The organism is Flavobacterium niveum (assembly GCF_055231775.1).
This window is the reverse complement of record NZ_JBUYSX010000003.1, coordinates 115343-230685: the sequence shown is the minus strand read 5'-3', so window position 1 is coordinate 230685 and position 115343 is coordinate 115343. Positions and strand designations below refer to the sequence as shown.

Genomic DNA, 115343 nt, shown 5'->3' with positions numbered 1-115343 from the left:
AATGTTTGGGTGGCAAAACGCGGTGTTACGGTAAACACATCCTGTACCGCTATCTGGTTTACTTCATAATCCTGGTTCAGTTTGCGTTGCAGGTAGGCTCCAAGGTACCAACTTCCGTAAATATTGGCATCGGCATACATAGCCAATGTGCCCGGCATTTTTGCCTTAAAATCAGTATTTTGCTTGGTAATCTGGGCAAAACCGCTGTTTATTAGTTTTTGCTCAATGCTTTCCAAATCATCATCGCCGCTAAACTGCTGTAAGTCGAGATATTGCCCCTCAGGAACGTTAATTACATAACTGTTGCTCTGATTATTAGGGTCTTTAAACGTCATGGTTCCCATATTTCGCAACGCCACACCTGCATTAATACGGTACAGCTTCTCATCATCGGGTTTCCAGTTGTAATTTAGGCCAATATCAGCCGCTACCCCACCTGGCTTCCCAAAATAATCTACAAAATTAGACCGGTCGTTAAAGTCATCCTTCAATGCCCCTGAATATGCAAAACTTATATTAGAATAGGCATCGGTAAGTGCCACACTATTGTCGTTCAGCGCAAGCGTACCACTGAAATCACTCGCATTCATTCGGGCATAGGTACCCGGCATCAGGAGTTTTACAGTAGCACCACCATTAACAGTATGCCCATTTTCGGAATACAGTTCGCGGGCTACAGAAAAGCTAATCTCGCCCCAGGTTACTGCCGAGGCTTTCTGGTCATAATCCACTAATAGCGTCGATGCAGTCTCTACCGATTCCGGCAAAGCTCCGTTTACAATGGCATTACCCAGGTCGTTGTTCACGTTTACGATATTCGCTTTAGTCTTTCCTGCTGTGGTGAGGGCAAATACCCATTTATCCACCTTCCATGCTACAGAAGGGCCGAGGATTTCGAAATCAGCACGGATACTGGCGGGTTTATCGCCCGAAAAAATGGCTTCTTCAAAATTATTACCGGATACCAGTTCGTTAAAGCCCATCTTGTTATTCGACATATACGCACTGACAGACAGCGTATTAAAAGAGAAAGTTTCATTAAGATTAGCCAGTGCGGCAGGGTTTACCGTACTGTTAAGGATGCCTGTACGCAGCGATGTGCTTATCCCTGCAAAATGTTCCTGGGCCTGCACCATCAGTGTGCCCAGGAATGCTGATATTACAATAAGCTTTTTCATATCCCTAACTTTTCACTACTAATTTACGCAGCCTGAAAAATGGGTATTACTAATAAAAAGTTATTGTTATGCCAATAAAAACACTGCTTTTTAAGACACTAATCCTGAACACTTTGCCATAAAGCATCATCAGGAACCGGGGCTATGATTTCAAGTGGTGTTTTGGCAACCGGGTGTGTAAGTACCAGCTTACGGGCATGCAGGCAAATACCACCATCGGGGTTACTGCGGTCGGCACCGTATTTGAGGTCGCCTTTTATGGGAGAACCGATAGCTGAGAGTTGTGCGCGTATCTGGTGATGTCGCCCTGTATGCAGGTCAATTTCAAGAGCTGTGTAGTTAGTAAGCACCTTAATAATCCGGTAGTCCAGCGAAGCCGGTTTACTACCGGTCACTTCTTTGGTGTGCGCCTTACTGGTATTGCTTTTCTCATTACGGGTAAGGTAATGCTTCAGCATAGCGGAATCCCTTTCAGGACGCTGCTTTACAATGGCCCAGTAGGTTTTTTGGGTCTCGCGGTTTTTAAAAATATCATTCAGCCGGGTGAGTGCCTTACTGGTACGCGCAAAGACCACAATGCCCGTAGTGGGCCTGTCCAGCCGGTGGACTACCCCCAAAAAAACCTCGCCCGGCTTGTTGTATTTGTCCTTAATGTATTCTTTAACAACCTCACTGAGAGGCTTATCTCCGGTTTTATCGCCTTGTACAATATCGCCCACACGCTTATTAACCACAATAATGTGGTTGTCTTCGTAGAGGACATCGAGATTGTCTTTAGTAGAGAGTATCTTCAAACCGGAAGTTTCAAATAAACAAATTAACGAATAACCGAATTACCAATTAGTATTGCTCCTTTTCGCTTGGGAAATCCTTAGACTTAACATCGGCTGCATATTGTCCAATAGCTTTGGTCATATCATCGAAAAGGTTCAGGTACCTGCGTAGAAAGCGTGGGCTAAACTCATTGTTCATGCCCAGCATATCGTGGATTACCAGTACCTGCCCGTCTACCCCGCCACCGGCACCAATGCCTATTACAGGAATGGTAAGGCTTTCGGCAACCCTTTGCGCCAAAGCCGCCGGGATTTTCTCAAGCACTACAGCAAAGCAGCCAAGGCGTTCCAAAAGCTGTGCATCTTCAATAAGCTTATCAGCTTCGGCATCTTCCTTGGCACGCACGGTGTATGAACCGAATTTGTATATCGACTGCGGCGTAAGCCCAAGGTGCCCCATTACAGGGATACCGGCATGCAGCAGTTTTTTAATCGAGTCTTTAATTTCAGAGCCTCCTTCCAGCTTTACGGCATGGGCGCCGCTTTCCTTCATGATGCGGATAGCCGAACGCAATGCCTCTTTAGGATCACTTTGGTAGGTACCAAACGGAAGGTCTACCACTACCAGCGCACGCTCTACCCCGCGCACTACCGATGATGCATGGTAGATCATCTGGTCCAGCGTTATAGGAAGCGTAGTTTCATGTCCTGCCATAACATTACTGGCAGAGTCGCCCACCAATATTACGTCTACCCCGGCAGTATCCACGATTTTCGCCATGGTAAAGTCATAGGCGGTAAGCATGGAAATTTTTTCGCCATGGGCTTTCATTTCTATAAGTGACTTGGTGGTTATCCTTTTATAATCTTTTTTAGCGACTGACATTTTTCTTTAAATTTGGAGTGTAAAAGTAGTAAATTGCGCTAAGAATAAGGCCTTTGTTGCGTTTTTATTAATAGCACGCAGGTCAATTATCCCTATAACAATAACTTATTTAATAAAATTGAAATGAAAAAAGTACTTGTGTTACTGGCCCTGCTGAGCCTGCAACTTGTTTCGGCACAAGAAGCTGAAGCTAAAAAAGCCGTGGAGACCTTTTTTACTGCATTTAACAAAGCTGATGTAACCACAATAAAAACAGTATGCGCCGACAAAATGATACTGCAATCAGTTGAAGTACATACGGTTGGCAATAAATTTACCGAAGAAACCGACGTGAAATTCTACGCATGGCTGCAAAGCATGGCAGGTAAGGCGAACTTCGAAGAAAAGGCAAAAGACTACAAAGTACTGACCGACGGGCACATAGCACACGTATGGGTTAATTATGAGTTTTTTGTAAACGGGCAGTTCAGCCACAAGGGTGTGGACTCCTTTGAGTTGGTTAAGTTTAAGGACGGCTGGAAGATTGTATACCTGATTGATACGCGTATGCCGTAATACAAAAGGGCTGTCATTAAGACAGCCCTTTTTTTGTTATAAATGAGTTAGTTAAGTTACTAATACGCCACCAATTCCTTCAGTGCAGTTTCAAAGCGCGTTTTGGGAAGGTACTGGTCTTCAAGGGCTTTGGTAAACGGAATGGCACTTTCCAGGCTGCCTACACGTTTTACAGGGCCGTCGAGGTACTCAAAGCAGTTTTCCATAATCAGTGCCGAAATATCTCCTGCTACACCGCCAAACAACGTATCTTCCTGAAGGATAATAGCTTTGCCTGTTTTCTTTACAGAAGCAAAAACAGCCTCGGTATCAAGAGGTTGCAGCGTACGCAGATCGATAAGGTCGGCTTTAATATCCGGGTGCTGGTCCAGCGTCTCTATAGCCCAGTGTACTCCTGCGCCAAATGAAATCACCGTAACATCAGTACCCTCACGAAGTAGTGCCGCTTTGCCAAACGGCAGTGTATAATATTCTTTCGGAACCTCTTGGTAAGCGCTGCGGTACAGGGCTTTATGCTCAAAGAACATTACCGGGTTAGGGTCGTTTATGGCAGTGGCTAACAAGCCTTTAGCATCATAAGGAAACGCCGGGTACACCACTTTAAGCCCCGGGGTTTTGGTAAACCATGCTTCATTCGTCTGGCTGTGGAACGGCCCTGCCTGCACCCCTGCCCCGCAAGGCATGCGTACCACCACATCGGCATTTTCCTGCCAGCGGTAGTGGACTTTAGCGAGGTAATTTACAATCGGGTTAAACCCAGTCGACACAAAATCAGCAAATTGCATCTCTATAACCGACTTATAGCCGTTGATAGACAGCCCCATCCCCGCCGATACTACAGCCGACTCACATATAGGGGTATTGCGTACGCGCTCCTTCCCGAAACGCTGCACAAAACCTTCGGTTATTTTAAAGGCGCCGCCGTATTCAGCAATGTCCTGCCCCATGATAACCAGGTTGTTATGGCGTTCCATACTTTGGGCAAGCCCTTGCTGTATGGCATCAATCATACGGATGTTTTCGGCATCACCTTTTGGAGCAACATCCTCAAAATCATATGGTTTATATACATCACCCAGTTCCTCTTCAAGGCTGGCCTCAATAGCCGGCTCAGCCGAAGCACGCTGGTAGTGTTCGTCTATCTCCTGTTTCAGTGCCGCACGAATGGCATCATCGGCTTCATCAGTCAGTATACTATTGTCTTTAAGGTAGTTGCGGTAATTTTCAACAGGGTCTTTTACGGCCCAGACATCCATAAGTTCCTGTGGCACATACTTGGTACCGCTGGCTTCCTCGTGCCCACGCATACGGAACGTCTTGAATTCCAGCAGTACAGGCCTTGGATTTTCACGTAGCGAAGCCACTATATCGGTCAGCCTCGTATATACTTCCAGTATGTTGTTCCCGTCTATAATGTGCGCCTCTATTCCATAGCCAATCCCTTTATCTGCAATATGTTGGCATCGGTACTGCTCGTTTGTAGGCGTACTTAATCCGTAGCCGTTATTCTCAACGACAAACAAAACAGGTAGTTCCCAAACGGCGGCTATGTTCAGCGCCTCGTGGAAATCGCCCTCGCTTGTAGCGCCTTCCCCTGTAAATACGGCAGTTACCTTACCTTCGCCACGAAGTTTGTGCGCCAGGGCAATACCGTCAGCCACACCCAGCTGCGGGCCAAGGTGCGATATCATACCTATTATCTTAAACTCCTGTGTGCCAAAGTGAAAGGAACGGTCGCGCCCCTTGGTAAAACCGTTAGCTTTGCCCTGCCACTGGCTGAAAAGCCGGTACAAAGGTATGTCCCTCCCGGTGAAAACACCGAGGTTACGGTGCATGGGCAATATGTACTCATCGGGTTGTAATACGGCGGTAATTCCTACAGAAATAGCCTCCTGCCCTATGCCGCTAAACCATTTAGATACTTTGCCCTGTCGGATGAGGATAAGCATCTTCTCCTCTATAAGGCGTGGTTTTAATAATTTCTTATATAAATCGAGTAATTGTTCATTACCCAACTGTTTTCTATCGAAATCCATGAGGTTTTTTGAAATATCTTTATTTATTCAAATGTAGTAAAATAACAATATGCGAAATACGTGTTAGGAAAATTTATTTATAACTCAATCCAAAACTAACATTTGTTAGAAAATTCACCCAAAAAGATATTCCACTTTTTGCACAAAAAAGTACAAAAAGCTGTGGAAGTTTAGTTTTGCCTAAAAATATTAAAACACTAAACATCAACAAACTAACAAATTTCGTCATTTCACAGCAGCGCCGAATATTCCACATTTTCCACAGCGTTTTTACTGAACAACTGCTTTCAGTACAACTTACGAGTTTTTTGGTTGTTGGTTGTCGGTTATTGGTTATTGGGAGCTTCACTCAACAATTTTACTGAACGAATGGGTTCAGTACTTTGTGGAGGATGTGGGCGTAACTTTGCAGAGAGAAAAGTTTCAGGTTTAAAGTTTCAGGTTAAGCTTCACTCAGCAACCATAATTATTTGTATATTTTTCCTATTTTAGCGTAAAAACCAAACCATTATGAAACCAATTATATTACTAAGGATAATCTTATTGTTTATTGTTTGTATATTTTCGGCACAGGCACAGAAAAACTTCATAGACCAGCCTTACCTGGAAACCTCGGCTACCGCTGATACGCTTATAGCACCCGACAGGATATACATTTCGATAGCGCTTAACGAAACCGATTCTAAAAATAAGAAATCGGTAGAAGAACTGGAGCGTACCATGGAGGCCGCGCTGAAAGGCATGGGCATTAATACCGAAAAAGACCTTACACTCATGCAGCTGGGCAGTGACTTTAAAAAGTATTTCCTTAGCGGGCAAAACATTGTAAAATCTAAAATGTATTCGCTGCTGGTACGCGATGCCGTTACCGCCGCTAAAGTACTTGCCGAACTTGAAAAGGCCGGCATAGCCAATGTGAGCATTGAAAAAATAGAATACAGTAAAGCTGAGGAACTTATACTGGTATTAAAACAAAAGGCGGTGGCAAAGGCTAAACAAAATGCCATAAAAATGGCCCAACCACTGAACCAAAAGCCCGGCCGTGCCTTACTCATTTCAGATAATAACAGTGGCAAAACAATACAGCCCTACCAAAGGGTAGATGTATCTTCGGTTGCCATTTATGGAAACAGGGCTTCCGACATCCCACCGATGTATACTGAATTCAGGAAACTGGAGTTTGTAGTTAGCATCCAGGTTAAATTTGCATTGGAGTAACCCAACATAACTATGCAATTTATTCGCCCAAAAATCATTGGCACATTAAAAATTCAATCCATGCTCGGTGGCAACTTTGCAGTAATAAACGACATCAAAAGCACACTGAACAAAATTATAATCCCCTGCAGTTCTATAACACACGGCGAGGAAATTATCCTGAAGATAAGAAATTCTAAAGCCGGGGAATTGTAGTATTTTTAATATACTCTCATCCAACCTTAAACCAAACTCAATATGCAAATCTCAAAAATATTCCTGTTCGCTATAAGCCTTTTAGCTCCGATAATACTTGTAATTGCAGGTATTTTTTTCCATTTCCTTATGTTTGGCGAAGGCATAGAATCAGAAAAAATGTTTGATAAATACGCGTGGCTGTACATCCTTAGTTATGTCCTTATAGCCGTGTTGCATATATTTGGTGCGCTAAAGTTATTCAGGGACAACCCGTTACACAAAAGGATATTAGCAAGCCTTATTGTTGTAGCAATATACACCTACGTACCGTTAGGCATGTAGAGACAGATTGCATCTGTCTCCTATACTATTCACCTTCAAAAAAATGTGAGACAGATGCAATCTGTCTCTACAAACAAACCCACTCATCCCCGTCGCTGGCGCGAGCGTCGCGCTCGTGCCGATAGCAAAATGAAACATTGATTACGTAAGAACCTGAGGCTCGCGCCAGCGAAGGGCTAATAAAGGCAATGAAAGTTGAGAGTTGAATGTTATAATGTTGAAAGTTTGTAAATTTGCCGGTAGATGCTTCCTCAATTCAGAAAATATAATGATGAAAAGCAAAAGGTAATGCTTGATGAGCAGTATCTTTTTGCTTATTCGGCATACGATGGCTTTACTGCACGCCTGCTGTGCAGCCAATTGGTCATTGATTTTGAATACAAGTGCACTATTCAGGTTGATGCTTTTCAGAAGGAAACTTATTATAGCGTGTTAAACGAAATGCCTGAGGAAATCAGAAACTATATTGAGCAACTTTTGAATACTGATTACGGCAACTTAAAAGACGATTACAACAACGGCACATATATTATTAACGATGTAGGCAGCCAGCAGGTCCTGATAAACCTTGGCCCGGAAACAAAATCCATACATATTGAAGGCAACCTCCCGGAAGAATATTTTGGTACGGAAACAGAGAAGTTACTGTTTGCCTTTAACCAACATATGCTTAAATTTTTCGAGCATATTTACAAACACAGAATGCTGCCTTAGCAGTAGGCATTTTGTACCTTTTCATCCGACATGCGACAAAAAATTTTTATAGTTCTGGCGGCCATTTTTGTCATAACAATTTGGGTAAATATGGCCATACAGTCTGCCGATGAAAATAACAGGAATTGCGAAACCAAGCACCTGGCTTTCAGAGGAACTGTAACTTATGTATCCCAAAATCAGTCACACAGGGTTACCACAACCGACCATCCTAAGCCGTTTAAACTTAGCGTAAGCGACTATGTTTCAAACCATGGTTTCCCCGAAGATTATATCGATTTAAAAGAAGGCGATTCGCTTATTAAAAAGGCTGATACCAATTTTGTTACGCAAAAGCGCGGCAATAAGGTTGCTGTGCTTGAGCTTAACTGTATTGATTAGCCCCCGTAGAGACAGATTGCATCTGTCTCCTATTAATATTCACCTTTAAATTCACCTTCAAAAAAATGCAAGACAGATGCAATCTGTCTCTACCGTATTAGGTTCATTATAGCCCCGAACAGCAAGACGTTGCAATGCAACGTCTCTACACAAATTAGGCGTTACCAGCACCTCACAGGTATTGTTAATAACTTACACTTTGGTAAACAAAATATTATCTTAGCTTTGTAAACACAAGGCTTTACGCCTTATAAAGTTATTAACAATAAACCTTTCTTATGCAAAACATCCCAAGTGTGGATCTGCGTGATTTCCTTTCGGGTAACCCGGAACGCAAGCAAAAATTTGTAAATGAAATCGGTAAGGCCTATGAAGAAATAGGTTTTGTGGCACTTAAAGGGCATTTCCTTGACGACACGCTGGTAGACAGCCTGTACAGTGAGGTGCGTAACTTCTTTAACCTGCCGCTTGACGTTAAAGAACAATATGAAATACCGGGCATCGGTGGCCAGCGTGGCTACGTGTCGTTCGGTAAAGAACACGCCAAAGGCCGTAAAGAGGGCGACCTTAAGGAGTTTTGGCACTTTGGGCAATTCCTTCCTGAAGGCTCTAAGTACGAGCAGGAATACCCTGAAAATGTGGAGGTAAAGGAACTGCCTGAGTTTAATACCGTGGGCAAGGAAGCGTACCAGATGTTGGAAAAAACCGGCGTTTACGTGTTGCATGCACTGGCACTGTACCTGGGCCTGGACGAGTTTTACTTTGATAAGTATGTGGCCGAGGGCAACAGTATCCTACGCCCTATCCACTATCCTCCTATAACCCATGAACCTGATAATGCAGTGCGCGCCGCTGCACATGGCGACATCAACCTGATTACCCTACTTATGGGTGCACAGGGCAAGGGACTTCAGGTGCAAAATCATGACGGCGAATGGATTGACGCCATTGCCGAACCTGATGAACTGGTGATAAACGTAGGCGACATGCTGAGTCGCCATACCAACAATAAACTGAAATCGACAATCCACCAGGTGGTAAACCCGCCTCGTGAGCTTTGGGGTACATCGCGCTATTCTATACCGTTCTTTATGCACCCGGTTAGCGAAATGAAACTGGACTGTCTTGAAAACTGTATTGATGCAGACCACCCTAAATTGTATGAAGACATTACCGCCGGTGAATTCTTATATGAAAGGCTTGTGGATTTAGGTTTGATAAAGAAATAGATTCAGCAACACTGATAACACAGATTTTCAAGTCCTGTCATTGCGAGGCACGAAGCAATCCCATAGATTGCCACGCTCCGTACCTCCGCTCGCAATGACAGGACGTTTATATGACGTTTATATGGCAGCAAAAAAAATAACGAATCTTGAAGACCTTGGCGGGTTTGTGTTTTCCACCAACAAGGACTTTGAGTTTGACAATAACGAAGAAACCCAGGAAACCCCTGCCCCAAACCAGCAAAAGCTGGAAGCCCACCTGGACAAGAAAAACCGCGGCGGTAAAGTAGCCACGGTTATAAAAGGCTTTGTGGGGAATGAGGAAGACCTTAAAACACTGGCCAAGCAATTGAAAACCCTTTGTGGTGTAGGCGGTTCTGCTAAGGATGGGGAAATAATCATACAGGGAAATTTCCGTGATAAGATAATGGATTTCCTTACCAAAGAAGGCTACAAAGTAAAACGTGTAGGCGGGTAACCCTATAAAATCATATCAAAAAGAAAACAACAGGCATTTGCTTTATGCAAATGCTTTCTTTATTTTAGTACTGCTATAGCACACATATTTTTTATGGAAATTAAACAATCAGAACTGATACTGAACCCCGACGGCAGCGTATACCACCTGAACCTGAAGCCGGAAAACATAGCACACGATATTATTTTTGTGGGCGACCAGGACAGGGTTGCCAAAATCACCTCGCATTTTGACAGTATTGAATTTTCTACCCAAAAGAGGGAGTTCAAAACGCAAACGGGCATGTACAAAGGCAAGCGCCTTACCGTGCTGTCTACCGGCATAGGCCCTGATAATATAGACATTGTACTGAACGAGCTGGATGCATTGGTAAACATCGACCTGGAAACAAGGCAGCCAAAAGAAAAGCTTACTTCGCTTAACATCATCCGTGTAGGCACCTCGGGTTCGCTGCACGCCGATATACCTGTGGACAGCATTGTAATGTCAGTTTACGGGTTGGGGCTTGATAACATGCTGCGTTCGTATAACATAGACGAAGTTACCGATTACGCCACCGAAGAAGCTTTTATAAACCACACACATTGGGACATCCGTAAGGGAAAGCCTTATGCCGTTAAAGGCAGCGAAAAACTACAGGAACTTATTTACACGACTGATATACACAAAGGTATTACGGCTACGGCAGGCGGGTTCTACGGGCCTCAGGGACGCGTATTGCGCCTTAGCATACAAGACCCGGAGTTGAATGGTAAAATGGACACCTTCAACTTTAACGGTAACCGCATTACCAACCTTGAAATGGAAACAGCTGCCATATACGGCTTATCGGCACTTTTAGGGCACAATGCACTTTCCATGAATGCCATTATAGCCAACAGGGCAACCGGTACCTTTAGCGCCGACCCTTATGCCGCAGTAAACAACCTTATTAATTACGTGCTGGATAAACTGGCAGTGTAGTCCCGACGGTCATTGCGAGGAGGCACGACGAAGCAATCTTAATTTTAGATTGCCGCGCTCCACTGCGTTTCGCTCGCAATGACGGAACGGTATTATTACCCCAGGATATTCTTACCATTAGCATATTCCGTTGGCCTTACACCCAGTAGTTTATGGAACGTATTGCTGAATGTAGGCAGGCTGTTGTACCCCACCGCAAGGGCTATTTCGCTTACCGGGAGTTGCTTTTCCGTGAGCAGCTCTATGGCACGCAGCATACGGCTTATGGTAAAAAACCGTATAAACGACATCCCCAGGTCTTTAATAAACAACCGGTGCAGTGTGCGCGTACTAAACCCGAATTTGGCTGCAATGCTAGAAAACAACAGGTTCTTTTCCAGGTTTTTGTTGATGTATTCCACCACTTTCGCCAGGCGCTTGTCCTTAGCCATGGGTAAGGATAGTGGCAGGTTTTCTGTAGCGGTATCGGCAAGTAAAATCTTTAAAGCCAGCGCTATGGTAAAATTTTTAGAACCCTTTTGTAAATTACCGTTCCATTTTTTGGTATACAGCAGCAGGTTCAGTATCAGGTCATTTACCGGATAAATCCCCTCCCGTCCGTAGAATGCCGGCTCTTTAGCCTCCACCGGAAAGTATAGGTTACGCATCATTACATTTTCGCTACTGGGGTGTATACTGTGGTGCACCCCCGCAGGTATCCACATAAAATGGCGTGCCGGTAAAAAATACGTATGCCCTTCGGTACGCACATACACCACGCCACCTTCGGTATAGAGGAACTGCGCCTTCACATGGTAGTGTTCGGGTATCAGCAGCTCGCCCATCAGGTCGTGGTGGCAGTAAATGCTTTTCTCTTCGGTATCTACATCGGTTAAATAATACTTTGTACTCACCTGTTGTCTTTTTTGGATAATTGTTTGGCGAAAACAAATAATCAGTCAGTTAAACGTTTTCGTAATATTGTAGTAGAAAGTTAACAGCTTAATAACAATATACCATACAAAGGTAATTGTTATTTGGTTTTTAGTAAAAATCTTAATGAATTTACTATGGATTTTAGCAGAATAAAATTCCCGGATTACCTTACCAAAATAATATCAGCCGATACAGCCGCCTCGTTTTTTGAAGACCACATGACGGTAGGTAGTAGTGGTTTTACCAAAGCCGGTGACAGCAAGGCCGTACTGCCCGCATTTGCCAAAAGGGCGGCAGACGAACATATAGGCATCACCCTGATTACAGGCGCTTCGTTAGGGCATACTACCGATACTGATTTGGCTGAAGCCAATGCACTGTACAAAAGGATGCCGTTTCAGGTGGATGCACCACTACGCAAAAAAATCAATGCAGGCGAAGTACTGTTCATTGACCAGCACCTTAGCGAAACCGCCGAGTTGCTTGCTAACGGCCACCTGCCACAGCTTGATTTCGCGGTGATAGAAGCTCTTGGTATAGACGAAAACGGTAACATCATCCCCACAACGTCGATTGGCAACTCGGCTTCGTTTGCAAAGCTGGCCAAAAAGATTATTATTGAAATAAATACCGCCATACCCCTGTCTTTTGATGGTATACACGATGTGCTGGTGCCGCAAGCCTACCCGCACAGGGAGGTATTTGCCGTAACCGCACCCGAAACACGGATAGGCATTACCCATATCCCGGTTGACCCGGCAAAGGTTGTCGGTATTGTGTTTACCGAACTGCCCGACAGCCCTGCCGCAACCGCAGAACCCGATGAAAAAACCATAGCCATAGCCGCCCACCTTATAAAATTCTTTGAAGACGAAGTGGCTTCCGGCAGGCTTACCCCTTCCCTACTGCCGCTACAGGCGGGTATAGGCAAAGTGGCAAATGCCGTAATGATGGGCTTTGAAAAAGGCAATTTCGAAAACCTGACCATGTATAGCGAGGTGTTGCAGGACAGCACGTTCCACCTTATGGACAGCGGCAAGATGGACTTCGCATCGGCTTCATCCATTACGGTATCTAAACCGATGTACGACCATTTGGTACAAAATTTTGAACAGTATAAAGACAAGATAATCCTTCGCCCCCAAAATATAAGCAATGCCGCTGAAATAATACGAAGGCTGGGAGTTATTGCCATAAATACAGCTATAGAGTTTGATATTTATGGCAATGTAAACTCCACCCACCTTTCCGGCACTAAAATGATGAACGGCATAGGCGGCTCGGGCGATTTTGCGCGCAATGCCTACCTGAGCGTATTTGTAACACAGTCGGCATCAAAAGAAGGCGACAGCATCAGCCACGTGGTGCCTATGGTATCGCACACCGACCACTGTGAGCACGATGTGGACATACTGGTTACCGAACAGGGCCTTGCCGACCTGCGTGGCCTTGCCCCACGCGAACGTGCTAAAGTGATTATAGAAAACTGTGTACACCCTGATTATAAAGAAGCACTGCAGGATTATTACGAAAGGGCCTGCCTGCGCGGCGGCCACACACCACATATACTTGAGGAGGCTTTTTCATGGCACATAAGCCTGCAAAAGAACGGCACCATGAAGCAGCTGTGTACTGCCTGATGTACTTACACATAATTTTTTGCGTTTATTTGTTTTAATCCCTATTCCGGTTTCGGTTTAGGGATTTTTTATGGTATTAATTTGGCCGAACGTAGTAAATTTGTCAGGAAACCTTTTAGCATTAACTGATGACAACACTTACTATAGCCGGGGTACCCGAACACTTCAACCTGCCCTGGCACCTTTGCATAGAAAACGGCGAATTTGAACAACAGGGCATCGACCTGCAATGGACCGATATACCCGAAGGTACGGGCAAGCTGTGCCAGATGCTGCGCAGCGGCGAAACCGACATTGCCGTAATACTTACAGAAGGCATTGTAAAAGACATTGTAGCCGGCAATCCCAGTAAAATAGTGCAGATATACGTGCAGTCGCCACTGATATGGGGCATACACGTTGCGGCTAATTCCTCTTACCAGATCACAGACGACCTTGAAAACAAAATTGTAGCCATAAGCCGTTACGGCTCGGGTTCGCACCTTATGGCGTATGTACAGGCGAAGGAGGAAAAATGGAACACGGCCAACCTGCGTTTTGAGGTGGTTAATACCCTGGACGGCGCTGTGGAAGCCCTTACCGAAGGCCGTGCCGACTATTTTATGTGGGAGCGTTTTATGACCAAGCCGATTGTAGACAAAGGTATCTTCCGACGGGTAGGCGACTGCCCTACGCCGTGGCCGAGTTTTGTGATTGCCGTGCGCAATGAGGTGTTGGAAACCAAAGGTGAGGCTATTGCTAAAGCACTTGAGATAATCAATAATACCACGCTTGATTTCAAACAGATACCAAGTATAGACAAAACGTTGGCAGAACGCTACGGGCAGAAGATAGACGACATTAACGAATGGCTTAAATTAACCCGCTGGTCGCAAACGAAACCGGACAAAATTACGTTTGACAAAATACAGGAACAATTATTGCAACTGGGCATTACCGATAAACAAATACCTTTTGAAAACCTGGCGCCGTAAACGCGCTACCATGGTTAATGAAACTACCCGATTTTTCTAAAATAAAACAGTTTAGGGAAAGGCTTGTTATAAAGAAGCCCTGGGATTCCATTATCATTTTTGTACTGAATGTGCTTATTACGGTGCCGTTGTTCATTATACTGCACCAGAATATTATAGACCCGCAGTGGCCGCTGCACATAGACCGTGTACTGATTTTCATAACCATGGTAGCCGCCATACAGCTGGTACTGCACTTCATGAAAAAAGTGCTGTTCTTCTGCATTTTCGTGTACCTCATGGTACTGCTGTACGGGTCGGTTTTTGGCAATTACGGTTTCCTGTCGGTGTACGAAGATTACCAGGCTATGGTCTATACTATGGCGTACGATCCTAACCCGCAGGATGTAATAGTATCGCGCCTGCTGCCGTTTCCTAACAAAGGCGAAATCATTGACGCAGTAGACTACAACAACCCAAAGGTGCGCAACTATGCCGTGGGTGCTGCTACCAAATATTTTAAAGGGATAAAAGGCTTCCACAACCAGCGGCTGATGGTACAGTGCTTTTCGGTTTTTAAGGACATACGCAACCGCTGGACGTACGTTAACGACCCACGCAATGCCGAATATATAGCCACCGCCGACGAATCGTTACAGCACTTTGCAGGCGACTGTGACGACCATGCCATACTTATGGCGGCATGTATACGTGCTATAGGTGGTACACCACGCATCATCCATACGGGCGGGCACCTGTACCCCGAAATGCTGGTGGGTAAAAAAGCCGACCTGGAAATAGCCAACTACCTGATAAAACAATATTTATTTGTGGATGAAAGCCGTGGCCGCGAAGTGCATTACCACGAAGACGAATACGGCCAGATATGGCTCAACCTGGACTATACCGCTACCTACCCCGGCGGGCCTTTTATGAGCGAGGAGATACTGGGGCAACTGACGTTTAATTAAATAAGAGTCATAAAGTCGAAGGTCATAAAGTCGAAAGTCTGGTAATCGCTTAACTTCTTTCGACTTTATGACTTTCGACCTTCGACTCATTTACCATTCTATAGTAGGTTTTCCTTTTTCTGCCAAAAAGGCATTGGCGCGGCTGAAATGCCTGTTACCAAACCACAGACCCCTGTTGGCGCTCAGTGGTGACGGGTGGCCGCTTTCCAGCACCAGGTGTTTAGAACGGTCTACACGGGCGCCTTTCTTTTTGGCGGGGCCACCCCAAAGTAAAAACACCACATCCTGTTTTTCATTAGAAACCTTTTGTATCACCGCATCGGTAAACTGTTCCCAGCCCCTGCCCTGGTGACTGTTGGCTTCGCTTCTGCGCACGGTAAGCACCGCGTTAAGCAACAGCACACCCTGGTCGGCCCAGCGTTCCAGGTTGCCTGTAGGCGGGAACGGTTTGTTCAGGTCAGCCTGTATTTCACGGAAAATATTGAGTAACGACGGCGGCAACGGTATACCATCAGCCACCGAAAAGCACAGCCCGTTTGCCTGCCCCGGCCCGTGGTACGGGTCCTGACCTATTATGACCACCTTTACCTTATCGAACGGGCAATGGTCGAAAGCAGAGAAAATCTGTTTGCCCGGTGGGTAACAGGTATGCGTGGTGTATTCGTGTTTTACAAAGTCTATGAGCTGGCTGAAGTACGGTTTTTCAAACTCATCTGCCAGCACTTCCTTCCACGAAGGGTGTATGTTTACGTTCATTATAATCGGTTTCTATGGCAAATATAAGCAACCTGAGGCATTAGCACCACCTAAACTTAACTGCCAATAATACAGTTGTGCGGTTTTATGAGTATTTTTGCATAAAATTTGCTGTAGCAATACATAATGAAATCCATCACAGAAAAAACATTAAAAGACCTTGAGTTCGGTACGGTACTGGAAGAAGTGGCAGCACGATGCGTTACCGAACTCGGGCATGACAGGGCACTTACCATAGCCCCCTTTACCAGCCGGGAGCAGCTTATGGATGCCCTGAAGCAAACATCTGAATACCTTTCGTCTTTCGATAATAACAATGCCCTGCCAAACCACGGTTTTGAGCCGGTTACTGCCGAATTGAAATTCCTGTCCATTGAAGACAGCTACCTTGATGCCGCGGCATTCCGGAAAATAGCCACGCTTACCGATACGGTGGGCACCATGCTGAAATTCCTTGCCAAATTTGACGACTACTACCCTGCCCTGAACAAGCGCGCAGCTACGGTAGAGTTCAGCAAGGAACTGGTAAAATACATAGACGATGTAATTGATAAATACGGCGAGGTAAAAGACGATGCCTCACCGGCCCTGCGCGAAATACGCCGCCAGATAAATGAGGTACGCGGGCGCATTAACCAGAGCTTTGCTTCGGCGCTTACGCATTACAACAGCCTTGGTTACCTTGACGATATTAAGGAAACCGTGGTAGAAAACCGCCGTGTGCTGGCCGTTGCCGCCATGTACCGCCGTAAGGTTAAGGGTTCGATACTGGGAAGTTCCAAAACGGGAAGCATTGCCTACATAGAGCCTGATACTACCATGCGTTATTCGCGTGAGCTGAACAACTACCAGTACGAAGAAACTGAGGAAATAAAACGCATACTGAAAGTACTCAGCGATATGGTAAGGCCATACGTACCAATGTTGTTTGAGTTCCAGGAACTGCTTACCGATATAGACGTGGTTGCCGCCAAGGCCAAGTACGCCAAACGCATCAACGCACTTTTACCTACGATTGTTGAGGAAAAAAGGCTGTACTTCCGTGAGGCGTTCCACCCTATTTTATACCTGAACAACAAGGCAAAGCAACAGCCTACCTACCCGCAAACCATAGAACTTACCGATAACAACCGTATCATCGTGATTTCGGGACCGAATGCCGGTGGTAAGAGTATCACGCTAAAAACCATTGGCCTGCTGCAACTGATGCTGCAATGCGGACTGCTAATCCCGGTGCACGAGCGCAGTGAAACGTTTTTGTTTGACCGCATCCTTACCGACATCGGCGATAACCAAAGCATAGAAAACCACCTGAGTACCTATAGCTACCGCCTGAAGAACATGAACTACTTCCTGCGTAAATGTAACGACAAGACGTTGTTCCTTATCGATGAGTTCGGTACGGGGTCAGATCCTGAGCTGGGTGGTGCTTTGGCAGAAACCTTCCTGGAGGAGTTTTACCACAGGGAAGCCTTCGGTATCATCACCACACACTACACCAACCTGAAGATACTGGCTAACGAACTGCCGTTTGCTACCAATGCGAATATGCTTTTTGACGAGAAATCGCTGGAACCGATGTACAAGCTGATACTGGGCCAGGCAGGTAGCTCGTTTACCTTTGAGGTGGCACAGAAAAACGGCATTCCGTACGGGTTGATTAACCGTGCCAAGAAGAAAATTGAAGGCAGCAAGGTACGTTTTGACAAGACCATTGCCACGCTGCAAAAAGAGCGTTCCAAGCTGGAAAAAACTTCTCAAATCCTTAAGGAAGAAGAAGAACGCGCACGTGAGGAGGGCAAAAAGATGGAGAACATCAATACCCGCATACAGCAAAAACTGGAAAGCTACCAGGAACTGTACGATGCTAACCAGCGCCTGATTTACCTTGGGCAAAAGCTGGACGACATGAGCGAGAAGTACTTTAACAACAAGAACAGGAAGGAAATGATAGGCGAATTCCTGAAGACTGTTGAGATAGAAAACTCTAAGCGCAAGAAGCTGGAACCGAAAGAGAAAAAGAAAAAAGAGGTAGAGCAGAAAAAGATAATGGCCGAAGTGAAGGTTAAGGTCGAGGAAATACGCGAGGAGAAAAAGGAAAAGAAAATAAAGGAGGCCGCTACCCCGAAACCGAAACTGCCTATAAAAATAGGCGACCGCGTACGAATGATAGACGGCAAGGCCGTAGGCACGCTGGAATCGTTAGAGAAAAACAAGGCTACCGTAAACTACGGTATTTTTACCAGTAAGGTAGATTTTGAGCAACTGGAGCTTGTGGAGGCGGTGAAGAAATAGTTGTTGGTTGTCAGTTGTTGCGAGGAACGAAGCAATCTCATCGTTGTAAAACTGGTAGTTTAGCTTCTTTATAAGATTGCTTCGTCGTACCTCCTCGCAATGACGGAACGTTTGAGTGAAGCTCAACCTTAAACTTTAAACTTTAAACCTTAAACAAATGAACTTACCATGCGATAAAAAAATAATACTGTTTGATGGGGTGTGCAACCTGTGCGATGCCACGGTGCAGTTCCTCATTAAGCGCGATAAAAAGGACGTATTCCGGTTTGTGGCGATACAGTCGGAGCTTGGGCAGGAGATTATCAGCTACATTGGTATCGATACTTCCAAAACCGATTCGATTATCCTCTACGAACCCGGCAGTGCCTACTATTACAAAGCCGAAGCCGCACTGCACATTGCCTCAGAACTGGGCGGTATATATTCGCTGATGTCGGCATTTAAGATACTGCCTAAAGGGATTAGTAACGCGGTATACGACTATGTGGCACGCAACCGTTACAAATGGTACGGTAAAAAAGATGCCTGCATGCTGCCCACGCCTGAAATGAAGGCTAAATTTTTATAAACGAAGACAAACACATTTTGAGATATTTTGCAGCATTTGCCTATAACGGAAAAAACTACTGCGGCTGGCAATACCAGCCCCACAGCCCATCGGTGCAGGAAACGCTGAACAAGGCGCTCTCTACACTGCTGCGTACCCCAATAGATGCCACAGGTGCAGGCCGTACCGATACCGGCGTACACGCCACGCAGATGTACGCACATTTTGATTACGACGGTGTAATCGACTCAGACACGCTTACCAAAAGGATAAATGCATTCCTGCCCAAGGACATTGTGGTGTACCGTTTTATCCCGCTGCATGATGATGCCCATGCCCGTTTTGATGCTGTAAGCCGCAGCTACGAATACCACATCCATACGTTTAAGGATGCTTTTATAAACGAAGGCAGCTGGTTTAACTTCCACCCGCTTGATGTAGTTAAAATGAATGAAGCCGCACAGGTGCTGTTTGACTATATCGACTTTAAATGCTTCAGCAAGACCCATACCGATGTTAAGACATTTAACTGTAAAATAACCGAAGCCCGTTGGGAACAGCACGGTAACAAGCTGGTGTTCCACATTTCGGCCGACCGTTTCCTGCGGAATATGGTACGCGCCATTGTCGGCACATTAGTCGATGTAGGCCTGGGCAAACTTACCGTACAGGATGTACGGAATATAATAGAAAGCCGCGACCGGGGCCGTGCAGGTTTTTCGGTGCCGGCACACGGGCTTTACCTTACTAAGGTAATTTATCCGTATCTTTGATGCACCTTATGAAAGAGAATACCAAAACCCGAAATAAAAATACCGCATCGCTTGCCAAAGTAATGCGTTTTGCCAAACCGTACCGCAGCCGTTTTACCTGGGTAATCATTTTCTCAGCTACCCTGTCTGTATTCGCGGCACTGCGCCCTTACCTGCTTAAATACACTATAGACAACCACTTTAAGCAGAAAGACATGGACGGCCTTATGCTGTTTGTAGCCATAATGGGCATATCGCTTATTATAGAAGTGGCCTCATCGTTTTACTTTGTATACTGGGCCAACTGGCTGGGGCAGGATATTGTGAAGGATATACGCGAAAGGCTGTTTGCCCACATTACCCGCTTCCGCATGAAGTTTTTCGACAACGAAGCAGTAGGGCGTTTGGTAACCCGCACCGTTTTTGATATAGAATCCATAGCCAAGATATTCAGCCAGGGATTGTTCATGATTATCAGCGACCTGCTGAAAATGGTAGTGATACTGGGCTTTATGTACTGGATTAACTGGAAGCTTACCTCTATAGTGCTTATAGCCATGCCTGTATTACTGTATGCCACACGTATTTTCCAGAAGAAAATGAAAGTGGCTTTTGAGGAAGTGCGTGCGCAGGTAGCCAACCTGAATACCTTTGTACAGGAGCGTGTTACGGGTATGAAAATCGTGCAGCTTTTTAACCGTGAAGATATTGAATACAAAAAATTTAAGGAGATAAACAAAAAGCATAACGATGCCTGGAAGCTGAACATATTGTACAACTCCATCTTCTTCCCTATTGCCGATATTATTTCATCGCTTACCCTTGGCTTTATCATATGGTACGGCGGTTTTGATATCATTAACCACGGTAACCTTACCACCCAGGGCGACCTTTTTGCCTACATTATGTACATCCCCATGCTGTTTAACCCGCTGAGGCAGATTGCGGATAAGTTTAACGAAATGCAGATGGGTATCGTAGCGTCCGACCGTGTTTTTGAATTGCTTGACATAGAAGACAATACCCAGAAGGAAGGTACGCTTACTGCACCGCACTTTAACGGCAACCTGCTGTTTAAAGATGTGCGTTTCAGCTACCTGCCGGGCGAAGAAGTAATCCGCGGCATCAACCTTACGGCAAATGCAGGGCAAACAGTGGCTATTGTGGGTTCTACGGGTGCCGGTAAAAGTACCATCATTAACCTGCTGAACCGTTTTTACGAAATAGACAGTGGTACCATTACCATAGACGGCACCGATATTAATGAGTTTACCCTAAGCAGCCTGCGCCGCCAGATAGCCGTAGTGCTACAGGATGTGGTGCTGTTTGCCGATACCATATACAACAACATTACCCTGAACAACCCCGCTGTAACCGAAGAGCAGGTTATTACCGCTGCCAAGGCCATAGGTGTGCACGACTTTATTATGAGCCTGCCGGGCGGCTACGAATACAATGTAAAAGAGCGCGGCGTAATGCTGTCGTCAGGGCAGCGCCAGCTTATAGCATTCCTTAGGGCATATGTAAGCAACCCTTCGATACTGATACTGGATGAGGCTACATCAAGCATTGATACCCATTCGGAAGAAATGATACGCATTGCCACCGAAGCCATTACCAAAGGCCGTACTTCTATAGTTATTGCCCACAGGCTGGCCACCATAGTCAATGCTGATAAAATCATCGTAATGGACAAGGGGCTTATAGTGGAAGAAGGTACACACTACGAACTCATAAACCGCAGTGCAGGCTACTACCGCAACCTGTACTTTTCACAATTTGTTACTGAAACTGAGGAAGATTCAAATTCTCAGTTGAAATAAGCATTTACTAAACCATACGTACCGCTTACCTGTTTTACCCTTATACGGTTACAGGTAAAAGGTATATTTGGTATAAAGAATGCTTATGAAAAAAATACTACTTATACTCGCACTGTTGCCTGCTGCTGTTTTTGCACAGCAATTCCAGTGGCTTAAAATACCTGATGTAACCGTAATATTTAATACTGAACTGATGGGCTACCCCACCACGGTAGATGCCCAGGGCAATGCCTTTGTGGTAGGTTTTAAAGACACTCCGTTTATCTATAACAGCATAATGGGCAATATATCGCTGGAAAAATACAGCCCGGACGGTACGCTGTTGTTCTCTAAAACCATTAACGGACATGTGCAGCCGCACAATATGGTAAGCGATGCCGATGGCAACATTTACGTAGCGCTGAGTTATGTAAACGAAATAAGCGTGGACGATTTGGCGATATCTACTGTAGAACAGGGCGAACTGTGGCTGCTGGCAAAATTCAGTCCGGAAGGAAACCTGCTTTGGCACAGGGCATTTGTGCCTAACGATTACGGAGACAATACCTATAACGAGATTGCCGACTTTAATGCAATAACCATTGGCAGCGATAACAACCTGTACATAGGCTATTCTGATTTCTACAAAGCATTTATAGAAAAACTTTCATTGACAGATGGTACTGTGCTGAAAACCATAGAACAGGAACACACCACACGCATAGCCTACCTGGCTACTGACACCGACGGAAATATTTACGCAACGGGGGCCTGCGCCGATAACGACGCTACCTTTGCAGGTGAAGTACATGGTACGGAGTTCCAATACAACCTGTACCTTGTAAAATACAATGCCGAAGGTACCTTCCAGTGGGTGAAGTATGTGGAAGACATTACCTGCCCCGAGCCCCACGTTATAGTTACAGGGCCTGATGCTGTTTATTTTAGTTCATTTATGTGGGGCGAAACGGAATTTGACAGTATTACAACCGAAGGCTCACCTTATGGTATGGAGGATTTTTTCCTGGCAAAACTAAACGGTAACGGCGAATACCAGTGGGTGCGTGAAGTTCCCGGTGAGGGCGGTTTTAGCTTGGGTAACCGCAATTATCTTTCTAAGGATGCCAGTGGCAATGTCTATATTTCGGGATATACCCGCTTTACTACCGACTGGGGCAATGGCGTTACTACCATTACAAATCCGTTCAACTATGATGCTGCGATTATAAAATACAACGCCGAAGGGATTGTACAGTTTGCCCACAAAATAAACTCGCAATTTTACTCCCGTTTTGACGGGGCAAGTATTAGTGCCGACGGCAGCATTTATCTTTCGGGTATGGCCATAGGCGCCATAACTCCCGACGGACTGTCTTATGACCCGCAGCAAACCGACGAATACTACCCTTACTTTACCAAACTAAGTCCTGAAGCTACGGCAGGCACAGCAAACCCGCAGAGTAATGGTGTTTTCATCTATCCTAACCCTGCAACAGACAACGTATATTTTAGTGGAATTACTACCACTATAAAAGGAGAGATCATCAATCTATTGGGCCAAAACATCAGTAGCTTCAGTCTGGCAGCAGGCCAGCCGCTGGATGTTTCAGCACTGCCCCCCGGCAACTATATTTTAAAAACGGACGGTTTACCGGCAATTAAATTAATCAAAACTGCTAACTAAATTCCCAAAACCGGCAACGGCTTCCCCACAGGAAGCCGTTGCTATTTATAGTATATTATTAAACTTCACTAAAAAATATCAGGGTCGCCCTTGCCTTCACGGACTACAACAGGCTCATCACCCGAAAGGTCTATAATGGTAGAGGCCACATTATCCCCATAACCGCCGTCAATTACGGCATCTACTAAATTTTGCCATTTCTCGAATATCAGTTCAGGGTCGGTACTGTATTCTATCACCTCGTCCTCGTCGTGGATAGAAGTGCTGATAATGGGGTTGCCAAGTTGGCGCACAATTTCCAGCGCTATATTGTTATCCGGCACACGGATACCCACGGTAGTTTTCTTTTTAAATTCCTTAGGCAGGTTGTTGTTGCCCGGCAAAATAAACGTGTATGGCCCCGGTAACGAGCGTTTCAGTATCTTAAACGTACTGGTATCAATCTGCTTTACGTAGTCTGACAAATTACTCAGGCCACTGCAAACAAATGAAAAGTTGGCCTTATCAAGCTTAATGCCTTTTATTTTGGCAATGCGTTCCAAAGCGCGGCTGTTGGTAATATCACACCCAAGTCCGTAAACAGTATCGGTCGGGTAAATGATAATACCACCATCCTGGAGGATTTTTACGACTTTGGCTATCTCCTTCTCATTAGGATTCTGCGGGTATATTTTTATGAATTGTGCCATTGTTTTTTTGGTGTAAGGTTTTAGGTTTAAAGTTTGTTTTACAGTTGTGTACGCATAGTTTATGTAAAGTTACTCTACAATAAATTACACTACACTTAGCTTAACACTTTATAAAGAAAAATACTACTCAAAGTTATCGTAAATACGCTCAAACTCCTTGCGGTTTTCCCAACGCTGGTGCATGGCTTCGGTGTATATTTTGTTTATGCGTGTTTTAAAGTTGGGCGCCATGCCGTTTGCTATTACATAGTCCACCGCCTGCTTATACGAATTGAGCATGCTCTTGTAAAAGGTTTCGTAGCGTATGGTTTTGCTCCCCGAATACGTCTGGGCAATCTCTATATTATACAGCATTACATCGGCCACTACAAACGGGTCTACCCCCAGGTTTATAAAGTGCTTTATGTACTTTTGGGCGGTACTGCGGCGCAGCTTGGGGCGCTTGCCTTTCGGCGGGAAGTATTCGGCACCGATTTTTACCTTGGCTTCCTGCTCTAACTTGTCTTCTTTTGGGTTAAAAACAAAATTGTAATAGGTTTTCACCTCAGGGAATTTTTCGTACAAAGCCAGCAGTTGCTCTTCCAGTTCTTCCTTCGGCAGTTCTGTAAGGTATTTTTTCAGGTCGCGTTTACTCATAACATACCAAAATTACGGCTTTATTTTGATATTTTCGCAACCTGATAGTAACAGCATGCACCACCATTACCTTATATACAAGCCCTGGGGCTACCTGAGCCAGTTTACCTATAACCTGAAGCGCAACAAAAAACTGCTGGGCGAACTGCATGATTTTGCACCCGACACCATGGCCATAGGCCGGCTGGACGAAGACAGTGAAGGCCTGCTCCTGCTTACTACCGACGGCATGATGAGCGAAATTGTACGCAGTAAAAAGGTGGAAAAGGAATACTACGCGCAGGTTGACGGCCTTATTACCGATGAAGCCGTAGCCGCATTACAAGACGGCGTACAGATAGGCGTTAAAGGCGAAAAGTATACCACACTGCCGTGCAAGGCTTTCCGGCTGGAGGAAGCCCCTGCCCTGCCCGTGCGCCAGAAGAAGATACGCGACGAGCGCCACGGTCCTACAAGCTGGGTAAGCATCACGGTAACGGAAGGCAAGTTCAGGCAGGTACGTAAAATGACATCGGCGGTAGGGTTCCCTACGCTGAGGCTGGTACGCGTGCGTGTGGGCAATATCCTGTTAGGGGATTTACAACCGGGTGGGGTTACTGAAGTAGATGGGTTTGACGTTTAGCGCACCGGGAAACGAAGCAATACCTGCGTACCTTCGCCCTTAGTACTGTCAATTTTCAGGGTAATGCCCAGTATGTCGCAATAGCGCCTTACAATAGCAAGGCCAAGGCCGGTGCCTTTTATATCGTTATGCTCCTCGGCTTCAGAACGGTAAAACTGCTCATAGATATTCTCCATGTCTTCTTTGGCTATGCCAATGCCCCTGTCAGTAATAATACAGCTAATATATTCTTTTTCATCAGAAAGCAGTACCGATACCGTGCCGCCGTCGTTAGAATATTTAATGGCATTGCCCAGAAGGTTGTCCATAATCACACCTGCCATAAACACATCAGAACTGATGTAGTAATGCTCCCCGAAGGTAAAATCAAGGTGCATGTTGCGCTTTTCCATTTCAGGCGAATGGCGTTCTATGGCTTCAAGGATTATTTCATCAAGGGCAAGCTGGCGTTTGTTTACCACCTCTTTACTGCTTTCAAAACGTGTGAGTATCAGCAGCTGGTCGGCTATGGTAGTAAGGCGGTTCACCTCGTTTATACAATACTGAATCTTGGCTTCATATTCCTCTGTAGTACGGGGTTTACGTACCAGTACTTCAAGCGTACCTTTAATTACTGCTAATGGCGTGCGCAACTCATGCGATGCATGCGAAGTAAACTGCTTCTCCCGTGCTACGGCGCTTTCTATGCGGTCCAGCAGCTCGTTTATAGCAATGGCCAAGGTATAGAGTTCGTCTTTCTTTTCGGGGAGTGATATGCGGGTATTAAGGTTTTTATCGGAAACCTCCTTGGTGGCATCTATAATGCTGAATACGGGCAACAGGCTTTTCCCAGCTATAAAACGGGTAAGGAAAAACAACATGAGCAGCACCAGCGGGTATGCAATGAGCAGCACCGTGCGCAGGCTTTTCATAACACTGTAATGGTCTGATATGGACATACCGATAACCACGTAGCCTTCCAGTTCGCCTTTGTTTACCAGTTGCGCCTGCATCTGCCTAACGGTAATGCTGCCTATGGTAACGTCGTTATAATGTGCGGTGTCTTTATGGCGGTGGAAAATAAGGTGGCTTTCCTTTAAGTTATTCGACTTTTTAATGGGTTTACCCGCCTTGTCGAATATCTCCACGAAGATGGGGTTGCCATCCATGGTATTGCGTTCGGCTTCAGCCCATTCGTTGTCCTTCACCATTTTCTCAAAGTGCCCCTGCCCCGCCACAAAAGCCGTATGGCGGTCTACCTCCACCTTCAGGTCGTGGTTAATGCCGTACACCACTCCTGCCAGCACTATGCGGTAGATAACAATAAAAATAACCAGCACCAGGGTAGCGGCCCCGGCCAGGTTAAAATAGGCTATGCGGTCTTTAATGCTCGGCTTCCTCATGGTATTATTCGTCGTTGGCCAGGTAGCCTACGCCGCGTATGGTTTTAATATAGCTGTCGTCGCGGCTGAAGCCCAGCTTTTTGCGCAGGCCGTTTATAAACACGTCGATAACGCCGGTATCGTAGTCAAAATGGATGTTCCACACATCCTTAATAATATCGTTGCGGGTGCATACCGCACCTTTGTTCTTCAGCAGGTATTCCAGCAGTGTAAATTCCTTATGGGTAAGCGAAATTTCAGTATCACCGTTAAACACCTGGTGGGTTTCGGTTTTCAGGGTTACAGGCCCCAGGGTGTATACGGGCTTTTCTTCGGCCACGTTGCGGAACTGCACCTTTATGCGCTCCAGCAATTCCTCAAAGCTGAACGGTTTTTTTATGTAGTCGTTGGCCCCGTTTTTAAGGCCTGCAATGGTGTCCTGTACGGTATCTTTTGCCGTAAGGAAAATTATGGGGGTATCCCTGTCTTCCTTGCGGATGCCCTGGCATACCTCAAGCCCCGAAAGCCTTGGCAGCATCCAGTCCAGCAAAATAAGGTCGAAACGTTTTTGCAGGGCCAGTTCCAGGCCTTTATCGCCGCTTGATGCCACGGTAATGGTATAGCCCTCTTCCTCAAGCCCCTGCTTCAGGAAATTAGATATGCCCTCCTGGTCCTCTACAACTAAAATCTCTTTTGCCATACGGTAAAAATACTGCGGTTATTGGTAATATATTGCTTTATCCTGAATAATTCTACTACAAAATAACAAAATTGCGGCTTATGCCCGTATTGCATGAGTTGTGTTTAAGGGATTCTTAAGACATGAGCAACTATCAAAGCAGGGAACAGTCTTTTTTAGCTCCGGAGGAGCGGCATATCTATAGCAAATGGTTCAGGGCTTACACGGGAGTTCCGGAGGAACGGCATATAATCGTAAAGATATGCCGCTCCTCCGGAGCTCTGTCACTCTTGCGTTTCCAATTTCTATAGATATGCCACCCCTCCGGGGTTCACCAATCGGCGGGATTTGTAGAATGCGGAAAGATATATACAAAGTCACTTTTTTTATTTTTTGTAAGTTTTTTTTAGCAAAATATTAGGCATCCGTTACTGCATTTCTCTATACTTTAGTAGCTAAATGAATCCTAAGGCAAAAAAGTACATCCGCAAATCCCTTAAAATACTCGCGTGGACCATCGGGAGTATCATTGCATTGTTTTTACTCATCGTTTTGCTGCTACAAATCCCCTACGTACAAAACAAGGTAAAGGACTATGCCGTAAACTATTTAGAGAAGAAAATAGGCACCGAAGTGCAGATAGGCCGTATAGAAATCGGCCTGCCAAAAAAGGTAATCCTGAAGGATGTGTACTTTGAATCGCAGCAGGGCGATACACTGCTGGCAGGCGAAAAACTGGCCGTGGACATCAGCCTGTTTAAGCTTATGAGCAATGAGGTGGAGATAAACAGCATCGACCTGCAGGGCATTACTGCCAAAGTAGCCCGCAACAAGCAGGGCGTGTTTAACTTTGACTACATCATCAAGGCTTTTGATAGTGGCAAGCCAAAGGACACCACGGCTGCCCCTATGAAATTCTCCATCAATAAGGTAAAGCTGCAACGCATCCGCGTGAAGTATGACGACGATATTACGGGTAACTACCTCACCGCCGGGATTACCGATTTTGAAACCCGCTTTAAGGAGTTCGACCTGGATAAGCTGGCGTTCAGCATCCCCGATGTAAAACTGCACGGGGTGAAAGTCCGCTTTAAGCAAAGCATGGTCGATGAAATAGCCCAGACCACACAGAAAGTTGCCGAACAAGCCAGCAGCAAGCCGGGCTTGTCGTTAAAGCTGGGTAGTATCGACCTTGCCGATATAGATGTGGGCTATGACAACGAAAGCAGCAGGCTGGACACCGGACTGAAACTGAAAAAACTGGTAGCCGAAGTAAATGAGGTAAACCTGCAAAAACAGCTAATAGACCTTGAAAAACTGGAAATAACCGGCCTTAAAGGACAACTGGCTATGGGCAAAGCCAAAAAACAGGCCGCAGATACGTTGCCCGAAACATCCGCTGCTGTACAACAGGCACAATGGACATTTAAGTTGGGGGAAACCGACCTGAAGGATATTGCTTTTAAGTTTGATGACCAAAACGCAGCGCCCGTTGCCAAAGGGATAGACTACAAACACCTTGATATAAAAAACCTTAACCTGAAAGCAAAAGACTTATCGTATACTGCAAATGCCATTTCGGGGGATATAGAAAAACTTACCGTACAGGATAAAAGCGGTGTAAACGTGCAGGAGTTGCGTACAGAGTTACTATACGGAGCCAGGGGTGCCGAGCTGAAAAACCTGTACCTTAAAACCCCGAATACGCTGCTGAAAGACCACATTGCCGTGGCCTACCCTTCGCTACAGGCGGTGCAGAAAAACATCAATACGTTACAAGTAAATGCCAATATAAATGGCAGCAAAATAGGTTTTAAGGATGTGTTGCTTTTTGCACCGCAGCTTGCCAATACAAACCCGTTTAAGGATAACCCGAACGGCACGGTATACCTTAGCACCAATGTACAGGGCACTGTTGGCGATTTGGATATAGGCAACCTGGAACTGCACGGCATAGGCAAGACCGTAGTGGCTGCCAGCGGCCGAATAAAAGGCCTTCCCGATATTAAGAAAACGCACTTCGACCTGGACATACGCCAGTTGGAAACCACCGCTAAGGACATCAACAGCTTTGTACCTGCGGGTACCATACCCCCTACCATACAAATCCCGGAAAGCATAGCGGTAAAGGGTTCGTTTAAGGGTACGATGAATAACATCAATGCCAACCTTAACCTGGACAGCAGCTACGGCAATGCAAAAGTGAAAGGTATTTTTGACCAAAGCCGTAAGGGGGCCGAAAAATATGATGCCTTTGTAGACATTGACAATTTCAATATCGGTAAGCTGATAAAGAACGATTCTATAGGGCGTATCAGCATAAAGGCTAAGATAAAAGGCACGGGGCTTGACCCGAATACTGCCAATGCATCGTTTAAAGGCACGGTGATTAAAGCCGAATACAACGGCTATACGTACCAGCACCTTTTTGTAGACGGCAAGATAAACAACGGCACTTTTAACGCCACCGCCAATATGGACGACCCTAACCTGGATTTCGACCTGGATGCTTCAGGTGGGTTTAAAGGGAAATATCCTAAGGGCAAGGTGCGCCTGAACATAGACATCGCCGACCTTGAAAAGCTGAACCTGCATGCCGGTCCGTTAAAACTGCGTGGTAATGTGGATGCCGATATAGACGATGCCAACCCCGACAACCTGAACGGTCGTGTGGCAATCCACCATTTTATGTTTGCCAATGAAAGCGAACAGTTTGCGTTGGATTCCATCAAGATTGTGGCGCTTTCTACTGCTGATACTACCGATATACACATCGATTCGCAATTCCTGAAGGCAAAGGCGGTGGGTAAATACAAGCTTACGCAACTGCCCGCAGCCATACAGCATACCATTGCCAAATACTACAACACCGGAAAAACACAGACGCTGGAAAAACCTGAAAACCCACAGCAGATAACCTTCAGCCTTAATGTAGATAATGACCCTATTATCAGCAAGCTGGTACCGCAGATTACCCGCCTGGAGCCAATTGCCATTAAAGGCGGTTACAACAGCACAAACGACAGCCTGGTGCTTAATGCCAAGGTACCACGCGTGATTTACGGCAACAACACCATTTCTGGTGTGGAGGCGAATATAAAAACAACCGATACCGCAATGGTGTACGCCGTGCGTGTGGAGGGATTGGAAAACAGTACGTTCCAGTTGGGGCAAACTTCGGTTACGGGAGATATTAAAGACAACACTGTAAACTACCGCCTGGAAATAGACGACCAGAAAAAGAAACAGCAGTACATGCTGGCCGGGCAAATGAAGCAGGTAAACGGCAATACGGAAGTCAGCCTGAACCCGGACGGCTTGATGCTGAACTACGAAGAATGGCAGATAGCCGAGGGTAACCTCATCCGCCTGATGAACGGTGGCGGGCTGTACGTGGATAACTTTGAGCTGAGCAAGGACAACGGTTCTATAAAGCTGCAAAGCGAATCGGAAAGTGCCAATGCCCCACTGGACGTAGCCCTGACCGATTTTAAGATAGAAACGCTTACCAACGCCATACAGAAAGAGGAATCGAAATTTAAGGGTACCATTAACGGCACCGCAAAAGTACGCGACCTGAACACCAGCCCGGTATTTGAATCGCAACTGGATATTACTGATTTTGCCGTGGCAAAAGACACCGTGGGCAACATCAAGATAAATGTAGACAATAAGGTAGCCAACACCTTTACCGCCGATGTGGCCATTACCGGAAACGGCAACGATGTAAAACTGGACGGTAACTACAACACCACTGCCAGCAGTTTTGACCTGAACCTGAACATCGGTACGCTGAACATGACCAGCATACAGGCGCTGTCGTTCGGGGCGCTTAAGGAGAGCGACGGGCACCTATCTGGTCAGTTTGATATCACCGGTACGGCTGCCGACCCCAACATCATAGGTGACCTGAAGTTTAACGATGTAAGCTTTAAGGTTACACAGTTCAACGCGCTGTACAAGGGCATTAACGACAATATCCGTTTTACAAACGCGGGTATTCAAATGGATAACTTTAAAATACAGGACCAGAAAAACAACCTGCTTACTATAAACGGCAGCATAGCCACTACTGATTATAAGGCGTTTGGTTTCAATATGAACGTTACTGCCGAGAACTTCAGGGCGATAAACAGCAAGGCCAAGGACAACGACCTGTACTACGGCGACCTGTACCTTGATGCCGACCTGAATATAAAAGGCACACTGGAAAACCCAGTGGTAGACGGTGAACTGAAGATAAATGAGGATACCAACTTTACCGTAGTAATGCCGCAGCAGGATCCGCGCATAGCCGACAGGGATGGCATAGTGGAGTTTGTAGACGAGGATAACATAGAAGCCATGCAGCGCCTTAAAATAGAGGAAGCCGTAAACAAGTCGCCACTGGAAGGCATGGATGTTTCTGTAAGTATAGAAATCGTGAAGGAGGCCACCCTGAACCTTGTGATAGACAAAGGCAACGGCGACTTCCTGGAACTGAAAGGCGAAGCACACCTTAACGGCGGCATAGACCCATCGGGTAAAACCACGCTTACAGGCCGCTACGAGTTTAGCGAAGGTGCGTACCAAATGACCTTCAACTTCATCAAACGGAAATTTGACATACAAAGTGGCAGCTATATACTGTGGACCGGTAACCCTACCGATGCTACACTGAGCCTTACTGCCGTTTACAAAACTGAAGCCCCTCCTATCGACCTGGTAAGCGACCAGTTAGGCAACCAGCCTCAAGGAAGCATCAACATGTACAAGCAAAAGATACCCGTAAATACGCTGCTGAAAATAAACGGCGAGCTGCTGAAACCCGAACTTTCGTTTGACATTGAAATACCTGAGGGCAACTACAACGTATCAAGCGACGTTATCAGCACTACCGAAACCAAGCTGGAACAGATACGCCAGCAGCCATCGGAACTGAACAAACAGGTATTGGCACTGTTGCTGCTGAACAGGTTTATAGGCGAAAACCCGTTTGCCAGTGAGGCAGGCGGCACCAGCGCCGAAGCCCTTGCCCGCCAGAGTGTGAGCAAGATACTGTCGCAACAGCTTAATAATATTGCCGCCGACCTTATTAAAGGTATTGAACTGAATTTCGATTTAGAATCGACCGAGGATTATACCACAGGCGAACAGGCAAACCGGACCGACCTGAATGTAGGTGTATCTAAAACCCTGTTTAACGACCGCCTTAAAGTAACTGTGGGCAGCAGCTTCGGGCTTGAAGGCCCCCAACAGGCTAATGAGCAGACCACCAACATAGCCGGTGACGTATCATTGGATTACCAGCTTACACAAGACGGCAGGTACCTTGTAAGGGCCTACCGTACTAACGAATACCAGGTAGCGCTGCAGGGACAGGTAATAGAAACGGGCGTTTCGTTTATCATTACCATGAACTATAATAAGTTCCGCGAGCTGTTCCACCGCACACAGGCAGAGAGGGACATGATGGCCCGTGAACGCGAACGCAAAGCCCGCGCCCGAGAGGAACGCAAAAAGGAAAAAGCGGAAGCCAAAGCCAAAAAGAAACAGGAAGAAAAGAAAAATAACGATTTGCCACCAAACAGCACTAATGATGAAGATACTGATAAATAAGCCGTTGTGCCTTTTACTGCTTGTTGTTTTTGCTTTTGGTTGCAGCAACACAAAACACCTGCCCGATGGCGAAATGCTGTACACGGGCGGCGAGGTTACCGTTAAGGACAGCCTGATGACCCGCAAACAGCGCAAGGCCATGCAAAAGGAACTGGAGGCACTGCTGCGCCCCAAACCAAACAGCAATGTATTTGGGTTGCGGTTTAAGCTGTACTTCTATAATTTGGCCGGAGAGCCTAAAAAAGAAAAAGGCTTCAGGCACTGGCTGCGTACCAAAGTGGGTGAACCCCCGGTACTGTTCAGCCAGGTAGACCTTGACTATAATGCCGATGTGCTGCAAAGCTATGTAGAGAACAAGGGCTACTTTAAAACCCGCACCTCAGCCGATTCCATTTCAAAAAACAGGCGTGCCAAAGCAATGTATACCGTAACCACCGGCAAGCAGTTTAAGATACGTAATGTTACCTTCCCTGAAGACAGCATGGGTACCCGGCTGGAAAAAGCCATATCGCGCACGCAGCGCCGTACCCTGCTAAGATCTGGCGACCCGTATGACCTTGACGTAATAAAATCAGAACGCGAACGCATAGACAACCGCCTTAAAAACCGTGGCTATTTTTACTTTAACCCCGATTATATACTGGTACGGGTAGACAGCACCGTGGGCAACTACCAGGTAGACCTGAAGGTTGTGGTGAAATCAACTACACCTGAAGAGGCTACCAAGCCGTATAAAATCAACAAGATTATCATTTACCCGAACTATTCGCTTACCAACAATACAGACAGCATAGCCGTGAAGCCCGATGCCGTGGTGCATTACAAGGATTTTACCATAATAGATTCGGCACACACCTTCCGCCCCATAATTTACGACCGTACACTGTTTTTCCACAAAGGCGATATTTACAGCAGGCGCGACCATAACCTGTCATTGAACAGGCTGGTAAACCTGGGTACATTCAAGTTTGTAAAAAACGAGTTCCACCCGTCTGATTCCGTAAAAAATGCACTCGATGCGTACTATTACTTTACGCCCCAGCAAAAGAAATCCATCCGCGTAGAAACTACGGGTAAAACCAATTCGGCCAACTACAACGGTGCCGAAATAAGCGTAAACTGGAGCAACCGCAATACCTTCCGTGCGGCAGAGCTGCTTACCATATCGGCCTTTGGCGGTATGGAGGTACAGGTAGCAGGCCAAAACAAGGGCTACAACGTATACCGCATAGGTGGCGAAACCAGCCTTGTATGGCCGCGTTTCATTACCCCGTTTAAGGTAAAGGACAGCAGCGCCTTTGTGCCAAGGACTAAGGCATCGCTGAGTTATGAGTTCCAGAAACGGATACATTTGTATGCGCTGAACTCCTTCCGGGGGCAGTTTGGTTACCTGTGGAAAGACAACATACGCACCGAGCACCAGCTGTTTGTAACCGATATTAACTTTGTAGGCCCGGCTAACGTAACCCAGGAATACTACACCCAGATTAACGGTAACCCGGATGAAGGCATCCCCGCAAACCCGGCCCTGCAAAAGGTGATAGACAAGCAGCTCATCTTTGGGCCTACCTATTCGTACAACTACACCAATACCATGCAGAAACGCAAGAGGCATACCTTTTACTACAAAGGCTCTATAGACCTTGCGGGTACCATAACCGGGCTTGTTACGGGGGCTGATATTAAGGGTGGCGATACCATAAACGTCCTCAAAGTGCCGTTCAGCCAGTTTGCCAAGACCGAACAGGATTTTCGCCATTACCTGAAACTGGGCGAAAACTCGCAACTGGCCAGCCGCATTATTGTGGGTGTGGGCTATCCGTATGGCAACTCCTCTTCCCTGCCCTACATCAGGCAGTTTTTTATAGGCGGGGTAAACAGCATCAGGGCATTCCGTGCGCGTTCCATTGGCCCCGGCGGTTACGACTACAGGAGTACTCCGGGCTACGATGCCGGTTCGTTTTTGCCCGACCAGAGTGGCGACATAAAACTGGAAATGAATGCCGAATACCGCGGGCAGCTGTACCGTATTTTCCACGGGGCGGTGTTTGTAGATGCCGGTAATATATGGCTTTGGAACAAAGACCCGCTAAGGCCGGGCGCAGAGTTCAGCAGTAAGTTTACCGACCAGATTGCCGTAGGTACCGGTGCAGGTTTGCGACTGGACCTTTCTTTCCTGATACTACGTGTAGACCTGGCCTTCCCTATCCGCAAGCCGGTAGTTAATGAAGGATTCCAGTGGGTATATGACAAAATTGAATTTGGCAGTCGCAGCTGGCGCAAAGACAACCTGGTACTGAACATTGCCATAGGCTATCCTTTTTAATTTTTTGTAAGATTTTATCATTATCTTTAGCTTGAAAAAGAAAAATTTAATCCATTCAATCTAACTGATTATGAAAAAATTGCTTACCCTGATGGGCATAGCCGTGTGCTGTTGCTCCTACTCTCAATGCTGGCAATCTGTATTTGCCGGAGATGCTACAAGTTTTGGCATTCAAACCGACGGCACACTCTGGGCCTGGGGCGTTAATGACTTTGGTGAAATAGGAAACGGTACTACCGATGACCAATATCTTCCTGTAAAAATTACTACCGACACGGACTGGCTCTCTGTATCTGAAGGCTTCGCGCATACCATAGCTTTAAAAAACAATGGCGATATGTGGGTATGGGGCATGAATAATAATGGACAGCTTGGTATTGGTACTACTGAAGAACTACATACACCACATTTTTTAAGCAGTGATTGGAAATTTGCAACTTGTGGATGGGGAAACACATTAGCTATAAAAACAGATAATACGTTATGGTTATGGGGAAGTTTAACGTATTTATACAATAATGGAACATCTTCTGCAAGCTACAGTCCCATACAATTAGGCACAGAAACGTCATGGAAATCCGGAGCATCCGGAAGCTTTCATATTCTTGCTATAAAAGAAGATGGAACTTTATGGGGACGTGGGGGGAACTACTCAGGTCAGGTTGGTGTAGGAAATTCTAATGATATATATGAGCTTACCCAAATAGGAAATGAGAATAACTGGAAATCAGTCACTGCCGGTAGTACGCATAGCTTAGCAATTAAAACAGACGGTACACTATGGGCATGGGGGTATAATGGAAATGGCCAAATTGGGAATGGTACCTTTTCAGATAGTAATGTTCCTGTGCAAGTAGGCACTGACAACGACTGGATGCTTGTTATTGCGGGCCAAGGAAACAGTCTTGCTTTAAAAACAGACGGAACTATATGGGGATGGGGATATTTAGCTGTAGGAGGTGTATCGCCTTTTTCTAATAATGAACCATTACAAATTGGCACCTCAGATAACTGGACAGGAATTGCCGCAGGATATTTTTACGGACTGGGCGTAAAATCTGACAACACTATATGGGGATGGGGAGATAACGGGTACGGCAACCTGGGTATTGGTAATACAGATTTTGCAGTTTCGCCCGTACAGGTACTGTGCCCTACAGCAGGCGATGACGAGCATAGCAAAGCCATCTTCACCCTCTACCCTAACCCGGTGCATGATAAAATAAATATCACCGCTGTGGGTAGCGGGATAAAATCGGTAACGGTAGATGATATATCGGGCAAGAAGGTTGTAGCTGTTGAAGGAAACCAACGCAATATTGATGTAAGCAACCTGCAAAGCGGGCTTTACATTATAAACGTAGTAAGCGATACAGGCCAAGCCTACACACAGAAGCTTATAAAGGAATAGCATATAAACCGGGACACTATGTTCCGGTTTTTTTATAGCTTTGGCAAAAAACCAGCCGATGTATTCGCATACTTATGTAAAGCCCATTTCTGTATTTAAAACCATTGTAGGCTACGGTGCCATATCCTTAGGGTTATTTTTCCTGATTGTTGGCGCCCTTTTTGAACACGTTTTAATTATCATAGGCGTTTTATTAACCATAGTAGGCATCAACATCGCCTCTACCGAAGGGGTGCAAATGGATTTTAAAAACAGGCGCTTGCGTACCATATGGTCGGTGCTCGGCGTGAATATTGGCAAGTGGCAGCCTGCCCCTGATTTTGAATACGTATCGGTATTCCTCACCACCGAAGTACAGCAGGTGAATGTAGCCTCTATACCCGGGCGTATTGTAAATGAGGTTATTGCTGTAAATGCGTTTTACGGCAACCGCCACATTACCTTTTACCACACTAAAGATAAAGACAGGGCACTGCGCGTAGCCGATAAATTCCGAATGGCTTACAGCATACCGGTACTTGACGCTACAGGCGAAGAAAAAATATGGCTCCATAAAACGGAGGGATAAAAAAAGCGATGGTTGTCCATCGCTTTTTAGTTTATGCTTTAGGCGTTTCTGCGGGTGCAGGCGCCGTACGTTGCCTTTTCTCCGGCCTGATAATCATACGCAGTGGCTGGTCCCATGAGAAATACGATACCATCCAGTTCCAGAAGGTAATAAGCCTGTTGCGGTAGGTTAATAGCGACAGCAAGTGGATAAACAGCCACATCATCCAGGCAATAAACCCTTTAAAGTGCAGCTTCGGGCTTGGCAGGTCTACCACGGCCTTGTTCTTGCCTATAATCGCCATAGAGCCTTTGTCATTATATTTAAATGGTGTAAGCTGTTCGCCCCTAACCATCTTTTTAAGGTTCTTCGCCAAATGCTTACCTTGTTGTATCGCAACCTGAGCCACCTGTGGATGCCCCTGAGGCCACGCTTTTTCGGCATCCATATAGCAGGTATCGCCTATGGCATAGATGTTAGAGGTATTCACCACCTTATTTTGCGCATCTACTATCATACGTTTGGCACGGCCAAAACTTTCCTGGGGTATACCGTCAAACGCACGGCAGCCTACGCCCGCAGCCCATATAAGGTTCTTGCTTTGTATGGTTTCACCATTGCTCAGGAAAACGGTATCGTCTTTAAAATCGGTAACGCGGCAGTTCAGCTTCACCACCACACCCAGTTTGGTAAGGGCATCGTAGGTATCTTTCTGGCTTTCCTTGCTCATCGGGGCAAGCAGCACATCGGCGCCGTCTACAAGGTATACGTTACTTACGCTGGTGGCCAGCTCAGGATATTCCTTACGCAATACGCCCCTCCTCATTTCGGCAAACATACCCGAAACCTCTACACCTGTAGGGCCACCGCCTGCCACTACTATGTTCATGTACTTACGGCGTTCGCGGCTGTTAGAAAAACGCGTGGCCTTTTCCATACGCTGCAGCAGCTTGTTGCGCATTTCCAGGGCATCGTTAAGGGTTTTCATCGGTATGGCATTTTTCTTCACGTTTTCCATACCGAAATAATTGGTCTCGGCACCGGTGGCAAATACCAATATATCATACGGCAATTCGCCGTTGTGGAGCACTGCTATGTTTTCATCGGCTTTTACAGATACCATTTCGCCCATGCGGAAGTGTACGTTTTCCTTGCCCCTGAAATATTTACGGAATGGGTAACTGATACTTGATGGCTCCAGGTAAGCCGTAGCCACCTGGTAGATAAGCGGCGGAAAGAAGTTGTAGTTGTTCTTGTCTACCAGCGTTATCTCGAAGTTTTTATTATCGGCGAGTTCATTGGCCAGGTTAAGCCCTGCAAATCCCCCTCCTATGATTACTATCTTCATTGAAATTGTGGGTGTTATATTTAAGTCGTATAGTTGCAAAAAAAATCCCTATAAAATTAAGATTTTGCCTGTTAATGTGCAAAGAACGGCAGGGTTAATGGCAAAATTTATGAAATAATTAGCGTAGGCAAATTGCAGTTGACAATGGCTGAAAAAAGCCCTTTAAAAATTACCGCACCTTATATAGATTTGTTAATATTGTAGCCTTAGCCTTATCTAATTTTTACTTTTGATGTAGTAATGTATAGCTGCTATGAAAAACATTTTCACTAAAAGGACGCTGCAAAGCAGTGCAACCGTACTAAAAGAAACTTTTAAGGGCTTTATGGCCGACAAGGGGCTTAAGCTAAGCGCCTCTTTGTCTTACTACACCCTGTTTTCATTAGCGCCAATGCTGCTGCTCATCATATCTGTGGCGAGTGCCTTTTTCGGGCGCGATGCCATAGAAGGCCGTATGTTTTACCAGATGAACGACCTTATAGGCAACCAGGCGGCCACACAAATACAGCAGGTAATTAAAAACCTGGAGCTGTCGGGCAAGACTACACTGTCGCTGGTTATAGGTGCCGTAACCCTTATATTGGGTGCCACTACGGTTTTTGGCGAAATACAGGATTCCATAAACATGATATGGAAAGTAAAGGCCAAACCGAAGAAAGGCTGGCTTAAATTGATTAAAGACCGCCTGCGTAGCGGGTCCATCATTATAGGATTGGGATTTTTGCTGATTGTTTCGCTGATTGTAAACGGTGCCATAGTAGCACTGAACGACCTGCTGAAACACTGGCTGCCTGATTTCACCATAATCATATTCAATTTAGTGAACGTGGCAGTAAGCTTTATGGTAATAACCGTATTGTTTGGTGTAATATTTAAGGTACTGCCCGATGCCAAAATTAAATGGCGCGATGTACGTGCCGGAGCCTTCTTCACGGCTTGTTTGTTCCTGTTCGGGCGTTACCTTATAGGCTTGTACATTACCACAACCGGTGCGGGTTCGCCTTATGGTGCCGCCGGGTCTATCATTGTAATATTATTGTGGATTTACTATACAGCCGTAATACTGTATTTTGGTGCCGAATTTACACGCACCTACGCCATATACAAAGGCAGGCACATACAACCGGCAGACTACGCCGTATATGTGGAACAACGTGAATTAGAGCGTGAAAAAGCTGATGTTACAACACCGCAACCGCCTGCACCTAACGTTTAAGGATGATGCGGGTTTTGCGCAGCTGGCGTTCCATTTTGTCTTTTATTTTGCGGTGGTATACAAAATAGCCGCCCACAGCGCCTACTACACTTCCCAAAACAATATCGGTAAAACGTGCGGCGACCAGTTCGGCGGGTTTACCCGAGAGTGAACTGCCAAACTCGGCAAGTAAAAGCGTAAGGCCGGTAATGAAGATTACCGCAAGGCCATAGTTGCGCGTAATGAGCATTTCCACCACAAACTGCATCAGCATGATGCCCAGGCAAATGCCCCATACGGGCAGCTTTAGCAGCAGTAACAAATACGCCAGCCCCAAGCCTAAAAATGTACCGATGATACGTTGCAAACTGCGCTGCCAGATGTGTTTGGCCGATACCCCCTGCAATACCGCAAGGCACGATACAGGTACCCAATACGGGTTTTCGAGTTGGAGTATTTTTGCCAAAGCAAGCGAAATACCTAACGTGATGCCGAATATGGCCGATTCTGCCGTGCCGCTGAAAATATTTTTCTTTAAAATGATGGTTTCCTCTGCCTGAGGATTTTTGGTGCGTACCATAAAACCGTAAATGAAAGCCAATAGGCAGGCACCGATGCACCCCATAGTGGCATAGCCCGTCTTTACAGGTATTGCAGCAGCATCAAAAGGCATGCAAAGCCCTACCGCTGCCAGCATTATGAAAAAGAAATTGCCCGGCGGCCTCAGCTTAAAGTAGCGTGTAACCCAGTGTACCGAAAAGGTATACAAACCTAAAAACACACAGGCTGACCAATCGGAAAAACTGAACAACAGCCCCGCAAAAAACGATACAATAAGCCCGAAGGAACAGGCCATAAGGGTTATCATCCTCCGGGTAAAGGAAGCCTCAGGCAGGTAGAGTATTACCAGCCCCGCCATACTTGCGGTAGCCCCTGCCCTTACATTGCCCAGCAGGTAACCTGCAAGCAGTGGCAGCCCCACACACAATGCGGCCAAAAACGGTATGTGCCAGCTGCGTACCTGCGGTTTTATGGCATACAGCTCCCTGAATTCCTGTACAACTTTCATAGTGCTGCAAAATTACGGCACAATACACAAAGAAAAAACTCCCCTTGCGGAGAGTTTTGTGAATTGGAGTATGTATGAGAATCAATCGCTATATTTTCAGGCGGCCTTCAAGGCTGTTGTCGTCTATACTGGTGCCCACTATGGCGCCCAGTGCGTAGTTTATCATGGAAATCATTTTCCCGTGCTTGGTATCCCAGTAGTAGGCATCAAGCGGTTCTACCTTAATCACCGTGGCTTCGGGGTCATTTTTACCTTCCTCAAACCAGGTTTTGGCTATTGGGGTCCACACCTCTTCTATATGGCTGCGGTCGGTATAAATGGTCGCCTTGCCAAACACAGACATAAAGTGCGCATCGGCATTTTTAGAGAAGATGAGCTGCACCTCGTTATCGTGGTTTATCTCAAAGTTCTTGTTACTGCTTTTAGAACTCAGGAACCAAAGATTGGCCTGGTCGTCTACCTGCAGCACGCTCATGGGGCGCACCGGCACAGGGCGTACAGAAAGTTCGGTACAGAACATGCACATTTTTATATCCTCGGCCATTTCCTTAATCTTAGCAATGGCGTCGTTGCTGAATAAGTCTTTATGGTTATCTGACTTTTTACGGTTACTTGACATGGTTTTTAGATTTTAAGGTTAAACATCTGTACGTTCTGATACCCAGTCTACCGCATGCTGGTAATCGTCCTTAGGGAACCCGCGGAACTCACCCGGCATTACCTTGCTAAAGGCACTGGTAAACTTCTGCACACCTTCCGAATCGGTGATGATGGCAGCACGGTTCCATTTGGTAATGTTCTCTATGCCCAGCAATGCATCCTGTAGCCAGGCGCCTGCTGTAAAATCCTTAACCGAAGTATCGAGCAGCAACAGATAATTCAGTTTGCCGTAGTTGTCTACCAGCTCGGCCACCTGTTCTTTTACTACCTCAAAATCGTCTTTGGTTACCTCCCCGTCGGCACGGAAAGCCACCATATTATCGGGTACATTTTGAATCTGCGTTATCATAACATTTTGTTTTTGAAGTTATTCAGATTCAAAGTTACCCTTAATACCGGTCAACAAATGTTACCGGCTTCACAATTGACAGCCAACGAAATGATAAAATACCAAGCCCCTGTTTAAGGTTTATTTTTCCAAAAATTCTTTAAGCGAAGTGCCCAGTATATACGTCCACCCTTTGGTGAATGATTCCCTTGCAAAATCTTTCAGCGCCGGGAAGGTTTCCAGTCCCGTATGGGTAAGCACCAGCCTTGTACCATCGCCTTCCGGGAACAGTTCCCATGTTACAAACGATTGGCCTTCGTAGCCATCGTACGTCCAGCTGTGGGTAAGCTTTTGTTGCGGTACCACTTCGGTAACTTCGCATATGTGCAGGTATTCCTGTTCCTTGCTGCCGCCGGTAAACTTAAATACAAAACCAACCTCGGGTTTAAATTCCTCCAACTGAAAATACCACTGTTTCATCTTCTCGTTGTCGGTAATGGCCTCCCATACTCTTTGCACAGGGGCATTGTACACACGTTCTGTAACTAATGCTTTTGTTTCCATATTGTTTATTGTTGATTATTACGTTGTTCGTTTTCCAGGAAATCGCCCAGGGCATCCAGCTTCCCGTTCCAGAATTTACGGAAGTGGCCTATCCATTCCTCCACTTCCCTGAGCTTTTCCAGGTCGGCGCGGCAGTAGCGTTCCCTGCCCTGCTGGTGTATTACCACAAGGCCGCATTCGGTAAGTATTTTTATGTGCTTTGATATAGCAGGGCGGCTCACATCAAAGTTATCGGCCACCGCATTAAGGTTCAGCTGCTTTATAGCCAGCAGGTTTATGATTTCCCTGCGTGTTGGGTCGGCTATGGCCTGGTAAACATCCCTTCTCATATATTATTAAGTAACCATTCGGTTACAAATATAAAGAAACCGAACGGTTACACAATGCTGTTTATGAAAAAATTTACAGGGATTTTTGCATGCGGTAGTCTTCCATAAAGAAACCGTGGCCTATGTCTACATTTTCTTCGCCAAGGTTTACAAAACCTGATTTCAGGTAAAAATGGTAGGCGGGGTTAAATCGGTTTACATTAAGGATGAGGTGTTTATCACCTACTGCACGTACTAATGTTTCCACTTCCGTTACCAAAGCCCTACCCGCGCCTTTACCGTGTGCCTCGGGCAATACATACAATTTATGGAGCTTGGAAACACCCTGTTGGTAACCCGTTTGGTACGATGCAAAGCCCAAAATAATACCATTATCTTCAATAAGCAGGAAATAGTGGTTGTGCACCTCTATTTGTTCTTGTATGGCGCTGCGGCTGTACATTATGCCCAGCATATAATCCATTTGTTCTGTGGTAAGTATGTTGCCGTAGGTGGCGTGCCAGGTTATTACGGCTATGTGGTATATAGTATCGTAGTCCTCTATAGAGGCTTTTCTTATCAGCATAACGAAAGTTTAATTTGAAAAAAATGCCGTATTTTCGGGCATAATTTACTTTTGTAAAGGTATACATTTTTGTTTGGCACGGATATTGGAATGTATAAATCAACCTAAAATAAAAAGTTTACACAGCAGCATTAACAACTTTACCCTGATCATGAAAACTAATTTTATAAATACTGTTTTAATCCTTTTCCTGTCGGTCAGCAGCCTTACGGCACAGAACGTTACCACAGTGAGGGCCAACAACAGTGATATAAGCGATAACCTTGATTTGCAGGCCGTAGCCTCAATTTTTGGTGATTCGGCTGACCTGGAAGATTTTGAACGCAGGCTGAACGACCCTGATATCCAAATATCTAACCTTGACCTTAACGGCGATGGCCGTGTAGACTACCTTAGGGTAGTAGAACTTTCGCAAAGCAACACCCACGTTATAGTACTACAGTCCGTTTTGGGCGTAGACACGTACCAGGACGTGGCCACTATAGAAGTAGAACGCGACCGCTATAACAACGTATCGGTTCAGGTAGTGGGCGACCCTTACATTTACGGCCCAAGCTATATTTATGAGCCCGTATATGTAGCAAGGCCTGCATTGTTCGGATTGTTTTGGATGAGTTCCTACAGGCCGTACTATTCGCCTTGGTACTGGGGTTACTACCCTAGTTATTATTCTTACTGGGCGCCATGCCCGGTATACAGGTACCGTAACCATGTGCATGTACATATAAACACCCGCAACAGCTATACCTATTCAAACAGCAGGCGCAGCAGCCGTGCAGCATCTATGTACGCACCAAGGCGCAGCAATGCCTACGAAAGGCAGCACCCTGGCAACTCATTTGCAACACGCAATAACAACGCCCGCAACCACTATGACCTGGAGCAAAGCCGTGCTAACGGTACCCCTGTACGCGGTGCCCGCACCCTTAACAGCAATACAGGTTCACGTGGGGATATGGCTACCGGCAGCCGCAGCACTACAAACAGCTTTAGCAGCGGCAGGCAAAACGGTACAAGGGCAGTAAACCAGGGTGGCAACAGCCGTAACAATACCGTACAGTACCAGGGCGGCCGCGATAACGACCAGCCTGCTACACGCAGCAACGATTTTTCTACAAGGAATAATAACAACAACTTCGGTACGCGAAACAACAATAATGTGGTACGCAGCCGTGGTAACGATGATAACAACACCCCGGCAAGGAACTACAGCACACCATCGCGTGGGTACGATGCCCCTTCAAGAGGTAACAATAACAACACGGTTCGCAGTAGTGCACCACCGGCATCCAGGGGTAATAGCTCGCCAACCACACGCAGCAATGCACCGTCTATGCCAAGGCAAAGTGCCCCGGCCCCATCAAGAGGTGGAGGAGGTAACGGTGGCGGAGGCCGTTCGAGAGGATAATTATTTTTTCTTACATAAATTTGGGTTAGTATAAATTTCCGGGACGGACAGCATGTGAGGGCTGTCCGTTCTTTTTTATATACACTCCTATATATTACACTACCCTTTTTATACCACCCTCCTGCTGTTTATGGCGAGTACCCATTCGGCACGGCCGCATACAGTGCAGTTGGCCTGTGTGGGTTCCAGCTTTTGTGTATTGGCACAAAACGTACAGGCATAAATACCCGATTTCGGTATCACGGTATTTTTCAGCGCAAAAAGCTGCGGGCGTATGGGCAGCCCGTATTTTATATCCTTTTCTTCATAAAAGAACACGCTTATGGCGCCGTTAGTTTCCACATAGGCATTACGCACCTGCCCTAAATGCTCTATGGATTTCAGGCGGAGTTCGGCAAAAAACTCATCTTGTGCCAGGTCTTCGCGCTCAAAGCTCTTTATAGAAAACTGCCCGTCTTCTATAATGCATTGCGCACTGCCCTCCATAAAATTTTCAAACCATTTGCTTTTGGCCAACAGCCAGGTAACACAGCGGTACATCATTAATATAATGGCAAAAACCGTAATGGCCGGTATAAGGCCTACATCTTCATAAAACATAGGGTCGCCCGCCGCCGAGCCAAGCGAAATTATAATCACCACCTCAAACACCGACAGTTGCTTTACACCCCGCTTGCCTGTAAGCTTCAGTGTAAGCAGCACTACAAGGAACATTATAACGGTACGGAAGGCTACCTCTGCCAGGAAAGTTACGGGCAAATCGTTAAACAGCAGCCTGTCCCACTCGAATATACTTTTCATTTATACAGAATTTATTTATAAAGTTAGTATGCAGCGTTTTATCCTTAACAAACATTAGCACAACTTTAATATGGCCTTATACCTGCCGGCCAAGTGCCACAGCTAACTTTATAACTGCAAACAGATTAAAAACCAAAACATAATAATTATGAGCAGGAAAGTAGCCATACTGGCAACCCACGGATTTGAGGAAAGCGAACTGAAATCGCCAAAAGAGTATATTGAGCAACAAGGCTGGACAGCCGAGATTATAAGTCCCGAAAGCGGCAGCATTACCTCTTGGGCAGATAAAAACTGGGGTGCAGAGTATACTGTAGACAAAACCCTTGCTGAGGCATCGGCCAGTGACTATGATGCGCTGGTTTTACCCGGCGGTGTTATAAACCCGGATAAGCTGAGGACTAATGATGATGCACTGAAGTTTGTAAAGGATTTCTTCGACCAGAAGAAACCTGTAGCAGCCATTTGCCATGGCCCGTGGACACTTATTAACGCAGGTGTTGTTGATGGCAGGAAAGTGACTTCGGTTAAATCCATAAGCCAGGATCTAATAAACGCCGGGGCACAGTGGAGCGATGAAGAGGTAGTGGTAGACAATGGCCTTGTTACCAGCCGTACCCCTCAGGATTTGCCTGCTTTTAATAAAAAGCTTGTGGAAGAAATAAACGAAGGCAGGCACCAGCTGCAGCACAGCTAAAAACAGAAATAAAGCTTAATTCATCATTCAGCAAAGGGAAGCTTTTATGTATTGCACATAAAAGCTTTCTTGCTATATTTACGTACCTTAAAACAATCATTTATTATGAAGAAATTTATGCTGCTCCCCATACTGCTTGTGGCAGTAACTGCATTTGCCCAACTTAAACCTGTAAGCTATACCGAAGGAAGCCAAAAGTTAACCGGCTTTTCGGCGGTACCTGAAAAACCTAAGAAGAAAAAAGCCGGTGTGCTGATACTGCCTGCATGGATGGGTATTAACGACCACTCTAAAGAAGTAGCCGCAAAACTGGCCAAAGACGGCTATTATGCCTTTGTAGCCGATATTTACGGTGAAGGCAATTACCCTAAAGACACTAAAGAGGCCGGCGAAAAAGCAGGCTATTATAAAAAGAACTATAAGGAGTATGTAAAACGTATTTCGGCAGCACTGGAACAGCTGGTTGCATCGGGTGCCGATGAAGATAATATAGTAGTTATAGGCTACTGCTTTGGCGGTACGGGCGCACTTGAGGCTGCACGTGCGGGGCTTAATGTAAAAGGTGTGGTAAGCTTTCACGGTGGCCTGGGCAAAGATGCATCAAGGGCTAACGGCGAAATAAAGCCAAAAGTACTGGTACTGCACGGCGCAGATGACCCTTATGTTCCCGCTAAGGATGTTGAAGGTTTTATGAAAGAAATGAAAGACGGCAAAGCCGATTGGCAAATGGTATACTACAGCGGTGCGGTACATGCCTTTACAGAGAAAGAAGCCGGTAACGACAACAGCAAAGGCGCTGCTTATAATGCACTGGCCGACAAACGCTCATGGAATGTGTTCCTTGATTTTATGAGGGAAATAACGCAGGGCAAAGAAAAATCGGGTAAAGAGCCTGTGCAGGGCGAAAGGAAAAAAGCAGCGCTAAACAAGGCTGCCGAAAAAGAAAAATCTAAAGAAACCGACGAAAATTAAATTTTTCCGTTAAAATAATAAAACTATAGAAGGCTCGCTTATTGCGGGTCTTCATTTTTTTCAATAGCTTTAACCGCATCAAAAAAACCAAAAAAAACACCATGGCACACGACAAACTTAGGGATGATACCGAATGCCAGAACTGCGGGCACCAGGTAACTGAAATCTACTGCCCCCACTGCGGGCAGAAAAATACCGAGACACGGCAAAGCTTTGGCCACCTTGTGGGGCATTTTGCCGAAGACCTTACCCACTACGACGGTGCTTTTTGGAAAACCATAAAGTACCTTATTTTCCGCCCTGCAAAGCTTACTATAGAATATCTTGAAGGTAAAAGGCAAAAGTATGTGCCACCGGTAAAGCTGTATATTTTTGTAAGTTTTATTACTTTTTTGCTGATAGGCATAATGCCGAAAAAAGAAATAGATAACACTTACCTGCCCAAGACATCGTTCAGTATAAAACAGAAAGGTGATTTTGAAATCAATTCAGATGATGTAGCAGACAAACATTCCCATAAGCCCGTTAAGCTTCAAAGCGGTGAGGAAATAACCAGCCTGAAAAAGCTTGATTCCGCACGGCAAGTACCGGGCAACCATATAAGTGATTTTGAATACACATTTGCAAAAAAAATGCTGGAGGCGCAGTATGGTAACATACCTGCAGACGGTTTTGTTGAGGCTTTGTTCCACCTGCTCCCTAAAGTATTGTTTCTTTATATGCCTATTTTTGCCTTTTGGTTATGGCTGTTCCACAGCAAAAAACGCTGGCTGTTCTTTGACCATGGCATATTTACACTGCATTATTTTTCTGTACTGCTGTTACTTACCTGCTTTGGCACAATTACTTACAGGCTGGCAACCTATATAAGCGAAGACCTTAGTGGTATCCTGTCCCTACTGCTGACCTTAACTATATTTTGCTATACCGTTTTTTATTTTTTCCGGGCACACAGCAGGCTGTATGGCGGCCATAAAGCAATCTCAAGGTTAAAATCTTTTTCCCTTTTTATCGTTAATATAATAAGTATCGCCGTAGTTATGGCAATAGCCTCGGTTTACATTATCTTTACCATGCATTAATATTTCGTATGAAGAATTTATTTATAACAGGATTTTCAATCCTCCTGCTTGCTTGCAGCACCGTTAAAGACACAAAAAAAGACTACGCCGCTGCCCCGGTAGAGCAGTACATGAATACCATAACGGCACAAGACCTTAAAAAACACCTGTACATAGTAGCAGCCGACTCTATGCAGGGCCGTAATACCGGCAGCGAAGGCCAGAAAAAAGCCGGTAAGTACCTGATAAGCCAGTATGAGGCAAACGGTATTTCGTACCCCAAAGCAGCCAGCGGCTGGTACCAGACTGTACCGGCGGCATTTATGGCCAGGTCATTCAGCCCGAATAAACTGCCCGATTCTGAAAACGTATGGGCATTTATAGAAGGCACCGAAAAGCCGGAAGAAGTACTGATTATCTCTGCACACTACGACCACGTGGGCATGAAAAACGGCGAGGTATACAACGGCGCCGACGATGACGGTTCGGGTACGGTGGCGCTACTGGAAATAGCACAGGCGTTTATGGAAGCCAAGAAACAGGGTTACGGGCCTAAGCGCTCTATATTGTTCCTACATGTTACGGGTGAAGAGCACGGGCTGCATGGTTCGCGCTTCTACAGCGAAAACCCGTTGTTCCCCATTGCCAACACCATTGCCGACCTGAACATTGATATGATAGGCCGCAGGGATGAAGAGCATGCCGATAATGGTAACTATATATACGTGATAGGATCGGACAGGCTGAGTACCGACCTGCATAATATTAACGAAGCTGCCAATGCAAAGTATACACACCTGGCACTGGATTATAAGTATAATGAAAGAAGCGACCCTAACCAGTTCTACTTCAGGTCAGACCACTACAACTTTGCAAGGAAAGGCATCCCTATCATTTTCTACTTTAACGGTGTGCATGACGACTACCACAAGGCAACCGATGAAGTTGAGAAAATAGAATATGACCTGCTGGCCAAACGCGCGCAACTTGCTTTTGTAACCGCCTGGGAACTGGCAAACCGCGATAACCGCCCTGTTGTAGATAAAGACGGAAAATAAAACAAAATCCCCTGAAGGTGCAGTACTTTCAGGGGATTTTTAATTTTAACATGCCTCCCCATTTATTAGAGTCAAAGCTTAATATACTCTCCTGTTTTAGCGCAGGCAAATTTTACTACCGGGATTTCCCCTATTTTTAAGTTATTAAGTAAATATTATTCACTACACAATCAATATTTATTCGATATTCAAATTTAATAGACTACAAAAATGTGACATTCGTAATTTTCACACTTTTTTAAGTAATGTATTTATTAATTTTATATCAACAAAACGTGATTAAGGAAGGTAATGTGCCATGGCGCGGGTATGTTATTTTCATTCAAAAACTTATTCAAAAAATCAAATCAGTTATGGAACCTTATTTTTTGTTATTGCAGTTAGAAGATGAGCAAGGCCATATACCTGATGAGGATACCGCAAAAATATGCGATACCGCTGCACAGGCATTAATAACAGGCAAGGCCAATATTGTTTGTATGAGGAATGACACGGGCGTATCTGAAGACCTGCGCGCCCACGCCAGCACACTAAAGCGTTTTACCACCTACATTATACTACAGGTACAGGCTACAAGCTGCGACCTGGTATACAATGCGGTTTTTTTGCGGAAAATATACAGGTGGCTTAAAAACCCGTGCAATACCGAACTGGTACACACCGAAAACAACTACAGGCTTATAGCGGTTACTTAGTTGGCTTACAGCGGCACAGTACTATTGCTGGGACTTGTTTTATAACGGTACATTACTTACATTTGGTAATTAACCGCTGACCTTTTATGAGCACCTTCCAATCGCAATATGACGAAGTAACCGAATTGCTTCGTTTTGATGACTTTTCGCTTGTGGTAAAAAGGATAATAGACTTTACCCTTGATACCGAGAAAACAGCTTTTTATAAAGAAACTACAACCCTGCTTAACTGGCTGGATACCAACCCTGCCCCACAGGAAATAAAACAGCGTGCTGAAACTTTACTGCAAAAGCTATATGCGGAACTGCATGCCAAGCCCATACACCCACCGGGAAAAATAGCCGAAGGGCGCGATTTGCGTAAGCAATATTCGCGCTCGGCATTCAGCCTGGGGCCGGTAAACCTGTCGCTAAACTATGGCGACATCATAGGCCTTGTGGGCGAAAACGGTAACGGTAAAACCACCCTGCTGCGCGTACTGTGCGGCGAACTGGAACCCGATGCCGGGCTGCTGCAATACAGCTTTCCGCATAACGACCTGTATGACCTGAGGTCGAAGCTGATATACATACCCCAACGCACCCAAACCTGGTACGGCCCTGTACTGGAAAACCTGCTGTTTGCGGCTACCTGCCATGGCTACGCACCTGAAGAAAGCGTACTGGTTACTGAACTGCTTATAGCCCGCATGGGGCTGAGGAAATTCCGTAACCACCGCTGGAAAGACCTGTCATCGGGCTACAAAATGCGTTTTGAGCTGGTGCGCATGCTCCTCAGGAAACCTAAAATATTGCTTATAGACGAACCGTTGGCCAACCTTGACATCATAGCACAACAAACGGTGCTTGAAGATTTCAGGTTCATAGCAAAATCGCCGTTCAGGCCGCTGGGCATCGTGCTGAGTTCGCAGCAGCTTTATGAGGTAGAGAAAACATCAGACCAGGTGATTTTCCTGAAACAGGGCGTACAGAAAAACCTGAAAAATACCCACGAAGATGCCGCAGAAGAAACCCTGCCACTGGTTATAGAATTTGAAAGCGAATGGACACAGGGTGTACTACACGAAAAGCTGGGTGCACTTGGCCCTGTAAACCTGCAGTTTAACGGCGGTACTTATGTAGCTACCTTTACTGATAAGGCTACGGTAAATGAATTCCTTAGCACCGTAACTGCGCAAAACATTCCCCTATCCTATTTCAGGGACATCAGTAATTCTACACGCCGTTTCTTCGTATCATAAAAACCAACCGCCATGCTAAATAAGATTCAACAACAACTGCTTTTAAAATATCCACTGCTGTGGAATACCCGCATAGTGCCGGTAATACTGGCATCTGTTATAGTACACCTGCTGGTGTTTTTATCGGGCTACTCCGTGGGTAGCATCGATTTCAATTCAGGCAGGAACAAATACCTGGACGACGAAATACTGGGTACAATAGTATTTGTTTCTACCATTATGGCGGTACTCATACTCATTGCCTGGCTGGTGTTTTACTTCCGCAACAACAGGACCAAGAGTTTCTACCCGCTGGGTAAAAATGATTTGTACAAAGAATGGCTGCTTATAGTAATCATCTGCATGGTAAACTGCACCTATTTTTTAAGCTATGTAACCGGTACCAACACACGCCTGAAGGGTTATATGAGCCACGAAGAATTTGAGCACCGTACGGAAATCATTGCCATGTCCGAAATTTTTACCGGTGACGGCAATTATAGTTATGGATATTCTGACTCTATAGCATCTGACGGCGATATGGTAACGTACTTCGGGAAAAAATACAATTATTTTTCCCTTATGAACAGGCGCATACAAAGTTTCCCGCATTATGATAATAAAAGGGATTCTATCATAAGCCACCGCGTAAAGCTTTGGCTTCACGAAAACCGGAAAGACAGTGTGCTGTGGATGATGCAGGAAATGGAGAAAATTGTAAAGGCACACAATATGAAAATGTCTGTCACCCCGCAGGAGTGGCTTGGCCTAACCTATAACCCAACCGAGTTTACTGAGTTCGATTATATTAATGAAAGGGACAGGTATACCGCCTTTAACGCATATGATGAATATAACAGCAACTATGATTACCGCTATAGCCGGTACGGTTATAATGACGATCAAATATTAGCCGAAGATATCAGGTCTGTAAAAATGGGTGATTCAATACTTATTATCAACAGATATGACAGCACCAAAATAGACCTGGTTACAAACGAGGTAAAATTTGAGCAGGGCCTACCCTATGTTTACCCTAAAAAGTACGTACCTATCCACAAAATGAGGGATGCCTACGAAAAAATATCGTATGCCTATAATTTTGATGAAGCCTACTGGATAGGCTGGGCAGGGTTAACATTCTTTGCCGTAACACTGGCATCGCTTATATTTTCATTCAGGGTAACCTCAGTAAACAGTTGGGTTATAGCACTGATAGGCCTCGCCATAGTAGCCATAATTTCTACTATAACCATGGCGCTGGTAAGCGAGCTGGGCATGATGCGCGGTAAAACTACCGGCATTACCTTTTTAATGTTCTGGATACTGCTGGAAGTTGCCCTGGTTCTCAACTTTACCTCTGTAGGTGCAGGAAACAAAAGGTTTAAGGCCATAGCCCTAAATGCTGCCTTATGGCTGCTGCCGTGGGTATTGCCGGGCATAATACTGGTTATTAACCTGTATGAAGACATTAGTGTAGACTATAGGGAACGGCAATTTGAAGATTTCATTGAAGATAATGTACTCGCCGTTTCCGGAGCCTGCCTTGTTGCCTATATGGTAATGATGTATTTTGTAACCGGCAGTATAAAAAAATGGCGTGGCATAGCCGAAGGGTAAATTAAAGGATACTTAACGTTATTGCCGTATTAAACTATTGTTAGTACATTTGCAATCCTTATGCAGAAAACAGTAAACATACTAAACAAACGCGCACGTTTTGACTACGAGATACTGGAACGCTACACAGCGGGCATAGTACTTGCAGGCAGCGAAATAAAATCCATACGCCTGGGCAAGGCTTCTATTGCCGAAAGTTTTTGCGAATTCCAGAACAGTGAGCTTTTTGTAATAAACAGTAACATAGAAGAATACGCCTTTAGCCGCAGCTTTAGCCACGCCCCTAAAAGCGAGCGTAAGTTGTTGCTGAACCGACGCGAACTGAAAAGCCTTGAAAAAAGCGTACAGAACCAGGGCCTTACCATAATACCCCTTAAAATGTTTACCAATGAAAAAGGGATAGCCAAGCTGGAAATAGGCCTGTGCCGTGGTAAAAAGAACTACGACAAGCGCGAAACCATGAAAGAGCGTGACACTAAACGCGACCTGGACAGGATTAAGAAAATATACAAATAACAAAAAAACGCTGCTTATAAAGCAGCGTTTTTTTGTATATCACAGGCAGGATTATTTTTTATAATTGCCGATACCCTCTTTAAGCCATTTCAGGTATTCTTCCTTATCAGGTGTGTACCCTACAGGTTCGTTAAGCTTAGTACCTTCCGGCCCTTCCAGCACGTAGTACGGCTGTGAGTTGGTTTTGTACTTGGTAATTTGCAGGTCGCTCCATTTGTTACCTACGGTCTTTATGTTTTTGCCTGTAGTTTCAGAAACGTATTGTTTATCCTCAGGCAGGTCTTCCTTATAGTCTACATAAAGCGATACCAGTACCACATCATTGTTCAGCACGCCCAGTATTTCTTTGTCTATCCACACATTGTCTTCCATTTTACGGCAGTTAACGCAGGCATAGCCGGTGTAGTCTACCAAAAGCGGCTTGTTTACTTTTTTAGAATAGGCAAGTGCAGCATCATAATCTTTAAATGCCACAATACCGTGCGGGCCTGCATGGGCACCTTCGGGCAATGCTGTTGTTGCAGCCGCCGAATGGCCTCCCCCACCTATGCCTTCAGGGCTTTCGCTATACGTAAGCGACGGCGGGAAACCACTAATCAGTTTTAGTGGCGCACCCCATAGGCCCGGTATCAGGTAAACGGTAAATGAAAGTGTAAGTAAGCCAAGCAGTAACCTGCCTACAGATATATAGCTCGCAGGAGTATCATGCGGGAGTGTCAGTTTACCAAACAGGTACAGTGCCAGCGCACCGAATATGGCAATCCATATGGCAAGGAAGGTTTCCCTTTCCAGCAGGTGCATTTGCAGTACAAGGTCGGCATTGCTAAGGAATTTAAACGCAAAGGCAAGTTCCAGGAAGCCCAGGAATACCTTAACGGTATTTAGCCATCCGCCTGATTTTGGCAGGCTGTTCATCCAACCCGGGAACATAGCAAACAGCATAAACGGCAGTGCCAGCGCAAGCGAGAAACCGAACATACCCACTACCGGTGCTATACCGCCTTTAGAAGCCGCAACCACAAGCAGGTTACCCAATATAGGCCCCGTACATGAGAATGAAACAATGGCAAGTGCCAGTGCCATAGCCAGTATGCCTATTATACCGCCCCTGTCGGCTTGCTGGTCTACTTTGTTAGCCCATGAGTTTGGCAGCATGATTTCGAATGCACCAAGGAATGAGCAGGCAAATACTACCAGAAGCACAAAAAAGAACAGGTTGAAAATTACGTTTGTAGAAAGAGCATTAAGCGAGTCGGCACCAAAAATAGCCGTTACTACCGAGCCCAATACCACATATATTATAATAATGGAAATACCATAAGTTATGGCATTGCGTATACCGGCAGCCCTTGATTTACTTTGCTTGGTAAAGAAACTCACCGTCATAGGTATCATAGGGAACACGCACGGCGTAAGCAGTGCCGCGAACCCTGAAAGGAATGCTACAATAAAAATGGTAAGCAGCCCTTCATCTTTGGCTTCTTTACCGTCCTTAGCGGTTTCGGCTTTGTCAGTAGTGGTTGTTACTTTAGTAGTATCACTTGCAGTGGTTGATGTTGTTGCAGATGCCGTATCGGCTACAGTAGTTTTTGTAGTAGCAGTATCTACAGCGGTAGCAGCAGGTGTTGCAGCAACGCCGGGTGCTATCTTTTCAAAACGTTTTACTTCTTTATATGAAAGTGTAGCCAGGTCAAACTGGAAGTTTTTGGTTTCCTGTATACACGCATCCTTACACACTTGGTAGTCAAGCGATACCTGAACTATTTTGTTGCTGTTTGGCAATAGCTTTATGGTTTGGGTAAGCTGTGCCTTTTCACTCCAGAATGTTTCGGTAACGCCAAAAACCTCATTAAAAGCCTGTTCGGTCTTACTTTCTTTGGCCTTACCTACAGGTTCGTAATTACCTTTGTTGTTATTAAACGACACCGTCATGGGTATCGCGCCGTTTTCATCACTGTACTGCGAATACATGTGCCATGAAGGCTCTATGGTAGCGCTTAGGGTAAGTATGTATTCTGTATCTGATTTTTTTGTGGCTTTGGCAGTCCACTTTACGGGTTCTTTAATGTTTTGTGCCGTAGCCGAGAAAAATGCTACAAGCAGTAGTAAAACGCAGGCAAATCTTTTCATTGTTATTTAACCTCTATCTTTAGTATTTGTGTTGTTTGTGTCGTAACTTTAAAACGGTTGTCGGCCCTGCGGCCTAAAATCCATACAATCTCATTTTCGGTGCACAGCAGCCAGGTATTTTCTTTCTCTGTAAGCGACATTTTTTCGTCCTTAAAGAATTTTGAAACCTTTTTTCGCTGCCCGTTCATGCCCAGCGGACAGAAATCGTCGCCTTCTTTCCACCTGCGCACAAATAACGGGAATTTTATTAATTCATTGTCTACAAAAATTACATTTTTTGCAGTATTTGGCTCCATATCCTGCACTAAATCAAGCTTTAACTCTATCGGAAGTGTAGTCTTTTCAAAAATATCGCCAATGGTATAAATCCCGTCAGCCTCATTTTTTAGCGGCTCCAGTATCAGTACCTCCCTGTCTTTCAGCAGGCGGTGCGTGCCAGATAACACATACTTACCCGGTTGCGCTTCAGTAAGGCTGTATATATCATCCCATGCGGTAAAACCATATTGGTTTAGCCATTGGTAAAGGTATGCCTTATAATTTTGGTAGTGCAACAGCTTCTCAATGCTGAAATGCTCCTGCCCTGCCTTTACCGTTACAACTTTATCGTAAACCAATGCGGCAGCATCGGCAGCAAGTGATTGTGATTGCCTTAGGTTTTCTATGGTCTGGCCAAACGATTGGGCAAACGACGGGTTCAGTTCTTTCAGCAACGGCAATACGTGGTGGCGCAGCTTATTACGCAGGTATTTATCCGAAGCATTACTACTGTCTTCCCTCCATTCTATATTATTTTCTTTGGCGAACGCCTCAATATCATCCCTGGTAAATGGCAGTAGCGGTCGTACGATATTGCCGTTTTGCTGCGGTATACCCAACAGCCCTTCAATACCTGTACCTCTTGTAAAATTTATTAGGAAAGTCTCTACCGAATCGTCTGCATGGTGCGCGGTAAGCAGGTAATCTAATTCGTTTTCTGCTATCAATTCACTAAACCAGCCATAACGCAATTCACGCGCAGCTATCTGTATGGAAATTTTATTTAAATCAGCGTAACTTTTTGTATCAAAGTTTTTTACAAAAATGCCAATGTTATTTTCTGAAGCATAATTGCGTACAAATTGCTCATCGCCATTACTCTCCTCACCCCGCAACCCGAAGTTACAATGCGCTAAGTAAATAGCGTACCCCAACTGCCTGAAAAGCTCAGCCAAAACCATACTGTCTATACCGCCGCTTATGGCAAGTAATAGTTTCTTTTCATTAAGAAAAGGCAGGTTTGTATCAAGGTGTAGTTTTAAACGCTGAAGCATACTTACAAAGGTAATAAATATTATTACAGATTACCCTCAAGCACCTGATGCATTGCCTTCGCTTTCAGCAGGCACTCTTCATACTCATTCTCAGGAATTGCTTCTACCGTAATAGCACTGCCTACCGAAAACGAAACGTAGCCGTTTTGCTCATTATAAAGGATACTGCGTATCACCACATTAAAATCGAAATCACCTTCAGGGGTAAAATAACCTACCGCCCCGCTATACAGGCCGCGTTTGGTTTCCTCCAGTTTTTCTATGATTTGCATGGCCGATATTTTAGGCGCACCGGTCATACTGCCCATAGGGAATGTTGTTTTTAAAATTTCCTCAGGCGATACATCGTCCCCAACTTCAGATATTACTGTCGAAATAAGGTGGTGTACCTGCTTAAAGGTATATGCCCCGCACAATTCTTCCACTTTAACCGATTTATCGGCAGCAGTATGGCTCAGGTCGTTCCGCACCAGGTCGACAATCATAATGTTTTCGGAACGTTCTTTTTCATTGGCAGTCAGAGCCAATTTTATCGCCTCATCTTCAGAAGCATCGGCACTGCGACGGGCAGTCCCCTTTATGGGCTGGGAAATAACCTTGCTTCCCTCCTTCCTTATATAACGCTCCGGAGAGGCAGATAGCAGGTAATGCTTATAATTTTTAAGGTAAACCGCAAAAGGAGGTTCTGATATGGCATTAAGCCTTGTGTACACATCAAGCGGATTGATTACAGCATTTTCGGCATAAAACTCCATACAGAAGTTGGCCTCGTAAATATCGCCACGGTGTATGTGTGCCAACATCTGTCCTGCCTTATCCAGATAACTCTGCTTAGGGATGCGTTGCTTTATGGTTGTTAGTTGTTGGTTGCTGGTTGTTGGTTGTTGAAAATTATTGTTTGTAATTTCATTAAAATCATCCTGCAACTCATCATCGCACAACGGTAGGTACAGCATTTCAAGCCGGTTGCCTTTCAGGATAAACAGCTTTTTCGGCTGGAAGAAAAACAGGTCGGCAAAACCTAATCCATCAAAATTATTGGAATTCAGCCGTTCGGTATCGTTTTTTAAATCATACGACAGGTAGCCAAAAATCCAGTCGGCCGTGGTTTTCCTGTATACCGATAAATCTTCAAAAGCATTTTGGTAATCGGTAATGATGGACGTAAATGCATCTACAGCCAATATGGCATCAAACGAAGTGTATTTTTGGTTATAATTGTTAGAGTCAAGCCAAACCACTTCCCTGTGCTGCTGCGCCCAGGCGAGTAGTTGTTGCCTGAATTGTTCAGGCTCCGATATCGTATAGCTAATAGATGTTCTGCGGTTCATAAACGAAACCGCAAAATTACTAAAGTTTGCATATCACTTGAAAGGTAAACAGAAAAGAATTATATTCGAAGAAACAATTGGATTATGATAACTAAGGCAAAGCTTAAAGAAACGATTGAAAACTTCCCGGACGAGTTTTCAATAGATGAATTGATTGAAAGGCTTATCGTTATTGACAAAGTTGAAACAGGAAGGAAACAAGCAGCGGAAGGTAATATATTAACTGAGGAGGAACTGGATAATGAAATCAATAAATGGTTCTAACACTCTAAAATATCCAATAATCTAAAAATCCGATACAAACACAAAACCCGCTTCGTAAGGAGCGGGTTTGTTATTTCCAATAAAGAATTTCTTAGATGTGTATCGGCCTGTTTTCGGTTGCAGCAAGTGCAGCTTCCTTAACAGCCTCAGCATACGTAGGGTGCGCGTGAGACGACCTTGCAATATCCTCTGCACTGGCCTTAAACTCCATAGCTATAACCGCTTCGGCTATAAGGTCGGCAGTACGGGCGCCTATCATGTGGATGCCCAGTACCTCGTCTGTAGTAGCATCAGCAAGGATCTTCACAAAACCGTCGGTATCCATACTGGCACGGCTACGGCCCAGTGCCTTGAATGGGAAACTACCCGATTTGTAAGCGATACCGGCTTCTTTAAGCTGCTCTTCTGTTTTACCTACAGCAGCAACCTCAGGCCATGTATATACCACACCCGGGATAAGGTTATAGTCGATATGCGGCTTTTGGCCCGCAATGGTTTCAGCAACAAATACACCTTCTTCCTCTGCTTTGTGGGCAAGCATGGCGCCTTTAATTACGTCGCCAATAGCATAGATGTTCGGCGCGCTGGTTTGCAGGTGGTCGTTAACTTCTATCTGTCCGCGCTCCGTGATTTTCACACCGGCTTTATCTGCATTAAGTCCGTCAGTGTATGGGCGGCGTCCTACAGATACCAATGAGTAATCACCGTCAAGGGTAATGGTTTCACCTTTAGCGTTTTCAGCCTGAACCTGCACGCCTTCGCCTGCACGCTCTACCGATTTCACTTTGTGTGAAGTATAGAACTTCATACCCTGTTTTTTAAGTACTTTGGTAAGCTCTTTACTTAGGCCACCATCCATACCCGGTATAATACGGTCAAGGTATTCTACAACACTTACCTGTGCACCAAGGCGCAGGTATACCTGGCCAAGCTCAAGGCCTATAACACCGCCACCTATAACAATAAGGTGCTTCGGCACTTCTTTAAGCTTAAGTGCTTCGGTAGAAGTGATGATTTTTTCTTTGTCTATTTTAATGAATGGCAATGAAGATGGTTTAGAACCTGTAGCTATAATGGTGTATTTAGCTTCGATAACTTCTTCAGAACCGTCGTTTTTGGTAACTTTAATATGGGTAGCATCTTCAAACGAGCCAAGCCCTTCAAAAACAGTAATCTTGTTTTTATCCATAAGGTACTTGATACCGCTAACGTTTTGGTCTACAACGCCTTGTTTACGGGCTATCATCTGTTCAAAGTTCACCTTGATTTCGCCTGCAATGTCTATGCCGTGCTCTTTAAAGTTAGAATGGGCATCGTGGTAGTGGTGCGATGAATCAAGAAGCGCCTTGCTTGGTATACAGCCTACGTTAAGGCAGGTACCGCCAAGGGTAGGATATTTTTCGATGATAGCAGTGGTAAAGCCAAGTTGTGCAGCACGGATAGCAGCCACATAACCGCCTGGCCCCGAACCTATAACGACAACGTCAAATGAACTCATATGGATATAGTTTTATACGGTTGAAATTTTGTATGGCAAATTTAGGCAATAACATTTAATTGGCACCCAAAATCATGCTGCAAATTAACAAGGTTTTTAATGCTGTAGCCAATAATAGCCATTTACGAACGGAAGTATTTTTAACCTGAACTTTTCAATAAAAATAGTGCGGAATAATTTTTGTACCTTTGAAGGTAAACAATAGTGTTATGGATATTAATGCCGAAAAAATTAAACTGACTATACAGATACTGGAGACAGAAGATGTTGCATTGATTGAAAAAGCATTGGCTTTAATCGAAGAGCATAATAAATCTGCAGGAAAATAAGATTTTATGCATTCATTTCTTCATTTTACTTTATTTGTTTTTCTATTTCCGGCCACTATCTATTCCCATGACTTTCCTTCAGAAAAGCAAGTAGGTATGTTTATCACAGCACTTCAAAAACAGGGTGAGATTAACGGAAAGAAATACAAAATCATTAATTATAAAAACACTAAAAGACTGTACACCAACCAACTGACAAATCTATTGAAGTTAATTATTAAGAAAAATTATAAAAAGTTTGAGGCCTTAAAATAAATGCTTTAAACAATAAATACTTATGAACATACTCACACAAAAATTTACTACAAAGCACGATACTGCACCGTTCAGCAGCATAGAAACAGAAGATTTCTTACCGGCGTTTAAAGAAGCCATTGAAGCTGCCCGCAAGGAGGTTGATGCCATAGCCCACAACCCCGAAGCACCTACTTTTGAAAACACTACCGTAGCCATGAGCTACAGTGGTGATACGCTGGACAGGATTTCGAGTATATTTTTCAACCTGCATTCGGCAGAAACCAATGACGAGCTGCAACAGATAGCGCAGGAGGTTTCTCCCCTACTGTCGGAATTTGGTAATGACATCCGCCTGAATGCTGACTTGTTTAAGCGCGTTAAGGCGGTATACGAACAAAAAGCCAGCTTAACCCTTACCCCTGAACAAACCACGCTTCTGGACAAACAATATAAAGGCTTCAGCCGTAACGGTGCCAACCTGCCTGAGGACAAAAAGAACCAGCTTAGGGAAATAGACAAAGAACTAAGCAAGTTAAGCCTGGAGTTTGGCGAAAATGTGCTGAAGGAAACCAACGCGTTTACCCTCCACATTACAAACGAAGCCGACCTTGCCGGCTTGCCTGAAGGTGCTATTGAAGCCGCTAAGGAAACCGCTGCGAGCCAGGAAAAGGAAGGTTGGGTTTTCACGCTGGATTACCCAAGCTACGTACCGTTTATGACCTATGCTGATAACCGTGAGCTACGCAAACAACTTGCGCTGGCTTTCGGGGCAAAAGGTTTCCAGAATAACGAACAGAACAACGAGAACATAGTACTTCGCATAGCTAAACTGCGCCATGACCGTGCCCAACTTTTGGGTTACAATTCGCATGCGCATTTTGTATTGGAAGAACGTATGGCCGAGCATCCCGATAAGGTAAAGTCATTCCTTAACGACCTGCTTGCCAAAGCTAAGCCTGCTGCCGAACGTGAATTTGCAGAGCTTTCGGCTTTCGCGGCAGCGCTGGATGGTATAACCCAACTTGAAAAATGGGACGGCGCTTACTATAGCGAAAAGCTGAAACAGAAGCTATTCAACCTTGATGATGAAAAGTTGAAACCTTACTTTAAGCTTGAAAATGTACTGAATGGTGCGTTTACTATAGCTGGCAAGCTATATGGGCTTACATTTGAGGAGGTAAAAGACATAGACGTGTACCACAAAGACGTTACCACCTACGAGGTTAAAGATGAAAACGGCGACCTTGTTGCGGTGTTCTACGCTGATTTCTTCCCGAGGAAAGGCAAGCGCAACGGTGCCTGGATGACATCGTTTAAGAACCAATACGTTTTAGATGGCGTTAACGAGCGTCCGCACGTAAGCATCGTTTGTAATTTTACCAAACCTACCGCCAGCAAACCGAGCCTGCTTACCTTTAACGAGGTAACCACACTGTTTCATGAATTTGGGCACGCGCTGCACGGGCTGCTTGCCGATACGGTGTACCCAAGCCTTAGCGGCACCAGCGTATACTGGGATTTTGTGGAGCTTCCAAGCCAGGTTATGGAAAACTGGTGCTACGAGCCTGAGGCACTTGCACTATTTGCCCACCACTACGAAACCGGAGAAATTATCCCGATTGAATACATAAATAAAATAAAGGAAAGCGCCAGCTTCCAGGAAGGCATGGCTACACTGCGCCAACTAAGCTTCGGCCTGTTGGATATGGGTTGGCATAGCGAAGACCCAAGCCACATTACCAGCCTTAAAGAATTTGAAACACAGCAGTTTGCCAACACATCACTTTATCCTGATGTAAAGGAGAATGCCATGAGTACATCGTTCAGCCATATTTTCCAGGGCGGGTATTCATCAGGTTACTACAGCTACAAATGGGCTGAAGTACTTGATGCCGATGCGTTTGAATTGTTTCAGGAGAAAGGCATCTTTGACAAAGAAACCGCTACTAAATTTAAGGAATTTGTACTAAGCAAAGGCGGCACCGAACACCCTATGGAACTGTACAAGCGTTTCCGTGGGCAGGAACCTAAACCTGAGGCACTGCTCAGGAGGGCGGGATTGTTAGCCCCCTAACCCCCACACGAGGCTATGGCCGAACTGGCGAAGCAAAGGGGGAATTTGGATCTGAGATGATAGACACAAGATAATAGACAAAACCCCGAAGCGTGTCCTTCGGGGTTTTGTTTTTGCTATAGAGTATGATTTAGTATAAGAGTTGTACCTCCTTTAGTGCGTACTCGGCTATGCTGTCATTTTCCAGTTGTACACGCAGGCTGCCATTGGCAGATACGCCCAGTATTATTCCCATAAACTTTTTGCCCCCGGCTTCAAAAGGCATGGGTAGGTCTTTTTTGTACAATTTATTATGGTAATCCTGCCATAGTGCAGCAGCATCGTTATTATACAAGCGCGATGTATTTATCTTAATCCTGCCAAGTACAGCTGCCAGCACTTCGTCTTTATCAAATTCCCTGTCCGCAGCCACTGCCATAGACGAAGCCTTTGGCAGTCCGTCAAAGTTTTGCTGGTTCACATTAAGGCCTATGCCCGCTATAGAGTAGATTTCGCCATTGCTTTTAATGCTGTTCTCTATCAATATGCCTGCAATTTTTTTATTTCCTGCCAAAATGTCGTTAGGCCATTTTACCGACACATCGGCTAAGCCAAGGGAAGCAACAGCATCGGCTATGGCAGTGGCTATGGCTACATTTAGCGTAAAAATCGCACCGCTGTCGGTCAGCAGGTCTTTCAGCAACAGGCTAAAGGTAAGGTTTTTACCGGGTTCGGAATCCCAGCGGGTACCCATCTGGCCGCGGCCTCCGGTTTGTACATCGGCAGTTACCACGGTAAAGTTTTCGGTATGCCGGGTGGCTAAAAGCTCTTTTAGGTAATCGTTTGTAGAGCTTATGGCACTGAGTTTGATAATATTCATATAAAAACAGCGATAGGTTAACGCTTTTTCTCGTATATTTAAAGTCAAAAGTAAACACAAAAAATGGTAACTTTGCGTAACAATATAAATTTTTAGATGGCAAAAAAAAATGTAAGTAATGATGATTTGCTTGCCAACATCATCAAAGGGATTGAAGAAGTAAAAGGAAATGATATAGATATTCTTGACCTTAGGGAACTGGAAAATACGGTGTGCGACTACTTTGTAATATGCAACGGTACCAGTAATACCCAGGTAAATGCCATAGTTAACTCCATCCAGAAAATAGTTTCCCGCGAATTAAAAGACAAGCCATGGCACGTAGAAGGTACTGACAATGGCGAGTGGGTACTTATGGACTATGTAAATATAGTGGTGCATGTTTTCCAGAAACATGTAAGGGAATACTATAACATAGAAAGCCTTTGGGGCGACGCCCGTATAACGTCGATAGCAACAAACTACTAAAGAAGAAAGTAATATAAATGTCACAAGATAATAAACCAAACAAGCTCAAAGTAAGCCCATGGCTTATTTATGGCGGTATCCTGCTTATGTTCCTGGGGATAAATTATTTTTCGGGAGCCGCAAGCTGGAGTGACCCTGCACCTATTTCCATATCAAAGTTCTATAAATTACTGGATAGCGGACAGGTAAACAGAGTAGTATACAACAAAAGCACTACCGAAATTTTCCTGAAGCCGGAAGCACTTAAACTGAAAGAAAACGAAAAGGTACGTAAAGATATTTTCGAGAAACCGAACAAAGGCCCTCACTATACCGTAAACATTGGCAGTGACAACCAGCTTTTCCTGAAAAAACTTGATGACGCTGACGAAGCCCATAAAATAAACGAATACAGCGCACAACCCGACAGCATTTGGGGCGAAGTACTCCTTACCCTATTGCCTATCATTGCATTTGTAGCTATCTGGATTTTTGTAATGCGCAGGATGGCAGGCGGCGGTGCACCGGGCGGTGGCGGACAGATATTCAACATCGGTAAAAGCCGTGCCAAGCTGTTTGACGAAAAGAACGACATTAAAGTTACGTTTAAAGATGTGGCAGGCCTTGAAGGTGCCAAAGAGGAAATACAGGAAATTGTTGAGTTCCTTAAAAACCCTGAAAAATATACCAGCATAGGTGGTAAAATACCAAAAGGCGCACTGCTTGTAGGCCCTCCTGGAACAGGTAAAACCCTGCTTGCCAAAGCCGTAGCCGGTGAAGCCCGCGTACCGTTCTTCTCGCTGTCAGGTTCTGATTTTGTGGAGATGTTTGTAGGTGTGGGTGCCAGCCGTGTGCGCGACCTGTTTAAACAGGCCAAAGAAAAATCGCCTTCTATCATCTTTATTGACGAGATTGATGCTGTGGGCCGTGCCCGTGGTAAAAATAACTTCTCAGGCTCTAACGACGAGCGTGAGAACACACTGAACCAGCTGCTTACCGAAATGGATGGTTTCGGCACCAATACTAATGTTATTGTACTTGCCGCTACTAACCGTGCCGATGTACTGGATAAAGCACTTATGCGTGCCGGACGTTTTGACAGGCAGATTTACGTAGACCTGCCGGACATCCGCGAGCGTAAAGAGATATTTGAGGTACACCTGAAGCCTCTTAAAAAGTCGGAAGACTTGGATACTGAGTTCCTGGCCAAGCAAACACCGGGCTTTAGCGGTGCCGATATTGCAAACGTATGTAACGAGGCTGCACTTGTAGCTGCCCGTAAAGATAAAAAGGCGGTAGACAAACAGGATTTCCTTGATGCGGTAGACCGTATTGTAGGTGGCCTTGAAAAGAAAAACAAAATTGTTTCGCCAGAGGAAAAACGTGCCATTGCCATACACGAGGCAGGCCACGCTACCGTAAGCTGGATGCTGGAGCATGCCGCACCTCTTGTAAAAGTTACCATAGTGCCACGCGGTCAAAGCCTGGGGGCTGCATGGTACCTGCCTGAGGAAAGGCTTATTGTACGCCCTGACCAGATGAAGGATGAAATGTGTGCCACCATGGGCGGACGTGCTGCCGAGAAAGTGATTTTCGATAAGATAAGCACCGGCGCACTAAGCGACCTTGAAAAAGTAACCCGCCAGGCACGTGCCATGGTTACCATATACGGCCTTAACGACAAGCTGGGCAACATTACTTATTATGACAGTACAGGCCAAAGCGAGTACAACTTCTCTAAGCCATACTCTGAAGAAACTGCACAGGTAATAGACAAAGAAATATCTGCTATTATAGAGGAGCAGTACCAAAGGGCAATACAATTGCTGAGCGAAAACAAGGACAAACTGCTAAAACTGGCTGATATCCTTATAGAGCGTGAGGTGATTTTTAAAGACGACCTTGAAGAAATTTTCGGAAAAAGGCCGTACGAAAAAATTGGCCCTGAGGTTCCTACGGAAGCATAATTGCGAAAATCATAATTATAAGCTAAAAATCTTAATTCAGCCTAAAAATTGAATTAAGATTTTTTTATCTTTGAATTTGAGGAAAACACAGGAGTAATAGAGGTATATGAGCCTATTTAAGAAAATTTTTGGCACAGGTGATACACCGGGAGAAGATAAGGGAAATGAAAATAACCCTTTCCTTCCGGAACAACAGCTGCCTGTTGATGAATTGTTTACACTGAACTTTAAAAAGAACGGTGGCAAATTTATTTACTGCGACAGCACATCAGACCTGCATGAACAGTTTATAAATGTACTGGAAGAAAACGACTGGTTTGAGTGCGAAGCGTTGTGTTTTGAGCCGCGTCTTTACCCGTTACTGGAAGAAAACAGGCTTGAGTATAAAAATATAACCCACCCTAAGTTCCTTTTGGCTACCTGCGAAAGCCTGGTGGCAGATGAAGGTTCTATACTGTTTTCATCTAACCAGATAAAACAGAACAAACCCGGTGACCTGCCCGATAATATGATTATCTACGCTACCACAAGCCAGATACTGGGTAACAAAAGCGACTGCCTGAGGTCGATAAAGCGTAAGTATGACAAGGACTACCCTACCAATATTACCGCGATAAAATATTTTGAAAAAGCTAAAGAGGAAGATTTCCTGCGTTATGGCAGTGTAGCCAAAAACCTGTACCTCCTACTTTTAGAAGACCTTTAATATGAGTGAAAGCCTTACCCGAACGATTTCCGGGCTTGTATATATAGCGCTTTTACTGGGTGCCACCCTGCTATCCCCTATAAGTTTTACAGTACTGTTTGCCTTATTCCTTATTATTGCGGTAACGGAATATTGCAAGTTGTCGCACCTTGATATGAAGTTGCCCATTTCCATAACGGTAGTAGGCATAGTGCTTTTCTGCATTTATATTTCTAACGATTTAAAAACAAACCTGTTGCTAAACGCAGCAGCATTGTTTGTTTCGGTAGGCCTGCTCATAGAACTGTTTAAAACCGGGCCTTCTGCACCCCGCGATAAAACCGGCAAACTGGTTCGGCTTATAGGCTATGTAATAATCCCGTTTATACTCATTATAAAACTTCCTTTTGTAGGCGGAAATGCTATTTTCAACTACAACCCGTATGTAATCATCGGGATGTTTGTAATGATATGGGCTAATGATACCTTTGCGTATATCGTGGGCAAAAGCATTGGCAAAAACAAACTTTTTGAACGCATATCTCCCAAAAAAACCATTGAAGGTTTTGTAGGCGGCATGGTATTTACCGTAGCCGGAGCCTATATACTGGGATTGTACTTTACCTTCCTCAGCCCGTGGCAATGGATGGGCTTTGCCGCTATAGTGGCTGTTTTCGGCACATTGGGTGACCTTGTGGAATCTAAACTGAAACGCACAGCAGGCGTAAAAGACAGCGGAAGTATAATGCCGGGACACGGCGGAATACTTGACAGGCTGGATAGCGTGTTGTTTGCCATACCTTTCTTATTTTTGTATTACCAAATCATACTATATGTTTCATAAAGAAGGAGCCAAGATTATTGTAATCGCACTGTTTACCACAACGGTAATCGCGTTATTGTCTGACAAATTTATTGAGGATAGCACACTCAAGCTGATTGTACAACTTGTAGCATTTGCATTCCTTATACTGGTGTTGCAGTTCTTCAGGAACCCGAAACGCCATGTAATTGCTACAGACCATAACATCATAGCGCCGGTGGACGGCAAAGTGGTGGTAATAGAGGAAGTGTACGAGCCTGAATATTTTAAGGAAAAACGCCTGCAGGTTTCCATCTTTATGTCGCCTATAAATGTGCACGTTACCCGTTATCCGGTAAACGGGCTGGTAAAATTCAGCAAATACCATCCGGGTAAATACCTTGTAGCATGGCACCCTAAGGCCAGCGAGGAAAACGAGAGGACAACGGTAGTTATAGAAAACAACCTTTTTGGCGAAATAATGTACCGCCAGATTGCCGGTGCACTTGCCCGCCGCATTGTAAACTATGCACAAGACGGTATGCAGGTAATACAGGGTACCGATGCCGGTTTTATAAAATTCGGTTCGCGTGTAGACCTGTACCTGCCACTGGGTACCGAAGTGAATGTTAAACTAAATGAAAAAGCCATAGGCGGTAAGACAATTATCGCTGTAAAAGCTTAACTTATGCCTGAAAAAGACCTTGACCAGCTTTTTGAGGAGGCTTATGAAAAAGCCTGCAATATTACCGGGCCACTGCCGCCCGATATAATGCTGCGCATATATGCCTACTACAAGCAGGCCACAGCGGGTAAGGTTAGCGCCTACCGCTTCCAGGAAGACAACCTGCGCGATGCCTTTAAAATGAACGCATGGATGCAGGTAAGCCACCTGAGTGCCGATGATGCCAAAAAGCTGTATATAGAAACCATAAATTCAATAACCTAAATAAACCTGAATATGAAAAAAGTAAAAGTTTTCGTTTCGGCCCTTATTGTACTTACTGCACTGCAGTCTTGCAAACAAAAAGATAACCTGGAAGAAGTGGTTACCACCCCCGAACCTCAAAAAGAAGAAGCCGCTGCACCACTGGGCAACCCCGATGATGTAAAGGCGGAAGATGCTTCGGGCAAGTTCCAGATTGCCAAACTTGGCTATAAATATGATGCACTGGCACCAAATATTGATGCCCGTACTATGGAAGTACACTACTCTAAGCACTACAAAAAATACACAGACGAACTGAACAAAGCTGTAAAAGGCACTCCGCTTGAAGGTAAAACCCTTGAAGAAATCCTTACCACGCTTGACCCTGAAAACAAAGCAGTGCGCAACAACGGCGGCGGTTACTACAACCACACACTTTTCTGGGAAGTAATGGCTCCAAATGCCGGTGGCGAACCTAAAGGTGCACTTGCAGAAGCCATTAAAACCGACTTCGGTGGTTTTGAAGAGTTTAAAAAACTATTTTCGGAAGCTGCTACCAAACAATTTGGTTCAGGATGGGCCTGGCTTGTGGTTACTAAAGAGGGTAAACTGGCCATAGGCAGCACACCAAACCAGGACAACCCACTAATGCCGGGTGCAGCCGTAAGCGGTAAGCCCGTACTGGCACTGGATGTATGGGAACATGCCTACTACCTTCAGTACCAAAACAAAAGGCCTGATTACATAGGCAACTTTTATAACGTGATTAACTGGGAAGCAGTATCTAAAAAATACGAAGCTGCTATAGCCAAATAAAAGCGTTTTAACCTTATACTGATTGCCCTTTGGAATATATTTTTCAAAGGGCAATTTTTTATCCCAAAAAAACAGAAAAGATCTACTAAACTGTATTTGTAGTAGTTAAGCACAAAACCAAAGTAAAATAAATTTTATTTGCCCAAACAACTTGCACTAACCGAAAATCTTTATATATTTGCACCCGCAAACAGGTTCACTGAACGCCGGAACGAAATATTGTTTTGTGAAGTAATCAGGAATGAATGGTTTTGCACGTCTTACTGGAGAAATGGCAGAGTGGTCGAATGCGGCGGTCTTGAAAACCGTTGACTGTAACAGGTCCGGGGGTTCGAATCCCTCTTTCTCCGCAGAAAACCCCGTAATCTTATGATTGCGGGGTTTTATTTTTTTAAATATTCAGTGTATTTAAATAGCGATAAATAAAAAAGGGTTGCCGTGCAGGGCAACCCTTTTGTGTGTAAAAAAACATGTATTAAGGAAACCAAACCCTCATTTACTAATCTAAACGGTTGTATTTAAAATTACTGAATGTAACACTGCCGTTGCCAATAGCGCAAAGCCCAATCCTCAATCCAAGGAAGCCACTAAGCACATTGTGGTTATAACCCGAAACCTCAAATGAGTTTTCAATTTTAGTCCAGGTAGTACCGTCAAGGCTGTAGAACATATCTACATTATTCTCCACATTCTTCAGGCGAAGGTATACATGGCGCTTGTGTACTTTTTTCTCTGTGGCAAACTGCCAGCCACGCAGGTTGGCCAGTATGTTTTCGTTATCTGCCAAAATACCCGACGAATGCGAACTGTCATAAAACAGTACCAACCCGCCCACGGCATCGCCGGTTATGTCCATTTCCACTTCGGCAGTATAGCTGTGCCCTGAAGGCACACACACTAATGGTGAGCTGTCGCCTACCCCCTTGCCTTTTCCGTTGATGGTAATGGCATTGCCTGCAATTTTATAGCGTGTGACATCGTCGCCGTTAAAAAACTTCCATTGCGGTTTTAGCGCCGTACCCGAAAAATCATCGCTAAGGCTGAACTCCCCTACCGATTTACCCTGTGGCTTGGCAATAGGCTTGTTGGTTTCTATACCGTCCGGCACTTTGTACCAGCCGTCTTTAGTCCATTCCACCGGCTGTAACAGCGTTTGGCGCCCCAGGTTGTAGTAGCCTTTTTCATATCCGTGGAACAGCATCCACCATTTGCCATAGGCATCCTCAAAAATAGTACTGTGCCCTTTAGACCACCATTGTTCAGACGGGCTTTGGGTACGTACCACCGGGTTGTACGGTGAATTTTCCCATGGCCCGAACGGCGTTTTAGACCGCGCCGAAATCACCATATGGCTGGTGGCAGGGCCCGCAGTACCGCCCTCGGCTACCGTAAGGTAATAGTAGTCGCCACGCTTAAACAGCTTAGGGCCTTCCATACAAAAACACTCTATAGACCATTCGCGGGGTATCGGCCAGCCGTCATAGGCATGCTTGGCGGCACCTACCGTACTCATCCCGTCTTTGGCTAACTGTATATAATCACCACTGCTGAAATACAGGTAGCGGTTGCCTTTATCATCGGTAACATGACCGGGGTCTATGTAGCCTATCTTTAGGTCGACAGGCGCACTCCACGGGCCGGTGATTTTATCGGCACTGATAACGTAGTTCGTCTGGTTGGCCGGGAAATAGATGTAAAACTTATTGTTGTACTTTACCAAATCAGGAGCCCATACGGGGCCAACATTTTTGGTCAACGCGCTTACTACAGGCACCCAGTTTATCAGATCCTGCGAATGCCAGATGGTAAGGCCGGGATAGTAGTCAAACGAAGAGTGTACGATGTAATAATCCTTTCCGTCGCGAAGGATGCTTGGGTCAGGATAGTCTCCCGCAAAAACGGGATTGGTAAAGGTTGTGGCTGTTGCAGGCACCTTGCCCTGGTTTTGGGCATGCACGGCAAACGTAGCCACGGCTAATAATAAGGTGAGGTAATTTCGCATATGTTTTGGTTATAGCAATAAAATACTATAGCGAAATTATAACATTGGCAAAATAAGGACGGTATATTATGGATTATTTAAAGGGCTGTTATGTTGCATCAGTCTTTTTTAAGGCTGCGCAAATAATCGGACGGCGAAAGGCCAAACTCATTTTTAAAGTTGGCTGTGAACCTCTTAGGCGAATTGAACCCAACAGCATAGGCAATTTCTGCCACCTGCATCTGGCTTTTTTCAAGCAACTGTTTTGCGCGTTTCAGGCGAACGGTACGTATGAACTCTGCCGGCCCCTTCCCGGTTATGGACATCAGTTTTTTGTACAGATGACTCCTGCTGAGTCCCACTGCAGCGCCAAGGGCTTCCACGGTAAAATCAGGGTCGCCAATATTTTCCTCCACGGTTTTAATAGCTTTTTCTATCAGCTGCTCGTCAAGCGAGGTTATGGTTATTTCCGATGGCGAAATATCAGGCTTCTGGCTGAAGGTACGGTGGCTTTTTGCTGCCCAGTCCAGGAATTTACGGATGCGCAGCTTCAGTATTTCCAGGTTAAACGGCTTGGTTAGGTAATCGTCGGCTCCCAGTTCCAGGCCTTCCACTTCGTATTCTTCGGCGGTGCGCGCAGTGAGTAAAATCACCGGTATGTGCGACCATTCTATGTTTGTTTTTATGGCACGGCACAGCTCTATGCCGTTCATCACCGGCATCATCACATCGCTTACCACTATGTTTACATCGTGCTGTTGTAGTTTTTCAAGCGCTTCCTTACCGTTATTGGCAACCACTACACTATACTCCCCCGATAATGTAGCCGCCATAAATTCGCAGAAATCGGTATTGTCATCCACCAAAAGCAATACCGGAATGGTAGCTGTCTTTTCCAAAGGAACAGCTTCTTCTACAATATCTTCGTCATCAATGTTTTCAATTTCAACGGCTTCCTGTATTGGCAATGAAACGGTAAACACACTGCCACTTGGCAAATTGTCGGTTACGGTAATAGTACCGCCGTGCATGCCCACATACTCCGCGGTGATGTGCAGGCCAATGCCACTACCCGTGCTTTCCATGGTTTGCGGTGCCTGGTAAAAACGCTCAAATATCTGCTGCTTGTGGGTATCGCTTATCCCTTGTCCCGTATCTGAAATATGCAGATAGGCCGCATCGCCTTCCCTGCTGATAGCCACATTTACCGTACCACCTTCGGGCGTATACTTAAACGCGTTGGAAACCAGGTTGAGCACTATCCGTTCCAGTTTAGCAGGGTCAAACTGCATAGGCAAAGCCTCTACATCTGCCCGTATAGCAAAACTTATCTTGCGTTCGGTAGCATAGGCGTAGAACGGTATGCACTTATCTTTTACAAAATGTACCAGGTCGGCGGGCCTCAGGTTAAGGCGTTCACCGCCGGCATCAAGCTTGCGGAAATCAAGCAGCGAATTGATAAGCCCCATCAACTGGCCGGTATTTTTATTGATGATTTCCAGCTTGCGGCGCAATCCTTCTTCAAGGTTTTCTCCAAGTAACGACTGCAACGGTGCCGAAATCAGTGTAAGCGGCGTGCGCAGGTCGTGGCTTATATTGGTAAAAAAGCGAAGCTTCATTTCGTTCAGGTTTATTTCCTGCTCGTGCTCCAGTTGCAGGCGCTGCTGTTCCAGGCGGGCATGCTGTTTGCGTTTGGAGCGCCTTACAAGGTAATAGGCACTGCCCGAAAGCAACACAATGTACAAGATTATAGCCCAGGCCGATAGATAAAACGGCGGCATTACCTCTATGTATAATACCGACGGTTTATCGTTCCAAACGCCATCACTGTTGGCTGCCTTTACCAATAGTTTATACGAACCCGGTGCCAATGATGAAAACACCACGCCGTTCTTCTGCACGGGAAGCCACTGGCTGCTGAAGCCTTCCAGCTTATAAGCGTAGTGTACCTTATCGGCATTAATAAGGTCGCCCGTTGTAAATTGCAGGCCAATAAGCTTGTCATTATAGCGTAACGTTATGGATTGGGTATCTTCAATGGATTGGGTAAGTATACGGCGGCCGTTGTACACCGAATCGGCTACAATCTCAGTGCTGCCCAGGCTTAACGATGTAAAGCGTACCTGCGCCAGTGGCCTGCTTTTTTCAGCCATTTTATTCGGATTGATTACGGTATACCCTTCGGTAGTACCCATAATGATGTCGCCGGTGTGCAGCTTAAAAATGGCATGGTTGTTAAAGTAGTTTTCCTTAAGGCCGTCCTTGGTAGAAAAATTACGGCTGCTTATGTCCGGCTGCCCGTCTTCACCCCTTTCGGCAGTAAGCACCGAAACCCCGTTACTGGTAATGACCCAGATATGATGGTGGTTGTCTTCGGCAAAACCACGTATAATGTTATCGCACAGGCCGTTTTCCTTGCTGTAGTAATATAGCTTGTCATTTTTGGTATCCCAAAGCGTAATCCCGTTAGAATGCCCCAGCCAAACGTTTCCGTTACTATCGGCAAATACCGTGGAAACCAGCAGGTTCTTAAACTTCATGTTACCGGTACGGTTGCCTGTAAACAGCTGCTGTTTGTGGGTGATAATATCTACTATGCCCAGGCCTTTTGTAGTGCCAAGGTACAGCTTGTCGCCCCCGTCATAGTGCATATCCAGTACATAATCTGCTGCGGTGCCCGGCAATGAAACCGGCTTAAAATCGGCACTGCCGGAAGTAAGGTATTGCAGGCCTCCGCCCAATGTACCAATCCACAGGGTGCCGTAACGGTCTTCCTTAAGGCTCCATATATCGTTAGATGCAAGGGCACTGTTCTCTTTGGTGTAATGCTTTATATTACCGTTGTCATAGCAAAACAGCCCGTTCGTATACGTGCCCACCCATATCCTGCCTTTGCTGTCGCCGGTAAGCCCTACTATGGGATGGTTAGGTATGGCTATTTTTTGTAGCGAACCTCCCGACATGCTGAAAAGCCCGTAACCGTCGGTACCAAACCAAACGGTGCCTTTTCGGTCTTCAAAAACAGCGCTGATGTCCTTACAGGCCGTATGCTCAGCATTTACAATACTATGGAAACTGTCGTGATAGTACGAAATCCCTGTTTTGCTATGCCCCATCCATACTACGCCTGCACCATCGGCATAAAGGCTTACCACATTATTTGATGCCACAGAAGTATTTACATTAGGGTTGTGTACCAGGTTGGTTACCCCCCCTGTGGTTTTATCGTAGATAAAAATTCCCTTATGGTCGGTTCCTATCCATACATGGCCGGTAGTGTCGTCGGTGATGGAAAAAATGCTGTTGCTCTGCGTGTTTACCGCTGATACTAACGGTATTTTCTTCCACTCAGTTACTGCATCTTTCTTATAATACATGCGGTCGGTTTTGGCCGAATACAGCCACAGCCCCCCATTGGCATCACAAAAAATACGGTTGTCGCTTTTGCCAATTGCTTCCCGCACAAAAGCCGGTAGCCGGATGAGTGTTTCCTTGCCTGAAGTATCCGTTTTCAGTAACGTGCCTGTATCGTATATGCGGTACAGGCTTTGCCCGTCGTCGCCGGTTTTGCCGTTAGCCATAGCAGTTGATGGTGCTATGGTGGCAAATTTCTTGAGTTTCTTTAAATGGGTATCGTAATAGCATATCTTTTTCCCGCTGAACACCCACAGGTTCTTTTTACGGTCGGTACGGAAGTAATAACTTTTACCAACAGTGATACCCAATCCCTTTAAGAATGCAGGGACATCAGTAATGAAACGGTCTTTATCGCGCTTGTAAATAACATAAGCCCCACCCGCCTCTATCCAGATATTGCCGAGGCCGTCTTCTTCCAGCTTAAGTATATCCTCGCTGATGCCCGAAGGCAGCGTATAGGTTTTAAAGCCATAGCCGTCGTAGCGGTTAAGCCCCGATTCGGTACCCACCCACAAAAAGCCGTAGCTGTCCTTCAGCAGGCTTTTTACATTACTGTTGCTAAGGCCGTTGTCGGTTTTAAGGTGGTGAAAGGTATACGAAACCTGCCCTGCTGCCGGTAAAGCGGCGAGGGAAAGGATAAGGCTGAACAGCCGAATAATGACTTTAATTTTGGGCATAACTACCTGCAAAAATAGCAATAAAAAAAATGGCCTTTCCTAATGGTATAATACATAAGGAAAGGCCAATATGGTTTTTCTGTTTCTTTGTGGAACTCCGCGCCCGTTTACGAAATTTTGGGTTCTAATTCCATGTAAGCGCGAAGCCACAAAGATGTTTGTTTATAACTGAAGTATGCTATATACTCCTATAAGATCAATACTCTGAATATAAAACAGTTCCGTTTTTCAAGCTCCGGAGGAGCGGTATGTTTATAGAAAACAAATCAGGATTCATCCCGGGAGTTCCGGAGGAACGGCATAAAATCGTAAACATATGCCGCTCCTCCGGAGCTCTGCTAACTCTTGTGTATCCAATCACTATAGACATTCCACCCCTCCGGGGTTCTATATCTGTAACATTTTTTTGTCACACCTACAAGGTCTTAAAGACCTTGCAGGAGCACACAGTATATAATATTACTTCAGGCTGATTACCTGTTTGGTACCGTCGTACTTCACCGATTTGCCTTTGGCATCAAATGTAAACGCCTTAGGGTTGTTTTTGTTAACGGCTACTATGGTAAAGGTGCGGTTTTTCAGCATGCCTTTAAATTCGCCTTCGCGGGCATCTATAGTAAGCGTACCGGCGGCCTCGTTGTAATGGAACGGTATGCGTGCGTACTGGCCTTTTTCATAGTTGTAGTTTACACCTTCGTCTTCGTATAGCGTAAAGTCGCCATCCTGGCCCTGGTACACATACAGCACCACTTCTTCAGCAGGTTTTTCGCTGGTGTACTGTATTTCCGGGCCTACCGGTACTATAGCGCCTTCGCGGATAAATAGCGGAATGCGCTCATACGGGGCATCTACAGTAAGCTTCTGGCCTCCTTTTATCTGGCGGCCGGTGTAATAATCGTACCAGTTAGTTCCTTCCGGGAAGTATACCTCGCGGTTACGTGCGCCATAGGCATATACCGGGCATACCATAAACGCAGGGCCAAACATAAACTGGTCGCTAACATTTTCCACTTTTTTGTCGGTACCGAAGTCCATAACAAGCGGACGCATAATGGTGTAGTCGTTAAAATACGTCATACCCGCCATAGTGTAGATGTACGGCATAAGCCTGTAACGCAGGTTGGTATAATAGATTATCGACTCATACGCCGGGTGGCCTTTAGGGGCAATGTTCCACGGCTCGCGGTACGGGTACTGGCCGTGCGCACGGTACAGCGGTGCAAAGGCGCCAAACTGGAACCAACGGGCATTAAGTTCCCTCCACTCCTTATAATCGGCGTTTTCTTTATTGTCTTTGTTGTAGGCAAGCTGGCCTGCAACGTAGCGGTCTTCCACACAGAAACCACCGATATCCATGGTCCAGTACGGTACACCGGCTATAGAGAAGTTAAGGCCTGCTGCAATCTGCGCCTTCATGTCTTCCCAACGGGTAGCGATGTCGCCACTCCATGTAGCAGTAGAATAACGCTGCGAACCTGCAAAGCCCGAACGTGTAAGCAGGAACACACGCTTGTCAGGGTCTACACCACGCTGTCCATCATAGATGGCCTCGGCATTCATAAGAGCATAAGCATTGAAGTACTCTGTAGACGGGCCTAACGCTGTAGGGCCGCACAGTGCCTTACGGTAGTCCATATCGGTACAGTCCAGTACGTTTGGCTCGCTGGCGTCCATCCACCATGCATCGATACCCAAAGGGTACAGGTGCTCGCGCATTTGTTTCCAGAACAATTTACGCGCACCGCCGGAGTACGCATCGTAGAATGAACCTACATAACCCGGGCCAACCCAGTCTTTAACGTTGTCTTTTATAGCCTGCTGGTACATCCAGCCTTTTTGGTCAAATTCCTTGAAGTGCTCAGTAGTTTTGTAGAACTTCGGCCATACCGAAATCATCATCCTGCCGTTAAGGTTGTGGATGTCGTCTACCATACCTTTCGGGTTCGGGAAACGTGACTTGTCAAACTCATGGCTGCCCCATGCATCTTCATTCCAGTAGTTCCAGTCCAGTACTATGTTGTCAATTGGTATTTTACGGTCCCTGAACTCTTTAAGCGTACCCACAATTTCGTCCTGTGTTTTGTAACGCTCACGGCTTTGCCAGTAACCCATAGCCCATTTCGGCATCACCTGCGATTTTCCGGTAAGGGTACGGTAGCCTTTAATAATTTCGTCCATAGTGTTGCCATACACAAAATAGTAATCCATTTTGTTGTTCATTTCGCTCCACCATACCTGGTTGTCTTTTTCCTCAGCCGTCTGCGGCGGAAGGGCACGCAGGCCACAGTATGATACACCGCCGTTTGGCTGCCATTCTATACGAAGCGGCACGCGCTTACCGGCCTCAAGCGGAAAGGTAAACTTATAGCTGTTAGGGTTCCATGCTGTCCTCCAGCGCTCGCCTACAACCAGCTGATTGTTTACGTACACCTTCATATAACCCGCATAGTACAGAGTAAACTTATATACGCCGCTTGCAGGAGCTTCTATAGAACCTTCATATAGTACATTGGCGTTTTTAAGCGGGAAACCCTGCGGAAGCGCCTTAATGCTTTTTATGTCTTCAAAGAAAATGTTCGGTTCCTGGCGTACAAGGGTCTGCACACCGGCATCGGTAGACGAATACGTACCGGTAATACTGCCCGGCTGCCCGTTCTTGTCATAAATTTTAAACACCTGGCTCAGCTGCTGGTACGGACGGCTGTCGCCAAAGCGGCTCAGCGCGTAACTGTCCCAAAGAAGGCCGTAGTTTTTGTTTGATACTATAAAAGGTACCGATACCTTAGTATTGTACTGGAAAAGCTCTTCGCTTTTTCCTTTATAGTTGAATTCATCGGCCTGGTGCTGACCAAGGCCGAAGAACGCCTCATCTGCAGGCGAATTGAATACCTGTTTTACGGTATAGCCTTTTTTACCTTCAATTTCTATCGGAAGGAAGGTTTTACCCCCACCGGCTTTTTCGGCAAGTATCACCTTACCGTCTTTGTCGGTAAAACGTACACCGCCATCGGCTTTAGAAACCCTTACCCTAAGTTTGGCAGTGGTAACCTCAAGCGAGTCTTTTACCTCTTTTACCTTAAACGGCGTGCTGGTAATGCCCGGCACTATAATAAGGCTCGAATCTTTCGGGAACTCGGCATCGGGCGTAGCCGATATGTGTACCAGTTCATCCTTTAGTACCTGCACGCGGACTTTGCCGGCTTCGGTAGCGTTCTTTTTGTTCAGGGTTACGACTACGCTGTCGTTCGTTACCAGGTAGCTTTTAGAGGCACACCCCGCCAGGAGCATACCCGCTGCCAGGAGCGGTAATTTTTTACGAATCATTATGTAAGGTTATAAAACGTTTTAGTTAGCAAATATCACCAAAAAAGCACCGTAAAGGGTATTATTATGTTTCAGAAAGGGTATCATTATGATGTATCGCCCTGTTTTCCAAGCACTCTCCTTTGGCATAGATTTTCCACATTAAATTACACTTTTTCAGCATAAAAGTGGATTATTATCGCTTTTAAAGATGAAATTTTCTACTCCCCACACAATAAATAACGACTGTTTTAGTTATTAAACTATAAAATTAGTTTGCAAACTAAAAAAATAGTTATACATTTGGAATACTTAAAACAAAAGCCATGATGCAAAAGTTAACCAACAAGGAAGAAGAAGTAATGCACATATTATGGAAGCTGGAAAAAGCTTTTGTAAAAGACGTGCTTGCCGAAGTGAAGGACGAAAAACCGCACTATAATACCTTCAGCACTATAATACGTAACCTGGAAGAAAAAGGCTATGTAGGCCACACCGCTTTTGGCAACACACACCAGTACTTCCCTGTTGTAACCAAGGAAGAATACCGCCAGGGTTTTATGAGCAATGCCATAGAGAACTACTTTAACAACTCGTATAAAAGCATGGTATCATTCTTTGCGAGGGAAGAAAAAATAAGCGCCGACGAGCTACGCGAAATACTGGAAATGATAGAAAAAAACAAATAGTATGGAAACACTGCTATTGTATATCATAAAGGCCTCTGCCCTGCTGGCAGTGTTCTATGCGGCATACTACCTGCTGCTGAAAAGGGAAACCTTTTTTAACACGAACCGGGCCTTTCTCGTGGCAGGCCTTATCACATCATTGGTACTGCCATTAGTAGAATATACTAAAATAATATGGGTGCAGCCCGAACCGGAAGTGCCCATGACTGCCCAACAGTACCAGATGCTGGCCTTAGCCATGAAGCAGCAGGCACTGCACCCACAGGAAACGCCGTTTAACTGGTGGTATGTGGTTTTAGGATTGTATGCCATCGGTATACTCTTCCTTGCACTGCGCCTGCTTACGGATGTATTTAAAATAAGGCGGATGCTCAGCGGGAAGCAAATACAGCCGCAACAGCCCTATAAGCTGGTAGATTCGCCTGAGGTGGACACACCGTTCTCCTTCTTTAATTATATCGTCTATAATTCGGAAGTGCTGAACCCGCAGGAGCTGGAGAGCATCATTACCCACGAAAAAGTGCACAGCAAACAAAAGCATTCGCTTGATATGCTGCTGGCACAGGCGGTATGCATCTTATTCTGGTTCAACCCAATTGTATGGCTCTATAAAAGAGCCATATCGCAAAATCTGGAGTTTATAGCCGATGCCTGCGCCATGAAGCTGGTGGCCGATAAAAAAGCCTACCAGAAAACCATGCTGCGCCTTTCGGTAGCACCCAAGCCCATTAGTATCACAAATCATTTTTATCAATCTTTAATCAAAAAACGAATAGTTATGCTGAACAAACAACCATCGCGCAGGCGAAATTCATGGAAGTATGCCGTAGTGCTGCCTGCCCTGGCCTTTTTTATGCTGGCCTTCCAGGTAAAGACTGTGGCACAGGAAAAGGAAAGCCAGAAAGTAAATGTTGGCGGAATGTCTGTAACCATTGACAAGAACACTACAGACGAAGCCCTTAACGTACAGAAAGAGACCATAAAACTCACCGGTGCCGAGCTTACCTTTAGCGATGTTAAACGCAACAAAAAAGGCGAAATCATAGCCATTAAGGCCGAACTGAAAGCCAAAGGCAACAACCGCCTGTACCAGGCCGAAGGCGACGAACCTATAGAGCCGTTTACCATTTCCAGCGAAAAGGACAAAAACGGTAAACTAATTACAGATATTTCGGTCACCAAACACCAGACTTCGTTTAAGCTGCAATCGGCAGACGGCAAGCCACTGGTTATAAAGTCGGATACCCTTGTATACAACCGCAGGCACAAAGACACGCTTATCCTGAAAGAAGACAAGAGGGTTATCAAATTAAAATCGCTTGACGACCAGCAAGCCGACCAACTTGGCCCCAACGGTAAAAACATTGCCCTGAACATCAGCGACAATACCCTTGTACTGGTTAATGGCAAAAAGCTGGCAAAAGGCGCACCTATTACATTGCCAAACGGCCAGCAAATCGCTTCGGTAAATGTGCTTAAAGGCAAAGAAGCCAAAAAGAAATACGGTAAGGAAGCCAAAGACGGCGCTATAGAAATCACCACTGAAAATGCCGGTAACGGTATGGGCTTCAACTTCACCAAAGTTCCAAACGGGCAGTTCAGGTTCAGCATGCAGCAGCCTGAGGTAGTTGTAGATGCCGACCATTTTATATTCCAGGGCGATGACTTTGATATGGACATGACTGCCTTCACTGATTTGAATGGCGTACAGTTCGAACGGTTAAGGGACCAACTGAAAGCATTTGAAGATATGGAAAGAATAACCATTGATATGGATATGCATCCTGAAATAGTAGCAAGAAGTGGGCTTATACTTTCAGACGTATTTAAAGAAAATGGCAACCCGGCCGATATTGAAAAAATGCGCGCCGATATGCAGAAAGCCCGTAAGGATATGGAAAAAATGCGTGAGGAAATGCAGGAAATGCGCCAAAAGATGCAGAAAGAGCGCCAGCAGATGATTAAAGAGCGCGAAAAAGCCAAACAGGCTGCCAAGAAGACCCGCAGGGCATAAGGTAATAAGTTATTTTTGGGTTAGTTATTATACAGCATCACAATTTATTGTGAAAAGGCGGCCACTACCACGGCCGCCTTTTGTATATTTGGTTGTCAGATTATTAGATTATTGGATTCGTTAGATTGTTGGATTTTTAGACTACTTAGACTTTTATACCAAAAAACACTGAGCCATGTATAAACTGCTTGCCAAACTGAACAAGTGGCTGCTGCCCAACTATACCAAACAGCGGCTGGACCTGGCACGTGCCACCAAGCTGCAAAAAGCCATAATCGCCTGGAAGTACTGGGTTACCATGCATGCCCTGGAAAAATAGGCGGCTTTATATTATAATGAAAGGCGTTGCAATGCAACGTCTCTACGGGTAAACACTCCCGTTTAAAAACCCACCTTCCCTCACCTGCGTATTTTTACCTGATTTTAACCGGCAGGTAATTTCCAAAAATCACAAGTACTACTTTAGCTGAAAATCTAAAAGATGTTTAGCCGAAACATTATGTTTACATAAGTGCTGCTTTAACATTCACCCAACATTGCAATAGCAAACACGCAAAAACATTTTACAAGGATTTCTCTGGTTAGCCCCCAAAGAAAACCGTGATACTGCCCGGGCCGCGGCTCACTTTGCCCGGCAACCCCACCGGTGGCAGTAAAACTAAAGCTCCCTCCCCTTTTTAACGGGAGGGATTTTTTTATTGAATAACTGCAAACGAAATCGTTTTTCTTAATATTTTCTAAATTGTAGCTTTTTTTGTTGCACATATAAAGAAATATGCCGTATATTTGCAATGTAAGTTTTCTGCACTAAGAAAACTTATTTGGTTGGTTGGTTTTGCCCCTCTCCCGAGGGGCATTTTTTATTTGTAGCCATTACCATATGTATTATGCTTAGGTAAACCTTACCAAAAAAAAGTTTTACAAAATATTTTTTTTGTTTGTAACAAAACTGGTGCTGCATCACTAACGTGCACAAAACGTTAATTTTAAGCATCACACCATGAAATCAAAAATCTTTTTTCTATTACTATTTGTTTGCACTGTGTCATGGGCACAAAGCGCATTCCAGGGAATTATAAAAGACGCCGAAACCAATGAGCCGGTTCCGTTTGCATCTGTCGCAATTAAGAACACCACTATTGGCACCGTTACAAATGAAGACGGGCAGTTCAGGCTAAGCACTACAGGCAATAGCGTAATTGTTATTTCCTCTATCGGGTATACCACAAAAGAAATAGCTATAGAAACCCTAAAACAGGGTGTCCCTATACTTTTAAAACCCGATGCTATTCAGCTTGATGAAATAACCGTAACAAATGTGCCACTTTACGAAATGCTGAATGGCCTGGTTAAAACTTCAATTGCCAGGTTTGACAAACAGGTAGTATATAACACCTATTACCGTGAATTTGTATCAGACAACGATAATATAACCAAATTCTCAGATGGGTTACTGGATTATAGCATAGACGCAACAGGAAAGAAAGCCAAATCATCTTTACAAGTTAAGCAAAACAGGTCGGCACAATTATTCAGCGAAAATGACGAGGAGATTTTTAAAGACATTGATACCAAAATAAATGTGCAGAATGGTATACTATACAGCCGTTTCAGCACCCTTAATAAATATATTATTAAAGCACATGAAAACTATTCTTTCTCTATAAATACTATAAAAAGCAACGGTACAGACAGCCTGCGTGTGCTGGTTATAAAACCAAAAGAGGGTATAAAAAAAGCACTACTGGAAGGCACAGTAACGTACAACCCCGAAACCCAACTGATTTACGAAGTAGTATTGTATCGTGCGCCATCACATGAGCAATATGCTTCCGGTATAAGTCTTTTCGGGCTTCATTTCAAGATACTTGACGTTAAATACTCGGCAAAATACAGAATTGTGAAGGGAGCTTACATTCCATCTTACATATACCTGTATGAGAAATTTAAATTATGGGATAAAAAATTTGATGAAACACTGGAATTTAAGAGCGACCTGGTAGTTACTGATTTTTCCACTACAACCACAGAGGCTTTTAAAGAATCTGAACTTTATAAAAAGAAAAGGTTGTACGAAAAACCATCAGCATATACCGAAAAATTTTGGCAGCAGAACAACGCTATAGTACTCACCGCAAAAGAAGAGGCACTGATACAAAAACTGGAAGAGGGAAATATTGCTGTGAAATAAAACCTAAACAGGTAAAAAAGAAAAAGGCTAAACATGAAGTTTAGCCTTTTTTTGTTGTGACCTCGACTGGATTCAAACCAGTAACCTTCTGAGCCGTAATCAGATGCGCTATTCAGTTGCGCCACGAGGCCATTTTGCTTATCATTACTGTGTTTTTCAGTACCTGATTGCGGGTGCAAATATAGATAAGATTTCTTAAATTGCAAGCATTAAAATGCAATAAATTTAAAAAAAATGAACCTTACACAGTATATACGTGACATTCAGGATTTTCCGAAACCCGGAATTATTTTTAAAGATATCACTCCACTGCTGGGTAATCCTGTTGCGGTGGAAGAATGCCTGCAATTACTGCTTAAAAACCTTGCCGGACAAAAAATAGATAAGGTAGTGGGCGCCGAAAGCCGTGGGTTTTTCTTTGCTACCTTATTGGCACGTGAACTCGGCGCAGGTTTTGTACCCGTGCGCAAGCCCGGTAAGCTGCCTTACGACACCCTTAGCGCCACTTATGCGCTGGAATACGGCACTGATACCCTGGAAGCACACACCGATGCCATACAATCCGGAGAACGCGTGGTAATACACGATGATGTATTAGCAACAGGCGGCACCGCAAAAGCCCTGTGTGAGCTTGTAGAACGCTTGGGTGGCGAAATAGTGCAGTGCAACTTCCTTATGGAACTGTCGTTCCTGCACGGGCGCGATAAGCTGGCTCCATATGAAGTGTATGCTCCGCTGGTTTATTAGCTTTTTGCAATCAGCTTTCAGCAATCAGCGGTCAGCTGTTAGTTGCATCGGATTATTGTGAAAACTTCTTAGAGTAGCTGATTGCTGAAAGCTAACAGCTGACAGCTACTCCAGCTTAAAACGTACTATAACCTTTTGCCCTGCTGCTATTACCGTTTTATCATCGGCAAACTGCAGGGTATTCAGGTTGGTGGCATCGTGCAGTTTTTTCCAGCTAGCACCACGGTCATGGCTGTAAAACACGCCATTACGGCCTACGGTAAACAGCCCGTTACCATCGCTGCCCGGCACAAATTGCACGCAAGATATATAACCCGGGCCTTTGCCCTCACCTACCGGTTTCCAGGTTTTACCGCCATCGGTAGTTAGTATTTTGTTGCCTTTATTCAGTTCGGGCTTTTCATAGTTGCCACCACCGGCAAAGCCAATCGCTTCATCATAAAAATCAGCCGAGAAAATACCGGTCATTTCACCACCCTGGATAATCGGTGTATCAAATACCTCCCAGGTCTTGCCCTTATCTTCCGAATAAAACACGCGCGACTTCTTACCGCCGCTTACTATCCAGGTTTTACCGCCTTTAATAATAATATTGGTATTGCTGGCCGCAAAGGCCGCTTCGCCTTCAGCTACAGGCGGCAGGCCGTTACAGTCGCGTTTCTGCCACGTTTCGCCACCGTCTTTGGTGGTAATAATGCTCAGGCAGCCGTTTTGTGGGTCGCCCATAGCTATCCCCTCTTTATCGTTATAAAACTTCATACAGTCGTAAAACACCTTCTCCCCGCTTTCGGTATACACTGTTTTGGTAAACTTGCCGTCCTTGCTTATCTTAAACAACAAAGCCGGAGTAGCCACATTAAGGATGAATACGTGGCTTTTTGTTTGTGCTATAGCCCTGAACTCAGGCAGCAGTGTATCATGCGCTGCAACGCCGTTAAAATCGGTTTCGCCCGTAAGCGATACCCAGCCGTACTTACCGTCATTTGCCCCGTACCACGCTTTACTGCCGTCTATAGTCAATGCGCGTATGCTGATACTGTCGTCTTTAAGCAATGTATCTATGGCAGCTATTTTACTGAAAGCCGGTTTAAATTCGGTTACTTCCCCTTTTTTGCAGGATATGAACAACACCCCGAAAAGTAAGGGGTACAATAATTTTTTCATAGAAAATGGTGTTTCATGCTAAGATAGGATTTTTAGCCGCGTGTGCCAAACGGCATTTACGTATATTTACCAAAACAAATCAATCATGAAAGCCCTTTATCCGGCTGTTATCACTTTGCTGCTTCTATCATGTTCCAAACATCCTGAGAAGAGCATGACCACTTCAGCAGAGCAGATAGTCGACCTTGCCATTAAGCTACACGACAGCACTGAAATTGAAATCAAGAATCTGTATGAATACACGGAAAACATAACTTATGAAGATACTGCACACTTAGCGCATATTTTAAGTGATAAAGGCTTTAAGCAAACGCATTATGGGCAGGGAAACCATTACCTCGGCCCGAGGATGATGGACCAAAGCCTTCGAAAAGGTGATTGTGAATGTAATGTAACAAAAGTGTATTACAATACTTTAGATATAACCCAATACCAACCGACTGAAATAATTGAATGCCATATACTAAAGAAATAATGAGTGATTTCCTTACCCAACTGAAAAAACTTAAAGCCCTGGCCGATACCGGGCTGCTGTATTGCAAAAACGACTACGACCGCGAACGTTACGAAGAAATACTGCACATAAGCCTGGAGCTATTGGCACAAGCCAGCGGCAACAGCACAGAAACCCTGAAAGCCATGTTTGCCCCGGTAACGGACTACCCTACCGTAAAAACCGATGTAAGGGCATTTATACTTTCTGAAGATAAAAAGAAGGTACTGCTTACGCAGGAAAGCGCCGACGGCAAATGGAGCCTGCCGGGCGGCTGGGCAGATGTAGGCGACTCACCTAAGGAAACAGCAGAAAAAGAAGCCTGGGAAGAAACCGGCCTTACAGTAAAAGCAATAAACCTGTTGGCTGTATTCGATAAAAAGTGCCACCCGCACCCGCCACAGCCATTTTATGTATACAAGCTGGTATTTTTATGCGAAGTAGTTTCGGGCGAGCTGAACAAAGGATTTGATGTGCTGGATGTACAGTATTTTGACATAGACAACCTGCCTGAACTTTCGGAAGACCGCATACTGGAAAGCCAGATAGCACTGGTACATAAAAAGGCCGCCAGTGGCGACCTTTCAGCTTATTTTGATTAGTAGTAAGCTACTACTTTATCTTATTCCATTTAACAGCATTGGTGGGTGAAATGCGGTTTAGTGTTTCGCCCAGTTCTGTAATGCTCATGTTAGGCCCTCCGCTGAATATCTGTACAATCTCATCAGACTTGGCATCGAAGAAAATACGCGTCAGGAATGCATTAGGGCGTACTTTATACAAGCCTCCAAGCGTTTGTATGGCTTCGGCAACTTTAGCCTTGCCTTTTTTGGTATCTTCAGCCATAACATCTAGGCCATCACGATGGTAGCTGTACATGGCCTCACGGTACGGGTCGAAGGTATTGCTCAGCACATCGTTCACAAAAAAGTAACGGCTTATATTACCGTCCTGTGCCGTCCAGCCCTTGTAGCCACTGCTTTGCGCCGTGGTTACTATACCCTGGGCAACCTCATAATAAGGTGTACCGCCTTTTTCAGCAAAACTGTCGGCATCTACCCCTATAATCATATTGGCATAAAACGCCAATATCGATACCAGGTTAGAATCGAATGTAGTAGGATTATAAATAAGGTTTTCACCCTGGTTATAATTAAATGAAACGTCCTTGTCGCTATAGTTAAGCAAAGGCGATGTGTAAGTAGAGTTATACACCGGCCTTAGCGCATTAACCTGTAACGTAGCCGAAAAAGCATTGTTTTTAGACGCCGTAAGGCTAAAGAACAGCGTACATTGTATACGCTCGCCCTGCGAAATATTACGCGTGGTAAAGCGGGTAGTATTCATAAAATCCTGCGCGGCCTTTTCCAGCGTTTTAAAAGCCTGCACATTACCGTCGGTAATACGGTCGTAGTTTATAATTACGGTACAGTTTAGTTCCTGCGCCTGTAGGTTAAGGCACACCAGCATGGTTAAGGCAGCTATCCACTTATACATTGTAATGCTCTTTTATTTTATTAATAATATCCTTCGCCACTTCCTCTTTCAGTTTCAGTTCAAGAGGTTCTTCCTCAAAGCGGCTGTTGATAAAGGTAACCTTATTAGTATCGTGCCCAAAGCCTGCACCGGCATCGTTCAGGGAATTAAGCACTATCAAATCTAAGTTTTTTTTCCGGATTTTAGCCTTTGCGTGCTCAATTTCATTTTCCGTTTCCAATGCAAAGCCTATCAGGAACTGCCCTTTTTTCTTTTCGCCCAATGAAGCCAGTATATCGGTCGTTTTTTCGAGTTCCAATACCAAGCTGCTGTCGTTTTTCTTAATCTTCTGGCTGGCTACATGCTTTGGCCTGTAATCGGCTACGGCAGCGGCAGCTACAGCAGCATCTACGCCATCAAAATATTCATGGCAGGCAGTATGCATTTCACTACTCGATGTAACCCTGACCAACGTTACATTAGCATGGCTTAGCGTAAGATGCGTAGGCCCGCTCACCAGCACCACTTCGGCACCTTCGTTTGCAGCAGCAAGTGCTATATCATACCCCATCTTGCCGGATGAATGGTTGCCTATAAAACGCACAGGGTCTATCGGTTCGTATGTGGGACCCGCAGTAACCAGTATTTTTTTTCCTCGAAGGGGTAATTTCTTTTCTATATCCTTTTCAAGGAAAGCCACAATATGCTCAGGTTCAGCCATACGGCCTTCGCCATACAGCCCGCTTGCAAGTTCGCCGCTTTCGGCAGGAATAATCACATTGCCAAAAGCCTGGAGCTTTTCAAAACTGTCTTTGGTACTGGGATGGCGGTACATGTCAAGATCCATGGCCGGGGCCACGTATACCGGGCATTTCGCAGAAAGATAAGTAGCTATAAGCAGGTTGTCGCTATTGCCGGTAACCATCTTAGACATGGTATTGGCCGTGGCCGGGGCAATAACAAAAAGGTCGGCCCAAAGGCCAAGTTCCACGTGGTTGTTCCATACGGCATTTTCATCTTCCTCATTGTAAAATGAAGAATGCACCGGATTTTTAGATAATGTGGAAAGTGTGAGGGGGGTAATAAAATCTTTAGAGGCAGGTGTCATGACTACTTGTACATGCGCACCTGCCCTTATAAAAAGCCTTACCAGCGTGGCTGTTTTATAGGCGGCTATACCCCCGGATATACCGAGTAAGATTTTTTTACCGCGTAAAACAGACATGGCTATATATTATTTGTTTGGTTCCTTGTAGTATACTTTACCTTCAAGCCATTCCTGCACAGCAAGTGCGTGTGGCTTAGGAAGTTTTTCGTAAAATTTAGAAACTTCGATTTGCTCTTTGTTTTCAAAAATTTCCTCAAGGCTGTCGTTATAAGTAGCAAACTCCTCCAGTTTTTCGATAAGCTCCTTTTTAATTTCGGTGTTTATCTGGCTGGCCCTTTTTGCTATGATAGTAATAGCCTCATATACATTACCTGTGCTCTCTTCAATCTTGTTCTTGTTGTAGGTAATAGTATTAACGGGAGCGGTTGTTTTCTTTAAATCCATGCTGCGCTTATTATTTTGAAATTTTTTCTAATTCAGTGTTTATTGTTGCCAGAAGCTTATCAGCATCTGCCTTATATTTTGTATCAGGCCTGTATTTAATCAGGTCGTCATAGTTTTCCTTAGCTATGGTAAGGCGGTCTTTCAGCTTGCTTTCCACACTATTCATTGCAAGCCTGCATGATGCTTCAAACTTCAGGTAAAGTGCATCTTCCTTAAGTTCGGTCCCAGGAAAATCAAGCATAAAGTTATCCAGCGTTTTAAAGGCCGCATTATAATCGCCGAAATATTCGGCAGTATCAAAGTATTGCTTAGCTATTTCGTAGGCTTTTTTCTCCAGCTTACGGCTTAGTTCCATTACCAGTTGGTTTGCCTCCGGCATAGACTCACTGTTAGGATACCTGTCTATAAAAGCCTGTAATTTTTCTAATGCCTTATAAGTATCTACCTGGTCCAGCGAATAGCGTGGCGACAGGAAGTAATAACTCTTAGCACCAAGGAAAGCTGCTTCCTCAGCCTTGGTACTGCGCGGATAGCTCGATGTAAAGCTTTCAAACTGGTAACCCGCTGTGTAATACTGCTTGGTTTTGTACAGCGCCATAGCGTACATGTAGAACATTTTTTCGGCTTGCGGCTTACCACGGTAAGACGGCGCTATCTGTTCAAACAATCGGATGGCCTTGGCATACTTCTCTTTTTCATACATTTTTTCTGCCACATCGTATTTCAACTTTGTGTCGTCTGACTTCAGAGCCTTTTGGAACTGGCTGCATGAAGTTAATAGAAGTGCTAATATTAATGTATAAAAAATACGTACCATAGATAAATGTTGTACCTGCCGTTGCAGATTTTAAAGCAACCGCAAAGTTAGTTAATAATTACACAATACAAAATAAATTTTCGCAGGCAGTGCCTACAAAAAAAGATGCCTTTTTAAGGCACCTTCCTTTAAACTGTAAATTGTCGTTTTTATTGCGTGGTTATACGCCAACAGCTACTGTATTTGCCGAAAATTTCTTTACAAAAGCACTAAGGCGCGCTGCAAGGTCGGCATTAACGCTAACCAGCGGCAAACGTACTGTGTTTTCGCAGATGCCCAACTCACTAAATATCTCCTTGATACCGGCCGGGTTACCCTGTTCAAATATCATATCTATACTATCCATAATGCGGTAGTGTATTTCATACGCCTCATCTGCCCTTTTGGCAAGGCCAAGGCGCACCATCTGGCTAAATTCTTTAGGGAAGCCCTCACCTATTACCGATATTACACCCGCACCACCGGCAAGTACCATAGGCAGGGTTATCATATCATCTCCGGATATTACAAGGAAACCTTCGGGCTTGTGCTGAATCAGCTTCATAGCCTGCACTATATCTCCGGCGGCTTCTTTTATGGCTACAATATTGCTAAAATCCTTAGCCAGCCTTAGTACGGTATCTACCGCCATATTGCTTGCAGTACGACCCGGCACATTATATAGAATAACCGGTATTGGCGAAGCCCCGGCTACAGCCTTAAAGTGCTGGTAAACACCTTCCTGTGTAGGCTTATTGTAATATGGTGAAACCGACAGTATGGCTGCAAATGCAGAAAGGTCGGTGGTTTTTAGTTCTTCTACCACTTCAAGGGTATTGTTCCCCCCTACTCCAAGTACTAATGGCAGGCGGCCTGCATTAGCCCTGATTACAGTAGTTATAACCAGCTCCTTCTCCTGCTTGCTCAGGGTAGCCGCCTCTGCTGTAGTGCCCAGCACCACAAGGTAATCTATCCCGTTTTCCACCTGGAAATTCACCACCCTTTCAAGGGCTTCGGTATCTACCGAAAAATCTTTCCTGAACGGAGTGATCAGCGCCACTCCTGTACCAACTAACGATTGCATGGTTATAATTTGTTTAGAATCTTTAAATATTTAAACAGCTCTGCTGTAAATTCCTTGTATTTCTCTACCTGGCTGGCCACCATAAAAGTATGCAGGCGGCTGTCGGTAGTACTGAAGCCTGCCTTAAATACAGCCTTGCTTTGCAGCGTTACAAGCGCTAACGGCGGCTTCTGCACATCGTAGTAGCTTATAAACAGGTCAAACGGTTTGTTTACAAAAGCGGTTACATCCTCTTTGGTAAACGTTCCGCCGGGGCCTACATCGGCATACGAAAAGTGGCAGCACTGCGGTACCTCTTTCTTTTTTACGCGCTCAAAGAAGCTCAGCGTTTCTATATTATGCACGGCTACACCGTAAGAGGCGATTTCCTTTATAAGTGCTTCGCGCCCGGCAAAGTACGTCTCATCCAGCAACACACCTACCGTAACTATAGCCTTGTCGGAAACAGGGGCTTTATAGTTTGTTAATGTATTTTTAATATTCTTTTTTAAGCTGAAATCTTTAATAAACTTCAAAAACATAGTACTTTTATTGCCGAAAAACAAAATTACCAAATTTAAGGTCAAGTATCAATGCTAAAACACAAAAACTATAACACAGCAGTCGCAAGGTTTGTGTTATTTGTAACATTTTGTTTAATTTTTGGTTGTACACCGAAGCAGCACATCAGCCGTATTGAAGGTAAGCAGCTTCCGGTATCGGCAGAATATCCTGCTGTAGCCGAGATTGACGCGTATGTAAAACCCTTCCGTGAGCATATAGACAAAGACCTGGACAGCGTGCTGGCCTACTGCCCCGAAACCATGGACAAGTCTAAAAGCATAAAGGGATGGCAAACCACCATAGGCAACTTTGAGGCCGACGTAGTATTTGACAAAGCTGACAGACTGATGATGCAGCGCCACAGCCTGCACGTAGATATAACGTTATTAAACCATGGTGGTATACGTTCTATACTGCCAAAGGGCAACATCACAGCGCGTAATGCCTACGAAATTATGCCGTTTGAAAACTCGCTGGTGGTAATAGCACTTAAGGGTACACAGATTTTTGAAATGGCACAGTACCTGCTGAAAGAGAAGAAACCGCACCCGCTTAGCGGCATGGAAATACACATAGCGCCTGACGGTTCTATGAAAAGCGTAACGGTACAGGGCAAAGGGGTTATTGCTACCAAAACCTACCTTGTGGCTACTAACGACTACCTGAGCAACGGCGGCGACAGCATGGTATTTTTTGCTGCCGGCACACAGAAGTACGACCTTGACTACAAGCTGCGCAACCTGTTCATAGATTATTTTAAGGAAGTAGATACCCTGCCCATCATCAGGACCGAACGCATAATACAGGACAAGTAATGAAAAGAAGGGATTTTATACAGAAATCGGCAGCGGGGAGTGCCCTTGTACTGGGCGGGCTTTCGCTGAGCAGCTTTGGCCCTGAGCCGGAAATAAAAAAGCTTACCATACTGCATACTAACGATGTGCACAGCCATATAGACCCATTCCCGGTAGATGACCCTAAGTTTCCGGATAAGGGTGGCGTGGCACGCAGGGCTGCGCTGATTGAAAAGGTACGCGCCGAAGAAAAGAATGTACTGCTGCTGGATGCAGGCGATATCTTTCAGGGGACGCCTTACTTTAACTACTACGGCGGCGAACTGGAAATGAAGCTGATGAGCATGCTGAAGTATGACCTGGGCACTATGGGCAACCACGATTTCGACAATGGCATTGATGGGTTTTATAAGCAGTTGCCCCATGCCAAATTCGATTTTGTGTCGGCTAATTATGATTTTAAAAATACGGTGCTGGATGGCATTGTAAAACCCTATAAGATATTCGAAAAAGACGGGCTGAAGATAGGTATTTTCGGTTTGGGCGTCGAGTTACAGGGGCTGGTTGACAAAAAGTTATCTAAGGAAACCAAGTATCTCAACCCTATCGAGATTTCGCAGGATATGAGCCGCATACTGAAGGTAGATCACAAGTGCGACCTTGTTATCTGCCTGAGCCACCTTGGGTTCATCTACGATAACGAACCACAAAAAGTGAGCGACCTTGTGCTGGGCCGCACTACAAAGAACATCGACCTTATTATAGGCGGGCACACCCACACCTTCCTGAAAAAACCGTACATACAGAAAAACCTGGACGGCAAGGAAGTGATGATAAACCAGGTGGGCTGCTACGGCGTAAACGTGGGCCGTATAGACCTTACTTTTGAAAATGGCAAACTGTCGGGCAGCGGACGTACACTGGTTGTGTAACGTTCACCGATGTATATAAAACAAGGCCCACACTTCTGCGGGTCTTTTCTTTTTATCTTTAGTCTTACTAAAACATTAAAACTGAATAAGTGAAATTTCGTATAGCACGCCATACCGATAACTTAAATGCAATAGCCGCATTTTATAGTGGATTGCCCGAAATGGCTGTACTTGGCAGTTTTGAAGGGCATGATGGCTATGACGGTATTTTTATAGGAAGACCGGGCGACAGTTGGCATTTGGAATTTACCCAAAGCACTGAGCGTGTGCACCACTCACCCAACGATGACGACCTCCTTGTGTTTTATTATGAAGACGAAACGCTATACAAGCAAGCACTGCGCTATTTAGACACTATAACCCAACGTATACCTGCCAAAAACCCCTACTGGAATACAAACGGGGTGAGTTATAAAGACCCTGATGGCTTTGGGTTGGTGATGGTTTTAATTCAAAATTTATAATTCAGAATTTAAAATAGAAGATTACCCTACGTTAAGCAGCTGGTATTGTTTTGGGGTAATGCCCTCATACTTTTTAAAGATGCGGATGAAATAATTACAGTCGTCAAAACCCGCCATAAAACACACCTCGTTAACCTGTATACCCGGGTTCTTCAGCAGGCTTTTGGCATGCTTTATCTTTTCATTCAGGATAAACTCTATAGGGCTCATACCCAGTTCGCGCTTAAAGTAGCGGTAAAAGCTCGTGGTACTCATACACGCCTTTTCGCTCATATCCTTCAGGTTAATCGGGTTGGTTATATTCGCACGGATGTATTCGGTTATGGCTATAATGGGGCTATTGGCATCAAGCGCTTTACCGGTATCTATACGCTGCACAGTTTGCGTTTGCACTATGCGTACCAAAAGCTCCTGCAAGGCAAGGTCTACCAGCGCATCTTTAGTAACACTGATACCCATACACTCGCGTATCAGCTTATTCAGCGTGGCGGCAAGCTCTGTATTATTATAAAAAAAGTAGTTTTCGTGGTTCAGGTGCCAGCCGTCGGCTTCCTCTTTAGGGTAGCGTTCGTTAAGGAAATTCAGCGTTTCGTGAATTTTACCGTGGTCTATGGCCAGCGCCAGGCATTGTGTAGGGTTATTTACCGAAGCCTCAGGGAAATCAATCTTCATTTCCACATTACCGGGAACTATCACCGTTTCACCGGGCAGGTATTCAAACTCCGGGTCGTCAAAAAGATGCATTACCTTTTTACCTCGCAACATGCTTGTTACCACCAGGTCGTTAAACTTAAGCGGCACCAATATGCTTTCCTGATAGGTTTCAAAAAGGTTAAGTTCACAGTTATCCAGCGAATAAACGGTGCGGTTCTCTACAAGGGTTTTCAGCGAGCGTTCGCCGGTTAGGGCCGGCTTATCCAGTAAGGCTTTTCGGTTGTTCATATTCCATTACACTAAAACGATGTAATTTAATAAAAACAACCGTATATAAAAAGTATAAACGTGTTAATTTACCCAATATTAAGCATCTGCCCCACCCCCGTCTTCCTCAGGTGGCCTGTGCCTGAAAGGGAGCGACACTATAAACGTAGTACCCTTTTCTTTACCGGGGCTCATGGCGTAAATGTTACCCCTGTGCAGCTCCACAAACGATTTGGTAATGCTTAGTCCAAGGCCGTTACTGGTTTCTTTTCCTGTGGGTTTACTACTCAGTTTGGCAAATTTGGTAAACAGCTTCTGCAAATCCTGCAGGTTTAGCCCCTGCCCCTGATCTTTTACCTCTATATGCACATAGTTACCGGCCTCGCGTGCCGATACCTTTATAACAGTACTATGATAGCTGTATTTTATGGCATTGCTCAGCAGGTTGTGCAACACGTCTGATATTTTATTGCGGTCGGCCTCAATGGGCGGTAATGTTTCTTCTACAAAAAGCTCAATCACCTGTTTTTTACGGCCTGCCAAAAGCTCGAAACTATTAACCAGCCGCTTAAACATATCACGAAGGTCTACCTCATCTATGGTAAGCAGTTCGTCGCGCTCTTCAAGCTCGCTGTGTGCCAGGTAGTCGCCGAGCCTTTTCTGTATGTTCTCTACTGCCGATTTAATGTTGACCGTCATTTTATCGGTACTGGCAGGATTCTTAGTAATAATTTCGTTGGCCAGCTTTATACTTGCCAGCGGGTTCTTTATCTCGTGCAGGGCAATGTTCATCAGGTTAATCTGCGATTCTACAGATTTACGGTATCTGAGGCGGTTTTCCAGCTTATCAATGATAATGGTAGCAAGGGTCCGCAGCATTTCCACCTGTGTATCATCTACATGCAGGCGTGGCGAAAAATCGCCTATACAAAGCGTCCCCACATTGTACCCTTCAGGTGATTTTAGCGATGCCCCTACATAAAAACGTATGGCATCATTTTCGGCAATTACATGTGGAAACTGGCGTAATTCGGGTTCCTTATGAGTATCAAGGTAAATTGTAGCCCCGTCCTCCAGTATAGACAGTGCACACATGCTTTGGTTACGCGGCACCTCGTTTACCGCAAACGGCCCCAGGTTCGATTTAAAAAACACCCTGTCCTCGTCTACAAAGCTTATAAGGGCTATGGGCGCATTAAATACCTGCGACGCCATAAGGGCTATTTTATCAAACGTATCTTCAGAGTGGGTATCGAGTATCTGGTAATCGCGTAGTTTTTCTACACGCTCACGGTCGTTGTTCGGGATTAAATTAACCGGTTTTGTATATGACATAATGGTTTTAAGAATACAGGAAATGCCAAATTGTACCCCGAATGTACGATTATTATTTCAAACGTTAATGTAACCTTACAAATGTTATAATAAATTTAGGAAATGTCTTAGTAGGATGTGGATGCGGTGATTTGGTAGAAGGTGATGCGGTTATTTGGTTATACGGTGATTCGATGTGGATGTGTCCATTTGTGGATTTGTTCATTTGGTAGAAGGTTTCAAAGTCTGGTCTCTAATTTCTGGCTTCTAATTTCTAATTTCTAATTCTTATCCCTAACTTAGCCCTACAATATATAAACCAATGATTTCTCAGCAACAATTTGAAACTGAACTGAACCTTATTATAGCCAATGCCATTCGCGAAGACGTAGGCCCCGGCGATTACTCTTCCCTTGCCTGCATACCCGCCGAAGCCACAGGCCGCGCCAAGCTCCTGGTTAAAGACAACGGCATACTGGCAGGCGTGGATTTTGCACTGAAGGTACTCGCTTACGTAGACCCTAACCTTACTACCGAAGTTTTTATACAGGACGGTACCCCCGTAAAATATGGCGATGTAGCCTTCCACGTACACGGTTCCAGCCAAAGCATCCTTAAAGCCGAGCGCCTGGTGCTGAATGCCATGCAGCGTATGAGCGCCATAGCCACCAAAACCAAGAAATATGTAGACCTGCTGGCCGGTACGGGTACGGGTGTACTTGATACCCGCAAAACCACTCCCGGTATACGTGCACTGGAAAAATGGGCCGTAAAAATAGGCGGCGGCGAAAACCATCGCTTTGCCCTGTACGATATGATAATGCTGAAAGACAACCATATCGATTTTGCTGGCGGTATAACGCAGGCCATACAAAAAACGCAACAGTACCTTAAAGAAAACAACCTCGACCTGAAGATTATCGTGGAAGCACGCGATATTGACGAGGTACGCGAAATCATAGCCAACCCCGGCATACACCGCATACTGCTGGATAATTTCGATTATGAAACTACCCGCAAGGCCGTAACCCTTATAGGCGATTACTGCCAGACGGAAAGCAGCGGCGGTATTAACGAAACTACCATGCGCCACTATGCCGAATGTGGGGTCAACTACATTTCGAGTGGGGCGCTTACCCACTCGGTATACAATATGGACCTGAGCCTGAAAGCTTTTTAATACATGTCTGTAGAACTGGAACATAAACTGGAACGCATACCTGTGGTAAAACACTTGGTGCGGCTGGGGAAAAGCATACGCCTGCCGTATTCAGACGGGCTTACGCTATACCACCTGCTGGAGCTGTACATTACCGGTATTATAAACGGCGATGTAGCTTACCGCGCCGGTGCCATTGCGTTTACGTTCTTTATGTCGCTGTTCCCGTTCGCGCTGTTTATACTGAACCTTATCCCCTACATACCACTGCAAAACTTCCAGGAAGACTTTATGCAGTTTGTAGCCGATAACGTGCCGCCAAATACCTACGATGCCATAGCCAATATACTTACCGACATATTACTGAACAGCCACAAAAGCCTGCTTAGTACGGGTATATTGCTATCTATACTGTTTATGAGCAATGGGGTAAATGCCATACTCAGCGGTTTCCAGAGCAGTATGCACATCACGGTACGGCGCAGTTATTTCCATAAATACGCCATTTCCATAGCGTTGTCGTTATTGCTTACCGTACTGCTTATCATTACGGTATCTTCTATAATCGTTTTTGAGGTTATCATAAGGCAGCTGAGTACCAAATACTACATCCCTGCCGAAGTACAGCTGTTACAGATAGGCCGTTATGCCTTCCTTGTACTGATGATACTGCTTACCACCAGCATACTGTTTAAGTTTGCCACTACAGAGAGCCGACGCCATAGTTCATTTTTCAGTTATGGTTCGGTATTCAGTACGTTGCTTTTCGGCCTTACTTCATATGGGTTTGGTATTTACGTAGAGCGTTTTAGCAAATACAACGAACTGTACGGGTCTATTGGCACGCTGCTTGTATTAATGCTGTACATATACATTAACTGTTTTATTTTGCTGCTTGGGTTCGAATTAAACGCCCTCATCCAGAAGCTGAAACGGAAAAATTTGTATATTTAGCATTAATTAACAGCTATAATTATGAACAAATCATTTTTAACATTCCTGATGATAGCCTTTATGGGCATCTTATCAGTTTCGGCGCAAATCACCGGTAAGTGGAAAACCTTTGACGATGAAACCGGCGAAGCCAAAAGTATTGTACAGATTTACGAAGAAAACGGCAAAATTTACGGTAAGGTCATTGAGATACTGAACCCTGCCAAAAAAGACAAAAAATGCCAGAACTGTAAGGGTGCCGATAAAGACAAGCCTATCCTGGGCCTTGTAATTATTAAGGGCCTTACCAAAGACGGCGACGAATATACTGATGGTGATATACTGGACCCTAACAAGGGCAAGCTATACAGCTGCACCATAAAACTGGCCGAAAAAGACAAACTTGAAGTACGCGGTTACATGGGTATTTCGCTTTTAGGCCGTACCCAAACCTGGGTAAGGGTAAAATAAAACCATTGTTTAAATGCTGTATCTTGAAAATTTCGGGGTACAGCATTTAAATTTTACGGCTATGCCCTTTCAACTTCCTCCTTATCATACATTACTTTCCCCGGATATTTCTGCGCAAAGCTGTACAGCAGCTGCATTATATATTGGTTACTCTTATAAGGCGTTACATAATTTTTTACCTCAGCAGCCTGTGTAAACCCAATATCATAAGGTATGTAGCCCATGCCGTAAAAATGCCCGTTTTCCACCCATACACAACTGCGCTCGTCGGCAGTCCTGCCTTTATCTATTATGGCAAAGCTTGGCCTGTTGCTGCTTACAAAAGCAATGGCTTCGGCTACAGCACTATTATGGTCAACGGTATCGGGTAAGTTGGTACGGTCATGAATGTGCAACATTTCACCTTCTATAGGCCTCCTGTATTTACAAAACCTGTGGTCTATGCCAAATTGCTGTGCCAGGCTACGCAGCAGGTTAATACCTTCGTATTCCGAATTAAAAACCTCTATACCCGACTGGTGCTTAGCAAGCCTGCCCACAGCAAGGTAGCGGTAACCGTTACGTGCCTCATATTCATACAACCCAAACTTTGGGTCGAAGCGCTTTAAGGCAGTATTGTATACCGGCCACAGCTTTTTAATTTCGGTACATTCCAGCAGCAGCGCCATAAGTTCTGTAGCGCATACCTCATAAGAAATACGGTAAATATCCCTGAGGAAATACTGGCGTTGCGGCGTTATTTTATGCCCGCTGAAATGCGATGCCACCCGCTTTTTTAAGTTGACCGCTTTGCCTACATACACTACCTTACCTGCATTATTATAGAAATAATACACACCGGGCTTTTGCGGAAGCTGTTCAAAATCTTCAGGCGGAAGGTTGGGCGGCAGGCGTTGGTCCTGCGCAGTATTCTTCACCATTTTGTCTATTTCGCCAAGGGTATCCCATTGCAGTAATTGGGTGAAAAGTATTGCAGTAGCAGCAGCATCGCCACCTGCACGGTGCCGGTTTTCAAGGGGGATATCTAACGCGCGGCACAGGTTGCCCAGGCTATAGGAATGAAGGCCCGGTTTTATTTTTCGGGCGGCGCGCACCGTACAGAGTTTGCGTGCAGTCCATTTAAACCCTGCTTCTTCAAGCTGGTGCCGTATAAATGAATAATCAAAGTTTACATTGTGCGCTACAAAAATGCGCCCGGTAAGCAGTTCCAGCACTTTTTCGGCTACATCGTCAAATATGGGGGCATGGCGCACCATTTCATTGGTAATCCCTGTAAGGGCAAAGATGGGGAGCGGTATCTCCTTTTGCGGATTGATAAGCGTTTCCCATGTTTCCAGTACATGGGTACCGTTATGTATAATAATAGCAATTTCTGTAATGCGGCTGCCACCGGCATTTCCGCCTGTGGTTTCTATATCTACTATGGCATATTCCCTCTTCATATCCGTACTGTTAGCCAAAGGGTAATAATACACATTTTTAGCAAAACCTGAAACGGCAACAGTAAATTTAACTATAGCAGATGATGGCAGCAACTGTGATAATAATCGCTTGTGTAGTTATTTATGATTTTAAAAGCCGTTTTTTTATACGGCTGAGCGACTGGTTTTTAATACCAAGGTACGAGGCTATGTGGAACGACGCCACCCGCTGCACTATATCGGGGTGCTGCGCTGTAAGGTCAAGGTAACGCTGCTCGTGTGTAAGGAAAAGCAGGTCTTCTGCCCTGCCTTGCGACTGGTTAAAGAAATGTTCGGCAAGCAGCCTGCCAAAATGCTCCCAAGGCTTGTACTGAACATACAGGCTTTGCAGGTCAGTATACGAAATGTACAGTATTTCGGCATCCTCCAGCGCTTCTATAAAATAGTTGCACGCATGCTGGTAAATAAAGCTGCGGAACGATACTATAAACTGCCCTTCCGAAAAAAAGAAGATATTACGCTCCTCATCCGTTGCCGGGTCATAATAATACACCCTGAAAATACCTTTAAGTACTATGCCCAGGTCCTGGCACACTACATTTTGGCGGTTATAAAAATTGCCTTTCGGTATGCTGCGTTTACGCCAAAAGGGAAGGCTTACGGATAAATCATCATCCGTAAGCCCTGCAAATGGCGCCAATACCGATTGTAAATATTCTGTATTGCCTTCCATACTAATTTATTTTCCTGATTCTAAGAAAGCCAGCGTTTTGTCTACATGGGCATCGCCGTTTAAAAAACCGCGGTACCTGAATACTACTGTGCCTGTTTCGTCTGTTACAAAAGTTTCGCGCCCGGTAAGGAACAGCACGTTCTTAATCCCGAAGGCTTTCAGCACTTCATTACCCGGATCGCTGAGCAACGTAAAGTTCAACCCATGATGACCGGCAAAATTCCTGTGGCTTTCCACACTGCCTGAGTTGATACCGATTACCTTTGCCCCTTTATCTTCAAAGTACTTATAGCTGTCCCTGAAGGAGCAGGCTTCTTTGGTACAAACCCCGCTTTCATCTTTCGGGTAAAAGTAGATAACCAGTTTTTGCCCAAGGTTTTCGTATACATTAAAATCGTTACCAAACTGGTCTTTTAATGAAAATGCAGGGATTTTATCGCCGACATCAATAGTCGATTTTCTTTTTGTGCTCATTGGTGCATTATTTTTTTGCAATCTTTTTAATCAGTGCAGTAAGCTCGGTAGCCTTAGATATAAACGGGCTGTGGCCGGCGTTTATGGTATAGGTATCAGTAATACCTGCCGCTGCTGCCATTTGCTGTTGGAAACCATAAGTAATAGCCTGGTCTGCCGTAGTAAAGATATAGTACTTTTTGCCAGCTGCAGCATAGTTTTCAGTAGTATAATTCAGCGGGGTACCCAGCGGTATTGTAGGCTCAGCCTTATAACGCGCTACAAGGTATTGCTTTTGTGCATCGGTACCGTCCTGGCAAAATATTTTAGGCAGGTTTACCTCAGGGTTTATAATACCGGCCTGGGTGTGGTCTTCAGACAGTTGCAGTGCCGGTGGCAGTAGCGATCCCGGATCCATCTGCGAATAGTCAAGCACGCTTTTTCCGCTTTGTGGTACAAAACCGGCTACATATACCAGCTTGCTGATTTTCTGCGGTAATTCAGAAGCAGTTTGTGTAATGATAGCACCACCAAGGCTGTGCCCTACCAAAATTACAGGCTCATTGTAAGCATTAATTGCTGCTTTTACCTGGTCTACATAGGCTTTAAATGTCACTTCGTGGGCAGGTGTGTTGTCCTCACCATGGCCCGGAAGTTTTACTACGCTTACACGGTAACCGGCAGCGGTAAGTTCGGTTTTTGTCTGTTCCCACACGTAGTCGGCCTGCCATCCGCCGTGTACCAGTACTACCGGTGCTTTTGCAGCAGATGCCGCCTTATCGTCATCAGAACATGAAGCCAGCATGGCTGTGGTAAACAGCAGCATGAAAAGCTTGGTTACCGTTCTCACGGATTTTTTAGGATTAATTTTAAATGATTTCATTGTTTTTACTTTTTTAAAATCTGTTGTTAAACTTGTTTCATTTTCAGGTACAAAATTGCGCTTATCCGGCGATGTGGTTTTTCACTTAAGTGCATTTTGCGTAAAAAATATTTTGTAGAGAGTAGGTTATCATGGGTTTACAGCATCAGGTAGCCGATACATCAAAACCGTTCAGTACCATAGCCAGCAGTGCATAAGCACCTATAAGGAAGATAAGCTCTGCAGTGCCATCATTGCCCAGCAAGTCTATAGCCCTGGCGTAAGCCGAAGCAGGTACAATACCGCCTTTTGCCAATACCTGTGCTATCTCGTAGGCAATGGCTTCCTGCTCGTCCAGCCCATCAGGGCGGAATCCCGACGCCAGTGAAGCGACCTCAGCTTTTGAAAAACCAAAATGTGCTGCCATAATTTCGTGGGCATACAGTTCGAAACGTGAACCGAAAGCGGCTGCTACCGTAAGTATGGCTACTTCTCGCAGTTTCTTTGGCAATGTCATGTGTGTGTCTAATGAGCGTACAAAGCTGAGTGCCGGTATACCAAACTGCGGGAAGCGTAGCATGGGCGGGAATGGGCCTGTGAGTTCACCGGCCTCATTGGTCATTTTTACAGGTCCCTGGCTACGGGTAATGAGGCTTAGCACCTCATTGTGTACATACAGCACTTCCGGGTCCATGTCTTTCGGGTTTAGTGGAGCTACTCGCATATCAGTGTTATTTACGTTTAACGAAGCCCTTCCTCAAAACGGCCGCTTACCAGTATAAAGGCCACACGGCACGGTTTACTTGTCCGGTTAGCCCAGGCATGGTTAGTACCGCGCTGCACTACTATATCTCCCGCTTTAAGGGTGGTTTCATCTGTATCAAGTACCAGTGTAAGTTCCCCTTCCAGTACTATACCGTAATCTACAGTTTCGGTGCGGTGCATTAGTGGGTGCGGTGCGCCATTACCTGCTTTAGAAGCTGCTTCACCCCCCATCGTCTTAAAGGTTGCCGAAGCCTGCTCTTTGCTAAGGTTGCGTATTTCATCGCTTTCCGGCGGAAAGTCTATCACCCGTATGCGCGTACCGTTTTGCGGAGGGCCTAATACCAAAGCGGTTTCGGTATCTTCCGCCTCGCGGGTTATCAGTGCAGGGGTTTCGCGGGTATTCCACACCTCATAAAATTTGGCTCCGTTTGGCCCGCCTACCATGTAGGTACGCTCGGGTGTAGCGTCAGATAATACTATTGCCTTGCCTTCGGTATCGTGGCCGGTAACAACGCGCCTGAATGTGTTATTCGTTTCCATGGCTTATGCAGTTTTTAGTTGTTTTTTATTTTTAAATACAAATACTCCCAAATAGTGGAATACTATGCCCACTGCCCAGGCCGGTGTAGACCACAGCGGCCAAGGGTATGTATCGGTTAAATACCACACCAGGAAGTTTATGGGCGTAGCAACTAAAAAGGCTAAAAGGTGGATGCGGAATCCTAATGCTGCATTTTTTGCTTTTGCATTAGTGTTGTACTTTGTTTTCATGATAAAATGTTTTTTGTGGTTATTATTTTAAAACGTGCTGTATTACAGCTTATTTACACTTCAAAGTTACGTTTGGTTTACTGGGTATACCGTTGACTTTGGTTAAGAACGGAAGTGTATTTATTGTTTCTTTTTGCCGAATTTCTGTTCAATATCACGGGCAAATGCAGCGCCTTCTTTTTTGAGGTGTTTCTTTAAAAACAATCCTCCAAGGCCGTGTAGCGCAAAAGCCGTTTGCAGTATTTTGTTAGGGAAATCTATCCCGAACATGCATACAAACTCACTGGTATCTTCTGTTATGGGCCTTATCTGCATTTCCCAGGGCACGCCTACCGAAACCGGAATAAACCGCATTATGTACACGTCAGATTTTGCAGAGTATAGCAAAATGTGGTTTTTATCGCTGTGTTGTACCGTATAGTGCTGCACTATCTGGTCGGCCCCTATGTTTTCTACGTTCGTAGTAAATTGGGTAGCGCCTTCTGTATGGCTATTCATGGCAACATGCGCCGGTGAGTATGAGGTATAATCTGCTTCGGTCATTTCTGCAATCCACTTGCCAAGGTCTATTTGAGCGGCAGGCAGGTGCACAGGGAAACTTGTCATATACCTGTCTGAATATTTGGTTAGGGGTGCTTTAAATTTTTTTAGGTACGTTTTCATGATTAATAATATTGAATGATTAATAGTTTGATTATACTCCTGTAAACAAACTGGTTTTCAGTATATTTACATAGCAAAGGTAGCCCGGCTGCAACTGCCGTACCGTTGACTTCGGTTAAGAACTGAAATGGTTATATTTGCAATTGTGCCGGTATTTGCATCAGCACATAAAACTTAAATCACCCTGCTATGGATCCGCTTAAAGCAGTTATTACATCGTTTGTACCCATGCCCGATGATGAGTACAGCCTTATACTGCCGCTTATAAACCGAATAGTGGTTAAAAAAGATACCAACCTCCTGGAACAGGGGCAGGTATGCCGCCACGTTTACTTTGTGGAAAGCGGGTTTTTCAGGATGTTTTTTGTAGATTACAGGGGAAACGAAATCAACAGCCGCTTTGCTATGGCTAACGACTTTATGGTTGATTTTACCAGCTTTATTACCCAAAAGCCCTGCCTGTGTTACTGGCGGGCCATGGAAAATTCTAATGTTATAGCACTGGAATATGAAGAGATACAGAAGGTGTATGACCAGTCTGCTAACTGGTGTAAATTTGGCAGGCTTATAGCAGAATCCAGCTACCTGCAAATCATTGACCGCGAAGAAATGCTCCATTTCCAGACACCGGAAGAACGCTACCAAACTATTTTAGAGAAACAGCCGTACCTGTTCCAGATGGTTTCGCAAAACCAGCTCTCATCATACATCGGCATTAAGCCCGAATCGCTGAGCAGGCTGCGTAAAAGGATATTGGGGAAATAATATAATTGATTTTGATATAATAAAAGGCAAGGATAATACCGGTACCATGCTTAGTACCTGTACACCCCTGCCTTACGTAACCTAAAAACACCTAATCATCAATTCATGTATTAAAATTTTAATACAAAAGTCATTTTAATATTACAATTTTAATACATAATAACCTTTGGTGGTTTATGCAAACTGCCTGTCAAGTTCGGCGGCTATAAAATTCAGTTCTTCTGTGGTAAGGTTGATGTCGGCTGCTTTGGCATTACTCACAGCCTGTGCGGCATTCCTGGCACCGGCAAGCACTACGGTAATACCGGGCTGCCGGGTAGTCCATTTAAGCACTAGTTGGGCTAATGTGGCATCTTTTTCCCGTGCTATGGGCGCTATCTTATTAAGAAAGCCCTGCACTTTTCCAGGATCAAACTGCCCGAAATAACTGTTGCGGTGGTCATCACTTTTAAGATGTTCGCCGTTAAAATATTTACCGCTAAGCAATCCCCTTTCCAGCGGACTGTAGGCTATAATACCAATGTTGTTTGCTATAGCCGCCGGAACCACTTCTTTCTCTATGCCACGGTTCAGCATGCTGTATGGCATTTGGTTAGAGGCCAGCTTTATGGTTTCCTGCGCTTCCAGCATCTGGCTTTTGTTGTAGTTACTTACGCCCGCTGCACGTATTTTACCTTGTGCTATAAGCAATTGCAGCGCTTCCATGGTTTCGTCTATCGGTGTGGTAGAATCAGGCCAATGCAGTTGTAGCAGGTCTATATAATCAGTCCTCAGGCGTTTCAGGCTTTCTTCGGCTTCCTTAATCACATTGGCTTTTGAAGCATATTTGTAAATTGGGTAACTTTTGCCTTCGTTTTCCTGGTTCCACATAAAATCGCCATGCCCGTTGTTGCTACCGTCCCACACCATACCAAATTTTGTAAGCAGCTGTATTTTAGAACGATCCATACCCTTAATGGTTTCGCCTATAAGCTCTTCACTGAAACCCAGACCGTAAAACGGTGCGGTGTCTATGGTGGTAACACCGTTATCTATTGATGCGGTTATGGCTTCGGCAGCATCTTTCTTTTCAGTGCCGCCCCACATGGTACCGCCTATGGCAAAACTGCCGTATGTTATCTCTGAAAGGCGGAGATCAGAATCTCCTAATTTCCTGTATTCCATTTTATTGTTTTTTTAAATTGTTACCGCTTGTTTGTATGTCGGCCAGTCGGTATAGCCGTGGTTGCCAAGGCCGTAATGAAGGTTACGGTCGGGCTGGGTAAGCTCCCAGTTGTTTTGCAGGCGTTCCACTAGGTCGGGGTTCGAAATGAACGGCTCGCCAAAGCCCGCTATATCTATAGTTCCGGCATTAATAAGCGCTTCAGATTTTTCCCTGTCCATGCTGCCTGCAAGGATTATCACCCCTTTGTACCAAGTGCGGAAGCGTTCCAAAAAACCTTCGGGTAACGCATGGCTGCCTTTAGACTTTTGGTCCATAAGGTGGATGTATACCACATTTCGTTTGGCAAGTTCCTGCGCCAGGTATTCATACGTAGCTTCAAGTTCATCGTAATGAGGCAGGTCTCCAAGGCCTCCATATGGGGTAAGCCTTATGCCCACCTTATCACTGCCTACGGCTTCAATTGTAGCATCTGCAACTTCCAGCAAAAACCTTGAGCGGTTTTCTATGCTTCCGCCATATTCATCAGTGCGGTTGTTTACAAAAGGATTCAGGAACTGTTCTATAAGGTAACCGTTAGCGCCGTGCAGCTCCACTCCGTCAAAACCGGCTTCCATGGCATTTTTGGCAGCATTGGCAAAATCATTCACCACCTGCTTAATCGCTGTGGTACTAAGCGCTTTTGGTTTTGAAGAAAGCACCGGGCCTTCTTTGCCATTTTCGTCATAACCCCATGCGAAAGAAGTTTCCGCCTGGATATCCGATGGGCCTACAGGGGCTATACCGCCCGGCTGGTTAGAGGTGTGCGATACCCTGCCCACATGCCATAATTGTGTAAATATGGTACTCCCCTTTTCGTGTACCGCTTTGGTTACTTTTTTCCAGCCTTCTGCCTGTTCTTTTGTATAAAGGCCCGGGATGTAAAGTACGCCTTTTGCAGTGTCTGATATTGCAGTGCCTTCGGTAATAATCAGCCCTGCCCCTGCACGCTGTGCGTAGTATAATGCATTGTTTTCATTGGGTATACCGTCTGCATTACGGGCCCTTGTCATAGGTGCCATAGCAATACGGTTTTTCAGTTGTAGCGAACCTATCGTTGCAGGCCCGAAAATATTTGTTGTCATTTTATATCTTAAATTATCTGTACCTGCCTGCTTTTTACGGGGCCGGCATATCTCCCGTTATCTGGGCTTGCGGTGACAGGAGGCCGCGTTGTAAACCTCCCGCCTTGTAAGCCCTTCTGTAATCTTAAATCTTTATTTTTTTATCAGCCAGTTTTCTACCGCTTTAGAAAAATCAGCCACATCTATGGGGTGCCTGCTGGTAATGATGTTACCGTCTACCACCACCGGAACGTCTGATACTATACCGCCTGCATTTTTAAGGTCTACCTGTATGTTCCAGTAACCTGTAAGTTTCCTGCCTTTAAGTATGTCTGCCGAAGCAAGTACTACCGGCGCGTGACAGATGGCTGCTATCAGCTTCCCTGATTTGTTGAAATCCTGTAGGAACTTGATAACATCTTTGTCGTACCTAAGGTTATCGGGGTTCCATGCACCACCGGGAATAAATACGGCATCATAGTCGCTTACTTTTATCTGGTCGGCAGTACGGTCAAATTTTATCCAGCCTACCGGTTGCAGGTATTGTATGGCCATAATGTGTGTCTTTGCCATTTCGGGGCTGCTAAGGCCGTAGCGTGCCGGTGCAGGATTGTATTTAGGTGCCACAATATCTACCTGTGCACCCAGTTCCCTGAAGTACCATACCGGGCCTAATAGTTCTATTTCTTCAAAGCCATCGGCGGCTAATACCGCTATCCTTTTACCTTTCAGTACAGTTTTATCTTTTACCTGTGTAAAGAAGAACGACCTCAGCGCTTCGTTACCCGGGGCATTAAGCAATTGCGATACAGGCATTACCGATACTACTGCCGGTGAAGCCAGCTGGTTCAGTACTTCCAGTTCGTGGTCGGTAACGTGGTCTGCTTTTACTTTAACCTGTGCCTGTACCGTAAATACTGCTGAGATACTGAATAGGCCTGCTGCAATGATTTGTTTTAAATTTTTCATGATTTCTAATGTTTTAAAATTTTTAATTGTTGATTTTATGATGTCAAAACTATTATGTATGCTTATGGTATACTGTTGACTTTGGTTAAGAACTACTATTGTTTGTTATTCCCTGGTTAGCGGGGCAAACTCTATAAGATTGTGAAGCCCCTGCTGGAATGGCGGTTTCTTAATGCTTGTTTCCAGGTACTCTATTACCGGTTTAATGGGCGGGAAGTTAAGATGGTACTGGAACGCATCGGGGCTCCTGAATTTCTCAAATGTTACAAACTGCGTGTCATCTCCTTCTACTGCCGAAAGCTGGTAGGTAACAACGCCCGGCTCACTCCTGAACTGTGGCATGGCTATGTGGTATGTATCTGTAAAGCGTTGTTGTGTGCCGGGTTTGGCATCTACAAACAGCATCACTACAAGCGGGCTGTCGGTAGCTTTGGCAGGCCTGCGCCATTGTTGCCTGGTAAGTGGCTCCAGGTCGTTTACATTATATCCTTTTACCGGTTGTGCCAAAGCTTTAGCTGCAACTTTTTCAAGCGCTTTTGCCTGCTCACCTTTTTCAAAGCTTTGCAATGCAGCTTTGCTGTCCCAGCGTTCTATAAGCCACAGTATAGTAGGTTTGTCCTGCTCATAATAGGCTTCAGCCATAATATTTGCATCTTTAGTGATAGAAGCAGTTACATAAGTTGACAGTGCTTTTTGCAAAAGCTTTTCTTGTCCGGGTTTAACCTCATACTTTGTGAGCCTTCCGGTAGCTTTTATGTAGCCAAGCTGTTCCAGTACGGCCTCTCCCAACGCCTTAGCCGATTGCGGGTTTTGCCCTGTTACCAGCCTTTGGTCGGCCACCACATGGGTTTGCCATAAACCTGATTTTTCAAATTTGGCACCACGTTCTATCAGCTTCGATTCCAGTAAAAAAGGCACTACCTTATCAAGTTTTACTGCAACTTCCTCTTCATTGGTAAAAGCGTTCACTTTTTTACCGTCTACTAAGTACTTGCCATCAGGCAGCTTAATATTTACCAATCCCGCAGGACCGTGGCACACCGCACTAACCACACCACCGTTTGTGTAGATTTTAGCAGCGATGTTAGCCAGTTCGGCATTATCGGCCAAATCCCACATGGCGCCATGACCGCCTGCATAGTGTATGGCTGCGTAATCTTCAGGTTTTACCTGTTGGGGTTTCAGGGTGTTCTCTATCTTTTTCCTGTACACGGCATCATCCCAAAACTTTTTGTTTACCGCATCGGCCAGGTTAAATCCGTCTACCGGGGCCTTGCCGCCTTTAGGGCTTACAAAGTCTATTTCGTACCCGGCATTTACAAGCACATCCCACGGGTGCGATACCTCCGACAGGTAATAGCCTGTCGGCTCGCCGGTATCGCCTTTTTTGTCGTGGCTTGTTACTACAAATAAAATTTTCTTTTTCATGTTCACTGTATTTTGGGCATCGGCCCTGTAGGCAGGCATTAACAGTACTGCGAGTACAAGGGCCAGTTTTTGTATTATCATTGGTGCTTTCATAACACTGTTTCTTTTAATGATGATTTTAATTGACTTGATTTTCGTTGTTGTTTTTAATCGTATTATCTGAAACAAATTTCAGGCTTATACACGAGGTGGAAGTTGAGCAGGCTCACTATAAAAGTGTGACTGAAATCACACTTTTAGTGCAGGCCTTTACGTCTGTTGCGGCAGTAATAAAGTTTCCCCTGCTATCTGAAAAAGCGGGGACAGATAAAACAATCTTGTTTTTAAGTAAAAGTTCCATGGCATCAGGTGTTTTAATTTTATATGTCAAAATTAGAACACAGCCATGCCCCTGTGCGAGGAGCCAAATCACAAAAAAAGTGTGACGGTAATCACACTTATCCATACACTGCTATTTCACAGTACTTACAGTATACAACCTGCTAAGGGTTTCGCGGCTTACGCCAAGGTATTCTGCAATATATTTTTTTGGTATCTTCTGCATTATGGTAGGGTAAAGCGCTGCAAATTCCTCATAACGTTGTTTCGGGTTGCCCGAAAGCAATGACATAATACGGCGCTGCTGTGCCGAATACCCCTTAGTAAGCTTCATCCTGAAAAAATGTTCCATTTTATGGAGTTCGGAAGCCAGCTTTTCGCGCGAAAAAAGTGTAATGCACAGTACCTCGGCTTCTTCCATACAAATGATATTGACACAGGCATCGCCCTGGTTAAAAAAGGCATTATAGTCAGACAGCCACCAGTTTTCCAGCGCAAACTGCACTATGTACTCCTTCCCTTCCTTATCAAGGTAAAACGCACGGAAAATTCCCTTTACAATCCAGTAATCACTGGTTACCTTATCGCCTTCTTGTATAAGGTACTGGTGTTTGCGTACTTTCTTTTCTGTAAAGAATGTTTTTATGTATTCAAACTCTTCATCGGTAACCGGGGTTATTTCCTCAATATGCCTCCTGAATTTATCCATAAGTTGTTGTCTTGCCTGTTTTGAAGGTTACTTACAATTACAGATAAAATTACTAAAAAATACGCTGCATTATTCACTACAAATACTACATATTTATTATAAAAATCAAAGGCAGATACAATTAATCCACAAGGTTTTTCAACGTAAAAAGGTGAAACAAAAAAATAAATGTAAATATTACATTTATTTTTTAGCTTTGTGAATACCAAACCTTAGTATTCATAAAATGTTTAAAAACATAATCGTAAGCCTGTGCTTCGGTATTACTGCTTTTGCACAAAACAATACCGTAACCTATTTTAACCTTCAGGATGTACGGCTGCTAAACAGCCCTTTTTATAATGCCATGCAAAAAGATAAAGAATATCTTTTGGCAATAAACCCCGACAGGCTACTGGCTCCCTACCTTGAAGATGCCGGGCTGCCTGTAAAAGCAGACAACTACCCCAACTGGGAAGATACCGGGCTGGACGGCCACATAGGCGGGCACTACCTTTCTGCACTTTCGCTTATGTATGCAGCCTCCGGCGATAAGGAAATGCTGCGCAGGGCCAACTATATGGTAAACGAACTGGAGCGCTGCCAGGTGGCTAACGCTAACGGCTATGTATCGGGCATACCCGGAGGAAAAGCAATATGGAAAGAAATTGCTGCGGGAGACATCCGTGCGGGCAGCTTCGGGCTGAACGATCGCTGGGTACCGCTGTACAACATCCATAAAACCTATGCAGGCCTGCGCGATGCCTATCTGTATACAAATAATGAAAAGGCCAGACAAATGCTGATAAAGCTTACCGACTGGATGGCACAGGTAGTAGCCGGACTTAACGAGGAACAGATACAGGACATGCTGCGCAGCGAACACGGCGGGCTTAACGAAATATTTGCCGATGTATACGTTTTCACCGGCGACAAGAAGTACCTTGAACTGGGTAAAAAATTCTCTCACCACGAATTGCTCGACCCGCTTATTGCCCACCAGGACAAGCTTACAGGCATACATGCCAATATGCAGATACCTAAAGTTATCGGCTACAAACGCATAGCAAGCCTGGACAACAACGCTGCCTGGAGTGATGCATCACAGTACTTTTGGGAAAACGTTACCCAAAAACGTACCGTAGCTATTGGCGGTAACAGCGTAAGCGAGCACTTTAACCCGGTTAACGATTTTTCGTCTATGGTAAAGAGTGTCGAAGGCCCCGAAACCTGCAACACTTACAACATGCTAAAGCTGACCAAAGAACTGTTCGGCACCGCACCGAAATCGTCTTACATGGATTATTATGAAAGGGCGCTGTACAACCACATCCTTTCATCACAACATAGTGAAAAAGGTGGCTTTGTGTACTTTACACCAATGCGCCCGGGGCATTACAGGGTATATTCACAGCCCGATACCAGCTTTTGGTGCTGTGTAGGTTCGGGTATGGAAAACCACGCCAAATATGGCGAAATGATTTACGCCCATACTAATGATGCACTTTATGTTAACTTGTTTATACCGTCGCAACTCACCTGGGCTGATAAAAAGCTTACGATAGTACAGGAAAATAATTTCCCTGAAAATGCCGAAACCAAACTTACCATAAACCCGGCCAAAAAAACTGCGTTTACGCTTAAACTGCGTTGCCCAGACTGGACTGATGCGGCTAAGGTAAAGATAGTGCTGAACGGCAAAGAAATAAAAGCGGTTGCAGATGAAAACGGTTATTTCAACATCAGCCGCAAGTGGAAAAAAGGCGATACGGTAGTACTGCAACTGCCTATGCATATTGCCAAAGAGCAACTGCCGGATGGTTCTAACTACTATGCGTTTAAATATGGCCCCGTGGTGCTTGCCGCATCTTGTGGCACCAACAACCAGGAGGGTCTTTTTGCCGATGAAAGCCGTGGCGGCCACATAGCCCACGGCCCTCAGATACCGCTAAATACTATCCCGGTACTTCTGGGCAAACCAGATGATGTACTAAGCCACGTAGCCCCTGTAGACGGTAAAGCGCTTACCTTCCACGCAGGCGGGCTGTACCCGCAGCAATATGTTTCGGGGTTTGAACTGGTGCCTTTCTATAAGATACAGGGTGAACGCTACATTTTGTACTGGCCTCAGGCCGATGCCGGGCAGGTACAGAAAATGCAGGAAGAACAGGCCAAAGCCGAAGAAGCAGAACGCAAGCTGAATGCCATTACACTCGATAAGATATTGCTGGGCGAACAGCAACCGGAAGCCGACCACTTTATAGAAATGAAAGATGCCTATACCGGTTATATGGAAGACCGCCATTACCGCGATGCGCGTGGATGGTTCAGCTACCAGATGCGTAATACAAGTAAATCGGCCAGGTACCTGTATGTTTCTTATTTTGATGCCAATAACGGCCGTACCATGAACATTGAGGTGAATGGTAAAAGTATTGTTGCCAAAAAGCTTGAGGGAAAATCAGGTGGTTCGGTACAATATCTTTTACTCCCAATACCCGATAGCGAGCGCACAAAAGAAAAACTGGTGGTAAAATTCACCACAGAAGAAAAATCGCTTACGCCAAAAATCATAGAAGTACGATTGCTAAACAAAGAGTTATAAAACAAAAGAGTAGCCATTGGCTACTCTTTTGTTTTACGGTATATACGGTTTACCCACAACCAGCTTATCCCCTGAAATATCTACTTCAAAAAAGTGTGGCACACGATGGTAACGCCCGTTAACATCTTTATGGCTGTGCAATGACATGAGCAACTTGCCGCCCAGCGTACGGAACAGCATACCATGCCCAAAATCCGGCGGGGTTATGGGCTTCGCTTCCTGTACCCACGGGCCGTCTAACGTACCGCTTTCAGAATAGGCTACGCCCTGGGTGTATACATTGTATATCCAGCTGGTCCAAATCATGCCCAGGCGGCCGGTACCGGTCTTAAACAAATACGGTCCATCAGTAACCCTATGCGGTACTTCCTTACCGTTTTCATCCTTTTCCTTACTCCACGGTGAAGCACTCGCCTTAAACAACAGCTTCCCTTCCCCTACCGTACCGCTAAGGTCGGGTTTCAGTTCTATTTTTTCTATGGTACCGTCTATGGCCTGTAGCCATTCGTAGCAATACACCATATACGGCTTACCGTCTTTATCTACCCAAAAAGTACCGTCAAGCGTAGGCTTATCAGCCGGCAGGTAGGTTTTGTCCTTCATCGGCACAAAAGGCCCGTCGGGTTTATCACTCACCAGCACGTGAGATGCCCTGCGTTCTATCTTATTACCCTTTACGGTATCTATAATAACATCTTTATTGGTAAACGTAGCAAAGTAGTAGTACCTGCCCTTGTAGGCATGTATCTCTGCCGCCCAAATCATGGGCTTTGGCCCCATCCATGAGGCATCGTCGGTTTTCGCTACGGCATAGGGGCCGTCCCAAAGCTTCAGGTCTTTACTTTTCCAGAGCATACCGCCGGTACCGGTCATGTAATACATGTTGGTTTTCTTATCGGCCAGTACAAAAGGGTCGCTCAGGTTTATAGAATCCAGCGGCACATTCGTACGCGGCTCCCTGTTTTTTCTCTGGGCAAACGACGCAACTGAAACCAGTACGCATGCCAAAACGGTTACTACTTTCCTCATAAAGATGTTGTTTAATAAAAAATCCGGGGAATAAAGCTTTAACCTAAGCCCTAATCCCCGGATATTATGATTGTCCTCTCCTGAAAAAACAGGCAGTTATTTTATAAGATGGTTCGGGAAATCTGACACACGCTCGCAGCACACCTGCTCCATAACCTGTTGCAGCTGCACTTTCAGCATGCTTATGGCATGGTTACCGCCTTCATTGCCCAATGCTGCCACGCTGTACATAAACGTACGCCCCATAAAGGTAAAATCGGCGCCGCTGGCCAGTGTACGGGCCACATCCACACCGCTGCGTATACCGCTGTCCATCATTATCTTAATCTTGTCCTTATAATTTTCCACAATCGGGTGCATCGATGCTATAGCGCTTTGCCCTGCATCAAGCTGCCTACCGCCGTGATTGGATACGATAATACCGTCAAAGCCGAGCTTAATAGCCATTTCGGTATCTTCCTCGCTGGCTACACCTTTCAGCACCAGCTTGCCTTTCCACATATCGCGGATGGGCGCTATGCGTTCCTCGTTTACCCTGCCGCTAAAAGTACGGTTCATAAACTGGCCCAGCTGCTTCATGTTCAACCCTTTTTCCATGTACGGTTTCAGGGTTTCAAAAGCAGGCTGGCCGTGCATAAGGGTTTTCATGGCCCATTCCGGCCTGCCCAGTATTTGCAATATGTTTCGTAAGCTCATGCTTGGCGGCATGGCAAGGCCGTTGCGTATATCCCTCGGGCGTACGCCAAATGTCGGCACATCGCAAAGCACAACCAACACAGGATATTCAGCAGCCTCAGCCCTTTTAATAATATCGTTCCTTACCGCTGCCTCTGCCGGGTGGTACAACTGGTACCATGCCTGGCCGTGCGTTATCTCGGCTATACGCTCTATGCTGGCCGTAGTAACGGTACTCAGTATAAATGGTATATTGTGCTCATAAGCTGCCTTGGCAAGGATTTCCGGGGCATTGGGCCACATAAGACCCTGAAGGCCTACGGGTGAAATACCAAATGGTGCATCATAGGTATGCCCAAAAAGTTCGGTTTTTTGTTCCGATTTTATGTGCTTGCTCAGGTAGTACGGCTTAAGCTCTACATCGCGTATTTCGGCAGTGTTCTTAACAAGGTTTACATCCTCATTACACCCCCCGTCGAGGTATTCAAATGCGAAGCGCGGTATTTTCTGCTTGGCGCGTTTTATAAGGTCTTCTACCGATGGGTAGTTGCTGTTGTATTGTAATTGCATTATCGGTTTACTTTGTGGTAAATGTACGATACTCCTATACGTCAAAAAAGAGCGGGACCAATTTTTTCATGGCATAATTTTCCTTCAGGAACTTATTGGTCACTTTTTTGTCTGATATCACCATGGCAGCACCCAGAGCAGAGCCTAACGGCGACTGTGTAGACAGTACCTTAAAGCTGCTGAAGTGGTGCGACATCAGTTTCATAAACACATCGTTATCGGTAAAACCGCCGTCTATATAAATGGTTTTTATATCGCTGTCGCCTATGGCATTGGTTATCGTACTGATTTGTTGTGCCATAAGCTCTATCATCAGCTGGTGGTAGGCTTCCTCAAAGGTAGCAAAGGCCG

At 45.1% G+C, this 115343-nt stretch carries 106 protein-coding genes and 2 tRNA genes (2 of these 108 running past the window's edge); 56 read left to right on the top strand and 52 right to left on the bottom strand.

Annotated elements, in window-relative coordinates:
• The 3 genes from ACZIX4_RS09350 to panB form a co-directional block, all read right to left on the bottom strand.
• Positions 1-1178: the 5' portion of a hypothetical protein gene (locus tag ACZIX4_RS09350; protein ID WP_463335365.1), read on the bottom strand. 169 nt of this gene lie to the left of the window's left edge; only the first 1178 of its 1347 coding nucleotides appear in the window; the start codon lies at positions 1176-1178; the stop codon falls past the left edge of the window.
• Between the two features lie 98 nt (positions 1179-1276).
• Complete coding sequence (locus ACZIX4_RS09345; protein ID WP_463335364.1) at positions 1277-1972, bottom strand: RluA family pseudouridine synthase; 696 nt, start codon at positions 1970-1972, stop codon at positions 1277-1279.
• A 46-nt stretch (positions 1973-2018) separates the two neighbouring features.
• Positions 2019-2837 carry a 3-methyl-2-oxobutanoate hydroxymethyltransferase gene (panB, locus tag ACZIX4_RS09340; RefSeq protein ID WP_463335363.1) on the bottom strand — a complete coding sequence of 273 codons (819 nt, stop codon included), beginning with the start codon at positions 2835-2837 and terminating at the stop codon, positions 2019-2021.
• Positions 2838-2960: 123 nt separating this feature from the next.
• Here panB and ACZIX4_RS09335 point away from each other — a divergent pair, with 123 nt between their 5' ends.
• Complete coding sequence (locus ACZIX4_RS09335) at positions 2961-3392, top strand: nuclear transport factor 2 family protein (RefSeq protein WP_463335362.1); 432 nt, start codon at positions 2961-2963, stop codon at positions 3390-3392.
• Between the two features lie 59 nt (positions 3393-3451).
• On the opposite strand, the gene ACZIX4_RS09330 is transcribed toward ACZIX4_RS09335, so the two are convergent.
• The gene (locus ACZIX4_RS09330) at positions 3452-5428 is read right to left on the bottom strand and encodes an alpha-ketoacid dehydrogenase subunit alpha/beta (RefSeq protein WP_463335361.1); all 1977 of its coding nucleotides are present in this window, start codon (positions 5426-5428) and stop codon (positions 3452-3454) included.
• 510 nt (positions 5429-5938) lie between these two features.
• On the opposite strand from ACZIX4_RS09330, the gene ACZIX4_RS09325 reads away from it, so the two are divergent.
• The 7 genes from ACZIX4_RS09325 (at position 5939) to ACZIX4_RS09295 (ending at position 10927) form a co-directional block, all read left to right on the top strand.
• Positions 5939-6646, top strand: coding sequence for an SIMPL domain-containing protein (locus ACZIX4_RS09325; RefSeq protein ID WP_463335360.1), 708 nt, complete (start codon positions 5939-5941; stop codon positions 6644-6646).
• A 237-nt stretch (positions 6647-6883) separates the two neighbouring features.
• Positions 6884-7165 carry a hypothetical protein gene (locus ACZIX4_RS09320; protein ID WP_463335359.1) on the top strand — a complete coding sequence of 94 codons (282 nt, stop codon included), beginning with the start codon at positions 6884-6886 and terminating at the stop codon, positions 7163-7165.
• A gap of 243 nt (positions 7166-7408) precedes the next feature.
• Positions 7409-7879 (top strand): hypothetical protein, encoded by a 471-nt coding sequence (locus tag ACZIX4_RS09315; protein ID WP_463335358.1) that lies wholly within the window; start codon positions 7409-7411, stop codon positions 7877-7879.
• 90 nt (positions 7880-7969) lie between these two features.
• The gene (locus ACZIX4_RS09310) at positions 7970-8260 is read left to right on the top strand and encodes a hypothetical protein (protein ID WP_463335357.1); all 291 of its coding nucleotides are present in this window, start codon (positions 7970-7972) and stop codon (positions 8258-8260) included.
• Positions 8261-8538: 278 nt separating this feature from the next.
• The gene (locus ACZIX4_RS09305) at positions 8539-9489 is read left to right on the top strand and encodes an isopenicillin N synthase family dioxygenase (RefSeq protein ID WP_463335356.1); all 951 of its coding nucleotides are present in this window, start codon (positions 8539-8541) and stop codon (positions 9487-9489) included.
• Between the two features lie 121 nt (positions 9490-9610).
• A complete protein-coding gene (locus tag ACZIX4_RS09300; protein WP_463335355.1) occupies positions 9611-9964 on the top strand; it encodes a translation initiation factor in 354 nt (117 codons plus the stop codon).
• A 93-nt stretch (positions 9965-10057) separates the two neighbouring features.
• Complete coding sequence (locus ACZIX4_RS09295) at positions 10058-10927, top strand: nucleoside phosphorylase (RefSeq protein WP_463335354.1); 870 nt, start codon at positions 10058-10060, stop codon at positions 10925-10927.
• A gap of 95 nt (positions 10928-11022) precedes the next feature.
• On the opposite strand, the gene ACZIX4_RS09290 is transcribed toward ACZIX4_RS09295, so the two are convergent.
• On the bottom strand, positions 11023-11820 hold the full coding sequence (locus ACZIX4_RS09290; protein ID WP_463335353.1) for a helix-turn-helix domain-containing protein: 798 nt from the start codon (positions 11818-11820) through the stop codon (positions 11023-11025).
• Positions 11821-11976: 156 nt separating this feature from the next.
• On the opposite strand from ACZIX4_RS09290, the gene ACZIX4_RS09285 reads away from it, so the two are divergent.
• The 3 genes from ACZIX4_RS09285 to ACZIX4_RS09275 all read left to right on the top strand — a co-directional run bounded on the left by ACZIX4_RS09285 (position 11977) and on the right by ACZIX4_RS09275 (position 15406).
• Positions 11977-13482, top strand: a complete 1506-nt coding sequence (locus ACZIX4_RS09285; RefSeq protein ID WP_463335352.1) for a succinate CoA transferase — start codon at positions 11977-11979, stop codon at positions 13480-13482.
• A 128-nt stretch (positions 13483-13610) separates the two neighbouring features.
• Positions 13611-14456: a substrate-binding domain-containing protein gene (locus ACZIX4_RS09280; protein WP_463335351.1), complete on the top strand. Its 846-nt coding sequence runs from the start codon at positions 13611-13613 to the stop codon at positions 14454-14456.
• A gap of 17 nt (positions 14457-14473) precedes the next feature.
• Positions 14474-15406 (top strand): transglutaminase domain-containing protein, encoded by a 933-nt coding sequence (locus ACZIX4_RS09275; protein ID WP_463335350.1) that lies wholly within the window; start codon positions 14474-14476, stop codon positions 15404-15406.
• 90 nt (positions 15407-15496) lie between these two features.
• Here ACZIX4_RS09275 and ACZIX4_RS09270 read toward each other — a convergent pair whose 3' ends face one another.
• Positions 15497-16162, bottom strand: a complete 666-nt coding sequence (locus ACZIX4_RS09270; protein WP_463335349.1) for a uracil-DNA glycosylase — start codon at positions 16160-16162, stop codon at positions 15497-15499.
• Between the two features lie 126 nt (positions 16163-16288).
• Here ACZIX4_RS09270 and ACZIX4_RS09265 point away from each other — a divergent pair, with 126 nt between their 5' ends.
• The 5 genes from ACZIX4_RS09265 (at position 16289) to ACZIX4_RS09245 (ending at position 23242) form a co-directional block, all read left to right on the top strand.
• On the top strand, positions 16289-18457 hold the full coding sequence (locus ACZIX4_RS09265; protein ID WP_463335348.1) for an endonuclease MutS2: 2169 nt from the start codon (positions 16289-16291) through the stop codon (positions 18455-18457).
• A gap of 157 nt (positions 18458-18614) precedes the next feature.
• Positions 18615-19025 carry a thiol-disulfide oxidoreductase DCC family protein gene (locus ACZIX4_RS09260; RefSeq protein ID WP_463335347.1) on the top strand — a complete coding sequence of 137 codons (411 nt, stop codon included), beginning with the start codon at positions 18615-18617 and terminating at the stop codon, positions 19023-19025.
• A gap of 17 nt (positions 19026-19042) precedes the next feature.
• Positions 19043-19777, top strand: coding sequence for a tRNA pseudouridine(38-40) synthase TruA (gene truA / locus ACZIX4_RS09255; RefSeq protein WP_463335346.1), 735 nt, complete (start codon positions 19043-19045; stop codon positions 19775-19777).
• 8 nt (positions 19778-19785) lie between these two features.
• Positions 19786-21579 (top strand): ABC transporter ATP-binding protein, encoded by a 1794-nt coding sequence (locus ACZIX4_RS09250; protein WP_463335345.1) that lies wholly within the window; start codon positions 19786-19788, stop codon positions 21577-21579.
• Positions 21580-21664: 85 nt separating this feature from the next.
• Positions 21665-23242, top strand: coding sequence for a T9SS type A sorting domain-containing protein (locus tag ACZIX4_RS09245; RefSeq protein WP_463335344.1), 1578 nt, complete (start codon positions 21665-21667; stop codon positions 23240-23242).
• Between the two features lie 68 nt (positions 23243-23310).
• Here the strand turns inward: ACZIX4_RS09245 and ACZIX4_RS09240 are convergent, their stop codons facing one another.
• On the bottom strand, positions 23311-23931 hold the full coding sequence (locus tag ACZIX4_RS09240) for an L-threonylcarbamoyladenylate synthase (protein WP_463335343.1): 621 nt from the start codon (positions 23929-23931) through the stop codon (positions 23311-23313).
• A 123-nt stretch (positions 23932-24054) separates the two neighbouring features.
• Entirely contained in the window at positions 24055-24567 is a 513-nt protein-coding gene (locus ACZIX4_RS09235) for a DUF6155 family protein (RefSeq protein WP_463335342.1), read from the bottom strand.
• A gap of 55 nt (positions 24568-24622) precedes the next feature.
• Between ACZIX4_RS09235 and ACZIX4_RS09230 the strand changes: the two genes are divergently transcribed.
• Positions 24623-25189 (top strand): pseudouridine synthase, encoded by a 567-nt coding sequence (locus ACZIX4_RS09230; protein ID WP_463335629.1) that lies wholly within the window; start codon positions 24623-24625, stop codon positions 25187-25189.
• Here ACZIX4_RS09230 and ACZIX4_RS09225 read toward each other — a convergent pair.
• On the bottom strand, positions 25186-26571 hold the full coding sequence (locus tag ACZIX4_RS09225; RefSeq protein WP_463335341.1) for a sensor histidine kinase: 1386 nt from the start codon (positions 26569-26571) through the stop codon (positions 25186-25188). The genes ACZIX4_RS09230 and ACZIX4_RS09225 overlap by 4 nt on opposite strands.
• Before the next feature lie 4 nt (positions 26572-26575).
• Positions 26576-27250 carry a response regulator transcription factor gene (locus tag ACZIX4_RS09220; RefSeq protein WP_463335340.1) on the bottom strand — a complete coding sequence of 225 codons (675 nt, stop codon included), beginning with the start codon at positions 27248-27250 and terminating at the stop codon, positions 26576-26578.
• 438 nt (positions 27251-27688) lie between these two features.
• Between ACZIX4_RS09220 and ACZIX4_RS09215 the strand changes: the two genes are divergently transcribed.
• The 4 genes from ACZIX4_RS09215 (at position 27689) to ACZIX4_RS09200 (ending at position 37132) form a co-directional block, all read left to right on the top strand.
• Positions 27689-32827 (top strand): translocation/assembly module TamB domain-containing protein, encoded by a 5139-nt coding sequence (locus ACZIX4_RS09215; RefSeq protein ID WP_463335339.1) that lies wholly within the window; start codon positions 27689-27691, stop codon positions 32825-32827.
• Positions 32805-35153 (top strand): translocation and assembly module lipoprotein TamL, encoded by a 2349-nt coding sequence (tamL, locus tag ACZIX4_RS09210; protein ID WP_463335338.1) that lies wholly within the window; start codon positions 32805-32807, stop codon positions 35151-35153. Before ACZIX4_RS09215 ends, tamL begins: the two co-directional genes overlap by 23 nt.
• Positions 35154-35223: 70 nt before the next feature.
• Positions 35224-36564 carry a T9SS type A sorting domain-containing protein gene (locus ACZIX4_RS09205; RefSeq protein ID WP_463335337.1) on the top strand — a complete coding sequence of 447 codons (1341 nt, stop codon included), beginning with the start codon at positions 35224-35226 and terminating at the stop codon, positions 36562-36564.
• A gap of 58 nt (positions 36565-36622) precedes the next feature.
• Positions 36623-37132, top strand: a complete 510-nt coding sequence (locus ACZIX4_RS09200; RefSeq protein WP_463335336.1) for a hypothetical protein — start codon at positions 36623-36625, stop codon at positions 37130-37132.
• Positions 37133-37163: 31 nt separating this feature from the next.
• Here the strand turns inward: ACZIX4_RS09200 and ACZIX4_RS09195 are convergent, their stop codons facing one another.
• On the bottom strand, positions 37164-38459 hold the full coding sequence (locus tag ACZIX4_RS09195; RefSeq protein ID WP_463335335.1) for an NAD(P)/FAD-dependent oxidoreductase: 1296 nt from the start codon (positions 38457-38459) through the stop codon (positions 37164-37166).
• Positions 38460-38712: 253 nt separating this feature from the next.
• Between ACZIX4_RS09195 and ACZIX4_RS09190 the strand changes: the two genes are divergently transcribed.
• Positions 38713-39675 carry a YihY/virulence factor BrkB family protein gene (locus tag ACZIX4_RS09190; protein ID WP_463335334.1) on the top strand — a complete coding sequence of 321 codons (963 nt, stop codon included), beginning with the start codon at positions 38713-38715 and terminating at the stop codon, positions 39673-39675.
• Here the strand turns inward: ACZIX4_RS09190 and ACZIX4_RS09185 are convergent.
• From ACZIX4_RS09185 to ACZIX4_RS09160, 6 genes are all read right to left on the bottom strand, one after another.
• Positions 39665-40723, bottom strand: coding sequence for an FUSC family protein (locus ACZIX4_RS09185; protein ID WP_463335333.1), 1059 nt, complete (start codon positions 40721-40723; stop codon positions 39665-39667). The genes ACZIX4_RS09190 and ACZIX4_RS09185 overlap by 11 nt on opposite strands.
• A gap of 88 nt (positions 40724-40811) precedes the next feature.
• A complete protein-coding gene (locus ACZIX4_RS09180; protein ID WP_463335332.1) occupies positions 40812-41342 on the bottom strand; it encodes a pyridoxamine 5'-phosphate oxidase family protein in 531 nt (176 codons plus the stop codon).
• An 18-nt stretch (positions 41343-41360) separates the two neighbouring features.
• Positions 41361-41732: a SpoIIAA family protein gene (locus tag ACZIX4_RS09175; RefSeq protein ID WP_463335331.1), complete on the bottom strand. Its 372-nt coding sequence runs from the start codon at positions 41730-41732 to the stop codon at positions 41361-41363.
• Between the two features lie 120 nt (positions 41733-41852).
• On the bottom strand, positions 41853-42275 hold the full coding sequence (locus ACZIX4_RS09170) for an SRPBCC family protein (protein WP_463335330.1): 423 nt from the start codon (positions 42273-42275) through the stop codon (positions 41853-41855).
• Between the two features lie 5 nt (positions 42276-42280).
• Positions 42281-42604, bottom strand: a complete 324-nt coding sequence (locus ACZIX4_RS09165; protein ID WP_463335329.1) for an ArsR/SmtB family transcription factor — start codon at positions 42602-42604, stop codon at positions 42281-42283.
• A 73-nt stretch (positions 42605-42677) separates the two neighbouring features.
• Complete coding sequence (locus ACZIX4_RS09160; protein ID WP_463335328.1) at positions 42678-43169, bottom strand: N-acetyltransferase family protein; 492 nt, start codon at positions 43167-43169, stop codon at positions 42678-42680.
• Between the two features lie 151 nt (positions 43170-43320).
• On the opposite strand from ACZIX4_RS09160, the gene ACZIX4_RS09155 reads away from it, so the two are divergent.
• The gene (locus tag ACZIX4_RS09155) at positions 43321-44577 is read left to right on the top strand and encodes a hypothetical protein (protein WP_463335327.1); all 1257 of its coding nucleotides are present in this window, start codon (positions 43321-43323) and stop codon (positions 44575-44577) included.
• Positions 44578-44685: 108 nt separating this feature from the next.
• On the opposite strand, the gene ACZIX4_RS09150 is transcribed toward ACZIX4_RS09155, so the two are convergent.
• Positions 44686-45378 carry a DUF421 domain-containing protein gene (locus ACZIX4_RS09150; protein ID WP_463335326.1) on the bottom strand — a complete coding sequence of 231 codons (693 nt, stop codon included), beginning with the start codon at positions 45376-45378 and terminating at the stop codon, positions 44686-44688.
• 148 nt (positions 45379-45526) lie between these two features.
• Between ACZIX4_RS09150 and ACZIX4_RS09145 the strand changes: the two genes are divergently transcribed.
• The 8 genes from ACZIX4_RS09145 (at position 45527) to smpB (ending at position 53217) form a co-directional block, all read left to right on the top strand.
• Positions 45527-46075: a type 1 glutamine amidotransferase domain-containing protein gene (locus tag ACZIX4_RS09145; protein WP_463335325.1), complete on the top strand. Its 549-nt coding sequence runs from the start codon at positions 45527-45529 to the stop codon at positions 46073-46075.
• 105 nt (positions 46076-46180) lie between these two features.
• Positions 46181-47047, top strand: coding sequence for a dienelactone hydrolase family protein (locus ACZIX4_RS09140; protein ID WP_463335324.1), 867 nt, complete (start codon positions 46181-46183; stop codon positions 47045-47047).
• A gap of 101 nt (positions 47048-47148) precedes the next feature.
• The gene (locus ACZIX4_RS09135; protein WP_463335323.1) at positions 47149-48129 is read left to right on the top strand and encodes a DUF3667 domain-containing protein; all 981 of its coding nucleotides are present in this window, start codon (positions 47149-47151) and stop codon (positions 48127-48129) included.
• 8 nt (positions 48130-48137) lie between these two features.
• Positions 48138-49166, top strand: a complete 1029-nt coding sequence (locus tag ACZIX4_RS09130; RefSeq protein ID WP_463335322.1) for a M28 family metallopeptidase — start codon at positions 48138-48140, stop codon at positions 49164-49166.
• Positions 49167-49519: 353 nt separating this feature from the next.
• Complete coding sequence (locus ACZIX4_RS09125; RefSeq protein WP_463335321.1) at positions 49520-49861, top strand: hypothetical protein; 342 nt, start codon at positions 49520-49522, stop codon at positions 49859-49861.
• 86 nt (positions 49862-49947) lie between these two features.
• A complete protein-coding gene (locus tag ACZIX4_RS09120) occupies positions 49948-51102 on the top strand; it encodes an ABC transporter ATP-binding protein (RefSeq protein ID WP_463335320.1) in 1155 nt (384 codons plus the stop codon).
• Between the two features lie 12 nt (positions 51103-51114).
• Positions 51115-52701, top strand: coding sequence for a hypothetical protein (locus tag ACZIX4_RS09115; RefSeq protein ID WP_463335319.1), 1587 nt, complete (start codon positions 51115-51117; stop codon positions 52699-52701).
• 60 nt (positions 52702-52761) lie between these two features.
• Positions 52762-53217 (top strand): SsrA-binding protein SmpB, encoded by a 456-nt coding sequence (gene smpB / locus ACZIX4_RS09110; RefSeq protein ID WP_463335318.1) that lies wholly within the window; start codon positions 52762-52764, stop codon positions 53215-53217.
• 51 nt (positions 53218-53268) lie between these two features.
• Here the strand turns inward: smpB and ACZIX4_RS09105 are convergent, their stop codons facing one another.
• The 3 genes from ACZIX4_RS09105 to ACZIX4_RS09095 are packed head-to-tail and all read right to left on the bottom strand — an operon-like array spanning position 53269 to position 57991.
• Positions 53269-55347, bottom strand: coding sequence for a protein-disulfide reductase DsbD family protein (locus ACZIX4_RS09105; protein ID WP_463335317.1), 2079 nt, complete (start codon positions 55345-55347; stop codon positions 53269-53271).
• 2 nt (positions 55348-55349) lie between these two features.
• The gene (tilS, locus tag ACZIX4_RS09100; protein WP_463335316.1) at positions 55350-56660 is read right to left on the bottom strand and encodes a tRNA lysidine(34) synthetase TilS; all 1311 of its coding nucleotides are present in this window, start codon (positions 56658-56660) and stop codon (positions 55350-55352) included.
• 23 nt (positions 56661-56683) lie between these two features.
• Positions 56684-57991: an anthranilate synthase component I family protein gene (locus ACZIX4_RS09095; RefSeq protein WP_463335315.1), complete on the bottom strand. Its 1308-nt coding sequence runs from the start codon at positions 57989-57991 to the stop codon at positions 56684-56686.
• 84 nt (positions 57992-58075) lie between these two features.
• Here ACZIX4_RS09095 and ACZIX4_RS09090 point away from each other — a divergent pair, with 84 nt between their 5' ends.
• On the top strand, positions 58076-58255 hold the full coding sequence (locus tag ACZIX4_RS09090) for a hypothetical protein (RefSeq protein WP_463335314.1): 180 nt from the start codon (positions 58076-58078) through the stop codon (positions 58253-58255).
• A gap of 91 nt (positions 58256-58346) precedes the next feature.
• Here ACZIX4_RS09090 and lpdA read toward each other — a convergent pair whose 3' ends face one another.
• A complete protein-coding gene (lpdA, locus tag ACZIX4_RS09085) occupies positions 58347-59753 on the bottom strand; it encodes a dihydrolipoyl dehydrogenase (protein WP_463335313.1) in 1407 nt (468 codons plus the stop codon).
• 606 nt (positions 59754-60359) lie between these two features.
• Here lpdA and ACZIX4_RS09080 point away from each other — a divergent pair.
• The gene (locus ACZIX4_RS09080; RefSeq protein WP_463335312.1) at positions 60360-62393 is read left to right on the top strand and encodes a M3 family metallopeptidase; all 2034 of its coding nucleotides are present in this window, start codon (positions 60360-60362) and stop codon (positions 62391-62393) included.
• Between the two features lie 130 nt (positions 62394-62523).
• Here ACZIX4_RS09080 and ACZIX4_RS09075 read toward each other — a convergent pair whose 3' ends face one another.
• Complete coding sequence (locus tag ACZIX4_RS09075; RefSeq protein WP_463335311.1) at positions 62524-63252, bottom strand: biotin--[acetyl-CoA-carboxylase] ligase; 729 nt, start codon at positions 63250-63252, stop codon at positions 62524-62526.
• Between the two features lie 96 nt (positions 63253-63348).
• Between ACZIX4_RS09075 and rsfS the strand changes: the two genes are divergently transcribed.
• The 8 genes from rsfS (at position 63349) to ACZIX4_RS09035 (ending at position 69247) form a co-directional block, all read left to right on the top strand.
• A complete protein-coding gene (gene rsfS, locus ACZIX4_RS09070; RefSeq protein WP_411408466.1) occupies positions 63349-63720 on the top strand; it encodes a ribosome silencing factor in 372 nt (123 codons plus the stop codon).
• A gap of 17 nt (positions 63721-63737) precedes the next feature.
• A complete protein-coding gene (ftsH, locus tag ACZIX4_RS09065) occupies positions 63738-65666 on the top strand; it encodes an ATP-dependent zinc metalloprotease FtsH (protein WP_463335310.1) in 1929 nt (642 codons plus the stop codon).
• Between the two features lie 106 nt (positions 65667-65772).
• Positions 65773-66372: a lactate utilization protein B/C gene (locus tag ACZIX4_RS09060; RefSeq protein WP_463335309.1), complete on the top strand. Its 600-nt coding sequence runs from the start codon at positions 65773-65775 to the stop codon at positions 66370-66372.
• 1 nt (position 66373) lies between these two features.
• Complete coding sequence (locus tag ACZIX4_RS09055; protein WP_463335308.1) at positions 66374-67195, top strand: phosphatidate cytidylyltransferase; 822 nt, start codon at positions 66374-66376, stop codon at positions 67193-67195.
• Positions 67185-67838 carry a phosphatidylserine decarboxylase family protein gene (locus tag ACZIX4_RS09050; protein ID WP_463335307.1) on the top strand — a complete coding sequence of 218 codons (654 nt, stop codon included), beginning with the start codon at positions 67185-67187 and terminating at the stop codon, positions 67836-67838. The genes ACZIX4_RS09055 and ACZIX4_RS09050 overlap by 11 nt, the downstream gene beginning before the upstream one ends.
• Before the next feature lie 3 nt (positions 67839-67841).
• Complete coding sequence (locus ACZIX4_RS09045) at positions 67842-68102, top strand: acyl-CoA-binding protein (RefSeq protein WP_463335306.1); 261 nt, start codon at positions 67842-67844, stop codon at positions 68100-68102.
• 12 nt (positions 68103-68114) lie between these two features.
• Complete coding sequence (locus ACZIX4_RS09040) at positions 68115-68897, top strand: superoxide dismutase (protein ID WP_463335305.1); 783 nt, start codon at positions 68115-68117, stop codon at positions 68895-68897.
• A gap of 265 nt (positions 68898-69162) precedes the next feature.
• Positions 69163-69247: transfer RNA gene (locus tag ACZIX4_RS09035), tRNA-Ser, on the top strand.
• A 149-nt stretch (positions 69248-69396) separates the two neighbouring features.
• Here the strand turns inward: ACZIX4_RS09035 and ACZIX4_RS09030 are convergent.
• From ACZIX4_RS09030 to ACZIX4_RS09020, 3 genes are all read right to left on the bottom strand, one after another.
• A complete protein-coding gene (locus ACZIX4_RS09030; RefSeq protein ID WP_463335304.1) occupies positions 69397-70899 on the bottom strand; it encodes a family 43 glycosylhydrolase in 1503 nt (500 codons plus the stop codon).
• 98 nt (positions 70900-70997) lie between these two features.
• Positions 70998-74972 carry a hybrid sensor histidine kinase/response regulator transcription factor gene (locus ACZIX4_RS09025; protein ID WP_463335303.1) on the bottom strand — a complete coding sequence of 1325 codons (3975 nt, stop codon included), beginning with the start codon at positions 74970-74972 and terminating at the stop codon, positions 70998-71000.
• Between the two features lie 459 nt (positions 74973-75431).
• Positions 75432-78296 (bottom strand): TIM-barrel domain-containing protein, encoded by a 2865-nt coding sequence (locus ACZIX4_RS09020; RefSeq protein WP_463335302.1) that lies wholly within the window; start codon positions 78294-78296, stop codon positions 75432-75434.
• 308 nt (positions 78297-78604) lie between these two features.
• Between ACZIX4_RS09020 and ACZIX4_RS09015 the strand changes: the two genes are divergently transcribed.
• From ACZIX4_RS09015 to ACZIX4_RS09000, 4 genes are all read left to right on the top strand, one after another.
• Positions 78605-78964, top strand: a complete 360-nt coding sequence (locus ACZIX4_RS09015) for a BlaI/MecI/CopY family transcriptional regulator (RefSeq protein ID WP_463335628.1) — start codon at positions 78605-78607, stop codon at positions 78962-78964.
• Position 78965: 1 nt separating this feature from the next.
• On the top strand, positions 78966-80978 hold the full coding sequence (locus ACZIX4_RS09010; RefSeq protein WP_463335301.1) for a M56 family metallopeptidase: 2013 nt from the start codon (positions 78966-78968) through the stop codon (positions 80976-80978).
• A 175-nt stretch (positions 80979-81153) separates the two neighbouring features.
• A complete protein-coding gene (locus ACZIX4_RS09005) occupies positions 81154-81297 on the top strand; it encodes an SsrA-binding protein (protein ID WP_463335300.1) in 144 nt (47 codons plus the stop codon).
• A 681-nt stretch (positions 81298-81978) separates the two neighbouring features.
• Positions 81979-83169 (top strand): carboxypeptidase-like regulatory domain-containing protein, encoded by a 1191-nt coding sequence (locus ACZIX4_RS09000; protein ID WP_463335299.1) that lies wholly within the window; start codon positions 81979-81981, stop codon positions 83167-83169.
• Between the two features lie 57 nt (positions 83170-83226).
• Here the strand turns inward: ACZIX4_RS09000 and ACZIX4_RS08995 are convergent.
• Positions 83227-83300 (bottom strand) — tRNA-Arg (locus ACZIX4_RS08995).
• A gap of 103 nt (positions 83301-83403) precedes the next feature.
• Here ACZIX4_RS08995 and ACZIX4_RS08990 point away from each other — a divergent pair.
• Entirely contained in the window at positions 83404-83916 is a 513-nt protein-coding gene (locus tag ACZIX4_RS08990; protein WP_463335298.1) for an adenine phosphoribosyltransferase, read from the top strand.
• A gap of 105 nt (positions 83917-84021) precedes the next feature.
• On the opposite strand, the gene ACZIX4_RS08985 is transcribed toward ACZIX4_RS08990, so the two are convergent.
• The gene (locus ACZIX4_RS08985) at positions 84022-85080 is read right to left on the bottom strand and encodes a WD40/YVTN/BNR-like repeat-containing protein (protein WP_463335297.1); all 1059 of its coding nucleotides are present in this window, start codon (positions 85078-85080) and stop codon (positions 84022-84024) included.
• A gap of 85 nt (positions 85081-85165) precedes the next feature.
• Here ACZIX4_RS08985 and ACZIX4_RS08980 point away from each other — a divergent pair, with 85 nt between their 5' ends.
• Both ACZIX4_RS08980 and ACZIX4_RS08975 read left to right on the top strand, forming a co-directional pair.
• Positions 85166-85555, top strand: coding sequence for a hypothetical protein (locus ACZIX4_RS08980; RefSeq protein ID WP_463335296.1), 390 nt, complete (start codon positions 85166-85168; stop codon positions 85553-85555).
• A complete protein-coding gene (locus ACZIX4_RS08975; RefSeq protein WP_463335295.1) occupies positions 85555-86175 on the top strand; it encodes an NUDIX hydrolase in 621 nt (206 codons plus the stop codon). Before ACZIX4_RS08980 ends, ACZIX4_RS08975 begins: the two co-directional genes overlap by 1 nt.
• Before the next feature lie 10 nt (positions 86176-86185).
• On the opposite strand, the gene porD is transcribed toward ACZIX4_RS08975, so the two are convergent.
• The 6 genes from porD to ACZIX4_RS08945 form a co-directional block, all read right to left on the bottom strand.
• Complete coding sequence (gene porD / locus ACZIX4_RS08970; protein ID WP_463335294.1) at positions 86186-87070, bottom strand: type IX secretion system protein PorD; 885 nt, start codon at positions 87068-87070, stop codon at positions 86186-86188.
• Positions 87063-88274 carry a bifunctional phosphopantothenoylcysteine decarboxylase/phosphopantothenate--cysteine ligase CoaBC gene (coaBC, locus tag ACZIX4_RS08965; protein WP_463335293.1) on the bottom strand — a complete coding sequence of 404 codons (1212 nt, stop codon included), beginning with the start codon at positions 88272-88274 and terminating at the stop codon, positions 87063-87065. Before coaBC ends, porD begins: the two co-directional genes overlap by 8 nt.
• Before the next feature lie 9 nt (positions 88275-88283).
• The gene (locus ACZIX4_RS08960) at positions 88284-88601 is read right to left on the bottom strand and encodes a DNA-directed RNA polymerase subunit omega (protein ID WP_322623834.1); all 318 of its coding nucleotides are present in this window, start codon (positions 88599-88601) and stop codon (positions 88284-88286) included.
• Between the two features lie 10 nt (positions 88602-88611).
• On the bottom strand, positions 88612-89418 hold the full coding sequence (locus ACZIX4_RS08955) for an outer membrane protein assembly factor BamD (protein WP_463335292.1): 807 nt from the start codon (positions 89416-89418) through the stop codon (positions 88612-88614).
• A 160-nt stretch (positions 89419-89578) separates the two neighbouring features.
• On the bottom strand, positions 89579-90481 hold the full coding sequence (gene dapA / locus ACZIX4_RS08950; RefSeq protein ID WP_463335291.1) for a 4-hydroxy-tetrahydrodipicolinate synthase: 903 nt from the start codon (positions 90479-90481) through the stop codon (positions 89579-89581).
• A gap of 2 nt (positions 90482-90483) precedes the next feature.
• Positions 90484-90996, bottom strand: a complete 513-nt coding sequence (locus ACZIX4_RS08945) for a DUF6913 domain-containing protein (RefSeq protein WP_463335290.1) — start codon at positions 90994-90996, stop codon at positions 90484-90486.
• A gap of 57 nt (positions 90997-91053) precedes the next feature.
• On the opposite strand from ACZIX4_RS08945, the gene ACZIX4_RS08940 reads away from it, so the two are divergent.
• From ACZIX4_RS08940 to ACZIX4_RS08930, 3 genes are all read left to right on the top strand, one after another.
• The gene (locus ACZIX4_RS08940) at positions 91054-91839 is read left to right on the top strand and encodes a 5'-nucleotidase C-terminal domain-containing protein (protein ID WP_463335289.1); all 786 of its coding nucleotides are present in this window, start codon (positions 91054-91056) and stop codon (positions 91837-91839) included.
• Positions 91839-92750, top strand: a complete 912-nt coding sequence (locus ACZIX4_RS08935) for a bifunctional metallophosphatase/5'-nucleotidase (protein WP_463335288.1) — start codon at positions 91839-91841, stop codon at positions 92748-92750. The genes ACZIX4_RS08940 and ACZIX4_RS08935 overlap by 1 nt, the downstream gene beginning before the upstream one ends.
• An 89-nt stretch (positions 92751-92839) precedes the next feature.
• The gene (locus tag ACZIX4_RS08930) at positions 92840-93214 is read left to right on the top strand and encodes a VOC family protein (protein ID WP_463335287.1); all 375 of its coding nucleotides are present in this window, start codon (positions 92840-92842) and stop codon (positions 93212-93214) included.
• A 21-nt stretch (positions 93215-93235) separates the two neighbouring features.
• Here ACZIX4_RS08930 and ACZIX4_RS08925 read toward each other — a convergent pair whose 3' ends face one another.
• Complete coding sequence (locus ACZIX4_RS08925) at positions 93236-94156, bottom strand: helix-turn-helix transcriptional regulator (protein WP_463335286.1); 921 nt, start codon at positions 94154-94156, stop codon at positions 93236-93238.
• Positions 94157-94234: 78 nt separating this feature from the next.
• Positions 94235-95470 (bottom strand): GAF domain-containing sensor histidine kinase, encoded by a 1236-nt coding sequence (locus ACZIX4_RS08920; RefSeq protein WP_463335285.1) that lies wholly within the window; start codon positions 95468-95470, stop codon positions 94235-94237.
• A 301-nt stretch (positions 95471-95771) separates the two neighbouring features.
• Between ACZIX4_RS08920 and nadC the strand changes: the two genes are divergently transcribed.
• The 3 genes from nadC to ACZIX4_RS08905 are packed head-to-tail and all read left to right on the top strand — an operon-like array spanning position 95772 to position 98012.
• On the top strand, positions 95772-96629 hold the full coding sequence (nadC, locus tag ACZIX4_RS08915) for a carboxylating nicotinate-nucleotide diphosphorylase (RefSeq protein WP_463335284.1): 858 nt from the start codon (positions 95772-95774) through the stop codon (positions 96627-96629).
• Positions 96630-96632: 3 nt separating this feature from the next.
• Positions 96633-97562 (top strand): YihY/virulence factor BrkB family protein, encoded by a 930-nt coding sequence (locus ACZIX4_RS08910; RefSeq protein WP_463335283.1) that lies wholly within the window; start codon positions 96633-96635, stop codon positions 97560-97562.
• Positions 97563-97583: 21 nt separating this feature from the next.
• A complete protein-coding gene (locus ACZIX4_RS08905; protein ID WP_463335282.1) occupies positions 97584-98012 on the top strand; it encodes a DUF2147 domain-containing protein in 429 nt (142 codons plus the stop codon).
• 59 nt (positions 98013-98071) lie between these two features.
• Here the strand turns inward: ACZIX4_RS08905 and ACZIX4_RS08900 are convergent, their stop codons facing one another.
• The 8 genes from ACZIX4_RS08900 to ACZIX4_RS08865 all read right to left on the bottom strand — a co-directional run bounded on the left by ACZIX4_RS08900 (position 98072) and on the right by ACZIX4_RS08865 (position 103680).
• On the bottom strand, positions 98072-99454 hold the full coding sequence (locus ACZIX4_RS08900; RefSeq protein ID WP_463335281.1) for an exonuclease domain-containing protein: 1383 nt from the start codon (positions 99452-99454) through the stop codon (positions 98072-98074).
• Between the two features lie 121 nt (positions 99455-99575).
• Positions 99576-100166 carry a Crp/Fnr family transcriptional regulator gene (locus tag ACZIX4_RS08895; RefSeq protein ID WP_463335280.1) on the bottom strand — a complete coding sequence of 197 codons (591 nt, stop codon included), beginning with the start codon at positions 100164-100166 and terminating at the stop codon, positions 99576-99578.
• 6 nt (positions 100167-100172) lie between these two features.
• Positions 100173-100640 (bottom strand): peroxiredoxin, encoded by a 468-nt coding sequence (locus ACZIX4_RS08890; protein WP_463335279.1) that lies wholly within the window; start codon positions 100638-100640, stop codon positions 100173-100175.
• Between the two features lie 7 nt (positions 100641-100647).
• Positions 100648-101502 (bottom strand): alpha/beta fold hydrolase, encoded by an 855-nt coding sequence (locus ACZIX4_RS08885; RefSeq protein WP_463335278.1) that lies wholly within the window; start codon positions 101500-101502, stop codon positions 100648-100650.
• A 145-nt stretch (positions 101503-101647) separates the two neighbouring features.
• The gene (locus ACZIX4_RS08880; protein ID WP_463335277.1) at positions 101648-102205 is read right to left on the bottom strand and encodes a carboxymuconolactone decarboxylase family protein; all 558 of its coding nucleotides are present in this window, start codon (positions 102203-102205) and stop codon (positions 101648-101650) included.
• Between the two features lie 17 nt (positions 102206-102222).
• Positions 102223-102786, bottom strand: coding sequence for a cupin domain-containing protein (locus ACZIX4_RS08875; protein WP_463335276.1), 564 nt, complete (start codon positions 102784-102786; stop codon positions 102223-102225).
• A gap of 3 nt (positions 102787-102789) precedes the next feature.
• Positions 102790-103017, bottom strand: coding sequence for a 2TM domain-containing protein (locus tag ACZIX4_RS08870; protein WP_463335275.1), 228 nt, complete (start codon positions 103015-103017; stop codon positions 102790-102792).
• A 120-nt stretch (positions 103018-103137) separates the two neighbouring features.
• On the bottom strand, positions 103138-103680 hold the full coding sequence (locus ACZIX4_RS08865; RefSeq protein WP_463335274.1) for a hypothetical protein: 543 nt from the start codon (positions 103678-103680) through the stop codon (positions 103138-103140).
• A 189-nt stretch (positions 103681-103869) separates the two neighbouring features.
• Between ACZIX4_RS08865 and ACZIX4_RS08860 the strand changes: the two genes are divergently transcribed.
• Positions 103870-104445 carry a Crp/Fnr family transcriptional regulator gene (locus ACZIX4_RS08860; RefSeq protein ID WP_463335273.1) on the top strand — a complete coding sequence of 192 codons (576 nt, stop codon included), beginning with the start codon at positions 103870-103872 and terminating at the stop codon, positions 104443-104445.
• A gap of 174 nt (positions 104446-104619) precedes the next feature.
• On the opposite strand, the gene ACZIX4_RS08855 is transcribed toward ACZIX4_RS08860, so the two are convergent.
• From ACZIX4_RS08855 to ACZIX4_RS08835, 5 genes are all read right to left on the bottom strand, one after another.
• Positions 104620-105609, bottom strand: coding sequence for an aldo/keto reductase (locus tag ACZIX4_RS08855; protein ID WP_463335272.1), 990 nt, complete (start codon positions 105607-105609; stop codon positions 104620-104622).
• A gap of 12 nt (positions 105610-105621) precedes the next feature.
• The gene (locus tag ACZIX4_RS08850; RefSeq protein WP_463335271.1) at positions 105622-106731 is read right to left on the bottom strand and encodes an alkene reductase; all 1110 of its coding nucleotides are present in this window, start codon (positions 106729-106731) and stop codon (positions 105622-105624) included.
• Between the two features lie 132 nt (positions 106732-106863).
• The gene (locus ACZIX4_RS08845) at positions 106864-107679 is read right to left on the bottom strand and encodes a DJ-1/PfpI/YhbO family deglycase/protease (protein WP_463335270.1); all 816 of its coding nucleotides are present in this window, start codon (positions 107677-107679) and stop codon (positions 106864-106866) included.
• Between the two features lie 105 nt (positions 107680-107784).
• Positions 107785-109200, bottom strand: a complete 1416-nt coding sequence (locus tag ACZIX4_RS08840; protein ID WP_463335269.1) for an antibiotic biosynthesis monooxygenase — start codon at positions 109198-109200, stop codon at positions 107785-107787.
• A gap of 358 nt (positions 109201-109558) precedes the next feature.
• Positions 109559-110134 carry a Crp/Fnr family transcriptional regulator gene (locus ACZIX4_RS08835; RefSeq protein ID WP_463335268.1) on the bottom strand — a complete coding sequence of 192 codons (576 nt, stop codon included), beginning with the start codon at positions 110132-110134 and terminating at the stop codon, positions 109559-109561.
• A 226-nt stretch (positions 110135-110360) separates the two neighbouring features.
• Here ACZIX4_RS08835 and ACZIX4_RS08830 point away from each other — a divergent pair, with 226 nt between their 5' ends.
• Positions 110361-112718: a beta-L-arabinofuranosidase domain-containing protein gene (locus tag ACZIX4_RS08830; RefSeq protein WP_463335267.1), complete on the top strand. Its 2358-nt coding sequence runs from the start codon at positions 110361-110363 to the stop codon at positions 112716-112718.
• 33 nt (positions 112719-112751) lie between these two features.
• On the opposite strand, the gene ACZIX4_RS08825 is transcribed toward ACZIX4_RS08830, so the two are convergent.
• The 3 genes from ACZIX4_RS08825 to ACZIX4_RS08815 all read right to left on the bottom strand — a co-directional run.
• Complete coding sequence (locus ACZIX4_RS08825; RefSeq protein ID WP_463335266.1) at positions 112752-113747, bottom strand: glycoside hydrolase family 43 protein; 996 nt, start codon at positions 113745-113747, stop codon at positions 112752-112754.
• Positions 113748-113843: 96 nt separating this feature from the next.
• On the bottom strand, positions 113844-114992 hold the full coding sequence (locus tag ACZIX4_RS08820; protein WP_463335265.1) for an alpha-hydroxy acid oxidase: 1149 nt from the start codon (positions 114990-114992) through the stop codon (positions 113844-113846).
• Positions 114993-115026: 34 nt separating this feature from the next.
• Positions 115027-115343: the end of an FGGY-family carbohydrate kinase gene (locus ACZIX4_RS08815; RefSeq protein ID WP_463335264.1), read on the bottom strand. 1060 nt of this gene lie beyond the right edge of the window; 317 of the gene's 1377 nt are visible here — the last part of the coding sequence; the start codon falls outside the window, past its right edge; its stop codon occupies positions 115027-115029.

Coding starts and splice junctions, on each gene's coding strand:
- panB (WP_463335363.1), bottom strand. CDS start 2,837: ATGTCAGTCGCTAAAAAAGATTATAAAAGGATAACCACCAAGTCACTT.
- ACZIX4_RS09335 (WP_463335362.1), top strand. CDS start 2,961: ATGAAAAAAGTACTTGTGTTACTGGCCCTGCTGAGCCTGCAACTTGTT.
- ACZIX4_RS09330 (WP_463335361.1), bottom strand. CDS start 5,428: ATGGATTTCGATAGAAAACAGTTGGGTAATGAACAATTACTCGATTTA.
- ACZIX4_RS09325 (WP_463335360.1), top strand. CDS start 5,939: ATGAAACCAATTATATTACTAAGGATAATCTTATTGTTTATTGTTTGT.
- ACZIX4_RS09320 (WP_463335359.1), top strand. CDS start 6,884: ATGCAAATCTCAAAAATATTCCTGTTCGCTATAAGCCTTTTAGCTCCG.
- ACZIX4_RS09315 (WP_463335358.1), top strand. CDS start 7,409: ATGCTTCCTCAATTCAGAAAATATAATGATGAAAAGCAAAAGGTAATG.
- ACZIX4_RS09310 (WP_463335357.1), top strand. CDS start 7,970: ATGGCCATACAGTCTGCCGATGAAAATAACAGGAATTGCGAAACCAAG.
- ACZIX4_RS09305 (WP_463335356.1), top strand. CDS start 8,539: ATGCAAAACATCCCAAGTGTGGATCTGCGTGATTTCCTTTCGGGTAAC.
- ACZIX4_RS09300 (WP_463335355.1), top strand. CDS start 9,611: ATGGCAGCAAAAAAAATAACGAATCTTGAAGACCTTGGCGGGTTTGTG.
- ACZIX4_RS09295 (WP_463335354.1), top strand. CDS start 10,058: ATGGAAATTAAACAATCAGAACTGATACTGAACCCCGACGGCAGCGTA.
- ACZIX4_RS09285 (WP_463335352.1), top strand. CDS start 11,977: ATGGATTTTAGCAGAATAAAATTCCCGGATTACCTTACCAAAATAATA.
- ACZIX4_RS09280 (WP_463335351.1), top strand. CDS start 13,611: ATGACAACACTTACTATAGCCGGGGTACCCGAACACTTCAACCTGCCC.
- ACZIX4_RS09275 (WP_463335350.1), top strand. CDS start 14,474: ATGAAACTACCCGATTTTTCTAAAATAAAACAGTTTAGGGAAAGGCTT.
- ACZIX4_RS09270 (WP_463335349.1), bottom strand. CDS start 16,162: ATGAACGTAAACATACACCCTTCGTGGAAGGAAGTGCTGGCAGATGAG.
- ACZIX4_RS09265 (WP_463335348.1), top strand. CDS start 16,289: ATGAAATCCATCACAGAAAAAACATTAAAAGACCTTGAGTTCGGTACG.
- ACZIX4_RS09260 (WP_463335347.1), top strand. CDS start 18,615: ATGAACTTACCATGCGATAAAAAAATAATACTGTTTGATGGGGTGTGC.
- ACZIX4_RS09250 (WP_463335345.1), top strand. CDS start 19,786: ATGAAAGAGAATACCAAAACCCGAAATAAAAATACCGCATCGCTTGCC.
- ACZIX4_RS09245 (WP_463335344.1), top strand. CDS start 21,665: ATGAAAAAAATACTACTTATACTCGCACTGTTGCCTGCTGCTGTTTTT.
- ACZIX4_RS09240 (WP_463335343.1), bottom strand. CDS start 23,931: ATGGCACAATTCATAAAAATATACCCGCAGAATCCTAATGAGAAGGAG.
- ACZIX4_RS09235 (WP_463335342.1), bottom strand. CDS start 24,567: ATGAGTAAACGCGACCTGAAAAAATACCTTACAGAACTGCCGAAGGAA.
- ACZIX4_RS09230 (WP_463335629.1), top strand. CDS start 24,623: ATGCACCACCATTACCTTATATACAAGCCCTGGGGCTACCTGAGCCAG.
- ACZIX4_RS09225 (WP_463335341.1), bottom strand. CDS start 26,571: ATGAGGAAGCCGAGCATTAAAGACCGCATAGCCTATTTTAACCTGGCC.
- ACZIX4_RS09220 (WP_463335340.1), bottom strand. CDS start 27,250: ATGGCAAAAGAGATTTTAGTTGTAGAGGACCAGGAGGGCATATCTAAT.
- ACZIX4_RS09215 (WP_463335339.1), top strand. CDS start 27,689: ATGAATCCTAAGGCAAAAAAGTACATCCGCAAATCCCTTAAAATACTC.
- tamL (WP_463335338.1), top strand. CDS start 32,805: ATGATGAAGATACTGATAAATAAGCCGTTGTGCCTTTTACTGCTTGTT.
- ACZIX4_RS09205 (WP_463335337.1), top strand. CDS start 35,224: ATGAAAAAATTGCTTACCCTGATGGGCATAGCCGTGTGCTGTTGCTCC.
- ACZIX4_RS09200 (WP_463335336.1), top strand. CDS start 36,623: ATGTATTCGCATACTTATGTAAAGCCCATTTCTGTATTTAAAACCATT.
- ACZIX4_RS09195 (WP_463335335.1), bottom strand. CDS start 38,459: ATGAAGATAGTAATCATAGGAGGGGGATTTGCAGGGCTTAACCTGGCC.
- ACZIX4_RS09190 (WP_463335334.1), top strand. CDS start 38,713: ATGAAAAACATTTTCACTAAAAGGACGCTGCAAAGCAGTGCAACCGTA.
- ACZIX4_RS09185 (WP_463335333.1), bottom strand. CDS start 40,723: ATGAAAGTTGTACAGGAATTCAGGGAGCTGTATGCCATAAAACCGCAG.
- ACZIX4_RS09180 (WP_463335332.1), bottom strand. CDS start 41,342: ATGTCAAGTAACCGTAAAAAGTCAGATAACCATAAAGACTTATTCAGC.
- ACZIX4_RS09175 (WP_463335331.1), bottom strand. CDS start 41,732: ATGATAACGCAGATTCAAAATGTACCCGATAATATGGTGGCTTTCCGT.
- ACZIX4_RS09170 (WP_463335330.1), bottom strand. CDS start 42,275: ATGGAAACAAAAGCATTAGTTACAGAACGTGTGTACAATGCCCCTGTG.
- ACZIX4_RS09165 (WP_463335329.1), bottom strand. CDS start 42,604: ATGAGAAGGGATGTTTACCAGGCCATAGCCGACCCAACACGCAGGGAA.
- ACZIX4_RS09160 (WP_463335328.1), bottom strand. CDS start 43,169: ATGCTGATAAGAAAAGCCTCTATAGAGGACTACGATACTATATACCAC.
- ACZIX4_RS09155 (WP_463335327.1), top strand. CDS start 43,321: ATGAAAACTAATTTTATAAATACTGTTTTAATCCTTTTCCTGTCGGTC.
- ACZIX4_RS09150 (WP_463335326.1), bottom strand. CDS start 45,378: ATGAAAAGTATATTCGAGTGGGACAGGCTGCTGTTTAACGATTTGCCC.
- ACZIX4_RS09145 (WP_463335325.1), top strand. CDS start 45,527: ATGAGCAGGAAAGTAGCCATACTGGCAACCCACGGATTTGAGGAAAGC.
- ACZIX4_RS09140 (WP_463335324.1), top strand. CDS start 46,181: ATGAAGAAATTTATGCTGCTCCCCATACTGCTTGTGGCAGTAACTGCA.
- ACZIX4_RS09135 (WP_463335323.1), top strand. CDS start 47,149: ATGGCACACGACAAACTTAGGGATGATACCGAATGCCAGAACTGCGGG.
- ACZIX4_RS09130 (WP_463335322.1), top strand. CDS start 48,138: ATGAAGAATTTATTTATAACAGGATTTTCAATCCTCCTGCTTGCTTGC.
- ACZIX4_RS09125 (WP_463335321.1), top strand. CDS start 49,520: ATGGAACCTTATTTTTTGTTATTGCAGTTAGAAGATGAGCAAGGCCAT.
- ACZIX4_RS09120 (WP_463335320.1), top strand. CDS start 49,948: ATGAGCACCTTCCAATCGCAATATGACGAAGTAACCGAATTGCTTCGT.
- ACZIX4_RS09115 (WP_463335319.1), top strand. CDS start 51,115: ATGCTAAATAAGATTCAACAACAACTGCTTTTAAAATATCCACTGCTG.
- smpB (WP_463335318.1), top strand. CDS start 52,762: ATGCAGAAAACAGTAAACATACTAAACAAACGCGCACGTTTTGACTAC.
- ACZIX4_RS09105 (WP_463335317.1), bottom strand. CDS start 55,347: ATGAAAAGATTTGCCTGCGTTTTACTACTGCTTGTAGCATTTTTCTCG.
- tilS (WP_463335316.1), bottom strand. CDS start 56,660: ATGCTTCAGCGTTTAAAACTACACCTTGATACAAACCTGCCTTTTCTT.
- ACZIX4_RS09095 (WP_463335315.1), bottom strand. CDS start 57,991: ATGAACCGCAGAACATCTATTAGCTATACGATATCGGAGCCTGAACAA.
- ACZIX4_RS09090 (WP_463335314.1), top strand. CDS start 58,076: ATGATAACTAAGGCAAAGCTTAAAGAAACGATTGAAAACTTCCCGGAC.
- lpdA (WP_463335313.1), bottom strand. CDS start 59,753: ATGAGTTCATTTGACGTTGTCGTTATAGGTTCGGGGCCAGGCGGTTAT.
- ACZIX4_RS09080 (WP_463335312.1), top strand. CDS start 60,360: ATGAACATACTCACACAAAAATTTACTACAAAGCACGATACTGCACCG.
- ACZIX4_RS09075 (WP_463335311.1), bottom strand. CDS start 63,252: ATGAATATTATCAAACTCAGTGCCATAAGCTCTACAAACGATTACCTA.
- rsfS (WP_411408466.1), top strand. CDS start 63,349: ATGGCAAAAAAAAATGTAAGTAATGATGATTTGCTTGCCAACATCATC.
- ftsH (WP_463335310.1), top strand. CDS start 63,738: ATGTCACAAGATAATAAACCAAACAAGCTCAAAGTAAGCCCATGGCTT.
- ACZIX4_RS09060 (WP_463335309.1), top strand. CDS start 65,773: ATGAGCCTATTTAAGAAAATTTTTGGCACAGGTGATACACCGGGAGAA.
- ACZIX4_RS09055 (WP_463335308.1), top strand. CDS start 66,374: ATGAGTGAAAGCCTTACCCGAACGATTTCCGGGCTTGTATATATAGCG.
- ACZIX4_RS09050 (WP_463335307.1), top strand. CDS start 67,185: ATGTTTCATAAAGAAGGAGCCAAGATTATTGTAATCGCACTGTTTACC.
- ACZIX4_RS09045 (WP_463335306.1), top strand. CDS start 67,842: ATGCCTGAAAAAGACCTTGACCAGCTTTTTGAGGAGGCTTATGAAAAA.
- ACZIX4_RS09040 (WP_463335305.1), top strand. CDS start 68,115: ATGAAAAAAGTAAAAGTTTTCGTTTCGGCCCTTATTGTACTTACTGCA.
- ACZIX4_RS09030 (WP_463335304.1), bottom strand. CDS start 70,899: ATGCGAAATTACCTCACCTTATTATTAGCCGTGGCTACGTTTGCCGTG.
- ACZIX4_RS09025 (WP_463335303.1), bottom strand. CDS start 74,972: ATGCCCAAAATTAAAGTCATTATTCGGCTGTTCAGCCTTATCCTTTCC.
- ACZIX4_RS09020 (WP_463335302.1), bottom strand. CDS start 78,296: ATGATTCGTAAAAAATTACCGCTCCTGGCAGCGGGTATGCTCCTGGCG.
- ACZIX4_RS09015 (WP_463335628.1), top strand. CDS start 78,605: ATGCAAAAGTTAACCAACAAGGAAGAAGAAGTAATGCACATATTATGG.
- ACZIX4_RS09010 (WP_463335301.1), top strand. CDS start 78,966: ATGGAAACACTGCTATTGTATATCATAAAGGCCTCTGCCCTGCTGGCA.
- ACZIX4_RS09005 (WP_463335300.1), top strand. CDS start 81,154: ATGTATAAACTGCTTGCCAAACTGAACAAGTGGCTGCTGCCCAACTAT.
- ACZIX4_RS09000 (WP_463335299.1), top strand. CDS start 81,979: ATGAAATCAAAAATCTTTTTTCTATTACTATTTGTTTGCACTGTGTCA.
- ACZIX4_RS08990 (WP_463335298.1), top strand. CDS start 83,404: ATGAACCTTACACAGTATATACGTGACATTCAGGATTTTCCGAAACCC.
- ACZIX4_RS08985 (WP_463335297.1), bottom strand. CDS start 85,080: ATGAAAAAATTATTGTACCCCTTACTTTTCGGGGTGTTGTTCATATCC.
- ACZIX4_RS08980 (WP_463335296.1), top strand. CDS start 85,166: ATGAAAGCCCTTTATCCGGCTGTTATCACTTTGCTGCTTCTATCATGT.
- ACZIX4_RS08975 (WP_463335295.1), top strand. CDS start 85,555: ATGAGTGATTTCCTTACCCAACTGAAAAAACTTAAAGCCCTGGCCGAT.
- porD (WP_463335294.1), bottom strand. CDS start 87,070: ATGTATAAGTGGATAGCTGCCTTAACCATGCTGGTGTGCCTTAACCTA.
- coaBC (WP_463335293.1), bottom strand. CDS start 88,274: ATGTCTGTTTTACGCGGTAAAAAAATCTTACTCGGTATATCCGGGGGT.
- ACZIX4_RS08960 (WP_322623834.1), bottom strand. CDS start 88,601: ATGGATTTAAAGAAAACAACCGCTCCCGTTAATACTATTACCTACAAC.
- ACZIX4_RS08955 (WP_463335292.1), bottom strand. CDS start 89,418: ATGGTACGTATTTTTTATACATTAATATTAGCACTTCTATTAACTTCA.
- dapA (WP_463335291.1), bottom strand. CDS start 90,481: ATGCAATCGTTAGTTGGTACAGGAGTGGCGCTGATCACTCCGTTCAGG.
- ACZIX4_RS08940 (WP_463335289.1), top strand. CDS start 91,054: ATGCTAAAACACAAAAACTATAACACAGCAGTCGCAAGGTTTGTGTTA.
- ACZIX4_RS08935 (WP_463335288.1), top strand. CDS start 91,839: ATGAAAAGAAGGGATTTTATACAGAAATCGGCAGCGGGGAGTGCCCTT.
- ACZIX4_RS08925 (WP_463335286.1), bottom strand. CDS start 94,156: ATGAACAACCGAAAAGCCTTACTGGATAAGCCGGCCCTAACCGGCGAA.
- ACZIX4_RS08920 (WP_463335285.1), bottom strand. CDS start 95,470: ATGTCATATACAAAACCGGTTAATTTAATCCCGAACAACGACCGTGAG.
- nadC (WP_463335284.1), top strand. CDS start 95,772: ATGATTTCTCAGCAACAATTTGAAACTGAACTGAACCTTATTATAGCC.
- ACZIX4_RS08910 (WP_463335283.1), top strand. CDS start 96,633: ATGTCTGTAGAACTGGAACATAAACTGGAACGCATACCTGTGGTAAAA.
- ACZIX4_RS08905 (WP_463335282.1), top strand. CDS start 97,584: ATGAACAAATCATTTTTAACATTCCTGATGATAGCCTTTATGGGCATC.
- ACZIX4_RS08900 (WP_463335281.1), bottom strand. CDS start 99,454: ATGAAGAGGGAATATGCCATAGTAGATATAGAAACCACAGGCGGAAAT.
- ACZIX4_RS08895 (WP_463335280.1), bottom strand. CDS start 100,166: ATGGAAGGCAATACAGAATATTTACAATCGGTATTGGCGCCATTTGCA.
- ACZIX4_RS08890 (WP_463335279.1), bottom strand. CDS start 100,640: ATGAGCACAAAAAGAAAATCGACTATTGATGTCGGCGATAAAATCCCT.
- ACZIX4_RS08885 (WP_463335278.1), bottom strand. CDS start 101,502: ATGAAATCATTTAAAATTAATCCTAAAAAATCCGTGAGAACGGTAACC.
- ACZIX4_RS08880 (WP_463335277.1), bottom strand. CDS start 102,205: ATGCGAGTAGCTCCACTAAACCCGAAAGACATGGACCCGGAAGTGCTG.
- ACZIX4_RS08875 (WP_463335276.1), bottom strand. CDS start 102,786: ATGGAAACGAATAACACATTCAGGCGCGTTGTTACCGGCCACGATACC.
- ACZIX4_RS08870 (WP_463335275.1), bottom strand. CDS start 103,017: ATGAAAACAAAGTACAACACTAATGCAAAAGCAAAAAATGCAGCATTA.
- ACZIX4_RS08865 (WP_463335274.1), bottom strand. CDS start 103,680: ATGAAAACGTACCTAAAAAAATTTAAAGCACCCCTAACCAAATATTCA.
- ACZIX4_RS08860 (WP_463335273.1), top strand. CDS start 103,870: ATGGATCCGCTTAAAGCAGTTATTACATCGTTTGTACCCATGCCCGAT.
- ACZIX4_RS08855 (WP_463335272.1), bottom strand. CDS start 105,609: ATGGAATACAGGAAATTAGGAGATTCTGATCTCCGCCTTTCAGAGATA.
- ACZIX4_RS08850 (WP_463335271.1), bottom strand. CDS start 106,731: ATGACAACAAATATTTTCGGGCCTGCAACGATAGGTTCGCTACAACTG.
- ACZIX4_RS08845 (WP_463335270.1), bottom strand. CDS start 107,679: ATGAAAAATTTAAAACAAATCATTGCAGCAGGCCTATTCAGTATCTCA.
- ACZIX4_RS08840 (WP_463335269.1), bottom strand. CDS start 109,200: ATGAAAGCACCAATGATAATACAAAAACTGGCCCTTGTACTCGCAGTA.
- ACZIX4_RS08835 (WP_463335268.1), bottom strand. CDS start 110,134: ATGGATAAATTCAGGAGGCATATTGAGGAAATAACCCCGGTTACCGAT.
- ACZIX4_RS08830 (WP_463335267.1), top strand. CDS start 110,361: ATGTTTAAAAACATAATCGTAAGCCTGTGCTTCGGTATTACTGCTTTT.
- ACZIX4_RS08825 (WP_463335266.1), bottom strand. CDS start 113,747: ATGAGGAAAGTAGTAACCGTTTTGGCATGCGTACTGGTTTCAGTTGCG.
- ACZIX4_RS08820 (WP_463335265.1), bottom strand. CDS start 114,992: ATGCAATTACAATACAACAGCAACTACCCATCGGTAGAAGACCTTATA.